General features: G+C 66.1%; 108 protein-coding genes (1 of these 108 cut by a window edge). 38 read left to right on the top strand and 70 right to left on the bottom strand.

From position 1 onward, the window contains the following. The 4 genes in view from FHS98_RS09170 to FHS98_RS09155 are tightly spaced (at most 10 nt apart) and all read right to left on the bottom strand, a layout consistent with a single transcriptional unit that may run on beyond the window. Positions 1-341, bottom strand: the start of a protein-coding gene (locus FHS98_RS09170) for an NAD(P)H-hydrate dehydratase (RefSeq protein WP_167103358.1). It extends 1,042 nt beyond the left edge of the window; the window shows 341 of its 1,383 coding nt (coding positions 1-341); its start codon is at positions 339-341; its stop codon lies beyond the left edge, outside the window. After that, a complete protein-coding gene (locus FHS98_RS09165; protein WP_167103355.1) occupies positions 338-727 on the bottom strand; it encodes a hypothetical protein in 390 nt (129 codons plus the stop codon). Before FHS98_RS09165 ends, FHS98_RS09170 begins: the two co-directional genes overlap by 4 nt. A 10-nt stretch (positions 728-737) precedes the next feature. After that, complete coding sequence (locus tag FHS98_RS09160) at positions 738-1,511, bottom strand: N-formylglutamate amidohydrolase (protein ID WP_167103352.1); 774 nt, start codon at positions 1,509-1,511, stop codon at positions 738-740. Further along, positions 1,508-2,251: an enoyl-CoA hydratase/isomerase family protein gene (locus FHS98_RS09155; protein WP_167103349.1), complete on the bottom strand. Its 744-nt coding sequence runs from the start codon at positions 2,249-2,251 to the stop codon at positions 1,508-1,510. The genes FHS98_RS09160 and FHS98_RS09155 overlap by 4 nt, the downstream gene beginning before the upstream one ends. A 94-nt stretch (positions 2,252-2,345) precedes the next feature. Here FHS98_RS09155 and FHS98_RS09150 point away from each other — a divergent pair, with 94 nt between their 5' ends. Continuing rightward, positions 2,346-4,097: a DUF885 domain-containing protein gene (locus FHS98_RS09150; protein ID WP_167103346.1), complete on the top strand. Its 1,752-nt coding sequence runs from the start codon at positions 2,346-2,348 to the stop codon at positions 4,095-4,097. Here the strand turns inward: FHS98_RS09150 and FHS98_RS09145 are convergent. The 3 genes from FHS98_RS09145 to FHS98_RS09135 all read right to left on the bottom strand — a co-directional run bounded on the left by FHS98_RS09145 (position 4,094) and on the right by FHS98_RS09135 (position 8,337). Then, positions 4,094-4,942: a 4-(cytidine 5'-diphospho)-2-C-methyl-D-erythritol kinase gene (locus tag FHS98_RS09145; RefSeq protein WP_167103343.1), complete on the bottom strand. Its 849-nt coding sequence runs from the start codon at positions 4,940-4,942 to the stop codon at positions 4,094-4,096. The two genes, FHS98_RS09150 and FHS98_RS09145, sit on opposite strands and share 4 nt — an antisense overlap. Further along, positions 4,939-6,600 carry a hypothetical protein gene (locus tag FHS98_RS19070; RefSeq protein WP_167103340.1) on the bottom strand — a complete coding sequence of 554 codons (1,662 nt, stop codon included), beginning with the start codon at positions 6,598-6,600 and terminating at the stop codon, positions 4,939-4,941. Before FHS98_RS19070 ends, FHS98_RS09145 begins: the two co-directional genes overlap by 4 nt. 84 nt (positions 6,601-6,684) lie before the next feature. After that, positions 6,685-8,337 carry an electron transfer flavoprotein-ubiquinone oxidoreductase gene (locus FHS98_RS09135; protein WP_167103337.1) on the bottom strand — a complete coding sequence of 551 codons (1,653 nt, stop codon included), beginning with the start codon at positions 8,335-8,337 and terminating at the stop codon, positions 6,685-6,687. A 126-nt stretch (positions 8,338-8,463) separates the two neighbouring features. On the opposite strand from FHS98_RS09135, the gene FHS98_RS09130 reads away from it, so the two are divergent. From FHS98_RS09130 to moaB, 3 genes are read left to right on the top strand one after another with little or no spacing between them, the layout of a single operon-like run. Next, on the top strand, positions 8,464-9,216 hold the full coding sequence (locus FHS98_RS09130) for a uracil-DNA glycosylase family protein (RefSeq protein WP_167103334.1): 753 nt from the start codon (positions 8,464-8,466) through the stop codon (positions 9,214-9,216). Next, positions 9,213-11,021, top strand: a complete 1,809-nt coding sequence (locus tag FHS98_RS09125) for a lytic transglycosylase domain-containing protein (RefSeq protein WP_341786044.1) — start codon at positions 9,213-9,215, stop codon at positions 11,019-11,021. Before FHS98_RS09130 ends, FHS98_RS09125 begins: the two co-directional genes overlap by 4 nt. Next, positions 11,021-11,548 (top strand): molybdenum cofactor biosynthesis protein B, encoded by a 528-nt coding sequence (gene moaB, locus FHS98_RS09120; RefSeq protein ID WP_167103331.1) that lies wholly within the window; start codon positions 11,021-11,023, stop codon positions 11,546-11,548. Before FHS98_RS09125 ends, moaB begins: the two co-directional genes overlap by 1 nt. Positions 11,549-11,697: 149 nt before the next feature. Here moaB and FHS98_RS09115 read toward each other — a convergent pair whose 3' ends face one another. Then, positions 11,698-12,009, bottom strand: coding sequence for a hypothetical protein (locus FHS98_RS09115; RefSeq protein ID WP_167103328.1), 312 nt, complete (start codon positions 12,007-12,009; stop codon positions 11,698-11,700). Between the two features lie 69 nt (positions 12,010-12,078). Beyond that, positions 12,079-12,417: a VOC family protein gene (locus FHS98_RS09110; protein ID WP_167103325.1), complete on the bottom strand. Its 339-nt coding sequence runs from the start codon at positions 12,415-12,417 to the stop codon at positions 12,079-12,081. Positions 12,418-12,470: 53 nt separating this feature from the next. Between FHS98_RS09110 and FHS98_RS09105 the strand changes: the two genes are divergently transcribed. Continuing rightward, the gene (locus FHS98_RS09105) at positions 12,471-13,559 is read left to right on the top strand and encodes a PA0069 family radical SAM protein (protein ID WP_167103322.1); all 1,089 of its coding nucleotides are present in this window, start codon (positions 12,471-12,473) and stop codon (positions 13,557-13,559) included. Positions 13,560-13,563: 4 nt separating this feature from the next. Here the strand turns inward: FHS98_RS09105 and FHS98_RS09100 are convergent, their stop codons facing one another. The 13 genes from FHS98_RS09100 to FHS98_RS09040 all read right to left on the bottom strand — a co-directional run bounded on the left by FHS98_RS09100 (position 13,564) and on the right by FHS98_RS09040 (position 28,588). Next, the gene (locus FHS98_RS09100; RefSeq protein ID WP_167103319.1) at positions 13,564-13,902 is read right to left on the bottom strand and encodes an Mpo1-like protein; all 339 of its coding nucleotides are present in this window, start codon (positions 13,900-13,902) and stop codon (positions 13,564-13,566) included. Between the two features lie 65 nt (positions 13,903-13,967). Then, the gene (dnaE, locus tag FHS98_RS09095) at positions 13,968-17,516 is read right to left on the bottom strand and encodes a DNA polymerase III subunit alpha (RefSeq protein WP_167103316.1); all 3,549 of its coding nucleotides are present in this window, start codon (positions 17,514-17,516) and stop codon (positions 13,968-13,970) included. A gap of 72 nt (positions 17,517-17,588) precedes the next feature. After that, positions 17,589-18,452, bottom strand: coding sequence for a phenylalanine 4-monooxygenase (gene phhA / locus FHS98_RS09090; protein WP_167103313.1), 864 nt, complete (start codon positions 18,450-18,452; stop codon positions 17,589-17,591). A gap of 66 nt (positions 18,453-18,518) precedes the next feature. Then, positions 18,519-20,633 carry an NAD-dependent DNA ligase LigA gene (gene ligA / locus FHS98_RS09085; protein WP_167103310.1) on the bottom strand — a complete coding sequence of 705 codons (2,115 nt, stop codon included), beginning with the start codon at positions 20,631-20,633 and terminating at the stop codon, positions 18,519-18,521. Positions 20,634-20,665: 32 nt separating this feature from the next. Further along, complete coding sequence (gene queA, locus FHS98_RS09080; protein ID WP_167103307.1) at positions 20,666-21,697, bottom strand: tRNA preQ1(34) S-adenosylmethionine ribosyltransferase-isomerase QueA; 1,032 nt, start codon at positions 21,695-21,697, stop codon at positions 20,666-20,668. A 22-nt stretch (positions 21,698-21,719) separates the two neighbouring features. Then, positions 21,720-22,433: a peptidylprolyl isomerase gene (locus FHS98_RS09075; RefSeq protein WP_167103304.1), complete on the bottom strand. Its 714-nt coding sequence runs from the start codon at positions 22,431-22,433 to the stop codon at positions 21,720-21,722. An 88-nt stretch (positions 22,434-22,521) separates the two neighbouring features. Beyond that, entirely contained in the window at positions 22,522-23,046 is a 525-nt protein-coding gene (coaD, locus tag FHS98_RS09070; protein ID WP_167103301.1) for a pantetheine-phosphate adenylyltransferase, read from the bottom strand. Next, on the bottom strand, positions 23,043-23,909 hold the full coding sequence (locus FHS98_RS09065; RefSeq protein ID WP_425057341.1) for a polyprenyl synthetase family protein: 867 nt from the start codon (positions 23,907-23,909) through the stop codon (positions 23,043-23,045). Before FHS98_RS09065 ends, coaD begins: the two co-directional genes overlap by 4 nt. A 40-nt stretch (positions 23,910-23,949) precedes the next feature. Beyond that, positions 23,950-24,198 carry an exodeoxyribonuclease VII small subunit gene (locus tag FHS98_RS09060; RefSeq protein WP_167103295.1) on the bottom strand — a complete coding sequence of 83 codons (249 nt, stop codon included), beginning with the start codon at positions 24,196-24,198 and terminating at the stop codon, positions 23,950-23,952. Between the two features lie 31 nt (positions 24,199-24,229). Then, positions 24,230-25,849 (bottom strand): AMP-binding protein, encoded by a 1,620-nt coding sequence (locus FHS98_RS09055; RefSeq protein ID WP_208402164.1) that lies wholly within the window; start codon positions 25,847-25,849, stop codon positions 24,230-24,232. A 249-nt stretch (positions 25,850-26,098) separates the two neighbouring features. After that, positions 26,099-26,779: a DUF1013 domain-containing protein gene (locus FHS98_RS09050; protein ID WP_167104192.1), complete on the bottom strand. Its 681-nt coding sequence runs from the start codon at positions 26,777-26,779 to the stop codon at positions 26,099-26,101. Between the two features lie 116 nt (positions 26,780-26,895). Beyond that, on the bottom strand, positions 26,896-27,513 hold the full coding sequence (locus FHS98_RS09045; RefSeq protein WP_167103289.1) for a glutathione S-transferase family protein: 618 nt from the start codon (positions 27,511-27,513) through the stop codon (positions 26,896-26,898). A gap of 94 nt (positions 27,514-27,607) precedes the next feature. Beyond that, on the bottom strand, positions 27,608-28,588 hold the full coding sequence (locus tag FHS98_RS09040) for an NAD(P)H-quinone oxidoreductase (protein WP_167104187.1): 981 nt from the start codon (positions 28,586-28,588) through the stop codon (positions 27,608-27,610). A 92-nt stretch (positions 28,589-28,680) separates the two neighbouring features. On the opposite strand from FHS98_RS09040, the gene FHS98_RS09035 reads away from it, so the two are divergent. Next, positions 28,681-28,878 (top strand): DUF1192 domain-containing protein, encoded by a 198-nt coding sequence (locus tag FHS98_RS09035; protein WP_167104189.1) that lies wholly within the window; start codon positions 28,681-28,683, stop codon positions 28,876-28,878. A 137-nt stretch (positions 28,879-29,015) separates the two neighbouring features. After that, positions 29,016-31,334 (top strand): ATP-dependent Clp protease ATP-binding subunit ClpA, encoded by a 2,319-nt coding sequence (gene clpA, locus FHS98_RS09030; protein ID WP_167103286.1) that lies wholly within the window; start codon positions 29,016-29,018, stop codon positions 31,332-31,334. Positions 31,335-31,388: 54 nt separating this feature from the next. Here clpA and FHS98_RS09025 read toward each other — a convergent pair whose 3' ends face one another. The 12 genes from FHS98_RS09025 to FHS98_RS08970 all read right to left on the bottom strand — a co-directional run bounded on the left by FHS98_RS09025 (position 31,389) and on the right by FHS98_RS08970 (position 48,344). After that, positions 31,389-32,516, bottom strand: coding sequence for an acyl-CoA dehydrogenase family protein (locus FHS98_RS09025; protein WP_167103284.1), 1,128 nt, complete (start codon positions 32,514-32,516; stop codon positions 31,389-31,391). A gap of 104 nt (positions 32,517-32,620) precedes the next feature. Continuing rightward, a complete protein-coding gene (locus FHS98_RS09020) occupies positions 32,621-32,848 on the bottom strand; it encodes a hypothetical protein (RefSeq protein WP_167103281.1) in 228 nt (75 codons plus the stop codon). A gap of 53 nt (positions 32,849-32,901) precedes the next feature. Beyond that, on the bottom strand, positions 32,902-33,225 hold the full coding sequence (locus tag FHS98_RS09015) for a hypothetical protein (protein ID WP_167103096.1): 324 nt from the start codon (positions 33,223-33,225) through the stop codon (positions 32,902-32,904). Between the two features lie 102 nt (positions 33,226-33,327). Further along, the gene (locus tag FHS98_RS09010; RefSeq protein ID WP_243847945.1) at positions 33,328-35,580 is read right to left on the bottom strand and encodes a hypothetical protein; all 2,253 of its coding nucleotides are present in this window, start codon (positions 35,578-35,580) and stop codon (positions 33,328-33,330) included. Further along, positions 35,577-36,311 carry a hypothetical protein gene (locus FHS98_RS09005; protein ID WP_243847944.1) on the bottom strand — a complete coding sequence of 245 codons (735 nt, stop codon included), beginning with the start codon at positions 36,309-36,311 and terminating at the stop codon, positions 35,577-35,579. Before FHS98_RS09005 ends, FHS98_RS09010 begins: the two co-directional genes overlap by 4 nt. Before the next feature lie 50 nt (positions 36,312-36,361). Beyond that, complete coding sequence (locus FHS98_RS09000) at positions 36,362-38,683, bottom strand: TonB-dependent receptor (RefSeq protein WP_167103272.1); 2,322 nt, start codon at positions 38,681-38,683, stop codon at positions 36,362-36,364. A gap of 144 nt (positions 38,684-38,827) precedes the next feature. Continuing rightward, positions 38,828-40,315, bottom strand: coding sequence for a tryptophan halogenase family protein (locus FHS98_RS08995; protein ID WP_167103269.1), 1,488 nt, complete (start codon positions 40,313-40,315; stop codon positions 38,828-38,830). Next, complete coding sequence (locus FHS98_RS08990) at positions 40,312-42,363, bottom strand: hypothetical protein (RefSeq protein WP_167103266.1); 2,052 nt, start codon at positions 42,361-42,363, stop codon at positions 40,312-40,314. Before FHS98_RS08990 ends, FHS98_RS08995 begins: the two co-directional genes overlap by 4 nt. A 55-nt stretch (positions 42,364-42,418) precedes the next feature. Continuing rightward, the gene (locus FHS98_RS08985) at positions 42,419-45,262 is read right to left on the bottom strand and encodes a TonB-dependent receptor (RefSeq protein ID WP_167103263.1); all 2,844 of its coding nucleotides are present in this window, start codon (positions 45,260-45,262) and stop codon (positions 42,419-42,421) included. A 130-nt stretch (positions 45,263-45,392) separates the two neighbouring features. Further along, complete coding sequence (locus FHS98_RS08980; protein WP_167103260.1) at positions 45,393-46,316, bottom strand: FecR family protein; 924 nt, start codon at positions 46,314-46,316, stop codon at positions 45,393-45,395. Beyond that, the gene (locus FHS98_RS08975) at positions 46,313-46,906 is read right to left on the bottom strand and encodes an RNA polymerase sigma factor (RefSeq protein WP_243847943.1); all 594 of its coding nucleotides are present in this window, start codon (positions 46,904-46,906) and stop codon (positions 46,313-46,315) included. The genes FHS98_RS08980 and FHS98_RS08975 overlap by 4 nt, the downstream gene beginning before the upstream one ends. A 70-nt stretch (positions 46,907-46,976) precedes the next feature. Beyond that, a complete protein-coding gene (locus tag FHS98_RS08970; protein ID WP_167103257.1) occupies positions 46,977-48,344 on the bottom strand; it encodes an NAD-dependent succinate-semialdehyde dehydrogenase in 1,368 nt (455 codons plus the stop codon). A 143-nt stretch (positions 48,345-48,487) separates the two neighbouring features. On the opposite strand from FHS98_RS08970, the gene FHS98_RS08965 reads away from it, so the two are divergent. Then, positions 48,488-50,203 (top strand): hypothetical protein, encoded by a 1,716-nt coding sequence (locus FHS98_RS08965; RefSeq protein ID WP_167103254.1) that lies wholly within the window; start codon positions 48,488-48,490, stop codon positions 50,201-50,203. A 36-nt stretch (positions 50,204-50,239) separates the two neighbouring features. Here the strand turns inward: FHS98_RS08965 and FHS98_RS08960 are convergent, their stop codons facing one another. From FHS98_RS08960 to FHS98_RS08920, 9 genes are all read right to left on the bottom strand, one after another. Beyond that, positions 50,240-51,316, bottom strand: a complete 1,077-nt coding sequence (locus FHS98_RS08960; protein WP_167103252.1) for a protein-glutamate methylesterase/protein-glutamine glutaminase — start codon at positions 51,314-51,316, stop codon at positions 50,240-50,242. A 1-nt stretch (position 51,317) separates the two neighbouring features. Continuing rightward, positions 51,318-52,181: a CheR family methyltransferase gene (locus FHS98_RS08955; RefSeq protein WP_167103249.1), complete on the bottom strand. Its 864-nt coding sequence runs from the start codon at positions 52,179-52,181 to the stop codon at positions 51,318-51,320. A gap of 31 nt (positions 52,182-52,212) precedes the next feature. Then, on the bottom strand, positions 52,213-52,695 hold the full coding sequence (locus tag FHS98_RS08950) for a chemotaxis protein CheW (protein WP_167103246.1): 483 nt from the start codon (positions 52,693-52,695) through the stop codon (positions 52,213-52,215). Then, positions 52,692-54,386 carry a methyl-accepting chemotaxis protein gene (locus tag FHS98_RS08945; protein ID WP_167103243.1) on the bottom strand — a complete coding sequence of 565 codons (1,695 nt, stop codon included), beginning with the start codon at positions 54,384-54,386 and terminating at the stop codon, positions 52,692-52,694. The genes FHS98_RS08950 and FHS98_RS08945 overlap by 4 nt, the downstream gene beginning before the upstream one ends. A 17-nt stretch (positions 54,387-54,403) precedes the next feature. Beyond that, positions 54,404-54,922 (bottom strand): chemotaxis protein CheW, encoded by a 519-nt coding sequence (locus tag FHS98_RS08940; RefSeq protein WP_167103240.1) that lies wholly within the window; start codon positions 54,920-54,922, stop codon positions 54,404-54,406. Positions 54,923-54,925: 3 nt separating this feature from the next. Beyond that, entirely contained in the window at positions 54,926-56,884 is a 1,959-nt protein-coding gene (locus FHS98_RS08935; RefSeq protein WP_167103237.1) for a chemotaxis protein CheA, read from the bottom strand. Then, the gene (locus FHS98_RS08930; RefSeq protein WP_167103234.1) at positions 56,881-57,249 is read right to left on the bottom strand and encodes a response regulator; all 369 of its coding nucleotides are present in this window, start codon (positions 57,247-57,249) and stop codon (positions 56,881-56,883) included. Before FHS98_RS08930 ends, FHS98_RS08935 begins: the two co-directional genes overlap by 4 nt. Next, positions 57,246-57,557, bottom strand: a complete 312-nt coding sequence (locus FHS98_RS08925) for an STAS domain-containing protein (protein ID WP_243847942.1) — start codon at positions 57,555-57,557, stop codon at positions 57,246-57,248. Before FHS98_RS08925 ends, FHS98_RS08930 begins: the two co-directional genes overlap by 4 nt. Before the next feature lie 240 nt (positions 57,558-57,797). Further along, the gene (locus FHS98_RS08920) at positions 57,798-58,286 is read right to left on the bottom strand and encodes an Lrp/AsnC family transcriptional regulator (protein WP_167104179.1); all 489 of its coding nucleotides are present in this window, start codon (positions 58,284-58,286) and stop codon (positions 57,798-57,800) included. Between the two features lie 93 nt (positions 58,287-58,379). On the opposite strand from FHS98_RS08920, the gene FHS98_RS08915 reads away from it, so the two are divergent. Further along, positions 58,380-59,324 carry an EamA family transporter gene (locus tag FHS98_RS08915; protein WP_167103231.1) on the top strand — a complete coding sequence of 315 codons (945 nt, stop codon included), beginning with the start codon at positions 58,380-58,382 and terminating at the stop codon, positions 59,322-59,324. Between the two features lie 3 nt (positions 59,325-59,327). Here the strand turns inward: FHS98_RS08915 and FHS98_RS08910 are convergent, their stop codons facing one another. Next, positions 59,328-60,203, bottom strand: a complete 876-nt coding sequence (locus tag FHS98_RS08910) for a DMT family transporter (RefSeq protein WP_243847941.1) — start codon at positions 60,201-60,203, stop codon at positions 59,328-59,330. 81 nt (positions 60,204-60,284) lie between these two features. Next, positions 60,285-61,478 (bottom strand): MFS transporter, encoded by a 1,194-nt coding sequence (locus FHS98_RS08905; protein WP_208402183.1) that lies wholly within the window; start codon positions 61,476-61,478, stop codon positions 60,285-60,287. Between the two features lie 129 nt (positions 61,479-61,607). Here FHS98_RS08905 and FHS98_RS08900 point away from each other — a divergent pair, with 129 nt between their 5' ends. After that, positions 61,608-62,372: an AraC family transcriptional regulator gene (locus FHS98_RS08900; RefSeq protein ID WP_167103225.1), complete on the top strand. Its 765-nt coding sequence runs from the start codon at positions 61,608-61,610 to the stop codon at positions 62,370-62,372. A 16-nt stretch (positions 62,373-62,388) separates the two neighbouring features. On the opposite strand, the gene FHS98_RS08895 is transcribed toward FHS98_RS08900, so the two are convergent. Then, entirely contained in the window at positions 62,389-63,303 is a 915-nt protein-coding gene (locus FHS98_RS08895) for a VOC family protein (RefSeq protein WP_167103221.1), read from the bottom strand. 134 nt (positions 63,304-63,437) lie between these two features. Between FHS98_RS08895 and FHS98_RS08890 the strand changes: the two genes are divergently transcribed. Next, positions 63,438-63,845 carry a group III truncated hemoglobin gene (locus tag FHS98_RS08890; RefSeq protein WP_167103218.1) on the top strand — a complete coding sequence of 136 codons (408 nt, stop codon included), beginning with the start codon at positions 63,438-63,440 and terminating at the stop codon, positions 63,843-63,845. Positions 63,846-63,945: 100 nt separating this feature from the next. Next, positions 63,946-64,089: a hypothetical protein gene (locus FHS98_RS08885; RefSeq protein WP_167103215.1), complete on the top strand. Its 144-nt coding sequence runs from the start codon at positions 63,946-63,948 to the stop codon at positions 64,087-64,089. Positions 64,090-64,161: 72 nt separating this feature from the next. Here FHS98_RS08885 and FHS98_RS08880 read toward each other — a convergent pair whose 3' ends face one another. The 3 genes from FHS98_RS08880 to FHS98_RS08870 all read right to left on the bottom strand — a co-directional run bounded on the left by FHS98_RS08880 (position 64,162) and on the right by FHS98_RS08870 (position 67,526). Next, positions 64,162-64,620 carry an NUDIX hydrolase gene (locus FHS98_RS08880; protein ID WP_167103212.1) on the bottom strand — a complete coding sequence of 153 codons (459 nt, stop codon included), beginning with the start codon at positions 64,618-64,620 and terminating at the stop codon, positions 64,162-64,164. Positions 64,621-64,667: 47 nt separating this feature from the next. Then, positions 64,668-66,401 carry a GGDEF domain-containing protein gene (locus tag FHS98_RS08875; protein ID WP_167103209.1) on the bottom strand — a complete coding sequence of 578 codons (1,734 nt, stop codon included), beginning with the start codon at positions 66,399-66,401 and terminating at the stop codon, positions 64,668-64,670. A gap of 285 nt (positions 66,402-66,686) precedes the next feature. Continuing rightward, a complete protein-coding gene (locus FHS98_RS08870) occupies positions 66,687-67,526 on the bottom strand; it encodes an alpha/beta fold hydrolase (RefSeq protein WP_167103206.1) in 840 nt (279 codons plus the stop codon). Between the two features lie 299 nt (positions 67,527-67,825). Here FHS98_RS08870 and FHS98_RS08865 point away from each other — a divergent pair, with 299 nt between their 5' ends. Further along, entirely contained in the window at positions 67,826-68,458 is a 633-nt protein-coding gene (locus FHS98_RS08865; protein ID WP_167103203.1) for a CGNR zinc finger domain-containing protein, read from the top strand. Between the two features lie 72 nt (positions 68,459-68,530). On the opposite strand, the gene FHS98_RS08860 is transcribed toward FHS98_RS08865, so the two are convergent. The 4 genes from FHS98_RS08860 to FHS98_RS08845 all read right to left on the bottom strand — a co-directional run bounded on the left by FHS98_RS08860 (position 68,531) and on the right by FHS98_RS08845 (position 72,443). Next, the gene (locus tag FHS98_RS08860; RefSeq protein WP_243847940.1) at positions 68,531-68,833 is read right to left on the bottom strand and encodes a hypothetical protein; all 303 of its coding nucleotides are present in this window, start codon (positions 68,831-68,833) and stop codon (positions 68,531-68,533) included. A gap of 208 nt (positions 68,834-69,041) precedes the next feature. Continuing rightward, positions 69,042-70,703: an acid phosphatase gene (acpA, locus tag FHS98_RS08855; protein ID WP_167103200.1), complete on the bottom strand. Its 1,662-nt coding sequence runs from the start codon at positions 70,701-70,703 to the stop codon at positions 69,042-69,044. Positions 70,704-70,822: 119 nt separating this feature from the next. Then, the gene (locus FHS98_RS08850) at positions 70,823-71,230 is read right to left on the bottom strand and encodes a hypothetical protein (RefSeq protein ID WP_243847939.1); all 408 of its coding nucleotides are present in this window, start codon (positions 71,228-71,230) and stop codon (positions 70,823-70,825) included. A 94-nt stretch (positions 71,231-71,324) separates the two neighbouring features. After that, a complete protein-coding gene (locus FHS98_RS08845) occupies positions 71,325-72,443 on the bottom strand; it encodes a fatty acid desaturase (protein ID WP_243847938.1) in 1,119 nt (372 codons plus the stop codon). A 388-nt stretch (positions 72,444-72,831) separates the two neighbouring features. On the opposite strand from FHS98_RS08845, the gene FHS98_RS08840 reads away from it, so the two are divergent. From FHS98_RS08840 to FHS98_RS08815, 6 genes are all read left to right on the top strand, one after another. After that, a protein-coding gene (locus tag FHS98_RS08840) for an IS5 family transposase (protein ID WP_167103197.1) occupies positions 72,832-73,586 on the top strand; the annotation gives its coding sequence in 2 pieces (ribosomal slippage) (positions 72,832-73,162 and positions 73,162-73,586; 756 coding nt in all). 300 nt (positions 73,587-73,886) lie between these two features. After that, the gene (locus tag FHS98_RS08835) at positions 73,887-74,978 is read left to right on the top strand and encodes a DNA topoisomerase IB (protein ID WP_167104165.1); all 1,092 of its coding nucleotides are present in this window, start codon (positions 73,887-73,889) and stop codon (positions 74,976-74,978) included. 144 nt (positions 74,979-75,122) lie between these two features. After that, the gene (locus FHS98_RS08830) at positions 75,123-75,665 is read left to right on the top strand and encodes a type 1 glutamine amidotransferase domain-containing protein (protein WP_167103194.1); all 543 of its coding nucleotides are present in this window, start codon (positions 75,123-75,125) and stop codon (positions 75,663-75,665) included. Then, positions 75,662-75,841: a hypothetical protein gene (locus tag FHS98_RS08825; protein WP_167103191.1), complete on the top strand. Its 180-nt coding sequence runs from the start codon at positions 75,662-75,664 to the stop codon at positions 75,839-75,841. Before FHS98_RS08830 ends, FHS98_RS08825 begins: the two co-directional genes overlap by 4 nt. Positions 75,842-76,244: 403 nt before the next feature. Next, positions 76,245-77,339 (top strand): PAS domain S-box protein, encoded by a 1,095-nt coding sequence (locus tag FHS98_RS08820; protein WP_208402161.1) that lies wholly within the window; start codon positions 76,245-76,247, stop codon positions 77,337-77,339. 497 nt (positions 77,340-77,836) lie between these two features. Next, positions 77,837-78,541: a DUF4396 domain-containing protein gene (locus FHS98_RS08815; protein ID WP_167103185.1), complete on the top strand. Its 705-nt coding sequence runs from the start codon at positions 77,837-77,839 to the stop codon at positions 78,539-78,541. A gap of 436 nt (positions 78,542-78,977) precedes the next feature. Here the strand turns inward: FHS98_RS08815 and FHS98_RS08810 are convergent, their stop codons facing one another. After that, the gene (locus FHS98_RS08810; RefSeq protein WP_167103182.1) at positions 78,978-79,787 is read right to left on the bottom strand and encodes a glycoside hydrolase family protein; all 810 of its coding nucleotides are present in this window, start codon (positions 79,785-79,787) and stop codon (positions 78,978-78,980) included. Positions 79,788-79,864: 77 nt separating this feature from the next. Continuing rightward, entirely contained in the window at positions 79,865-80,671 is an 807-nt protein-coding gene (locus tag FHS98_RS08805) for an SDR family NAD(P)-dependent oxidoreductase (protein ID WP_243847937.1), read from the bottom strand. 193 nt (positions 80,672-80,864) lie between these two features. Between FHS98_RS08805 and FHS98_RS08800 the strand changes: the two genes are divergently transcribed. Next, positions 80,865-81,242: a sensory rhodopsin transducer gene (locus tag FHS98_RS08800; RefSeq protein WP_167103179.1), complete on the top strand. Its 378-nt coding sequence runs from the start codon at positions 80,865-80,867 to the stop codon at positions 81,240-81,242. A gap of 5 nt (positions 81,243-81,247) precedes the next feature. Here FHS98_RS08800 and FHS98_RS08795 read toward each other — a convergent pair whose 3' ends face one another. The 3 genes from FHS98_RS08795 to FHS98_RS08785 are packed head-to-tail and all read right to left on the bottom strand — an operon-like array spanning position 81,248 to position 85,553. After that, a complete protein-coding gene (locus FHS98_RS08795; protein WP_243847936.1) occupies positions 81,248-82,705 on the bottom strand; it encodes an efflux transporter outer membrane subunit in 1,458 nt (485 codons plus the stop codon). A 32-nt stretch (positions 82,706-82,737) separates the two neighbouring features. Further along, complete coding sequence (locus tag FHS98_RS08790) at positions 82,738-84,339, bottom strand: DHA2 family efflux MFS transporter permease subunit (protein WP_167103173.1); 1,602 nt, start codon at positions 84,337-84,339, stop codon at positions 82,738-82,740. 2 nt (positions 84,340-84,341) lie between these two features. Further along, positions 84,342-85,553 carry an HlyD family secretion protein gene (locus FHS98_RS08785; RefSeq protein WP_167103170.1) on the bottom strand — a complete coding sequence of 404 codons (1,212 nt, stop codon included), beginning with the start codon at positions 85,551-85,553 and terminating at the stop codon, positions 84,342-84,344. 115 nt (positions 85,554-85,668) lie between these two features. Here FHS98_RS08785 and FHS98_RS08780 point away from each other — a divergent pair, with 115 nt between their 5' ends. The 7 genes from FHS98_RS08780 (at position 85,669) to FHS98_RS08750 (ending at position 92,011) form a co-directional block, all read left to right on the top strand. Then, entirely contained in the window at positions 85,669-86,898 is a 1,230-nt protein-coding gene (locus FHS98_RS08780) for an NAD(P)/FAD-dependent oxidoreductase (RefSeq protein ID WP_167103167.1), read from the top strand. Between the two features lie 121 nt (positions 86,899-87,019). After that, positions 87,020-87,760, top strand: a complete 741-nt coding sequence (locus tag FHS98_RS08775; RefSeq protein WP_167103164.1) for a cytochrome c oxidase assembly protein — start codon at positions 87,020-87,022, stop codon at positions 87,758-87,760. Continuing rightward, positions 87,757-88,722 (top strand): cytochrome c oxidase subunit II, encoded by a 966-nt coding sequence (gene coxB / locus FHS98_RS08770; RefSeq protein WP_167103161.1) that lies wholly within the window; start codon positions 87,757-87,759, stop codon positions 88,720-88,722. Before FHS98_RS08775 ends, coxB begins: the two co-directional genes overlap by 4 nt. Before the next feature lie 11 nt (positions 88,723-88,733). Next, complete coding sequence (gene ctaD, locus FHS98_RS08765; RefSeq protein WP_208402160.1) at positions 88,734-90,659, top strand: cytochrome c oxidase subunit I; 1,926 nt, start codon at positions 88,734-88,736, stop codon at positions 90,657-90,659. Beyond that, entirely contained in the window at positions 90,652-91,263 is a 612-nt protein-coding gene (locus FHS98_RS08760) for a cytochrome c oxidase subunit 3 (protein ID WP_167103155.1), read from the top strand. Before ctaD ends, FHS98_RS08760 begins: the two co-directional genes overlap by 8 nt. Further along, positions 91,260-91,685, top strand: coding sequence for a hypothetical protein (locus FHS98_RS08755; RefSeq protein ID WP_167103152.1), 426 nt, complete (start codon positions 91,260-91,262; stop codon positions 91,683-91,685). Before FHS98_RS08760 ends, FHS98_RS08755 begins: the two co-directional genes overlap by 4 nt. Beyond that, a complete protein-coding gene (locus tag FHS98_RS08750) occupies positions 91,673-92,011 on the top strand; it encodes a c-type cytochrome (RefSeq protein WP_167103149.1) in 339 nt (112 codons plus the stop codon). Before FHS98_RS08755 ends, FHS98_RS08750 begins: the two co-directional genes overlap by 13 nt. 45 nt (positions 92,012-92,056) lie before the next feature. On the opposite strand, the gene FHS98_RS08745 is transcribed toward FHS98_RS08750, so the two are convergent. Beyond that, the gene (locus FHS98_RS08745; RefSeq protein WP_167103146.1) at positions 92,057-92,215 is read right to left on the bottom strand and encodes a peptide ABC transporter permease; all 159 of its coding nucleotides are present in this window, start codon (positions 92,213-92,215) and stop codon (positions 92,057-92,059) included. A 65-nt stretch (positions 92,216-92,280) separates the two neighbouring features. Then, on the bottom strand, positions 92,281-92,493 hold the full coding sequence (locus FHS98_RS08740; RefSeq protein ID WP_167103143.1) for a hypothetical protein: 213 nt from the start codon (positions 92,491-92,493) through the stop codon (positions 92,281-92,283). A 236-nt stretch (positions 92,494-92,729) separates the two neighbouring features. Between FHS98_RS08740 and FHS98_RS08735 the strand changes: the two genes are divergently transcribed. Beyond that, on the top strand, positions 92,730-93,119 hold the full coding sequence (locus FHS98_RS08735) for a c-type cytochrome (RefSeq protein WP_167103140.1): 390 nt from the start codon (positions 92,730-92,732) through the stop codon (positions 93,117-93,119). A gap of 9 nt (positions 93,120-93,128) precedes the next feature. Continuing rightward, positions 93,129-93,671 (top strand): c-type cytochrome, encoded by a 543-nt coding sequence (locus FHS98_RS08730; RefSeq protein WP_167103137.1) that lies wholly within the window; start codon positions 93,129-93,131, stop codon positions 93,669-93,671. 101 nt (positions 93,672-93,772) lie between these two features. Here FHS98_RS08730 and FHS98_RS18800 read toward each other — a convergent pair whose 3' ends face one another. Beyond that, positions 93,773-93,925, bottom strand: coding sequence for a hypothetical protein (locus tag FHS98_RS18800; RefSeq protein ID WP_243847984.1), 153 nt, complete (start codon positions 93,923-93,925; stop codon positions 93,773-93,775). On the opposite strand from FHS98_RS18800, the gene FHS98_RS08725 reads away from it, so the two are divergent. From FHS98_RS08725 to FHS98_RS08705, 5 genes are all read left to right on the top strand, one after another. Continuing rightward, positions 93,857-94,915 carry an alpha-hydroxy acid oxidase gene (locus FHS98_RS08725; RefSeq protein ID WP_243847963.1) on the top strand — a complete coding sequence of 353 codons (1,059 nt, stop codon included), beginning with the start codon at positions 93,857-93,859 and terminating at the stop codon, positions 94,913-94,915. The two genes, FHS98_RS18800 and FHS98_RS08725, sit on opposite strands and share 69 nt — an antisense overlap. Positions 94,916-95,001: 86 nt before the next feature. Then, entirely contained in the window at positions 95,002-96,789 is a 1,788-nt protein-coding gene (locus FHS98_RS08720) for a thiamine pyrophosphate-requiring protein (protein WP_167103134.1), read from the top strand. Continuing rightward, the gene (locus FHS98_RS08715; RefSeq protein ID WP_167104157.1) at positions 96,789-97,604 is read left to right on the top strand and encodes a hypothetical protein; all 816 of its coding nucleotides are present in this window, start codon (positions 96,789-96,791) and stop codon (positions 97,602-97,604) included. The genes FHS98_RS08720 and FHS98_RS08715 overlap by 1 nt, the downstream gene beginning before the upstream one ends. After that, complete coding sequence (locus FHS98_RS08710; RefSeq protein WP_167103131.1) at positions 97,597-98,205, top strand: gluconate 2-dehydrogenase subunit 3 family protein; 609 nt, start codon at positions 97,597-97,599, stop codon at positions 98,203-98,205. Before FHS98_RS08715 ends, FHS98_RS08710 begins: the two co-directional genes overlap by 8 nt. Before the next feature lie 70 nt (positions 98,206-98,275). After that, positions 98,276-99,835, top strand: a complete 1,560-nt coding sequence (locus tag FHS98_RS08705) for a GMC family oxidoreductase (protein WP_243847935.1) — start codon at positions 98,276-98,278, stop codon at positions 99,833-99,835. A gap of 182 nt (positions 99,836-100,017) precedes the next feature. Here FHS98_RS08705 and ligD read toward each other — a convergent pair whose 3' ends face one another. The 3 genes from ligD to FHS98_RS08690 form a co-directional block, all read right to left on the bottom strand. Next, a complete protein-coding gene (ligD, locus tag FHS98_RS08700; protein ID WP_167103125.1) occupies positions 100,018-102,519 on the bottom strand; it encodes a DNA ligase D in 2,502 nt (833 codons plus the stop codon). Next, positions 102,519-103,400 (bottom strand): non-homologous end joining protein Ku, encoded by an 882-nt coding sequence (gene ku, locus FHS98_RS08695; protein ID WP_167103122.1) that lies wholly within the window; start codon positions 103,398-103,400, stop codon positions 102,519-102,521. The genes ligD and ku overlap by 1 nt, the downstream gene beginning before the upstream one ends. Positions 103,401-103,671: 271 nt before the next feature. After that, entirely contained in the window at positions 103,672-104,649 is a 978-nt protein-coding gene (locus tag FHS98_RS08690; RefSeq protein WP_167103119.1) for a GSU2403 family nucleotidyltransferase fold protein, read from the bottom strand. 292 nt (positions 104,650-104,941) lie between these two features. On the opposite strand from FHS98_RS08690, the gene FHS98_RS08685 reads away from it, so the two are divergent. Further along, a complete protein-coding gene (locus tag FHS98_RS08685) occupies positions 104,942-105,457 on the top strand; it encodes a hemerythrin domain-containing protein (RefSeq protein WP_167103116.1) in 516 nt (171 codons plus the stop codon). A 511-nt stretch (positions 105,458-105,968) separates the two neighbouring features. Beyond that, positions 105,969-106,862: an SDR family oxidoreductase gene (locus FHS98_RS08680; protein ID WP_167103113.1), complete on the top strand. Its 894-nt coding sequence runs from the start codon at positions 105,969-105,971 to the stop codon at positions 106,860-106,862. Positions 106,863-106,906: 44 nt separating this feature from the next. Here the strand turns inward: FHS98_RS08680 and FHS98_RS08675 are convergent, their stop codons facing one another. From FHS98_RS08675 to gntA, 4 genes are all read right to left on the bottom strand, one after another. Next, on the bottom strand, positions 106,907-108,322 hold the full coding sequence (locus FHS98_RS08675; protein ID WP_208402159.1) for a UdgX family uracil-DNA binding protein: 1,416 nt from the start codon (positions 108,320-108,322) through the stop codon (positions 106,907-106,909). A gap of 32 nt (positions 108,323-108,354) precedes the next feature. Further along, positions 108,355-109,605, bottom strand: a complete 1,251-nt coding sequence (locus tag FHS98_RS08670; RefSeq protein WP_167103110.1) for a putative DNA modification/repair radical SAM protein — start codon at positions 109,603-109,605, stop codon at positions 108,355-108,357. Between the two features lie 326 nt (positions 109,606-109,931). Next, positions 109,932-110,519, bottom strand: a complete 588-nt coding sequence (locus FHS98_RS08665) for a DUF1989 domain-containing protein (RefSeq protein ID WP_167103108.1) — start codon at positions 110,517-110,519, stop codon at positions 109,932-109,934. Next, positions 110,516-111,220, bottom strand: coding sequence for a guanitoxin biosynthesis heme-dependent pre-guanitoxin N-hydroxylase GntA (gene gntA, locus FHS98_RS08660; protein WP_167103105.1), 705 nt, complete (start codon positions 111,218-111,220; stop codon positions 110,516-110,518). The genes FHS98_RS08665 and gntA overlap by 4 nt, the downstream gene beginning before the upstream one ends. Before the next feature lie 132 nt (positions 111,221-111,352). Here gntA and FHS98_RS08655 point away from each other — a divergent pair, with 132 nt between their 5' ends. Further along, a complete protein-coding gene (locus FHS98_RS08655; RefSeq protein WP_167103102.1) occupies positions 111,353-111,775 on the top strand; it encodes a low affinity iron permease family protein in 423 nt (140 codons plus the stop codon). Here the strand turns inward: FHS98_RS08655 and FHS98_RS19065 are convergent. Then, a complete protein-coding gene (locus tag FHS98_RS19065; RefSeq protein WP_208402158.1) occupies positions 111,762-111,956 on the bottom strand; it encodes a flavodoxin family protein in 195 nt (64 codons plus the stop codon). The two genes, FHS98_RS08655 and FHS98_RS19065, sit on opposite strands and share 14 nt — an antisense overlap. Before the next feature lie 48 nt (positions 111,957-112,004). On the opposite strand from FHS98_RS19065, the gene FHS98_RS19060 reads away from it, so the two are divergent. Beyond that, positions 112,005-112,541, top strand: a complete 537-nt coding sequence (locus tag FHS98_RS19060; protein ID WP_208402157.1) for an SDR family oxidoreductase — start codon at positions 112,005-112,007, stop codon at positions 112,539-112,541. A 206-nt stretch (positions 112,542-112,747) separates the two neighbouring features. On the opposite strand, the gene FHS98_RS08640 is transcribed toward FHS98_RS19060, so the two are convergent. After that, positions 112,748-112,987, bottom strand: coding sequence for a tyrosine-type recombinase/integrase (locus tag FHS98_RS08640; RefSeq protein WP_243847962.1), 240 nt, complete (start codon positions 112,985-112,987; stop codon positions 112,748-112,750). Between the last annotated feature and the right edge of the window lie 114 nt (positions 112,988-113,101).

Here is a 113,101-nt window from a genome sequence, read left to right as displayed (position 1 = left end):
ATGAAGATCGGCGCCGGGGAGGCTTCGGAGAGCGCCTCCACCGCCCCACCCCACGCCGCGCGGGCCTCGCGCGCCGCGTCCGTCTTCGGAGGCGCGCTCGCAGCCACGCGCACCTTCACGCCGCGCTCGTGCAGCCGGGCCGCGATCACATAGCCGTCGCCGCCATTATTGCCCGGCCCGCACGCGACCAGCGCCTCCAGCGGACCGAAGCGATCCCAGGCGATATCCGCCACGGCACGACCCGCGCGCCGCATCAATTCATATACCGAGACGCCGCGTGCCATCACCGCCTCTTCCGCGGCGCGCGTTTCGGCTGCGGTGAGGATCGGGCGGCCGCTCATCGCGCCGGCAGCGCCTGCCCCTTCACGGTCGCGGGAAGGCGATAGCGGTCCTCGCCGATCGCCACCTCGATCATCCCCGGCCCGACCACCGCGACGCTGGCCTGCTCCGATCCGTCCGCTGCGACCACGCCGCGCCCGTCGGTCGTCACCAGCAGGCGACGGAAGCCGCCGTCGGGATGATGGAGGACCAGCACCAGCCCCTCCTGCGTCGTGCTGCGCTCCACGGAACAGCCGTTCCCGAAAGCCCTGGCGCCATCGAGCGCGCAGGGGATGCCTGCCGGCGCACCCGTGGCGGCCGGCTGTTTGCCCGAGCCGGTGCCGGGCGCCTTGTCGCACGCCGCGAGCGGGGTCAGGAACAGCAAGGCGAGGAGAAAGGGACGGGCCATGACGCCCTCCTTACGCAAGGCGTCGGGCCGCGTCATGCCCGCTCGTCGCCATGGCTTCCCACGTCGCGCGGATCACCGGCGCGAGCCGCTCCGCCCAGAGCGCCACGCCCTCCGCATCCCCGATCAGATCCTGCCGGACCTCGATGCCGAGATAGGGAAGGCCCGCCGCCTCGCCATGACGGTTCATCGTCGCGTTGAGGATGCGGCCCGAATAGGGCTCATTGTCGCCGGTCACGATGTCCGTCGCCCTGAGCAGCGGGATGGCGACGCGCGCCGCCCGCTCGTCCTCGTTGTAGAGGATGCCGATCTGCCATGGCCGCGCCTGATCCGGGTGGGTTTCGAGCCGGGGCGTGAAGCTGTGCAGCGAGATCAGGAGCGCCGGCTCGGCCCGCGCGATCCGCGCCGCCACCGCGTCATGATAGGGCCGGAAAAAGCGGGTCAGCCGCGCTTCGCGCCCCGCCTCGTCCAGCGCATTGCCGGGGATCGCGATGCCGTCGCTGGCGATCGGGAAGAGACCGGGCGCATCCTCCTCGCGGTTGAAGTCGCACACCAGGCGCGACACGCCGCCGAGGATCGCGTCGCAGCCGAGCGCGTCGCACAGCGCCTCGGCCAGCGGCGCCACGCCGATATCGATCGCGACATGGCGGGTGAGCACGTCCGCCGCGATGCCGAGGTCCACATCCTCGGGCACATGAGCCGATGCATGGTCGCCGATGATGACCATGCCGCCCGCCGCCTGCTCCGCGCCGATCGCCTGCCAGGCTTCCCCGGTCGGTGTCGTCATCCGGCGAAATCGGGCTTGCGGCCGGCCTTGAACGCCTTGAAGCCCTCGGCGAAGTCCGGCGAGGCGAAGGCGTCGTCGAAGCGCTTGTCGACGCCCCAGCGGCCCGCCAGCGTCGCCTTGAGCGCGCACAGGCTGTAAGGCGCGTTGCTCGCGATGCGGCCGATCATGTCCTCGCCGATCCGATCCGACGTATCGATCATCTCGACCAGACCGATGCGATGCGCCTCGGTGGCGTCGATCGTCTCGGCGCCGTAGACGAGGCGCGCCGCCTGCCCCGGCCCGACCAGCTCGGCGAGCCGCGCCAGATCCGGCTGCGGATAGGAGATGCCGAACCGCGCCGGCGTGATCGCGAAGCTCGCGCGCGGACCGGCGATCCGCATGTCGCACGCATTGGCCAGCGACACGCCCGCGCCGAAGCATCCGCCCTCGATCACCGCCACCGTCGGCTTGCCGACCGCCCGGATGCGGGACAGCGCGCTCGCCATCGCGCCGCGGAAGACGTGTCGCTTGCGCACATCCTCCATCAGCATCGGAAATTCCGACAGGTCCGCGCCAGCGCAGAAACTCTCCGGGTCGGACGAGGTGATGACCACCAGCCTGGCATCGGATGCCGCGGCTTCGCCGACGACGCGTTCCAGCACACTCCAGCCCGCGATCGGGATCGCGTTCCGCTTTTCGCCCCGTTCGATCACGACTCGTGCGACGGGGCCGTCCGTTTCGAGCCTGAACATGACCACCATATTGTCGCGGGCCGCGCCGAATGTCACGAGGGCAAGCGACGGTAATCGGAGTATCGGTACGGTGGCAGGACAAACGCGGCGCGAAGCAGTGGCCATGCTGGCGGCAGGTTGGGCTTTTGCCGCCCCGGCGCGGGCGTTCGCGGCGGAGGTGACGACCCATTGCCCCGCGCCGGCGGCCGGCCTCGATGCATTGACGGCTCCGATCCTGTCGCTGCTGCCCGAGGCGGCGGTGACGGCGGGTCTGCTGGAGGCGTCGGCCGGCGGCCCCGCCGCGCGGCGCTGCGACGACTGGTCGCCGGATGGGCGCGCCGCGCTCGGGCTGGCCGTCGCGGGTGCGCGGGCGATGATCCCGGCCGAGGGCTGTGACGCGCAAACCGCGACGGTGCGCGGCCTGCTCGATGCCGCCGTGACGAGCGCGGACATCCCCTATGGCCGCAACGATCCCCTTGGCCCGATCCATCAGCCTTATCTCGCCACCGCTTTTTCCGGGCCTCATGTCTCGACGCCAACCTCGATGCGGCTGATGCAGGACGTCGCGACGCCCGCCGCCATCGATGCGTGGCAGGCCCGGCTGGATGCCTATGGGGCGGCGCTGCTGGGCGTCGCGGAGGCGATGCGGGCGGACGAATCGGCCGGGTGCGTGCCCCCCGCCACCGTCAGCCGTGCCGCGCTGCCGCAGATGGATGCCTTCCTGCTGGTGCCGGCCGAACGGCATCCGCTGGTCGTCGCGCTCGGCCAGCGGATCGCGGATGCCGATCAGCGGGCGGCGGCCACCCGGCTAGCGGCGCAGACGATCGGGAAGCATGTCCAGCCCGCCATGGCCATGCTGCGCGACACCACCGCCGCCCTGACCCGGCGTGGGCGGCCCGAGATCGGCCTGTGGGCGCAGAAGAACGGCGAAGCGCTCCACGTCGCCAATGTCGCCCGCGCCGGAGACACGGGGATGAGCCTCGCCGACGCGCAGGCGTTCGGCCGTAGCGAGGTGGCACGGATCGCCGGGCTGCTCGACCGGCGACTGACGCTGCGGGGGCTTCACAAGGGAAGCCTCGCGGACCGGGTCTCCGCCGCCTTCGCCGCGCACCCCGAGTTCATCGAGAGCGACGACGAGGGCGGCCGCGCCTCCCTGCTCCAGACCGCGCAGGCCCGGATCGACGCGGCGCACGCCATTCTGCCGCATCTGGTGCCGGCGGGCGACACGCCGCCGCTGGACATCCGCGCCCTGCCCGAGGCGGGGCTCAGGGCCGTCGGCGGTTCCTTCTACATGCCCGCCGCGATCGACGGCAGCCGCACGGCCGCGCTGTGGCTGGACACGCGCTCCGTCCACGCGCTGCCGACGCCGGGGGTGTCTCCGCTCGCCTATCATCTGGGATTGCCGGGCCTTCACCTTCAGGCGAGCCGCGCGACGAAGGATCGCCCCCTCTTCGCCCGGATGGGCGCGTGGCCCGCGATCAGCGCCGGCTGGGCCTGCTATGCCGAGCGTCTCGCCGCCGAGCAGGGCCTGTTCGCCCGCGATCCGTGGGGCGACATCGCCCGCCTCTCCGACGAACTGCTGCGCGCCGCGCGACTGGTGACGGACATCGGCATCCACGCCCAGCGCTGGACCCGCGAACAGGCCGAGGCGGAGATGACGCAGATGACCGGCGCCCCGCAGCGCGGCGCGATCGATCGTATCATGGCGCTGCCCGGCGAGGCGGTGAGCCCGACCCTGGGCCTCCAGCGGCTGCTCGCGCTGCGCGATCATGCCCGGATGACAGCCGGCCGCCGTTTCGACCTGCACGGCTTCCACGCGACCGTACTGGATGCGGGGCCGCGTCCCTTCGCGATGGTGGAGGCGGCGCTCGCCTAGCGGAGCGTCGTCGCCAGACGCCACCAGCCGGGATGCGCGGCGGCGATGGCCGCGTCCGCCGCATCGCGCGCGGCGACGTCTTCATACAGCGCGAAGCAGGTGGCGCCCGAGCCCGACATCCGCGCCAGAACGACGCCCGGCATCGCGGCCAGCGCCTCGACCACCTCGGCGATCACCGGCTGCATTGCGCGCGCGGGCGGCTCCAGATCGTTGCGCCCCGAGAGCGCCGCCGCGAGCGGATCGCCCGCCGCCAGCTCGCCCCGGTCGATACCGTTCCAGCGCTGGAACACCGGCCCCGTCGGCACCGGCACGCGCGGATTGACCAGCAGCACCGCCATACCCGCCAGCGCGCCCTCGTCGAGGAAATCGAGCGCATCGCCCCGCCCCTCGCCCCTGCAGGCGCGCGAGGCGATGCAGGCCGGCACGTCTGCCCCCAGCGCCGCGCCGATGTCGTGGAGCACCGCATCCGGCACCTCCACGCCCCACAACCGCACCAGCAGCCGCAAAGCCGCCGCCGCGTCCGCAGAGCCGCCGCCGATGCCCGAGGCGACCGGCAGCCGCTTGTCGAGCCGGATCGCGGCGCCCGTCGTCACGCCCGCCGCCGTCCGCAGCGCCTCGGCCGCGCGCAGCACGAGATTGTCCGGCCCCGCCGACAGCCCCTCCCCGAACGGCCCCTCGATCGCGAGGGACAGAGCATCGGCGGGCGCGGCGCTCAGCCGATCCCCATCGGTGCAGAATGCGAACAACGTCTCCAGCTCATGATAGCCGTCCGGCCGACGGCGGCGGACATGGAGCGCGAGATTGATCTTGGCATAGGCCGTCTCGGCCGAAGGAAGCTGGTTCACGGTTTGACGGTCAGTCCGAAATCGATCTTGGTCTTGAGGCGGCTGGCCTGTTCTCCATCGGCCGCAACCAGCGCCGCCCGCCACGCATAGCGCGCGGCCAGCCGCCGGTTGGCCTTCCAATAGGCGTCACCCAGATGCTCGTTGATATCGCTCTCCGCCGGCGCGCCCTGAGCCGCGCGTTCCAGCAGCGGAATCGCCCGATCTAGATCGCCGCGCAGATACCAGGACCAGCCGAGCGAATCCGAGATGGAGGGATCGTCCGGCGCCAGCGCGCTCGCCCGCGCGATCAGCGCGGAGGCGCCATCCAGATTCTCGCCATGCTCGATCTCGGAATAGCCGATGAAGTTCAGCACCGCCGGCTGGCGCGGCGCCAGCGCGAGGGCGCGCGAGGCCAAAACCTTCGATGCCGGCCAGTCGCCCGCTTCAAGCTGCGCGTTCGCCTGCTGGAGCAGCAGCGGCCATGCCACCTCGGGCGGCGCCTTGTCCCCGCCGGCCAGCGCCAGCGCGCGGCCATAAGCGGCGGCGGCATCAGCCGGGCGATGACTGCCCGCATAGAGATCGGCCAGGCGCGACCAGTCGCGGCTGCCCGCTTCCGGCGCGGTGGTGGCCGCCTGAGCCTCCGCCAGTGCCTGATCGGTGCGTCCCGCACGGACGAGCAGGGTCAGCCGCGCGTCGCGGATCGTGCTGATGAAGGGATCGTCGGGGGTGGTATGCCCCAGCGCGTCGAGCGCCGCATCCTGCGCGCCGCCGGCCGAGAGGATGCTCGCCGTCACCAGCCATGCCGCGCTGTCGTCCGGCGCGAGCAGCGTCGCGACCCGCGCGAAATGGAGCGCCAGCGGGGCCGCCTGCTGCTTGTTGATATCCGCCGCCACGCGCACGAACAGCTCGGCGATGGCGGTCGCGGGCGTGTCCACCGCGCCGCGCAGCTTGTGATGTGCGGTGAGCGTCGCCCGCGCCCGCGCGATGGCCGGCCAGTCGCCGGTCAGCATCGCCAGAGCCGCCTCGCGCTCGTGCCGCTGATCGAGCGCCGCCGCCGCCGCGATCCTCAGCCGCGCCGAACGCCCGCCATCGGGAAGCTGGAGCGCACCCAGCGCCGCAACGCCCGCCGTCTCCTTGCCGACCGCGATCAGCAGCAGCCCGCGCTGCTCGGCCGCATAGGTTTCGGCGAGGCCGGTCACGCCGCCGGCATCGAGCAGGGCCACCGGATCGCCCTGCTTCGCGCCGAACGCGATCCACGCCCGCAGCACCGGCGACAGGAAGGAAAAGAGCTTCTCGCGATCGACGCGATCGGTCAGCGCCTTCGCCTGCTTCCAGTCCCTCTTGGCGATCGACTCGGAGAGCAGCAGCAACGTGCCGTCCGGCGGCAGCGATCCACTCGCGTCGAGCTGGTGCGCCATGCGCAGGCCGAGCGCCATGTCGCCCGCCGCCACCGACTGGCGGAAGGCGCGAAGGGCGAGGCTGGTGTTGCCCGGATTGCCGTCCGCCGCCGCCGCGAAACCGGCCGCCGCCACGTCGAGCTGGCCGAGATCGTCGGCCACGCGGGCATGGACATAGTCCGCGATCGCGCTGCGGGCATGGCGCGGCGTGTCGGCCGAAGCCGCGGGCGCAACCGCCAGTGCGGCGATCGCGGCCAGAAGGACGGGGCGGGTAAAGCTCATCGGTGACAGACTCGACACGAGTGGTTCAGGCCCCTCTTTCCCCGTTCTTTTCCCGATCCCGCCCGCCGTGGCAAGCGAAGCCTGTCACATGTTCGGATAGTTCGGGCCTCCGCCGCCCTCCGGCACCACCCAGTTGATGTTCTGGGTCGGATCCTTGATGTCGCAGGTCTTGCAGTGGACGCAGTTCTGCGCGTTGATCTGGAGGCGCGGCGCATTCTCCTCGCGCCCCACGATTTCGTAGACGCCGGCCGGGCAGTAACGCTGCTCGGGCGCCTCGTAGAGCTTGAGGTTCACCTCGATCGGCACCGACGCATCCTTGAGCGTCAGGTGGACCGGCTGATCCTCCTCATGGTTCACGCCAGAGAGGAACACCGACGAGAGGCGGTCGAAGCTGATGACATTGTCCGGCTTCGGATAGTCGATCTTCTTCTGCTGGTTGGCCTGCCAGAGCTGCTCGTTGTCGGCGTGCTTGTGCTTCATCGTGAAGGGCAGGCCGATCCTGAGATGCCGCATCCACATGTCGACGCCGGCGACGAGCGTGCCCATCGTGCCGCCGAACTTCGAGACGGCCGGCTCGGCGTTGCGGACCAGTTTCAGCTCGTCGGCGATCCAGCTCTTGTCGAGCGTCTCGGGGTAGGCGGTCAGCTCGTCCTGCTGCCGATCCGCGACGATCGCGTCATAAGCGGACTCGGCGGCGAGCATCCCGCTCTTCATCGCGGTATGGCTGCCCTTGATGCGGGGCACGTTCACGAAGCCCGCCGAGCAGCCGATCAGCGCGCCACCGGGGAAGATCAGGCGCGGCACCGACTGCCAGCCACCCTCATTGATCGCGCGCGCGCCGTAGGAGACGCGGCGGCCCCCTTCCAGCATCGAGCGGATTTCAGGATGCTGTTTCCAGCGCTGGAACTCCTCGAACGGCGAGAGCCACGGGTTCTTGTAATCGAGCGCGACGACGAAGCCGATCGCGACCTGATTGTTCGCCTGATGATAGATGAAGCCGCCGCCCCATGCATCGTCGAGCGGCCAGCCCTGCGTGTGGATCACGCGGCCCGGCACATGCTTGGCGGGATCGATGTCCCACAATTCCTTGAGGCCGAGCCCGTAGACCTGCGGATCGCAATCGCGCTCCAGCTCGAACAGGCGCTTCAGTTCCTTGGTCAGGTGCCCGCGCGCGCCCTCCGCGAAGAAGGTGTAGCGACCATGCAGCTCCATGCCGGGCTGATAGTCGGGCTTGCGCGTGCCGTCCTTCGCGATGCCGAGGTCGCCGGTCGCGACGCCCTTCACCGCGCCGTCCTCGTCGAACAGGATCTCGGCCGCCGCGAAGCCGGGGAAGATCTCCACGCCCAGCGCCTCGGCCTGTCCCGCCAGCCAGCGGCACAGATTGCCGAGGCTGACCGTGTAGGTGCCCTTGTTGTTCATGAAGCTCGGCATGGCGAAGTGCGGCATCGCCCACTTCCCGCTTTTGCTCAGCACCCAGTGATGGTTCTCCACCACGGGCACGGTGAGCGGGCTGTCCAGCTCCTGCCAGTTGGGGATCAGCTCGTTGAGCGCGATCGGATCGACCACCGCGCCCGACAGGATATGCGCGCCGACTTCGGAGCCCTTCTCCAGCACGCAGACGCTGAGTTCGCGGCCTTCCGCCTCGGCACGCTGCTTCAGCCGGATCGCGGCGGCCAGACCGGCCGGGCCGGCGCCTACGATGACGACATCATAGGCCATCGATTCGCGTTCCGACATCAACACTCCTCCCCGTTCGCCCGCCTTCCCCCGCAGGAACGCGTATTGGCGCAATCCGATACCATTTTGACCAGATTGCGCGTGCCCCGAGATTGACGGCCGCGTCAACCTCGGTCCATGGGCTAAATGATGCTGAACGGGGGGGATCATCGGTTTCGCGACGTCATCGCCAGCGCGCTCGGTTGGTGGGCGGACGCGGGCGTGGACGCCCTCGCCGACGATGCGACGCGCGACTGGCTGGCCCCGCCGCAACCCCGCATGGAGATGCTGGCGACCACTCCCATCGCGCCGGCTGCCGCACCGGTCGCCGCGCCGGAGGCCGCCGGACTGCCGGACACGATCGAAGCGCTTCACGCCCTGCTCTCGACCGGCGATTACATGCCGAACGCCGCTCCGCCCGGTCGCCGCGTCGGCCCCGCCGGCACGCCGGGGGCGGAGTTGATGATCGTCGCCGACATGCCCGATCCGGGCGACGGCGAGGCCGGTCATCTGTTCGGCGCGGAGACGGGCCGCCTGTTCGACGCGATGCTCGCCGCCATGGGGCGCGATCGCGCTCGGATCTATTATGCCCCCCTTTCGCCCGCGCGCATCGCCGGCCGAATCGACGAGAAACAGGGCGAAGCCCTCACCCGCCTGATGCGCCGCCATATCGCCCTCGCGAAGCCCAGGGCGCTGATCCTGTTCGGCGACGAAACCGCCCGCTGGCTGCTCGGCCCGGACGCGCTCAACGAGCGGGGCGGCCTGCGCTCGGTCGAGCATGACGAGGGCCATGTGCCCGCCATCGCCACCTTCCATCCCCGCCATCTGCGCCGGATGCCCGCCTTCAAGGGCGCGGCCTGGGCGGACATGCGGCTGTTGCTCGGAGTGCTCGGCCAGTGACGTTGCGGCCCTTCCTCGGACTGGCCATCGCGCTGGCCTCGTCGACCGCGCTGGTGGCCCAGACATCGACGCCCACCCTGCTCGCCCCGCCGCCGCCCAATGTCGCGAGCGTCGCCACCAATTCGGGCAGCCTGCTTACCCCCCAGCAGCGCCAGGGCTATGCCGCGGTGTTCGATGCGCTCCGCAACGGGCGCTGGTCGGATGCGCAGACGGGCCTCGCAGCGCTTGGCGACGGCGTGCTGACGCCCGTGGCGCGCGCCGAGCTTTTCCTCGCCAAGAACAGCCCGCGCGTCGAGCGGAGCGATCTCGTCGCCCTGCTCGACGCCGCGCCGGACCTGCCGCAGGCACCGCAGCTCGCCCTCCTCGCCCGCAAGCGCGGCCCCGGCGATCTGCCGGCGCTGCCCGCCCCGCGCGATCTCGACTGGGTGAACGGCGCCCCCCGCCGCATCGCCGCCAAGCCGACCGCCGGCGATCTCGCCGCCGCCGTCTTCTCGGTGCAGGCGCGTCCTCTGCTCAAGGCCGACAAGCCGGCCGACGCCGAGGCGCTGCTCAACACCACTCTCCCCCAGCTCACGCCCGAAGCCGCCACCGAATGGCAGCAGCGCGTCGCGTGGAGCTATTATCTCAACGGCGACGACAAGGACGCCACCCGCCTCGCCACACTCGCCGCGCGCGGCGCCGGGGACTGGGCGGTGCAGGCAAGCTGGGTGCAGGGCCTCGCCGCGTGGCGGACCAACGACTGCAAATCCGCCGAGGACGCCTTCACCCGCGTCGGCGCCAACGCCAGCGACGAGGAGATGCGCGCCGCCGGCCTGTTCTGGACCGCGCGCGCCGAAATGGCGTGCCGCCGGTTCGACCGGGTGCAGGCCCGGCTCCGCGCCGCCGCCCGCAGCCCCGAAACCTTTTACGGCCTGATCGCCGCCCGCCTGCTCGGCATGGCGGTGCCGACATCGGCCGCCGCGCCGAAGCTCACGCCGTCCGAATGGACGCAGCTTTCCGTCCATCCCAACGTCCGCCGCGCCGCGGCACTCGCCGAGATCGGCGAATATGGCCTCGCCGACGAGATGCTGCGCTGGCAGGCGCGGATCGGCGAGGATCGCGATCATAAGCCGCTGCTCCATCTGGCCGCGCGTCTCGATCTTCCCGCGACGCAGATCTGGCTCGCGCACAACCTCCCCGCCGGAGAGCGGGTCGAGGCGAGCGCGCGCTATCCCGCGCCCAACTGGGTGCCTCAGGGCGGCTGGCAGGTCGACAAGGCGCTGGTCTTCGCCCACACCCTCCAGGAATCCCGTTTCCGCACCGATGCGGTGAGCCCGGCCGGCGCGCGCGGCCTGATGCAGGTGCTGCCCACCACCGCCGATCTGGTCGACCGCAGGCGCGGCGGCGTGGTCGGCGATCATGGCGCGCTCGCCTCGCCGCAGGTCAACATGGCCTATGGGCAGGCCTATCTCGAGCAGCTCCGCGACGCGGCCGGCACCGGCGGGCTGCTGCCCAAGGTGATCGCCGCCTATAATGCCGGCCCCAACGCCGTCGCCCGCTGGAACATAGCCACCCGCGCCGACAGCGATCCGCTGCTCTATATCGAGAGCATCCCTTATGCCGAGACGCGCGGCTATGTGACGACCGTGCTGCGCAATTACTGGATGTATCAGCGCCAGTCCGGCGAGAAGACATCCAGCCTCAAGGCCCTGGCGCAGGGCGCATGGCCGCGATTCCCCGGCGCCCAGACCGGGCCGCGCGCCGGCTTCGCCACCAGCGCGCCGGCCGCCTTTCCGCGCGCTTCCGCTCCCGCGCGCGCCAACTGATGCCGATCGACGCCTCCATCCCCTTCCGGCCCGTCCGCATCGCCGTCCTCACCGTCTCCGACACGCGGAACGCGGCGGATGATCGCTCCGGCGACACGCTGGTCCAGCGGATCGAGGCGGCCGGCCACCTTCTCGCGGACCGCGCCATCGAGAAGGACGATGCCGAGCGGATCGCCGAACGCCTGCTCGGCTGGATCGCGGCCCCGGACGTGGACTGCGTCATCTCCACCGGCGGCACCGGCGTCACCGGCCGCGACGTGACCCCCGAAGCCTTCGCCCGCGTGTGGGACAAGGAAATCCCCGGCTTCGGCGAACTCTTCCGCTGGCTGAGCTACGCCAAGATCGGCACCTCGACGATCCAGTCCCGCGCCTGTGCGGGCGTGGCGCGCGGCACCTATCTCTTCGCGCTGCCCGGCTCGACCGGCGCGGTGAAGGACGGCTGGGACGGCATCCTCGCCAGCCAGCTCGACATCCGCCACCAGCCCTGCAACTTCGTCGAGCTGATGCCACGCCTTCGCGAGCGTTAGGCCGGATCGGTATTCGGCCCGAGAATGCCCGGCCTCGGCCCGTCCGTCATGACAATCGGGGAAGCGAGAAACGGAAGCGTCCATTCGCCGCCGCCGCAGCGATCGCCGACCTTCGGAGGCCCAGCGCCTCCTCCGCCTAAAGCCTCGCCTCAATGCCGGTGATGGCCCCGTTGCGGCGGAGGCGTGAAATGGCCATGCATCGGGTGGAAATGGCCCGCCCCACCTGACCCGGCATCCCGCCGGAAATGCTGCCCGCGATCGGCCACGAAACGCCCATGCTGGTGCCGGCGATAATAGAAGACGCCGCCATCGCCCCAATAGCCGTCGTAGATCGGCCCGTAATAATCGTCATAATAGCCGTCATAGGCGATCGGACCGGCGCCATAAGGCCCGCCATAATAGTCGCCCGCACATGCGGCCAGCGGCAGGGTCGTCAGAAGGGCGATCACTACCTTCTTCATGGCATTTCCTCTCGTTCTGCTCACGTCACGACAAGCAGAACAGACGGCGGAGGAGATTGTTGCGCGCTCTCAGTGATCCGCCTCCACCACGGCCAGTTCGTTGCCGGACGGATCGGTGAAGTGGAAACGCCGCCCACCCGGAAAGGCGAAGATCGGCCGCACGACCGTGCCGCCCGCCGCCTCGACCCTGGCCGGCCATGCATCGAGCCCCTCGACCGCGATCACCACCAGCGGCGCGCGTGTCGCCTCGGAGGCATCGCCCTGAAGGCCCATGTCCACGTCGCCGGTCGTGGTCGCGGCATAGCTCGGCCCGAAGTCGGTCAACCGCCAGCCGAACGCCGCCTCGTAGAAGCCCTTCGACGCCGGCGCATCGCCTGTCGGCAGTTCCACATATTTGATTCGCGCCATGCCACCCCTCCAATGTTCTTTTTTTGTTCTCGCTTATGCGCTAGATTTTGTCAATGGCGATTCGCTTTCCAGAACGGCGCGCCGGCCGCGGCGCGACGGTCAACGACCGGCCCCAGCGCTTCGGCCTGCCCGCGCGCGAGGCGGATGGGGACTGGCTCGACGCGCGGCAGGCGCTGGACGGCGATCCGCCGCCGTTGCGCACCACCGTCACGGTCGAGAAGCCGCGCACCATCCTCTCGCGCAATCGTTCGCCGGATGTGCCCTTCGATCGCTCGATCAATCCCTATCGGGGCTGCGAGCATGGCTGCATCTACTGCTTCGCGCGGCCGACCCACGCCTTCCACGATCTCTCCCCCGGCCTCGATTTCGAGACGAGGCTGTTCGCCAAACCAGACGCCGCGGAGCTGCTCCGCCGCGAGCTGGCCGCGCCTCGCTATGAGTGCCGGCCCATCGCATTCGGCACCAACACCGATCCTTATCAGCCGATCGAAGGCCGCTATCGCATCACCCGCGCCTGCCTGGAGGTGCTGGCCGAGACCCGCCATCCCCTTACGATCACGACCAAATCGGATCGGGTCCTGTCCGACATCGAGTTGCTGACTGAAATGGCGCGCGACGGACTGGCGGCGGTGGCGATCTCCGTCACATCGCTCGATCCGAAGACCGCACGCACGCTGGAGCCCCGCGCCCCGCACCCGGAGCGGAGGCTGACGGCGGTGCGCAGGCTGGCCGATGCGGGCATTCCCGTCCATGTCTCGATCGCCCCCGTCGTGCCGCAGATCACGGATCACGAAATCGAACATCTGATCGAGCGTGCCGCCGAAGCCGGCGCCGGGAGCATCTCCTTCATCCCCGTCCGCCTGCCGCATGAGGTCGCCCCCTTGTTCCGCGCATGGCTGGAAGCCCATCACCCGGATCGCGCCGCCAAGGTGATGGCCACCATCCGGTCGATCCGCGGCGGACGGGACAATGATCCGAACTTCGGCAGCCGGATGCGGGGGCAAGGACCATGGGCGGAGCTGATCCGCACCCGCGTCGCGATCGCGTGCCGCAAACATGGGCTCGGACGGGATCGCATCCAGCTCCGATCCGATCTGTTCCGGCCGCCCGTGCTGCCGGGAACGCAGATGTCGCTGTTCTGAAGGCTCAGGCGCGGGCGCGGGGCACGCCGGCGCGATCCAGCTCCGGCCCGAGCCGCCCGCTGATCCAGTAGCCGTACATCACGAAATCCGCCGCAAGCGACCAGAAGGGATAGGAGAAGGTCGCCGGCCGGTTATGCTCCACCGCGAAATGGCCGACCCAGGCGAAGAAATAACCCGCCACCGGCATCGCCACGAAGAGCAGCGGATGGCCCGTCCCCAGCGCGATTACCAGCAACAGCAGGACGAGGCTCGTCCCCGCATAATGCAGCGCCCGCGTGGCCGGGCGCGCATGTTCGCGCAGATAATGGGGCCAGAACTCCGCGAAGCTCGTGATCCGTGCCATGACGGAGAGCCTATACCCACCTCTCCGCCCGCGCGAGCCCCTTTGCGCTCGCCTTTGGTCGATCCTCAGCCGGCGAGCGCCAGCCTCGGCGCCTCGATCGGCACGAGCTGCACGGAGGCGATGCCCGGCAGCTTCTCGACCTGCTGGGCCAGTTCCGCGTCGAACATGAAATCCCGCCCGGCGACCAGATGGGCATGGCCGCCACCCGGCAGCGCCGCGAAGATGTGCAGTTCGCCGCGCCCGCCGCGCGCATTGGCCAGCAAGGCCGCCAGCGCCGCCGGCCCGGAAACGTCCGCCAGCGTCACGTCGAGCCGCAGCCGGGCCGCTGTCGTCATCCCTTCGAAGGGGCGGACGTTGCGGATGGTGACACGCGGCGTCTCCTCGCCCGGCTTGCGATCCAGCTCGACCGAGAGCAGGCCGCAGCCATTCTCCTTGCCGATCTCCTCGATCCTGGCGGAGACGTCGTCGTCGAAGCAGCTCGCGATGAACTGACCCGAGGAATCCGAGCAGGTCGCCATCATGTAGCGGCGGCCGCGCGCGGAGGTGCGCCAGCGGGCGTCCTCGATCAGCGCGGCCATGGAATAAGTCGGCCCGGCGGGGCGGCGGCCGCGTTCGTCGGGGGCCTGCTCGGGCGGGGGCGGCATCTCGCACCATTGGGCGAAAGTCCGCGCGCCATGCGCCTGCGCGAGATGGCGGTAGCGATCCGTCGGGTGCGCCGAGAAATAGAAACCGAAGCAGTCCTTCTCGGCGGCCATCGTCTCGGCCATCGACCAGACCTGGCCTTCGGGCAGGCGGATCGGAGGCACGTCGGCGGGGCCTCCGAACAGGCCGCCCTGCCCGCTGGTGCGCGCATCGGCTGCGAGATTGGCGTGCGCGAGGATCGTCTCCGCCGCCGCGACCAGCGTGGCACGCTCATGGCCCAGCGGCTCGAAGGCACCACCGGCGGCGAGGCTCTCGATCTGGCGGCGGTTGAGCAGCTTGGGATCGATGCGGTCGGCGAAATCCTCCAGCGTCTTGAAGGGGCCGTTGCGCAGTCGCTCGGCGCACAGCTCCTCCATCGCGCGCTCGCCCACACCCTTGAGAGCGCCCAGCGCGAAGCGGACGGAGAGCGTGTCGTCCTCGCCCTGCTCGACGGTGAACTCGGCCTCCGAATGGTTGATCGACGGCGGCAGGCAGGGCACCTCCATGCGCCGCATGTCGTCCACGAAGATCGAGAGCTTGTCGGTCTGCGCCATGTCGAAGCACATCGAGGCGGCGAAGAATTCGGGCTTGTGATGCGCCTTCATCCACGCCGTCTGATAGGCGACGAGCGCATAGGCCGCAGCGTGGCTCTTGTTGAAGCCATAGCCCGCGAACTTGTCGATCAAGTCGAACAACTCATTGGCCTTGTCGGCGGGAATCTGGTTGTGCTCGGCGCAGCCCTTCACGAAGATCGCGCGCTGCTGGTCCATCTCCGCCTTGATCTTCTTGCCCATCGCGCGGCGCAGAAGATCGGCGCCGCCGAGCGAATAGCCGGCGAGGATCTGCGCGGCCTGCATCACCTGTTCCTGATAGACGAAGATCCCGTAGGTCTCCTTCAGGATGGGTTCGAGCAGCGCGTGCGGATATTCCACCTCCTCGCGCCCGTTCTTGCGCGCGCCGAAGGTGGGGATGTTGTCCATCGGGCCGGGCCGGTAGAGCGAGACGAGCGCGATGATGTCCTCAAAGGTCGTCGGGCGGACGGCGGACAGCGTGCGCCGCATCCCCTCGGATTCGAGCTGGAACACGCCCACCGTGTTGCCGCTCATCAGCAGCTCGAACACCGCCGGATCGTCCCACGCGATCTTGGAGAGATCGACCTCGATGCCGCGCTTCGCCAGCATCTGCACGGCCTTCTGGAGTACCGACAGCGTCTTGAGGCCGAGGAAGTCGAACTTCACGAGGCCCGCATCCTCGACATGCTTCATGTCGAACTGGGTGACGGGCATGTCCGATCGCGGATCGCGATAGAGCGGCACGAGCTGGTCGAGCGGCCGGTCGCCGATCACCACGCCGGCGGCGTGCGTCGACGAGTGGCGCGGGAAGCCTTCGAGCTGGCGGGCCAGATCGAGCAACCGCTTCACCTCGGGCTCGCGCTCATATTCCGCCACCAGCTCCGTGACGCCGTTCAGCGCGCGGTCGAGCGTCCACGGATCGGTCGGGTGGTTGGGGACGAGCTTGGCGAGGCGATCGACCTGCCCGTAGCTCATCTGAAGCACGCGGCCGGTGTCCTTGAGCACGGCGCGCGCCTTCAGCTTTCCGAAGGTGATGATCTGGGCGACCTGATCGCGGCCATATTTCTGCTGGACGTAGCGGATCACCTCGCCACGCCGGGTTTCGCAGAAATCGATGTCGAAGTCGGGCATCGACACGCGTTCCGGGTTCAGGAAGCGCTCGAACAGCAGGCCGAGGCGCAGCGGATCGAGATCCGTGATGGTGAGCGCCCACGCCACCACCGAGCCCGCACCCGAGCCGCGGCCCGGCCCGACGGGGATGTCATGATCCTTCGCCCACTTGATGAAGTCGGCCACGATCAGGAAGTAGCCGGGGAAACCCATCCCGATGATGATATCGACCTCGAACGCAAGCCGTTCGAAATACTCGGGATATTTCGCCTCGACTTCCTCGTCGGAGGCGTTTGCGATGGCCTCGTCCATGAAGCGCAGCCGGGCGCGCAGACCCTTGTAGCTGTCCTCGCGCAGCGCCTTCGCCTCGCCTTCGCGATCACCGGCAAGGCTGGGCAGGATCGGCTTGCGCTTGGGTGCCGCGAAGGCGGTCCGCTGGGCGACGACCAGCGTGTTGGCGATCGCCTCGGGCAGATCCCCGAACAGGCGGACCATCTCGTCGGCGGGCTTCAGCCATGCGTCGGGGGAGGAACGGCGGCGATCCTCGCTGTCCACATAGGCGGAGTCCGCGATGCAGAGCATCGCGTCATGCGCCTGATGGAACGAAGCGTCCGCGAAGCAGGCCGGGTTGGTCGCCACCAGCGGGAGGTCGCGGGCATCAGCGAGATCGATCAGCGCGTTCTCGGCGGCTTCCTCCACCGCGTCCCCGCGGCGGGCCAATTCGATATAGAGACGATCGCCGAACAGCGCCTGAAGGCGGTCCGCGTAGAGCCCCGCGTGCTTCGCCTGCCCGCCGCCGAGCAGCTTCGTCAGCGCTCCTTCGCCCGCGCCGGTGAGCGCGATCAGCCCGTCCGTCCGCCCTTTGAGCGCGGAGAAGGGCACATGCGCGTCCTCCTCCACCGGCCGGCCGAGATGCGCCGCCGAAACCAGCGCGCAGAGATTGTCGTAGCCGGTCGCATCCTGCGCATAGAGCGGCAGCCAGTCGATCACCGGCGGCTTGCCGGCCTCCGCGCCGCCGCAATCCGCCGGCCGCGCCACGGCGAGCAACGTTCCGACGATCGGCTGCACGCCCTCGCCCTTGGCCGCCACCGAATAGGCCATCGCCGCATAAAGCCCGTTGCGGTCCGCTATACCGGCCGCTGGAAAGCCCAGCTTGCGGGCTTGCTTGGCGAGCGCCTTGGGATCGATCGCGCCTTCGAGCATGGTGAAGGCGGTGAAGATGCGGAGAGGTACGAACGGCGTGGAGGACATCACGCCACTATGCGGCGGCCGAGCGATTCTGGGAATGCTCTCGTTAGCGAGAATGTCCGGCTGACGAGAAGGTCAGCCGGCGCGCTCCGTCGCATAGGCCTGCGTGCCGCGGGTGATGATCTCGTCCTCATCCAGCAGATCGGCCGGGCCGAGATCGGGCAGCCCCGCCAGCCTTTCGTAGAGCGGGGCGAAATCCGTCTCCAGCGTCCGGCGCAGCAGATCCTCGAAGCTGTCGATGACGAAATAGACCTGCTGGTAATCGTCGATGCGATAGTTGGTCCGCATCACGCGCTCCAGATCGAAGCGGATGCGGTTGGGGCTCGGATCGTCGAGCGCGAACTCGCTCTCGCCATGGCTGGAGACGATGCCCGAGCCGAACAGCTTGAGATCGCCCCCCTCGCGCACCAGCCCGAATTCCACCGTATACCAGTAGAGCCGCGCCAGTTTGTTCAGCGAGCCGAAGCCCAGCGAGCGCAGGCCGCCCTGCCCGTAAGCCTGCATATAATCGGCGAACACCGGGTCCGCGAGCATCGGCACATGGCCGAAGACGTCGTGGAAGACGTCCGGCTCCTGAAGATAGTCGAGTTGATCGCGGCGGCGGATGAAGTTGCCGGCCACGAAGCGGCGATTGGCAAGGTGATCGAAGAACACCTCGTCCGGCACCAGCCCCGGCACCGCCACGACCTGCCACCCCGTCGCCTTCATCAGCCGTTCGGACAGCTCCTCGAAGTCCGGGATGCCGGGCTTGGAGAGCTTCAGCACGTCCAGCCCGCGCAGGAAGGCTTCCGCCGCGCGGCCGGGCAACTGCCTGGACTGGCGCGCGAACAGGATGTCCCACGTCTCATGATCCTCGGCGGTATAGGCCGCCCAGTCCTGAGGAATGGTCCAGTCCGCTCCCGCACCCTCTGGCGGGTGCTCCAGTACATGTTCAGCCATATCCAGAAGGTAACATTGGATACGGATTTTGCGAGTCTTCTGATTGCTCGCCGTCGAGGCGGAGGGTCAGCCCGCCGCCGCGACGATCGCCGCCCATTCCTCCTCGGTCGCGACCTCGATGCCAAGTTCCTGCGCTTTCCTGAGCTTGGAGCCCGCATCCGCGCCGACCACCACCAGATCGGTCGCCTTCGAAACCGAACCGGCGGCCTTGGCGCCCAGCCGCTCGGCCTGCGCCTTGGCCTCGTCCCGCGACATGGTGAGGAGCTTGCCGGTGAACACCACCGTCTTGCCCGACACCTTCGATGTCAGCGTCTCGTGGACGAGATTCTCGATGGTGAGTTCGCTGGCGAGATCGGCCACGACGTCGCGGTTATGCGGTTCGGCGAAGAAGTCGAGCAGCGCCTCGGCCACCTCCGGCCCGATGTCGCGCGTGCCGATGGCGTTGACCAGTTCCTTCAGGCGGCGGATTTCGAACTTGCGGTCCGTCTCGCCGATCGCCTGAACGAAATTTCTGCGTGTATCCAGCGCCTTGTCGATCATCTTCATGAAGGCGCCGTAGCTTACATAGCGCCTCGCCAGTTCGCGCGCCGTCACCTCGCCGATGTGGCGGATGCCGAGCGCGAAGAGGAAGCGGTCGAGCGGGATGCGGCGCTTGTCCTCGATCGCCTCCAGCAGATTGTCGACCGAGACGTCCGCCAGCCGCTCGCGCGCGACCAGTTCCTCGCGGCGGTTGCGGAGGCGGAAGATATCGGCGGGCGATGCGATCAGCCCGTCCTTGAAGAAATCCTCCACGCGCACGAGGCCGAGGCCGCGAATATCGAAGGCATGGCGCGAGGCGAAGTGAATCAGGCGCTCCACGCGCTGCGCCGGGCAGATCAGGCCGCCGGTGCAGCGCCAGATGACCTCCCCCTCCTCGCGCTCCGCCGCCGAGCCGCATTCCGGGCAGACATGCGGGAAGATGAAGGCGGGCCGCTCCTCGTCACGGGTCAGCACCTCGACGATCTGCGGGATCACGTCGCCGGCGCGCTGGAGGACGACACGGTCGCCCGGCCGCGCGCCGAGGCGCTCGATCTCGTCGGCATTGTGGAGCGTCGCGTTGGTGACGACCACGCCGCCCACCGTCACCGGCTCCAGACGCGCCACGGGCGTCAGCGCGCCGGTGCGGCCGACCTGGATGTCTATGGCGCGCAGCAGCGTCTGGGCGCGCTCGGCCGGGAATTTGTGCGCGATCGCCCAGCGCGGCGCGCGGGCCACCTGCCCCAGCCGCTGCTGCCAGTCGAAACGATCGACCTTGTAGACCACGCCGTCGATATCGAAAGGCAGATCAGCACGTTGCGCCTCGATGCTGCGATAATGATCGAGCATCTGCCTTGCGCTCGTGCAGCGGACCAGCGCGTCGGACACAGGCAGGCCGAAAGCGCGGATCGCCTCCATCACCTCAAGCTGCGTCGAGCCGGGCAGCGCGGAGGCCTCCCCCCAGCCATGGGCGAGAAAGCGCAGCGGACGGCCACGCGTCACCTCCGGGTCTTTCTGGCGGAGCGAGCCGGCCGCCGCGTTCCGTGGATTGGCGAAAATCCGCTCGCCCGCCAGCTTCTCGTTGAGCGCCGCGAACTCGGCCTTGGACATATAGACCTCGCCGCGCACCTCGAACACGTCGGGCGCGTCGCCGTGCAGCATCTGCGGGATTTCGGCGATGGTGCGGACGTTGGCGGTCACATCCTCGCCGATGCTGCCGTCACCGCGCGTCGCCGCCTGCACCAGCCGCCCCTTCTCGTAGCGCAGCGAGCAGGACAGGCCGTCGATCTTCGGCTCGGCCGTCATCGCCACCTCGGCATCGTCCGGCAGCGCGAGGAAACGGCGGACGCGCGCGACGAACTCCTCGACATCCTCGTCCGCGAAGGCGTTGTCGAGGCTCAGCATCGGCTTCGCATGGGCGACCTTGGCGAGATGCCCGGTCGGCGCCGCGCCCACCTGCTTCGACGGCGAGTCGGCGCGCACCAGATGGGGATGCTTCGCCTCCAGCGCGTTGTTCTCGCGCATCAGGGCGTCATACTCCGCATCCGAAATCTCGGGCGCGTCATGATCGTGGTAGAGCCGGTTATGCCGCGCGATCTCGGCGGCAAGGAAGGCAAGGCGCTCGGCGGCGGCGGTTTCGGCGGAGAAGAGATCGGGCGCGGTCATGCCCTGAGCGCTACGTCAGCGCCGCCAAGCCTTCAAGCACCCGGAAGCAGCAGGCTCCCATCACCATAGCTGTAGAAGCGATAGCCCGCCCCGATGGCATGGGCATAGGCTGCCTGCATCGTCTCCAGCCCCATCAGCGAGGAGACCAGCATGAACAGCGTCGATTTGGGCAGATGGAAGTTCGTCACCAGCCCGTCGATCGCGCGGAAGCGATAGCCCGGCGTGATGAAGATCGAGGTGTCGCCCTCGAACGGGCGGATGATGTTGTCCTCGCCGGCAGCGCTTTCGAGCAGGCGCAGGCTGGTGGTGCCGACCGCGATCAGGCGCCCGCCCCCAGCGCGCACCGCGTTGAGACGATCCGCCGTGGCGGCATCGATGCGGCCCCATTCGGCGTGCATCTTGTGATCGATCGTATCGTCGGCCTTCACCGGCAGGAAGGTGCCCGCGCCGACATGGAGCGTCAGCGTCTCATGCGCGATGCCGGCAGCCCTCAGCCGCTCGATCAGAGCGGGCGTGAAGTGCAGCGCGGCCGTCGGCGCGGCGACGGCGCCGGGCTCGTTGGCGAACATGGTCTGGTAATCGTCGGCGTCGCGCGCGTCGGTGGGGCGCTTGGCGGCGATGTAGGGCGGGAGCGGCATCCGCCCCGCCCGCTCCAGGAGCAGTTCGACCGGCTCTTCGCCCTCGAAGCTCAGGAGCCAGCTCCCGTCCTCGCCACGATCGCTGGCGATCGCGAAAACATCCGCCCCGAAAGCGATCCGATCGCCGTCCCGCAGCCGCTTGGCGTTGCGGACGAAGGCGCGCCATGCCCGCACGCCCTCGCGCTTGTGAAGCGTCGCCCCGATCCGCGCTTCGCCGCGCACCCCTTCGAGCTGCGCCGGGATCACCCGCGTGTCGTTGAAGACGAGGCAGTCGCCGGGCCGCAGTTCGTCGGCGAGGTCCGCCATCACGCGGTCTGCCATCTCCGCCCCGCGCACGACGAGCATCCGCGCGGAATCACGCGGCGACGCCGGCCGGAGCGCGATGGACTCCGGCGGCAGATCGAAATCGAACAGGTCTACGCGCATGGTCTTCCGCCGATGCGGACGCTCAGTTCTTCGGCGTCGAGCCGGCTGGCGGCGTGATCGGGCCGGACGGCAGCGTGGCGGGCGCCTGCACCGCGGGCGCGGCCGGGAGCGCCGGCGGCGGCGTGCCGGCGGCCGGATCGTCGCCCATCACTGCGCGCAGGATCACAGTCGGATGCGCGGGCGGCTCGCCGCGCTGAATGGCGTCCACATACTGCATCCCGGACACGACGCGGCCGAACACCGTGTAATGCTTGTCGAGCCGCAGGTTCGGCATGAACATGATGTAGAACTGGCTGTTCGCGCTGTTCTCGTCGGACGAGCGCGCCGCCGCGACCGCACCGCGAACGTGCGGCAGATCGTTGAACTCGGCCGGCACGTCCGGCAGCGAGGAGCCGCCCTCGCCCGTGCCCTTGGGATCGCCGCCCTGCGCCATGAAGCCATCGATCACGCGATGGAAGTCCAGGCCGTTGTAGAAGCCCTGCTTGGTCAGCGTCTTGATCCGCTCCACCATCTTGGGCGCGCGGTCCGGGCGAAGCTGGATCACCACGCGGCCGCCGTCCGACAGATCGAGATCCCAGGTGTTGTCCGGGGTCAGCGCCGGCGGCAGGAAAGGCTTCAGATTGCTGGCCGCCAGCAGGTCGGACGTCTTGATGACCGGCCTCTTCGGCTTCTTCGCGTCGACGGGCGCATGAAGCGCGAGCGCGGCGGTCAGGACGAGGGCGAACGCAAGTCTCATAGGTCGGCCGGGCTCCGAAATGCGGCGGGCAATGGTCATGATCTTCGATGCACTAGCTGATGCTGCGGCGCTTTCCTATCGCTGAACGTCAGGAAGCGAGCGGAACGCTCCCCTTGACGCCGATCCGCGCCACCCGCTCGATCACCTGTTCGGCGACCGGGCCGGGCACGAAGGCGCGGATATCGCCGCCATAGAGCGCGATTTCCTTCACCAGACGCGAGGCGATCGGCTGGAGCGCGACGTCCGCCATCAGGAACACCGTCTCGATCCCGCGATCGAGCTGCTGGTTCATGCCGGCCATCTGATACTCATATTCGAAGTCCGCGACGGCGCGCAGGCCGCGCACGATCACCGATGCGCCCTGCTGGCGCGCGAAGTGGATGAGCAGGCTGTCGAACGCCACCACGTCGATCGCGGCATGGCCGAGGCCGGCGGTTTCCCGCCGGACCATCTCCAGCCGCTCGTCGAGCGTGAACATCGGCGATTTGGACGGGTTGGTCGTCACCCCGATCACGAGCCGGTCGACCAGCGAGGTGGCCCGCCGGATGATATCCATATGGCCAAGAGTGACCGGATCGAACGTGCCCGGATAGATGCCGACCCGCTGGCTCAATGATCGCGCTCCACGACATAGCGCGCGATGGCGCGCAGCAGATCCGCCTCGGCGCCGAAGGCCGCGAGGTGGGCGATCGCCTGATCGACCAGCATGGACGCCTGCTTCCTCGCGCGCTCGACGCCGAGGAGCGATACGAAGGTGGCCTTGCCGGCGTCCGCGTCCTTGCCGGTCGCCTTGCCGACCACCGCCGCGTCGCCCTCGACGTCGAGCAGGTCGTCGGCGATCTGGAAGGCAAGCCCGATATCGCGGGCATAGGCGCGCAGGCCGCGACGGCCCTCCGGCGGCACATGGCCGAGGATCGCGCCCGCTTCGAGGCAGAAGGCGATCAGCGCGCCCGTCTTGAGCTGCTGGAGCCGCGTGGTGGTCGGCAGGTCGAAGCGGTTCTCCTCCGCCTCCAGGTCCATCATCTGGCCGCCGGCCATGCCCGACGGGCCGCTGGCGCGCGCCAGTTCCAGCGCCAGCTCGGCGCGGACGAAAGGATCGGGATGCGTCTCCGGGTCGGCCACAACCTCGAAGGCCAACGCCTGGAGCGCGTCGCCCGCAAGCACGGCCACGGCCTCGTTGAACGCCTTGTGGACCGTCGGCTTGCCACGGCGCATGTCGTCATCGTCCATGCACGGCATATCGTCGTGGATCAGGCTGTAGACGTGGATGCACTCGATCGCGAGGCCGGCGCGCAGCGCGCTCCCGCGCGAGACGTTGAACAGGTTAGACGCCGCATAGACGAGCAGCGGACGCAGCCGCTTGCCACCACCGATCGCGGCGTGACGCATCGCCTCGTACAGCACGTCGCGCGGATCGCCCGGCAGCGCCAGCACCTGGTCGAACAGCGTATCGATGTCCGCCGCGACGGACTGCATGGCGTCAACGAGCGGGGAAGAGGCAAGTTTGGTCACGGGATCACTCGGCATCGAAGGGGCGGGAAGCGGCCGGCGCGCCATCGGCGCCGATCTGGATCTGCTCGATACGGGCCTGGGCGGCCTTCAGCCGCGCCTCGCATTGGGCACGCAACCTGTCGCCTTCCCCATAAAGCTCGATCGACTTTTCGAGCGGCACGTCGCCGCTTTCGAGCTGCTGTACAATCGTCTCCAGTCGCTTGAGCGCGTCCTCGAAGCTCAATTCCGCGATGCGGTCGCCATCTTCTGCCATGGGCCGCTTGTGGCGGCGGGTATCGGGCGGGTCAAGCCGATCCCGTCGGCAAAGCGTTCTCCCGCCGGATCACCGCCTGCCGGTCCAGCCTCCCCCGGCGATCGCGGGGCAATATGTCGCGGATTTCGAGGTCGACCAGTTGCTCGTGCTTGCCCACGCGCGCGTTGAGCCAATCCCTGATATCCCTCGCCGTCACCGACGCGCCTTCGGCCAGCGTGACGAACGCCTTTGGCAGTTCGCCCGCATAATGATCGGGCACGCCCGCCACGAGCGCCTGCTCCACCGCCGGATGACGGCACAGGATCGCCTCGATCTGGCTGGGATAGACCCGGAAACCCGTCACCGAAATCGTATCCACGACACGATCGACGACGTAGATGTGCCCCGCCACATCGATCGAACCGATATCGCCGGTCCGCAGCCAGCGCCGCCCTTCCCGCTCGACGAACGGCGCCCCGCCGCGCCGATAGTCCAGCATGAGCTGCGGCCCCCGGACGATGATCTCTCCGGGTTCGCCGGGCGACGGAGCCCGCGCCGGGTCGTCGCGATGGGCAAGCGCCACCTGAGTCGCCGGCAGCGCCCGGCTGATCGAGCCGGGCCGGTCGCGCCCATCGACCGGGCTGCAACTGACGATCCCGGCTTCGGTCAATCCATATGTCTCGATCACCTGCGCGTCGGAGAAGCGCTCGAACCGCTCGCGCAGCACCTGCGGCAGCGGCGCGCCGACCACGATGCAGAGATCGAGCGACGCCAGGTCCATCCGGGTCAGCCCCGGATGATTGAGCAGCGCGCGCAGCATCGCCGGGGTGGCGGGCAGGCAATTCGCCCGCGTGCGCCGGATGGCGGCGATCGCCTCCGTCGGGCGGAAGAAGGACAGCATCACCATCTGGCCGCCCTTGACCACGATCCGGTTGAGGACACAGCCTTGCCCGAAGATCGTCGACAGCGGCAGCGCGCAGATCACCCTCTCGTCCGATTCCGGCCGCTGCGTGCCGCGCCAGGGGCAAAGCAAACCCATCTGCCGCGCGTTCGCCGACAATGCCTGATGCGTGAACACCGCCCCACGCGCCGCGCCACCGTCCCCGGATGAATATTGGATCAGGGCGAGATCGCGCATGGGATCGACGCCGATCCTCGGCACCGAGCCATTATTGGCGACCAGCTCTTCAAAGGAGCAGACCCGATCGTCCGAAGGTGGCATCGGCAGCAGCCCCCGCCCGAAAAAGCGCTGGAAGAAGGCCTTGCCGCCCGTCAGGCAGCCGGACAACGGCCCCACCACCAGCCTTTCCAACGCGCTATCCGCCAGCAGCCCCATCGCCTTGGGCAGGAAACCGGTCGCCGCCAGCGTGAAGACGACCCGCACGCCGGAATCCTCGACCTGGCGGCGCAGCTCTTCCATGGAACTGCTCGACGAGAGGTTCACCACCACGGCGCCGAGCCGCAGCACGCCATGATAGGCCGCCACATAATAAGGCACGTTGGGGAGATAGAGGCCGACGCGATCGCCCGGCCTGATGCCCAGCTCGGCGAGCCCCGTCGCCACTCGGCCGGCAAGCGCCGTCATCTCGGCATAGGTGAAGACGCGCCCGAAGAAATCGATCAGCGGAGCATCGGGCGCCACGGCGGCCGCCCGCTCCAGCAGGTCGGGCAAGGACAAGGCTCGAAGGTCAACGAACCCGTCCGCCGAATGACAGACCGAACCGCCCAGACGATCCCCCGCAGTCATCATGCGGCGAGCATAACCGAGCGATCGGAACGGCGGAAGCAATTCCGGGCAAAAAAGGTTCGGACCCGAAAAGAAAAGCTATTCGGAAATCAATATATTAAATCGGCCCCGGCCACCCCGAGCCACCGGGCGGAGGCAGGCGACATCTCCCGATATCGCCCGTCCCGGATTTCGTCAGCGCTTGAACGGATCGACCACGCCTTCGGGCAGGCTGTAGGTCGGCCGCGCAGGCGCGCCCTCGCCATCCTCGCCTTCGCCCGACCCGCGATGGGCGGCGTCACGCTGGGCGCGCAGTTCCTCGATGAGCGCGGCACGGTCACCCGAGAGGCGATCGTCGACCGGCGCCTCGATCCCGGCGGCCTTGGCGGCCTTGGCGATCGCGGCGTCCAGTTCACGCTGCGAGCAGAGGCCCAGCGTCACCGGATCCTTCGGCGTGATGTTGGCGATGTTCCAGTGGGTCCGGTCGCGGATCGCCGCGATGGTGGTGCGGGTGGTGCCGATCAGCTTGCCGATCGCGCCGTCCGACACTTCCGGGTGGTTGCGGATGATCCAGGCGATGCCGTCCGGCTTGTCCTGACGCTTGGACACCGGCGTGTAGCGCGGCCCCTTGGTGCGGCGCGCCTGCTCCGGCCCCTTGGCCATCTGGAGACGGTAGTTGGGGTTGGCCTGGCCCTTCTCGATCTCTTCCATGCTCAGCTCGTGAGCGCGGACGGGATCGCGGCCGGCCAGCTTGATGCCGGCGGTATCGTCCGCGATCGCCTGCACTTCGAGGATGTGGAGGCCGCAAAATTCGGCGATCTGCTGGAAGCTGAGCGCGGTATTGTCGACCAGCCAGGACGCGGTCGCATGGGGCATGAGCGGCTGGGACACGGTTGCTCTCCGATGGATAAAGAAAGGGCCGCCCCACACGGGAGCGGCCTCTGCGTTGCGGGAATGTACCGTGGAGCGCGGCCTAGGGCAAGGCGCTGATGTCATTCATCGATAGGAACATGCCCCGGCAGCGCCGCCACCCGGCCGAGCCAGCGCTCGACGGCGGGATAGGCTCCCCGATCGAAACCGCCGCCCTCCATCACATGCGTGTAGGCGTAGAGCGCGATGTCGGCGAGCGTGAAGCGCCCGCCTACGAAGAAGTCATGCCCGCGCAGATGCTCGTCCATCAGCGCGAGCGCGGCGTTGCCCGCGATGCGCTTGGCCGGGATCAGCGCGTTCTGCGCCTCGGTGAGCCGATCCTCGCCCACGAAGGACAACCAGAAGCGCAGCGTCGCGACGTTGGGCTCATGATTATACTGCTCGAAGAACATCCAGCGCAGCATGTCGGCGCGATCGAAGCGATCCTCGGGAATCAGCGGCGATCCATCCGCGAGATAGAAACAGGCGGCGCTGCTCTCCGGCAGGAAGCGGTCGCCGATCTGGAGCACGGGGATGCGACCGTTGGCGTTCACGTTGGCGAGGAACTCCGGCGTCCGCGTCTCGCCCTTCAGCGTGTCATAGTCACGGCGTTCGAGCGACAGGCCCAGATGCGCCGCCACCAGACGGACCTTGTAGCAATTGCCCGAGTCCGAATCCTCGTGAAGAACCAGCTTTTCCATGTGCGCCCCTCCTGATGGTCGCCGCTCCCTAAGGCAGCCAAGCGCCCGGAGAAACGCGGTTTTGTGCCCCGGATCGATCAGCCTTCCTTATGGATCAGGCGATCTCCAGCACGATCTTGCCAACATGATCGCCGCCATCCATCCGGGCGTGGGCCTTGGCCGCCTCGGCCAGCGGGAAGACCGAATCGATCACGGGCCTGAGCCGCCCCTCCGCGACATGCGGCCAGACGTTGCGGCGAAGCTCGTCCGCCACCAGCGCCTTGAAGGTCACGTCCCGCGCGCGCAGCGTCGAGCCGGTGAGCGTCAGCCGGCGGCGCATCACCTCGACGAGGTTGATCTCCGCCTTCACGCCGCCCTGCACGGCGATCGTCACATGGCGCCCGTCGTCCGCGAGGCAGGCGAGATTGCGCGCCACATAATCCCCGCCGACCATGTCGAGCACCGCCTGCACGCCCTTGCCGCCGGCGATGCGCTTCACCTCCTCGACGAAATCCTGCGTCTTGTAGTTGATCGCATGATCCACCCCGAGTTCCGTCGCGCGGGCGCATTTCTCATCCGAGCCGCAGGTGACGATGACGGTCAGGTCGAACAGCTTGCCGAGCAGGATCGCGGTCGTGCCGATGCCGCTGGTGCCGCCATGGACGAGCACCGCATCGCCCTCCATCGCATAGGCCCGCTCGAACAGGTTGGACCAGACGGTGAAGACCGTCTCCGGCAGCGCCGCCGCCTCGATCATGCTGATCGCGGGCGGCACCGGCAGGCACTGGCCGGCGGGCGCCACGCAATATTCGGCATAGCCCCCGCCCGCGACCAGCGCGCAGACCGGCTGGGCGAGCATCGAGGCATCCGCCCCTTCGCCCACCGCGACCACCGTACCAGCGATCTCCAGCCCGAGAATCGAGGGCGCGCCCGGCGGCGGCGGGTAATGGCCCTTGCGCTGGAGCACGTCCGGGCGGTTCACCCCGGCCGCCTTCACGCGGATCAGAACCTCCCCCTGCCCCGGCCGCGGCACCGGTCGCTCGACGGGGACGAGGACGTCCGGCCCGCCCGCTGCCTCCGGGTCGATCGCGATCATCCGTTCCGGCAGCTCCGCCACACCCATCCCCTTTTGGTCAAACTCGCGTGGGGTTTATTGACAGCGGCCCGTTTCGGGTCAACGTTCGCACAATGGATACGGAAGATTTCCTGCCCAAGCGCGCGGACGACCCGATCGCCGCGCTCGGCCGTCAGGATCTCGATCCACTCTCGATCGGGGAGCTTGAGGCGCGCATGGCCGCGCTGGAAGCCGAGATCGTGCGCATCAAGGAAAAAATCCGAACTGCGGTTAACCATCGCGCAAGCGCGGATGCCCTATTTAAACGATGAGGATCCTCCGCCCCTCTCCCGGCCCAACGACAAGGCCCTGCGGCGGGACGGACATCCTTGATGAAACGGGTGACCGACCCGACATTGTCGAGACGGCCCCCGCTCATTGGCCGGGTGTGCCCAGGAGTTGATCGACAATGCCCTCTTTCGCTCGCGAACTTGAAACCACCCTCCACAACGCGCTCGCCGCGGCGAGCACGCGACGTCACGAATATGCGACGCTGGAGCATCTCCTCCTCGCGCTGGTCGGCGACGAACATGCGGCGCAGGTGATGACCGGCTGCGGCGTGGAGCTTTCCGAACTGCGCGATGCGGTCACCCATTATCTCGACAGCGAGCTGGATGCCCTGAAGACCGATCAGGAGACCGACCCCTCGCCCACCTCCGGCTTCCAGCGCGTGATCCAGCGCGCCATCCTCCATGTGCAGTCCTCGGGCCGCGAAGAGGTGACGGGCGCGAACGTCCTCGTCGCCCTGTTCAGCGAGCGCGAGAGCTATGCGGTCTATTTCCTGCAACAGCAGGACATGACGAGGCTCGATGCGGTCAGCTTCATCAGCCACGGCATCGGCAAGGGCGGTCAGGCGACGGAGGCACGCGAGGTGAAGGGCTCCGAGGAAGACAAAACCCAGAAGGCCGAGCCCAAACAGAAGGGCGACAGCGCTCTGAAGCAGTTCACCGTCAACCTCAACGAGAAGGCCAGGGAAGGTAAGGTCGATCCGCTGATCGGCCGTGGCCCCGAAGTGGATCGCACCATCCAGATCCTCTGCCGCCGTTCGAAGAACAATCCGCTCTATGTGGGCGATCCGGGCGTGGGCAAGACGGCCATCGCCGAGGGCCTCGCGCGCAAGATCATCGAGGGCCAGGTGCCCGACGTGCTCAAGGAAGCGGTGATCTACTCGCTCGACATGGGCGCGCTGCTCGCCGGCACCCGCTATCGCGGCGACTTCGAGGAGCGTCTGAAGCAGGTCGTCTCCGAGCTGGAGAAGCTGCCCCACGCGGTGCTGTTCATCGACGAGATCCACACCGTGATCGGCGCCGGCGCTACCTCCGGCGGCGCGATGGATGCGTCCAACCTTCTGAAACCCGCGCTCTCGGGCGGCGCGATCCGGTGCATCGGATCGACCACCTACAAGGAGTTCCGCAATCATTTCGAGAAGGACCGGGCGCTGCTCCGGCGCTTCCAGAAGATCGACGTGAACGAACCGACGGTCGAGGACACGATCAAGATCGTCACCGGCCTGCGTCCGAGCTTCGAGGCGCATCACCACCTGCGCTACACGGCCGAGGCCATCAAGTCGGCGGTGGAGCTGTCGGCACGCTACATCAACGACCGCAAGCTGCCCGACAAGGCGATCGACGTGATCGACGAGGCGGGCGCGATGCAGATGCTGCTGCCGGAAAGCCGCCGCAAGAAGGTGATCGGCACGCGCGAGGTGGAGGCGGTGATCGCGACGATGGCGCGCATCCCCCCGAAATCGGTCAGCGCCGACGACAAGAAGGTGCTGGAAACGCTGGAAACCGATCTCAAGCGCGTCGTCTTCGGGCAGGACAAGGCGATCGAGACGCTGGCGTCCGCGATCAAACTGTCCCGCGCGGGGCTTCGCGAGCCCAACAAGCCGATCGGCAACTATCTCTTCTCCGGCCCCACGGGCGTCGGCAAGACGGAGGTGGCGCGCCAGCTCGCCGAGATCATGGGCATCCCGCTCCAGCGGTTCGACATGTCCGAATATATGGAGCGCCACTCGGTCAGCCGGCTGATCGGCGCGCCTCCGGGTTATGTCGGCTACGATCAGGGCGGCCTGCTCACCGATGCGGTGGACCAGCAGCCCCATTCGGTGCTCCTGCTCGACGAGATCGAGAAGGCGCATCCCGATCTGTTCAACATCCTGCTTCAGGTGATGGACAACGGAAAGCTGACCGACCACCACGGCAAGACGGTCGACTTCCGCAACACCATCCTCATCATGACCACCAACGCCGGCGCGTCCGACATGGCGCGCGAGTCGCTGGGCTTCGGCAATCTCACCCGCGAGGGCGAGGACGAGGAGGCCGTGAAGAAGATGTTCACGCCGGAATTCCGCAACCGCCTCGATGCGATCGTGCCGTTCAGCTATCTGCCGACCGAGGTGGTCGCCCGTGTCGTCGAGAAGTTCGTGCTCCAGCTCGAACTCCAGCTCGCCGACCGTGACGTCCACATCGTGCTGGAAGACGATGCGCGCGACTGGCTGACCGCCAAGGGCTATGACAAGCTCTATGGCGCCCGCCCGATGGGCCGCCTGATCCAGGAGAAGATCAAGCAGCCGCTGGCCGAGGAGCTGCTGTTCGGCAAGCTCGTCCATGGCGGCGAGGTCCGCGTGAAGCTGAAGGACGACGCGCTCGCCTTCGAGATCACCGCGGCCGCGCCCAAGGCCGGCAAGGGTGGCGGCAAGGCCAAGAAGCCGAAGGTGAAGGCCTGACGCTGAAAGCCTGAACGATCGGAGCGGCCGGGCAGCGATGCCCGGCCGTTTCCGTCAAAGCGCCCGCGCGATCACCATGCGCTGGATATCGGACGTGCCCTCGTAGATCTGGCAGACGCGGACGTCGCGATAGATCTTGGCGAGCCCGAACTCCTCCAGATAGCCATAGCCGCCGAGCGTCTGGATCGCGCCCGACACCACCGCCTCGGCCGTCTCGGAGGCGACCAGCTTGGCCATCGACGCCTCCTTGAGGCAGGGTAGCCCGCCATCCTTGAGGCTGGCCGCGTGAAGCACGAGCTGCCGCGCCGCCTCCAGCTTCGCCGCCAGATCGGCGAGGCGGAAGCCGACCGCCTGATGCGCGATGATCGCCTGCCCCATCGACCTGCGTTCCTTGGCATAGGCGATGGCGATCTCCAGCGCCGCCTGCGCCATGCCGACCGACTGCGCCGCGATGCCGATGCGCCCGGCCTCCAGATTGGAGAGCGCGATCGAATAGCCGCGCCCCTCCGCGCCCAGCAGCATCCCGTCGGGCACGACGCAATTGTCGAAGCGCAGCGCGCAGGTGTCGGACGCGCCCTGCCCCAGCTTGTGTTCCACCTTGTCCACCGCATAGCCCGGCGTGTCGGTGGGCACGAGGAAGGCGGAGATGCCCTTCTTCCCCGCCGCCGGATCGGTAACGGCGATCACCATCGTCACCCCCGCGATGCGGCCCGAGGTGATGAACTGCTTGGCCCCGTCGAGCCGCCAGCCGCCCTCCATCTTCGTGGCGCGGGTGCGGATCGCGGAAGCGTCGGAGCCGGCGTCCGTCTCGGTCAGCGCGAAGGCGCCGATCATGCGGCCGGCGATCAGATCGGGGAGGAAGCGCGCCTTCTGCGCCGCGCTGCCGTCCTTGAGCAGACCAGAGACCATGATCGAGTTCTGGATCGAGACGATCGTGGAGAGCGCCCCGTCGGCGGCCGCGATCTCCATCAGCGCCAGCGCGTAGGAGACATAATCCGCCTCCGCGCCGCCGAACTCGGCGGGCGCCGTCATGCCGAACAGTCCCATGCCGCCCAGTTCCTCGAACAGCCCGGCGGGGTAACCGCCCGCCGCCTCATAGGCCTGACTGTTGGGGCGAATCCGCTCCTGCGCGAAATCGCGCACGGTTGTGCGGATCGCCGCCTGCATCTCTCCCAGGATCATCGTCTCTCCAATGGATTGTTGGAGGTTGCCTGCCACGCGTCATGCGCGCGATCAATGACGACATCGTTGGTCATCCCGGCGCAAAAGGGCGCCGGCTACACGCGTCAGTTCGAGACGTTGTCGATCAGCCCGTCCAGTTCGTGGCGCGCCTTGCGGCCATAGCCGGCGGCCTTGGCAGCGGGCGCGGACTCCCCGCACAGCGCCTTCGCCCGATCGTCGAACGGATGATCCCAGCCGCAGCGCTTCTCCGGGCTCAGCCCGACATAATAGAGATGGAAAAAGGCCGCGCCGAGCAGCGCACCCACCACCAGCAGGACGAAACTACGAAGCAAGGCTTTCCCCTTTCCCCGGCACCGCCGCCTTCATAGCAACGGCTGACCGGCGCTCAATGGCCCTGATTGTTCACCGCGGTCGCAAGGTCGGTCTGGGTGGGGACGCAGCGGAGCTGGGCGCTGCTGCCGTTGGCGACGATGTCCATCGCGGCGGCGTTGATGTTCAGCGCTTCCCGGCATTGCTTCAGATCGGGGAAAACCTGCGGGTCGGACAGAAGCCCGCGCAACGTATAGGTCCGGGCCGGAGGCGGCGCGGCCGGTGCCCCCGGCCTCGCACCGGGCGACGACGCGGGCGCGCGCGCCGCGATCGCATGGCTGCGCTCCGCCTTATGGCAGCCGGCAAGGCACGCCAGCGCCAGAATGGCCGCGACTCTCATAGACCCTGTCTCTCCCGAGAAGCGTGCTGGAACCGCCCGCCTCAGGGGTCAATGCCTCCAACGAGGTATGCGCCGCCCCGCTCGCCGTCCGCGCGCGCCGCCTCAACTGTCATAATAATAAGGGGATTTCGTCGCCCAGACCGACCTTGGATAGCGCGCATGGAGCAACAGGAAAGCCCGCTTCCCGAGATGATCGTGATTGCCGCCCCAGCGCGCGACGCGGATCAGGCGATAGAGCGTCTCGGGCGAGCGGGGGTCTTTCGGGTGGAGGCGCGCATAGTCCATCATCTCGCCCCAGAGCGAGGTCGCATCCGGGGGGATACGATCCGGCTTGCCGTCACCGGCCAGGAAGAAGCCCCGCTCCGCGCGCGCCTTGGCGAAGAGGTCGCCCGCGAAAACCGGCATGTGGAAGGCGAAGATTCCCCGCCCGCATTTGCCGAAACAGGCCATGTCGGCGCCGTCCGGCGCTTCGTCATCATTGCCGCTCCAATATTCGTCCGGCGTGTAAGCCCTGGTCAGAGGGAAGGCCCTGAGAACGGTCGCATGGCCGCGCGGCAGCAGCATCCAGTCCACCCAATAACCGCTGAACTCGGGCTCCTTCCCTTCGGGCCGCGAATAGCCGGCGAGATCGCTGCGCAGGCTCGGAATCTTCGCCATCACGAAAAATTCCGCGAAGCGCCGGTCCGGCCCCGGCCTGAGGCGCACAATGGCCCGCCAATCGTCGCGCACCTGCGGCAAGAGATCAGCGAGCTGCGTCGCCGTCGCGTCGATCGCGGCATCATCCTGAAGCTGCACGGCACGCGCATAGTTGGTGAGCGCGATGTCCAGCCTCAATTCGCGCGGCAAGGCCATGGCCTGCGCAAGCGCCATGCGCTCCTTGAGCGGCAGGCGATCGATCACCGCGCGCGCGTCGCCACCAAGCCCCACATAGGACGCGCCCTGCTTGCCGATCAGCCCGTCCCCCGCCGGGAAATTCCCCGGCACACAACCGCCGTCGGTGGCCGTGCAATAAGGCTGGCGGAGCGCATGACGCACGAAATCGTCGAGACCGGTCGAAAGCTGGGTACGGATCGCGGAGAAGATGTTGCGGTCCGACGGGGTGAGATCGTTCCGCGCGAGGATGGCGTCGGTACGGCTCCGCGTCTCGGCCAGCGGAGTCTTCAGCAGCGTCAGGCGCGTGAGATGATATTGGGCCGTCAGCCATGCCGGGCTGTCCGGCGCGACGGCGGCCGCATCGCGCGCCAGCGTGGGCGCGGCCGCGTCGTCGGGCATGGCGAGGCTCAGTACCGCCGCCAGCCATGCGACATGATGCGTCGCGGACCATTGCTGCTGGGCGTGGGCGAGCCCCGCCTTCCGGTCCTTGGCTTGCAGCGTGCGAATCCAGTCGCCCGCTTCGGGCCTGGCGGTCGAGACGTCGCTGAGGCTCAGATAGTCCTTGAACTTCACCGCGATATCCGGCGCGGGATCGTGCTGGTTGAGATCATGGTCGAGACGGGCGAGCAGTTCGCGCGGATGCTCGCGATAGAGCAGAAGCTGCTGCATCGTCGGGATCTGATCCTGCCCGTAGCTTCCACTGGGCGCGGCGCCAAGCTGCCGGATCGCGGCGTGGGCATGTGCGAAGCCGGGCGCGTCGAGATGGACCGTCGCGCTCCGCAGCGCCACGCGCGCTTGCAGGTAGAGCGCCTTGGGCTGCCACGGCGAATGGCGGTCCTTCCCGATCGCGGCGAAGCCCCGCTCGGCATCGGCATAGCGTCCGTCATAAAGCGCGAGCGCGGCCTCCTGATAGGCGCGGTCGGCGCGGAGCCAGGCCGGAGCATCGGCGGCGAGCGCGGGCAGCACGACGCCCGGTTTGCTGCACGACTGGAACACCGCATCCTGCCCTGCCAGCCATGCCCGCACGCCGGGCGAGGAGGCGCCGTAGCGGCCGATGCGATCCTTCAGCGTCGCCGTCGCGGTGACGAAGGCGTCGCTGAAGCAGGTGGGGATCGTGGTGTAGTTCGGCCCCTCCCGCTCGGTGGAGATGTAATAGATGTCCGTGGAGGCGCCGGGAATCTGCCTGCGGGCGTCGATCCACCGATAGGTCGGATCGACGCTGGAATCCCCGCAGCACGGCCTGGCGAGCGCCGAGCCCGCGTCCTTGCCGACGGCCAGACCATTCAGCAATCGCCAGTCCAGATAGAGAATCGGCGAGGGAGCGGCCGCCTTGAGGATGCCCAGATGCCCACCCGACAGCGCCGACAGATCGACCGCGTTCAACGCATAGGATGTCACATAGTCCGGCACCGGCGGCGGCCCGCCCGAACCGACCGCCAGCATGGCCAGCGTCGCCGCCACAGCCCTGCGCATCCCCTTCATCGCCATCCCCCTATCTGGCGCCGCACGGAATCGAAGTCGGCTTTCGTCCAACTCCTTGGATCGAAGACATATACACGTCGCCCGGCCGGTGCGCGCGCGATGGGCGTATCGGTGGAGAGCGCCAGCGCGGTGCGGCAGCGCGGGTTGCGGAAATCCCCGCCCTTCTCCAGCCGCGCCCGGATCAGCGGATCGGTGCGGCCCATGCGGAAGAGCATCGGCACGATCTCGTCGACCGGCGCCGCGTCGATCCAGCGCTCGTCATCGCACCAGGATGCAAGCGCGGTCATCGACAGCAGCGTTCCTCCGGGCAGCCCCTTGCGGACATCGGTCAGCACATCGAGGAGGATTTGCCGCTCGGACGCCCGCACCTCGAAATCGATCTGGACCCGCTTCGCCGGGATGCGCGTCGCATAATGGAGCACGGCGCCGGCCACGCGACGGCGCAGGGTCGGTGTCCATTGGACAGGCCGTTCGGGTGCGATCTGGATATGGACGAGCGCGATCTCGGGCGGCTTCGAGACCCGAAGCGGATAGCGCCGCCCGCGCGCGGTGAAGCTGTCTCCCGCGATCTCGATGAAGCCGCTCTGGACGGCGACGTCCACGTTACCGGGCAGGAAACGCAGATCCTCGGGCCGCTCCCAGGCCCAGAGGATGATCGGCGAGGCCGGCGGATGCGTCTTGGGGCCGCAGCCCGCCAGCAATGCAAACAACAGGACCGGCCAGCGACGCATGAGGCCGATCTGATCGGGCCTCATGCGCGCTGTCAACGCCGGTGGGCAGATCAGTGGAACCTGGCGCTCACCGAGACGCCGATGATGCGCGGATCGTTATAGACGCCGGCCATATAGTTATCGATCACGCCCTTGAGGTTCTTCTCATTGGTGATGTTGCGGGCGAACACCGCCACCTCATAGGACTTCAGATCGTAGCCGATCTTCAGGCCGCCCTCGAAGCTGCCCTTCGAGGTGAACTCCTTGGTCTTATACGGCACGAAGCTCGTATCGCCCTGGATGTTCCAGTCGGTGGAGATGAAGGCCTTGCCCTCGCCGATCGGCAGATCGTAGCGCGCCGTCAGGTCGAGGTTGTATTTCGGCGCGTTCGGCAGCGGGTTGCCGTCGATCTGCGCGAAGACGGTCGGCGTGCCGAAGACGGGCTTCGTGATCGTCGGGTTCTGGACCGTGCAGACCACGTTATACACGCCCGCGATGGCAAGGCCGCAGACCTGCGCATAGACATTCTTGTCGTCGATCTCGGTGTGCAGCAGGCTGAGGCCCGCCGACAGCGTCAGGTTCGGGATCGGCTTCACCTCGGCTTCGGCTTCCATGCCATAGGCCTTCGCCTTGTTGGCGTTGAACAGCACGCCGTTGCCGTTGGAATCGTTGCCGTTGAGCTGGATGTTGTCGACGACATAGGTGAAGCCGGTGAGGTTCAGGCGCACCCGGTTGTCGAGGAAGCTGCTCTTGATGCCGCCTTCGTAGGAGGTGTTGGTTTCCGAATTCGCCGTGGTGAAGTCGGAATTGAACACCGCCGATCGGCCCTGGATGGTCGGGCCGCGGAAGCCGCGCGCGATGCGGCCGTAGAGGCTGACATTCGGGGTCAGCTCATAGAGCGCGCTCGCGTCCCAGCTCGGCCTGGTGTCCGACAGGCGGACATAGCGGCGGCCGGTATAGGTGACGGCGCCCGCCGCCGTGTTCGCGGTCTTGAGCAGGCGGGTGGACTTGGTGTCCTTCGTCTCGCGCACGCCGCCGGTGATCGTCAGGCGATCGGTGAGCTTGTAGCTCGCCTGCCCGAAGATGCCCCAAGAGGTGTTGATGTCGTGCAGCAGCACCCAGTTGTTCGGGTTGCGCGCCGCGACGCCCGGATTGAGGAAGAAGGCACGCTGATCGAACTCGGTATCGTCGCGGGAATCGAAGTAGATGCCGCCGACCTGCCACTTGAAGCGATCGGTGCCGTCGCTGGCGAGGCGGACCTCCTCGGTGAACTGGCCGAGCGAGCGCAGGCGGCCCTGCGATTCACCGAAGAAGGCCGGCCCCGGGAAATTGATCGCCGCGCCGCCGTCGGTATCGCCGCGGCTATAGCCATGGCTGGTCTCATAGGCGCTGATCGAGGTCAGCTTCACGCCGCCGAAGTCATAGCCCACGTTGAGCGAGCCGCCATAGGTCCAGTAATGCTGCGGGTTGTTGTCGCCCTCGTCGAGCGCGACCTGGCTGCGGTCGAAGTTCGAGGGGACAGCGTTGGTGCCCTTGATGATCGAGCCGCGATAGAAGATCGTCGAGGTGCCCTCATAGTCGCGGGCGTGACCGGAGGCGAGGATCGACAGGCGCTCGGTCGGCGTCAGCAGGAACTGGAGACGGACGTCCTTCTCGTCGAAGCCGCCCAGCGCATCCTTGCGCGGCGCGCGCGTGCCATCGTCGGAGACGCCGGTGAAGCCGTTGTCCACCCAGTTGTCGCGATGCTGGTAGAGCGCCGAAACGCGGAAGGCGAGCTTGTCCGCGATGATCGGTCCGCCGACGCCGGCATCGATGTTGACGGTGTTGTAGCTGCCGTAGGAGGCCGTGCCGCGCGCCTCGAAATCCTGCGTCGGCTTGACGGTGTCGAACTTGATGATGCCGGCCGTCGTGTTGCGGCCGAACAGCGAGCCCTGCGGGCCGCGCAGCACCTCGACCTGCTGGATGTCGAAGGCGGGGTTCGATTTCAGGACGACATGTTCGAGGACAACATCGTCCTGGATGATCGACACCGGCTGCGAGGCGCCGAGGTAGAAATCGATATTGCCGAGGCCGCGGATGTAGAAGCGCGGGAAGATGCGGCCGGTGGTCGACTCGACATAGAGGCTCGGCACCTTGCCCGAGAGCGAGAGCAGCGTGTCGTCGCCGCCCGCCTGGAAATCGCGCAGGCCCGCTCCGTTGATGACGCCGACCGAAATCGGAACCTTCTGGAGGTTTTCGGCGCGGCGCTCGGCGGTGACGACGATGTCGCCCAATTCGTTCCCGGCCGCCGGAGCGGCGGCGGCTGCGTCCTGCGCGAAGGCGGACGTGGCGGCGATCATGGCGCACGATGCGACGGCGGCCAGCGCGGCCGGGCGGATGAAGATCTTGGACAAGATATTTCCCCTAGAAGGTGCCGCCCCGCGATTATTGCGCGGTTGCGGCAGGGGAGCCTCTTGCCGTGATTTCGTGACAGAAGCGTTTCAAAACACGACGTTAGAAGCGACCATCACCCTCAGCCGCACTCAGACTGCGGCCAGTTACGACGCAGGGCGCTGCAATGCGGGAATGGCTGCGGCGCTCGTCTGGATCGCCGTCCGCACCGACTGGAGGTGCGCCATTATGTCCTCGATCGAATGGCTTTCGATGGCGGGGTTATAGTCGGTCGGCCGGATGCCCTGCCCGTCCATCACCGCGAACCAGCTCGCATCGCGGAACAGCTCGTCGGTCGACAGCACGAGGCGCGCGGAGGCGCGGAAATGCCCGATCTTGCGGGCCAGCGTCTCCGGGATGTCCATCGCCTGACAGGCCTGCCACAGCGGCTCGGTGCGGCCCTGCGTCATCGCGTAATGCAGGATCAGGAAGTCGCGGACATCGTCCATCTCCTGCGCGTAGATGCGGTTGAACTGGTCGGCGGCGAGCGGCGATCCGTCGCGGCGCGGGAAGAGCGCGAGCAGTTTGGCGATGCCGCTCTGGATCAGGTGGATGCTGGTCGACTCCAGCGGTTCGAGGAAGCCGCTCGACAGGCCGATGGCGACGACGTTGCGGTCCCAGCTCTTGCGGCGGCGACCGGGCAGGAAGCGGATCAGGCGCGGGTCGGCGATGGGCGGGCTGTCCATGCCGGCGATCAGCGAGGCGCGCGCGGCATCATCGTCCTGATAGCGGCTGGAGTAGACATAGCCGTTGCCGGTGCGATGCTGGAGCGGGATACGCCAGCGCCATCCGGCCTCCGCCGCCGTGGCGCGCGTATAGGGGGTGATGTGCTGCTCAGGCGCGCTGGGGGCCGCCCAGGCGCGATCGCAGGGCAGCCAGTGCGACCAGTCCTCATAGCCAGCGCCCAGCGTCTGCTCGATCAGCAGGCCGCGCATCCCCGAGCAATCGATGAAGAGATCGCCCTCCAGCACATCGCCGCGATCGGTGGTGAGCGAGCGGACGAAGCCCGTCTCGGGATGCTGGTCGATCCGGCTGACCTTGCCCTCGAAACGCTGCACGCCCCCCGCCTCGGCCAGCTTGCGCAGGTAGCGCGCATAGAGCGAGGCGTCGAAATGGAAGGCGTAGCCGAGCGTGGAAAGCAGCGAGCGGCGGTCCGCCGAGGGCTGAGCGAAGCGCCCCTGCCGCGCGAGCTGGGCCGTCAGCGAATACTCCTCGGTCGGCGCCTCGAAGCCCGCCAGCCGCGCGCGGATCAGCCGATGGAGGAACATCACGCCGTCGCCCGGCGGCCCGAAGGTGCCGAAGGGATGGAGATAGCGGCTCCCCTCCCCGTTCCAGCCGACGAACTCGACGCCGAGCTTATAGGTCGCGCCCGTTTCCGCCATGAACTGCGCTTCGTCGAGCCCGACGATCTGGTTGAACCAGTGGATCGTCGGGATGGTCGCCTCGCCGACGCCGATCGTGCCGATCTCCTCGGACTCGACCAGCCGGATCGCCGTGCCGGTGCCGTGGAGGCCTCTGGCAAGCGCGGCGGCGGTCATCCAGCCAGCCGTGCCCCCGCCGAGGATGACGATCTGCCGGATGCGGTTGTCGGTCATGGATATGTCCTAGCCGTGGCGGACGCCGAGGGGCAATGCCCCGCCCCCGCCGGCCGCTTGAGCGCGAGGAAGACGGTGCTCCAGAGCTGTGCCGCGTTGGACTCGTCGACATCCTTGGCGCCCGCGCCGAAGGCCACGATGCGATAGGCACCGTCCTTATAGGCCCAGGACCAGAGTTCGGAGCGCTGCACGCTCCGCGTCGCGTCGATGCCGTCCCAGAGACAGGCCTGCGCATTGGCGAGCTTCGTGCGGAGATCCACCGGCAGATCCTTGCGTCCGAGCTGGCGCGCCAGCCCCGCCGCCGCCAGCGCCTGCTGCCATGACCAGATCACCGTGCCATGATAGGCGTTCGGCCCGAAACGCGCCTGAAGCGCCGCGGAGGCGAAGACCGGGTTGGCGACCAGCATCCCCACGCCCGTCCGCAGGCCCGCCGGGAAGGGCCGGCTGATGAGCTGCGCGGTCTGGTCGAGATCAGCCTTGGTCGGATGGCCGAAGAGCAGGTCGAAACCCATGTCGCTGTTCTCGATCGGCACCGGCTTGCCGTCGCGATCGAGCGCGATGGCGTGGAAGCGGACCGGCCCGCCCTTCAGCGCCGCCAGCGCCGGCGCGGCCGGCACGCCCGCCTGCCTTGCATAGGCGCGGACATCCTCGGCCGCCCTGTCGGCCGGGACTTCCATCGCGAACAGCCCCGGCGCCTTCTCGCGCCAAATGGCGATCATCGCGGGAAGACGATCGAACGCCGCCCGGTCCTCGGCCGAGAGATAGGGCGTCAGCAGCCCCGCCCGATAGAGCGCGTCGGCAGCCTCCAGCGCAGCCGGGACGAATACGGCGTTGACGTCATAGGGATAATGCCCGCCGCCGAGCCCGTCATTGCTGTCGCGCCATTCGCCGACCTGCATTCCGGGCTCGAGACCGATCAGCTTGCCCACCACCGGGTCGCGCGCGAAGGGCTCCGCCTCGGCCATCACGAAGCGGAGGTTGCGCATCAATTCCGCGCCCGCTCCCTTCTCGGCGAGGAAAGTCCCGGCCCGCGCCCGGCCACGCGCATCGTCGAGCAGCCATGCCCGCGCCACGGGCGCCAGCATGAAATGGCTGTCGATCATCTTGTAGTTGAAGGTCGGCGCGGCGGAGGACGTGCCGTCCTCCCTGCGGTGATCGAGGATGGCGAACTCGCCGATATCCTCCTCATGCGCGACCTTGCCCTCGGGCGAGAGGCGCTCCAGCACCGAGCGCAGACCGGACTCCACCGCCAACGGCTGGAGCACCGGCATCAGCAGCCGCACCGACATCAGCGTGTCGCGGCCGAAATAGGTGTCGAAGCGCCAGGAGCCCGCGAGGTATTTCTCGCGATAGCTCAGATATTCGAGCGCGGCGCGCGCCTTGGGATCGGCATTGGCCGCGGGCGTCAGCAAGTCCTTGCCGGAGAGCGGCGTCAGCGGCGTCTCCCCCGTCACGGCGGTGATCGAGAGCGTGATCCGCCCGGACTTGTCCGCGACGAAGGCGTCGCCCCGCATCGCGCCATGGACCTCCAGCCGGTAGCCCGGCGCGCCGTCCAGCCGGTCGCGCGACCAGACGAGGCCGGTCCGATCCGCCACCGGCGGCGTCAGCACCTCGGCGGGCGCGGTGCCGAGCGCCTGATAGTCGCGCAGCACGCGGATGCTCGACAGCACCGCCTGCTTCGCCTCCAGGCGTGGCGTGGCGATGATGGCGGTGAAGCGCACGCCATGCAGCGCGCGGCCCTTGGCGTCCCTGATCGTGATCGGTTGCGCGGGCGCGGGCATCGTCCACTCGGCCGGATGGTCGATCCCCGCGAACCACAGCCCGACGCCGCTGTTCCCCGCCGGAAAGGCCACGATCAGGCGCGGATCGCTCCCCGAGCGCAGCACGACATGCGCGGAGACCGGCCCGCTCCGCTCGAAGCTGTTGAGGTTGAGCCCCTCTTTCTGCGCGAAATCGGCATGAGGAGCGGGTGCGGCGCCGATGGTGGCAAGCGCGAGGAGCCCCGCCGCCAGTCCGCTGCGGCGATGGACGAGATGGCGCATCGTCATGTCCCGAAAAAGCAGGGCGGCCGGGGCAAGCCGGCCGCCCCGGAGGGGGGAACTGTTAGAGCTTCACGGTCGCGCTGACGAGCGCGTTCCGGCCGACGATGCTGCGGCCGTAGAAGAAGCCGTTGACGATCGTCTGGGTCTGCCCCTGTCGCGGATTGCCTTCGGTGAAGCCCTTGACGTTGGTCAAGTTGTCCACGCTCGCCGAGACCGTGATCTTCTGCGTCACGTTGAAGCTCGCGCCCACCGTGAACACGCCATAGCTCGGCAGCGCGACGCCATTGCCCGAGTCCGCGAAGATCTTGCCGATATATTTGTACCGGCCATAAATCTCGCCGAGCCCGCCCGGCAGGATGAAGGTGGGCGTGACAGTCAGCAGCTTCTTCGGCGTGCGCTCGGGCGTGTTGCCGTTATATTGCGGCTGGGCGACGCCGTCGAAGCGCAGATTGTGCAGCTTCGGATCCTGATAGACGCCGCTCACGTCGAGGCTGAAGAAGCGGACCGGCTTCCACGTCGCATCCACCTGCACGCCCACCGTCTTGTTGTTGGCGAGCGCGTTGGCCTGCACGGCCGGGTTGTCGGGGTTGATGAACTGATAGGACTGGTCGTTGAAGATCGTGCGGAAGCCGATCACCGACGCCGCCAGACCATGGCCGCGATAACGCACGCCGCCTTCGTAGAGCGTCAGGTCGGACGGCTTGTGCGTGCCGCCGGTATCCCCGCCGAAGGTCTGGAAGCCGCGCGCATAGCGGGCATAGAGCGCGATATTGTCGGTCAGCTCATAGTTGGCGCCCACCGTCGCCGCCCAGTCGTGATAGGACTTGGCGACATGGGTGTAGGTGCCGTCGAACGTGCTGCCGACATCTTGCGCGAGGCCCGGCGTGCCGGCCGGCACCGGCTGGTTCACCGCCGCCGTGTTGCCGATGTCGACGCCGACATGCTCATGCTCGTAGCGCGCGCCGAAGTCGATGTGCAGCTTCGAGCCGATCTTCAGTTCGTCGTTGAAGTAGGCCGAGATCGAGTTGATCTCGTCCTTCACCACGCCCTGCCCCCAGTTGCCGTAGCTTATCATGCCATTGTTGGTGAGCTGGCCCACGACATTGCCCGTGCCGTCCAGCGCCACGATGTCGTAGATGTGGGAGTTGTCCTTGACGTCGTTGATGAGCGTCGAGACGCCCGACTGATCGTTATAATGGCGGACGTTGTAGAACATGCCGCCGACGGTCAGCGAGTTGTCGATCACGCCCGAGGCATAGTTCCAGCGCGTACCGAAATCGGTGCCGAAATCCTTGGTCGTGACGAGCTGGTGGTTGAGCACGGTCTGCTGGAGCAGGCCGTTGCCGTTCAGTGCGTTCAACGTCGCCGTGTCGGACGCCGGGATCACCACGCCGCCGCCCATCACGTCACGCAGGCCGAACTGTGTGGCCGTCGGGAAGGCGGCCTGCCCCTGCGCCAGGAAGCTGGCGATGGGCGAGGTGGTCGGATCGAGATAGGTCGAGGCCGAGGCGAGCCCCGCCGTGCCCGCACCGCTGCCGGGGAAGATGCCGTTGAAGTCGAACTTGGCGTCCAGATAGCGGGCGCGCAGGAAGACGCTCAGATCCTTGGTGACGGGCTTGTCCACGTCGATCCGATATTGGGTCGAGGTGGTGTGGATGCCCTGGGTCAGGCTGAAGTTGCGGATGCAGTTGCCGGTCGCGCAGCTATCCGGCACCTTGATGTCGTTGAAGGCGTTGCCGACGATGTTGCCATATTGGGTGCCGAGCCCCGGAATGCCGCTGATCTTGCCGTTCGCGGAAACGGCGAAGGGCTGGTCGGCATAATAGGGATCATGCTCGTCGCCGCGCTTGATCGTCAGGCGGACATAGCCGCCGTCGTCGAAGCGTTTCTCCAACATGCTCTTGATATGATAGGTGTTATAGCTGAACGGCGAGTGCCGCACGCCCTTCGTGCTGTCGACATAGCCGCCGACGTTGAAGGCGAGGCTGTCCGTGATCGGCGTCGAGAAATAGCCGTCCGCGCGATAGTCGCCATAGGTCGTGCCGGTGAAGCGCACCTGCGCCTCGGTCTTGTCGAAGTTCGGACGCTGCGAGATGAAGTTGATCGTCGCGCCCGCGCCGTTCGGCGCGAGGATGCCCGAGGTGCCGCCCTCGACCGCCTCGACGCGATCGATGGTGATGTCCTGCTGGAAATATTCGTCGGCGCCGCCGCCGCCATAGAGGATCGGCATCCCGTCCTCTTCCAGCGTGATGAAGGTCTGCGCGCCGCCGCGCAGGCCGCGGACGGAATAGTTGTTCGAGACGGGGCCGGCCGTGCCCTCGACGAAGATGCCGGGGACGAGTTCGAGGATATCCGCCGTCGAGCGCGGTGCCTTGCGCTGGATGTCCGCCGTGCTGGCGAGCGTGACGTTGGACGAGGAGTTGAAGAGCGTGCGCTTGCCGGACGTGTTGCCGGTAACGACGATCTCCTGCATCTGCTCGGCCGCCGCCTGCTGGTCGGCGGGGGCAGCGGCAACCTGCGGCGCAGCGGCCGGGGCGCTCGCGGCGGCGGCCGACTGCGGCTCATAGCTGATGTTGCTGAACGCGGCGCGCGGCGCGGCATTGCCGCCGCCGGCCCTGGGATCGGCGATCACCGCGGTGCGGCCGTCGAACGAGACGAGGCGCAGGCGCGCGGGCGCGATCAGGCGGCGGAGGCCGTCCTCCACCGTGTAATTGCCCTTCAGGCTGGCGACATGCCGGCCGGCCGTCGCTTCGCTGGGCGCGAGGATCTGGATGCCCGCCTGCTGTGCGAAGCTGACGATGCCCTGCGCGGCGGACTGGGCCGGCACATCGAAGGGGCGGACGCTGCCCTGCGCGGCAGCGGGCGCGGCAACCACGGCCGCGCTGGCGATGGCAAGCGCCGTCATGGAAATGTCGGCAGCGGAAACATGCGCAAGGAGGCGCATCAAACATTCTCCCCGTAGTATCGCGGCGATCTTGCGTCGCTCTTGGTCAGATGCGCGGGGCGAGGCTTTCCGTCGCCACGCTCAAAATTTTTCAGGGGACGATGCGCACCTTGTCACCGTCCCGCACCACCCGGCCGCCGACCATCACGGCCGCGGCCTGCGTGAACCCGTCGAGGTCGTCGGTGTGGAACCATCCGACGACCTGGCGGTTCCCGAGCGCCGGATCGATTTCGAGCGTCCGCACATGATAGCGGTTAAACTCCTCCGCCGCCTGCGCGAGCGTCATGTTGTCGAGGACGATCCGCCCTTCCCGCCACGCCAGCCGCTGGTCGGATAGATTGGGGGCGAGGCCACTCACCATCACGTCCCCCGCCTCGCGCACGATGGCGCGCTGGCCGACGGTGACGAGCGTCGGCCCGGCGTCGGAAGCGGTGGACCAGACCTTCACCGTGCCCTCGGTCACCATCACTTCGGAGGCACCGTCGCGGCGGCGCACGTCGAAGGCGGTGCCCACCGCCTGCACCCGCACAGGCCCTGCCGAGACGGTGAAGGGCCGCGCCTTGTTATGGGCCACCTCGAACCACGCCTCGCCGCGCGACAGCTCGATGTCGCGGCGTTCGGGCGTGAAGGCGACACGGATATGGCTGGTGCTGTTCACCACCGCGAAGGAGCCGTCGTCGAGCGGCAGACGGCGGATTTCCCCCACGGCGGTGCTGATCGGCGCGCCCCGCAACCAGTGCCGGAGGCCGAAGCCACCCGCCACGGCCGCCGCGATCCCCGCCACGCCGACGCGCAGCAGGCGGCGGCGATCATGGTTCTCGACCGACCCCGGCTCGTTCTCGACCGTGCCGAGCGCGCGGCCGCGATCGAGCAGGCTGAGCGCCGCCTGCGCACGCAGCAGCGCGCCCCGATGGCGGCCATCCTCGGCAAGCCAGGCGGACAGCGCCACGCGCTCCACATCGTCGAGGCCCCGGTCGATCCGGGCCGCCCATTGGCAAGCGCGATCGTCGATCATCCGCGCCTCCCCTTGGAATCCTTGCCCTTCGATCCCCGCCGTCCCGCGCGGCCCCGCATCTCGGCCCGCTCCTCCTCGCCCATCGCATCGAGGATGCGGCGCAGTCCGCGCGTCACCTCATTCTCCACGATCGTCTCGGTGACGCCGAGCCGCGTCGCGATCTCGCGCTGGGAGACGCCTTCGATCTTGCGGAGCTGGAAGATCTGGCGGCAGCGATCGGGCAGCGCCGCGATCAGCGCCTCCACCCGCGCCAGCGCGCGCCGCCCCGCCACGATCCGCTCGGGCGAGACGTCGTCCTCGGCCAGCGCATGATCGAACTCCGAGAGGCCGCTCGCCGCCTCGATGCTCACCACCCGCGTGCGACGGATCTGCTGGAGGACGACATTGCGCGCCGTCTGGAAGAAATAGCTGCGCGGATCGGCGATATGCGCGACGGAATCGAGCGCGCTGATCCGGCAATAGGTTTCCTGGATCACGTCATCCGCGTCGATCGTCGGGAAAGCGGAGCGCAGCCACGAGCGCAACCGTGCCTCCAGGGGCAGGATGTGACGGCCGACCCATCCGATAAGCTGTGGCGATGCGGGTTCCATTCCGACGCCTAGATGCCCGAGCGGCGACTTTCCGTCAGCCCCGCACGACGAAACGAGAGCGCTCCCATCCTCACGCCCGGCGCAGCACGGTCTTGAGGTTCATGAACTCGTGCAGCCCATACGGCCCAAGCTCGCGGCCATGGCCCGACGCCTTGATGCCGCCGAAGGGCGCCTCGGGGGTGGAGGCCAGCATCTGGTTGATCGCCGTCATGCCCGCTTCGATCTCGCGGACGAAGCGCTCCTGCTCGGCGGCGTCGCGCGTCCAGACCGACGAGCCGAGGCCGTAGGGGATGGCGTTGGCGAGGCGGATCGCCTCGTCGATGTCCGCTGCCTTGAACAGCATGGCGACGGGGCCGAAAATCTCCTCGGCCATCAGCGGCCCGTCGGGCGCGACGTCGACGAGGATGCCCGCCGACATATAGGCCCCCTTGCCCGGCAACGCTTCGCCGCCGAACAGCAGCCGCGCGCCTAAGGCCTTCGCCTCCTCGATCTGGGCAAGTACCGTGTCGCGCTGCTCGAAGCTGGAGAGCGGCCCCATGTCGGTGGCCGCGTCCATCGGATCGCCGGCCTTCACGGCGCGCATCGCGGCCGAGAATTCGTCGAGGAAAGCGTCGTAGACGTCCGCATGGACGATCATCCGCTTGGCGCAGATGCAGGACTGGCCCGTATTCTGGACACGCGCCTTCACCGCCTGACGAACCGCCTCGTCGAGATCGGCCGACGGCATGACGATGAACGGATCGGAGCCGCCCAGTTCGAGCACCACCTTCTTGAGCGCCGCGCCCGCCTGTTCGGCGACGGCCCGCCCCGCGCCCTCGCTGCCCGTCAGCGTGACGGCGACCACGCGCTCGTCCGCGATGATCCCGGCGACGGCGGAAGACCTGATCGCGAGGTTCTGGAACACGCCTTCCGGCGCGCCGGCGGCGATCACCATCTGCTCCATCAGCGCGGCGACGCCCTGCACGATGCTGGCGTGCTTCAGCAGACCCACATTCCCGGCGAGGATGGTCGGCGCAAGGAAGCGGACGGCCTGCCACAGCGGGAAGTTCCACGGCATGATCGCCAGCACCGGCCCCAGCGGCAGATAGCGCACCTCGGCCGATCCGCCGCCCGCCATCGGGATGGCCCTGGGCTCCAGCATCGCCGGCCCGTGCTGCGCATAATAGCGGAAGGCAGACGCGCACTTGTCCACCTCAGCGAGCGCGGAGGCGTAGGTCTTGCCCATCTCGGCGGTGATCGTGCGGGCCAGCCGGTCGCGGTTCGCGTCATAGGCCTCGGCGATGCGTTCGAGCAGCGCGGCCCGCTCCGTCACATCCGTCGCCCGCCAGTGGCGGAAGGCGGCGGCCGCCTTGTCCAGCCGCGCGTCCAGCTCTGCGCCGGTCAGTTCGGCATGGGTGGCGATTTCCTCGCCGGTCGCGGGGTTTACGCTGCGAAACATGACGGCTCCTCTTTCGGGCAACGGGGCACCGCGACTCCGGTTCAGGCGCGCCGGACCGTTGCCCACGCCGTCCCCTCTATAAGAGACTATGGCCCGGTCGCCACGCCTGGCCTCAGTTCCCGGGGGAGGCAGGATTGCATTCGATGAATCCCAACGCCGAGACGAGCGAAACGGTGCTCGGCGATGTACGAACGGCGCTCGCCACGGTGGCGAGCGGCCTCGACGAACGCTTCGTTCAGGCCGGCGCCGCGCTGGCCAGCGCCTATGACATCGTCGAGCGGCTGCTCTCCTCGCTGGAGGGCGTCACCAACGCCCTGGACCGCGAAGCGGCGGAGGCGGCGATCGGCAACATGCGCGCCGCGGCGGACAGCCTCGCCCGCCTGCCCCACATCCAGTCCGAACGGCGGGGGGCGCTGGAGAGCATCGGCGGTGCGACCAAGGCGCTGCGCGATCATGTCGCGCAGATCCAGCGGACGCTGAGCTTCCTGCGCATCTGCGGGCTCAACATCATGGTCGCGGCCGCCGGGGCCGAGGAGTTCTCGGGCTTCGCGGAGACGATGTTCGCCCAGCTCGATCTGGGCTCGGGCCAACTCGCCGGTTTCGAGCGGGAGGCCGCGCGCCTGCTCGCCGAGGTGACCAACATGGCCGAAGCCGAGAAGCGCCTCGCAACGGAATGCAACCACATCATTCCCGAGGTGCCGCTCAAGCTCGCCAACGACGCCGTGGCGCTGCAACGCTATCAGGGCGACGCCGCCGCACTGGCGGGCCGTATCGCGGATGTCGCCCGCGTGATCCGCGCCAAGCTCGCGACCGCGCTCGGCGCGATCCAGATCGGCGACATCACCCGCCAGCGGCTTGAGCATATCGCGGATGGGGTCGGCACCCTGATGGCTTTCCTCGACGGGCATCGCCCGAAGTCCCCCGCTGCGGCAGGGGCCATCGAGAACCGCATCGTCGCGCTGCTGACGGCGCAGATCGAGGATGCCACGGCCGACTTCCTGCGCGAGGCCCACAGCCTCAACCGGAATCTGCGCGCCATCGCGCCGGACGCAGACCGCCTGCTCGCGCTCAAGAGCGATACGGCGCCGGAGACGGACGGTAAGTCCTTCCTGCGCCGGCTGGAGCAGGACATCGCCAACATCCAGACCGTCACCTCGCAGCTCCGCCATGCCGAGGAGCAGACCGACCACCTCGGCAGCGCCACCTCGGCGATCGCGGAGAGCCTCGCCGAACGGCTCAACGTCGTCCGCCACGTCCAGTCCGACGTCGAGCAGATGGCATGGAACACCGGCCTGCGCTGCCGCCGCATGGGCGAGGATGGGCTCGCACTCGCCGCCATCGCCACCGAGATCCGGCAATTCTCCACCAATCTCGGCATCGTCTCCGGCCAGATCTCGCAGACGTTCGAGCGGCTGAGCACGGCGGCGGGCGCGATCCGCGGCCGGGAGGAACAAGGCGACGAGATCGACGCGGGCCGCACGCTGGCGGAATCGCTCTCCAGCATCCGGGCGGGCAGCGAGCGGATGCAGCATAGCCTCGACAGCCTGGACGGCGAGGCTTCGGCGATGGTCGCGATGCTGCGGGAAACGGCCGACAATGTGAATTGCGAGGCGGAGGTTGGCCGCACGCTCGGCATGGCCGCCGCACAGCTCGCGACACTCGCGGAGCAAGACGCCGATCTCCCCGAGGAGGCTGCCACCCTGCTCGACGCGCTGTTCGACGCCATCGCCGGCACCTACACCATGGCGCGCGAGCGCGAGGTGCATCGGCTCGTCACCGGCGGCATCGAAGAGAACGGCGCCTCCGTCGCGGAGGACATCTCGAGCGACGAGGATTTGTTCGAGGACGCCCTGTTCTGAAGTCGGCGGCGGGAGGAGGCAATCTCCTCCCGCCCCTCAGCGCGTCGCGGCGCGGAGCAGTTCGCGCGCGATATCGCCCAGCGGCACGATCCGCTCCGCCGCACCCCGCGCAATCGCTTCCTTGGGCATTCCGAAGACGATCGACGTCTCCTCGTCCTGCGCGAAGGTGCGGGCGCCCGCCTGCTTCATCTCCAGCAGCCCGCGCGCGCCGTCGTCGCCCATGCCGGTCATGATGATGCCGACCGCGTTGGCCCCCGCCGCCCGCGCGGCGGAACGGAACAGCACGTCGATCGACGGCCGGTGACGCGCCACCAGCGGCCCGTCCCGCACCGCGACATGATAGCGCGCGCCGCGCCGCTCCAGCATCATGTGCCGGCCGCCCGGCGCGATCAGGACATGGCCGCGCAGCACGGGATCGCCGTCCGCCGCCTCCTTGATGCTGAGATCGCAGAGCCCGTCCAGCCTGCGGGCGAAGGCCGCGGTGAAGCTTTCGGGCATGTGCTGCACGATCACGATGCCGGGCGCGTTGGCGGGCAGCGCCTCCAGCACCTCGCGCAGCGCCTCCGTGCCCCCGGTGGAGGCGCCGAGGCAGACGACCATCTCGGTCGTGCGGCTCATCGGCCGGTTGTCGGGCGGCGGCAGCACGGCGTCGGCGGTGAGCTTGCGCGGGACACGCTCGACGGCCGGCATCCGGGGTTTCCCGCGAACGCGGGCGCTGGCGGCCGCCTTCACCGTGTCGCGGATCTGGAGATGCTGTTCGGCCAGATGATCGGCGACGCCGAGACGCGGTTTCAGGATGACATCGACCGCTCCCGCCTCCATCGCCTGCAACAGCGTCTCCGAGCCATCCTCGACCAGCGAGGAACACATCACCACCGGCACCGGGCACTGGTGCATCAGCTTGCGCAGGAAGGTGATGCCGTCCATCCGCGGCATCTCGACGTCGAGCGTGATGACGTCGGGCAACTCCTGCTGGATGTAGCGCGCCGCCGCGAAGGGATCGGCGGCGGCCGCGATCACCTCCAGCGCGGGGTCTTCCTCCAGGATCGCCTTCAGCGTCTGCCGGACGCTGGCGGAATCGTCGATGATGAGGACGCGGGTCTTGGGGCGCATGTCAGCGCCGCCGCCGGAACACGGTGTTGGCAACCTGCTCCAGCGGCAGGTCAAAACCCGTGATCGTCTCGGAATGACCGAGGAACAGATGGCCCTGCGGCGCCAGACAATCGAGGAGGCGCGAGACGACCTGCCGCTGCGTCGGCTTGTCGAAATAGATCAGCACGTTGCGGCAGAAGATCAGGTCCATCGGCGCGCCGACCGGATAATGGCCGTCCATCAGGTTCAGCGGCGCGAAGCCGATGGTGCTGCGCAGCTCGGGCACGATGCGCACCTCCCTGCGGGCGGTGTCGCGCGGCGAGAGGAGATATTTGCGGCGCAATCGTTCGGGCACGGGCTCGATCATATCGGCCGGGTAGACGCCCCGGTGCGCCGCGTGCAGCACCTCGGTATCGAGGTCGGTGGCGAGGATCGTGAAATCCCCCGCACCGGCCGCGCGGACGCGATCGTCGAGCACCATCGCCAGCGTATAGGCCTCCGGCCCGGTCGAGCAGGCGGCGCTCCATGCGCGGATCGTGCGGACGCCCCGCTCCGCCAGTTCCGGCAGGACGGTGTCGCTCAGATACTGGAAATGCGCGGGCTCGCGGAAGAAATCCGTCTTGTTGGTGGTGACGGCATTGATGAGGTGCAGCCCCTCGGCTGCCAGATTGTCGGCCTCGAACAGCCGCTCGCAATAGGCGTCGATGCTGGGCTGGCCGGTCGCGTGGACACGCCTGCGCAGGCGGCCCTCGAGCATGGTGATCTTGCTGTCGGGCATCTTGATGCCGGACGTGTCGCGAATGTAGCGCGCGAGCCGATCGAAATTGCGGCGGCTGAGATGATCGGCGCCGGTCGGCGCGCTGTGGACGGCTGCGTGCAAGGCCATGCTCCGAAGGACGGCGAAGGGAAACGGGCGATCAGGCGGCAGCCGGCAGTTTCAGGAAGGCCGCGTCGGCGGACGAGAAGATGCGCGCCACGTCGATCAGGACGACGAAGCCCTCACTCCGCCGCGCCACGCCGCCGATATAGTCGGACGGCCAGGAGACGCCGATATCGGGCGCCCCCTCGATCGCATCCGCACGGAAGGCGCTGACATCCAGCACCCGATCGACCACCAGCCCCAGCACCAGCGTCCGGTCCGTCAGCGGCACGTCCACCACGAGGATGCGCGTGGCCGGCGTCGGCTCGGCGCGCGGCAGGCCGAGCCGGAGGCGGAAGTCGATCGTCGGCACGCCCTCGCCGCGCACATCCGTCAGGCCGAGCAGATAGTCCGGCCCGTTGGGGATGCGGAACGCCTCGCGATGATCGAGAATCTCGCGGACGAACGCGACCGGCACCGCGAAGGTCTCCGCCCCCAGCCCGAAGGTGACGACCTGGATATCCTCCGCCTCGCCGCTCACGCCGCGCGGCTCCCGAAATCGGCATCCTCGGCATCGGGGCCGCCTTGCGAGAGGTCGAGCGCGAAGCCCTGCACGCGGGCCTTCTGGTCCGCGATCGAGCTGGTGCGGGCCATGGTGGGCGCGGCCGGCTTGCGGACGGGAGCCGCCGCCGGACGGCGTGTCGCCACGGGGGCAGGCCGCGGAGCGGTGCGCTCGCCGCCACGCGCCTCGACGCGGAAATAGGCGATGCTCGCTTCGAGTTCCTCGGCCTGCGCCGCCAGTTCCTCCGATGTCGTGGAGATCTGCTCGGATGCGCCGGCATTCTGCTGCGTCACCTTGTCGAGCTGCTGGATGGCCAGGTTGATCTGCTCGACGCCGATATCCTGCTCGCGGCAGGCCGCGCTGATCTCGGAGACCAGCTCGGCGGTGCGGCGGATGTCCGGTACGAGGCGGGACAGCATCTCGCCGGCTTCCGCCGCAGCCTTCACGGTCTCGGTCGAGACGGAACCGATCTCCGCCGCCGCCGTCTGGCTGCGCTCGGCGAGCTTGCGCACTTCCGACGCCACCACCGCGAAGCCCTTGCCGTGCTCGCCCGCACGCGCCGCCTCGACCGCCGCGTTCAGCGCGAGAAGGTCGGTCTGGCGGGCGATCTCCTGCACGATGCCGATACGGTCGGCGATGGTGCGCATCGCGCCCACCGCGCGGTCCACGGCGACACCGCTTGCCTCGGCGTCCTTGGAGGACTGGCGGGCGATCTTCTCGGTCTGGGCCGCATTGTCGGCGTTCTGCTTGATGTTGGCCGCCATCTCTTCCATCGAGGCCGAGGCCTGTTCCGCCGACGCCGCCTGCTCGGTCGCGCCCTGCGAGAGCTGTTCGGAGCTGGATGACAGCTCCTGGCTGCCCGACGACACATTCTGCGCCGCCACCGTCGCATCGCCCACGACGCCGCGCAGGCGCTCGATCATGTCGTTGACGAGACCCAGCAGGTCGCCGATCTCGTCGCGGTGGCGGATTTCGACGGTACGGGTCAGGTCACCATCCGCAACCTGACGCATCGCATGGCCGGCCGTCGCGAGCCCACGGGAAATGAACGTCGCGATATAAGCCCCCGACGCCAGCATCGCGATGAAGGCGACGATGCCGAGCGCGATGATGCTGGTATGTGCGGACTGGAAGAGCAGCTCGGTCGAGTCATCCGCCTCGGCCATCTTGCGCGACTGCACGGTGGCGACTTCCTCGGCCGCCTTGCCGACCTCTTCTGCCTTGGCGCGCCCATCTCCGATGGTGAGCGCGGTGGCGGCCGCCTTGTCGGCCGCGGCGGACAGGCGGACACGATCATTGATCGGCTTGAACTCGCCCCACTGCTGGTCGAGCTTCTCCCATGTCGCCTTGTCCTCGGCGGCGGCCGTGTCCTTGCCCTGGCGGATCATATCGTCGACCCGGCCACGCCAGTTCGCGATCGTGCCCTCCATCGCGCGCGACAGCTCTGGATCGCTCGACATGACGAGATTCTTCTCGGCGCGGACGACGCGGCCCACGCCGTCCTCGATGCTGCGCGCGAGGTCGAGCTGCTTGGCGGGGCCGTTGACGATATGGCCGATCGCATCGTTGAGCAGCGTCAGGCGCGACACACCCAGCAGGATCGCCGCCGCCATGAGAATGAGAAGCAGGGCGAAGGTCAGCCCCAGCTTGAGCTTGATCGTGGCTCGCATGATTACCTCTCGGAAGTTCAGGGCACCAGGGACGCGGCGCCGACGGCAGGATCGCCGTCGCCGCCGCAAAGCGATCGGAAGATGGAAGGCAGGTCCGGCAACACGATCACGCCGTCACTCCGGCGGACCAACGCCCGGACGAAATCACGGCGCCAGCGCATACCCACGGCGGGCGGCTCCTCGCTGGCTGCCCGATCGAGGGACGTAACCTCATGCACCTTGTCGGTGCGCACGCCGATCTGGATCGCCTCGTCACCATGCTCGATCTCGATCACGATGATGCGGCTGTCGACGGTCGCCTCCGCGCGCGGCATCCCGAAGGCGAGGCGCAGGTCCGCGATCGGGATGATCCGGCCCCGGAAATTGACCACACTGCCGACCAGCGGCGACGCGCCCGGCACCGCCGTTTCCGGCAGGAGATCGAGAATCTCGCGGACGAGCACCGCCTCGATCGCGAACGTCTCCCGATCGAGATCGAAGGTCAGCACCGCGAGCTGGCCGCTCGCATCCCAGAGGATGGGGGTCGGTTCATGCATGGCTTATCCGGCGGCGCGAAGCCGCTCCTCCTGCTGCTGGCCGATGGCGACGAGCTGGGCCACGTCGAGGATCAGCGCGACGCCGCCATCGCCGAGGATCGTGCCGCCCGCGAAGGTGCCGACATCCCGGTGCAGCGGCGACATCGACTTGATGACCGTCTGATGGTTGCCGATGATCTGGTCGACGACGAGGCCGACGCGCTCGGCCCCGGTCGCGATCACGACGATCTTCTGATAGGGGTCCGGCCGGGTGCCGGTCGCGAACATCTCGCGCAGGCGCAGGAAGGGCACCAGCCGGTCGCGCAGCGTGATGAAGCTGCGGCCGCGCGAGCGCAGATCCTCCTCCAGCGACAGTTCGAGGCATTCCTCGACGGCCGCCAGCGGGATCACATAGCGCTCGGCCCCGACGCGCACGAGCAGCCCCTCAATGATCGCCAGCGTCAGCGGGATGCGCAGCACCACGCTCGATCCCTCGCCGGACGCGCTGCTGACGTCGATCGATCCGCGCAGGCTCTCGATGGTGCGCTTGACCACATCCATGCCGACGCCCCGGCCGGACAGGTTGGTCACCTGCGCCGCCGTCGAGAAGCCGGGATGGAAGATCATCTGAAGCAGATCCTGATCCGCGATCGGCTGGCCGGGCTGGATGAGCCCCTGCGCCTCGGCCTTGGCGCGCACCCGCTCGCGATCGATGCCGCGCCCGTCGTCGCGCACGGTGATGACCACCTCGCCGCCCGCCTGGTGCGCGGAGAGGCGGATGACGCCGGCCGCCGGCTTTCCCGCCGCGAAGCGCTGCTCGGGCGGCTCCAGCCCATGATCGCAGGCATTGCGGATCAGGTGGACGAGCGGGTCGGCGAGCCGCTCGACCACTGTCTTGTCGACTTCGGTGTTCTCGCCCTCGGTGACGAGATCGATCGCCTTGCCCGTCTCGCGCGCGAGATCGTGGACGAGGCGACGGAACCGGCCGAACAGCGTCGCGACCGGCACCATGCGCAGCACCATCATCGTGTCGCGCAGTTCGCCGGAGAGCCGCTCGATCTCCTCCGACACCGAGCGCAGCGCGACGACATCGACACCGCCATTGGCAAGCTGGGAAAGCCGGCTCTGCGCGATCACCAGTTCGCCCACCCGGTCCATCAGTTCATCGAGCCGCTCGGCGGGCACCCGGACATGCTCGCCCGAACGCGCCGTCGGGCGACCCTGCTGGGCAGCAACATCCGTGGGGGTTTCGACCTCGGGCAACTCCGGCTGCGGGGCCGGCGACGGCTCGACGGACGACGCGAGCGGCTCGATCGTCAGCTCCATATCGTCCATCACGAAGATGAAGACGTCCTCGATCTCGCTCTTCGGCGCCTGGGTGCGGAGTTCCACCTCCCAGCCGACATGGCACCGGGTCGGCACCAGATCGGCGAGCGGCGGGATCGCGTCGGTCCGCGCGACGACACGCGCCTCGCCCAGTTCGCGCAACTCGTCGAGCAGCATCAGCGGATTGGTGCCGTTCGCCATCGCGTCCGGCGGCAGGCGGAAGATGATGCGCCAGCCGCCGCGCGCGTCCTCGGCCGCCTGAGCGGGCACATCCGCCCCCGCCGCGCCCTCGATCGCCGCCCGAAGCCGCGCGAGGATCGTATCTCCTGCCGCTTCCAGCCCCGCGCCGTCGCCTTCGATCAGCGCACGCATATGATCCTTGGCGAAAAGGATGACCGCGACCAGCTCCCCGGTCGCCGGCACCAGCCCCTTGCGGACACGATCGAACGCGCTCTCGCAATGATGGGTGAAGGTGGCGAGCGCGTCGAAGCCGAACATCGCGCCCGAGCCCTTGAGCGTGTGCAGCCCCCGGAACACTTCGTCGACCAGCTCGCGATCGTCGAGCCGATGGCCGAGATCGAGCAGCCCCTGCTCGATCTGGTCGAGCAACTCGGCCGCCTCGACGCGGAAGGCCGCGACCGGATCCTGCCCGTTCATCGCCCGAGGACTTTACGGGCGATCTTGACGAGCTGGTCTGCGACGAAGGGCTTCACCAGCCAGCCGGTGGCACCGGCGGCCTTGGCCTGCTGCTTCATGGCATCATCGGATTCGGTGGTGAGGAAGATGATCGGCACACCGCTCATGCTGGGCGCCTTGCGCAGCTCGCGGATCATGGTGAGGCCGTCCATCACCGGCATGTTGAGATCGGTGACGATCATGTCGAACGGCGTGGCGAGCGCCTTTTCGAGACCCTCGCTGCCATCGCCCGCCTCGGTCACGGAATAGCCCGCGCCGGTCAGCGCGATGCGGATCGCCATCCGCAGGCTGGGGGAATCGTCAACGGTGAGGATCGAGGCCGTCATGCCGACAAGTCTCCATGAAACCAGAAATCGATAGCGTCAGGGTCCGTGTCGAAACCCGCACGCATAAGAAGCGCCGCGACCGGGCCTGCGGCCGGACGCAGCAACCGGATGTCGCGGCCCGCCCCGACAATCTGCTTGCGAGCGGCCTCGACGATCTGGACGAAGCTCAAGTCAAGCTCCCCAAGATCCGACAGATCGAGCACGATATCGCTCCGCCCCTGATCGAACGCCGACAAGAGGCTGGCATGAAATTCGGCCACGGATCGCATCGTGACCGAATGACCCACATGCATGACATGATCGTCCATCACGCCCATCCACTGTCCTCACTGCGGCCTCCACTCCATCTGGAGGGGCGCCTGCAACCGTTATAGGATGGAAGTGGTGGTCGACGTATCCTGGTCGCTATTTTATTCGATGATATCTGAACACCATAGCGCCCGATGAGCGGCGTGATGGCGGACAGGCGCAATTGGGGAGCGGGGCGCTGATCCGGCAATGGCGCACGGCGGCGTCTTCGCCGCGCGCTTCGGCTTCCGGGGAGCCGGTCAGGCTATGACGATCTCCGCGCCCGTCTTGATGCGATCGAGCGCGATCAGGCTGCGGAAGCTCGCAACCGCGTCATTATGGGTGAACAGGCGGCGGATCGTCGCTTCATAGGCCACCATGTCCGGCGACACGATCACAAGGACGAAGCTGATGCCGCCGGTCACATAATAGCATTGCTGCACCTCCGGCGCACCGAGGAACACCGCTCTGGCCTTGTCCACGGTCGGAAGGCGCTCGTCGGTCAGTTGCACCTCGACGATCGCGGTGATTGTCATCCGAAGCGCCGCCGCGTCGACGATGGCCACGTTGCGCTCGATGATCCCGGCTTCCTCCATCGCCGCGATGCGCCGCTGCACGGCCGCGGCCGACAGGTTCACGCGCTCCCCGATGGCGCGTTGCGGCGTCTTGTTGTCTCGCTGGAGGATTCGGAGGATCGCACGATCGAAATCGTCGAGGGCGCGCGTCTTGCGAAGATTCGTCCGGGGCATGGGCCGAGTTTTTGTTGCATTCGGCCATCCGATCAAGAGCGCAAGCCTCGCAACGGGCGTGATATCCCCCGCGACGAACAGCAAGGATCGATCGTGGACATAGCCGTCGCCAACCCGTCCGCCACGCACCGGACTTATCAGGGCATCGCCTGCGGCGTGGGAGCCGGCGCGCTCTGGGGGCTCGTCTTCCTCGCGCCGGAACTGGTGCGCGACTTCACCCCGCTCCAACTCGCGATCGGCCGCTATCTGGCCTATGGGATACTGTCCGCCGCGCTCGTCGCGCCCCGCTGGCGCACGCTGCTCGCCCGGCTCACGCGGCGCGAATGGCTGTCGCTGGCGTGGCTCGCACTGGCCGGCAACACGCTCTACTATATCCTGCTCTCGACGGCCGTGCAGACCGGCGGCATCGCGATGACCTCGCTCGTCATCGGCTTCCTTCCGGTTGCCGTCACGATCATCGGCAGCCGCGATCGGGGCGCCGTGGCCTTGCCGGCGCTGACCCCGTCGCTGCTGCTGTGCGCGGCGGGAGCGGCCTGCATCGGCTGGCAGGCCATCGCCATGCCGGCGGGCGGATCGGTCATCGGCCTCGCCTGCGCGATCGGGGCGCTCGCCTCCTGGACGGCCTTTGCGGTCGGCAACAGCCGCTGCCTCGCCCGGCTCGGCCATGTGTCCGCGCATGACTGGAACCTGCTGATCGGCCTCGTCACCGGCGCGCAGGCGGTGATGCTGGTGCCGGCCACCCTCCTCCTCGAACCCATCCGCCACGGAACCGCCGCGTGGCTGACCTTCGCCGGCGTGTCGATCGGGGTGGCGGTCTTCGCCTCGATCGTCGGCAACGCCTTGTGGAACCGGATGAGCCGGCTCCTGCCGCTGACGATGGTGGGGCAGATGATCCTGTTCGAGACGCTGTTCGCGTTGATCTACGGCTTCCTGTGGGAGCATCGGCTGCCGCGACCGCTGGAGATCGGCGCGTTCGGGCTGGTGGTGGCGAGTGTCCTGTCCTGCGTCGCGGCGCATCGCCGGCACGCGCGAACATAGCGTCTACCAGAGCGACGTCATCACGATCCCGCCGATGACCGCGAGGCCCGCCAGCATCTGCTTGAGGTGCAACGTCTCGCGGAACAATCGATGCCCCGCGAACGCCGCGATCGGCGCCTCGATCACGCCCAGCGCCCTGACCGGCGCCGCCGGAGACAGGGCCAGCGCGACGAACCAGCCCGACGACGCGCACGCCCCGCACAGTCCGGCGCCGAGCGAGCTGCGCCAGTCGCGCAGCACGGCCCGCAAGGCCGCCGGATCGCGCACCAGAAGAATGAGGGTCAGGGTGGCCGCCTGCATGGCCTGAACGATGCACACGCTGACGATGGCCGCGAACACCGGATGCCCCGCCTCCATCGCAAGGGCGGAATGCCGGAAGGCGTTGAGCGAGAAACCGAAGAACAGGCCGGACAACAACCCGAAAACTGCCCCGGAAAAAGCGTGCGGCGTCCGCGTCAGCTTCGGCGGCCATGTCAGGATGGCGAGGCCGATGCTGGTGATGCCAACGCCCAGCCAGGCCACGCCGCTCAGCCGATCATGATAGACGACCAGCCCGACCATCGCCGCGAGCGGCAGGGAGCTTTGTTGCAGCGCCGTCCCCACCGCGAACCCCGAACGGTGCATGGCGACGAGCAGCGCAGCCGTCGCCAGCACCTGCGACGCGGCGCCCGCCGTGGCGGACAGCCAGAAGGCGCCTCCGAACACCGGCCGGGCATCCGGCACGAGCATGAACGCCACGGCAGCGAACAGCAGAGAGAAGGGCAGCCCGAACAGGAAGCGCACCAGCGTCGCGCCCCATGGGCCAGCCGACGTCATCACGCTGCGCTGGAGCGCGTTGCGTCCCACCTGGAAGATCGAAGCCGCGATCGTGGCGGGCATCCATAGCAATGAAAACAAGGGACATTCTCGCAATCAAATCCGCCGGCCCTGCTCAGGCCGGCACGCCATCAGGAACGGACGTCACGCCACGGACGACCGACGCCTCTCGGCTTCGACATCGGGAAGGAAGGCCGTGAGGAGGCCGATCGCCGGCAGGAAAGCACAGAGCTGATAGACCGTCTCGATGCTGGTCCGATCCGCGATCCAGCCAAGCGCCGCCGCGCCGAGGCCGCCCATGCCAAAGGAGAAGCCGAAGAAGAGCCCGGAGATCATCCCCACCTTCCCCGGCACCAGTTCCTGCGCGAACACCACGATGGCGGGGAAGGCGGACGCCAGGATCAGTCCGATCGCCACCGTGAGCGGCCCCGTCCAGAACAAGCCGACATGCGGGAGCAGCAGCGTGAAGGGAAGCGCACCGAGGATCGAGCACCAGATGACATATTTGCGCCCGAAGCGATCGCCGAGCGGGCCGCCCAACACCGTCCCGACCGCAACCGCCGCCAGGAAGGCGAACAGGTGCAACTGAGCATTCTCCACCGACAGGCCGAAGCGGTGGATGAGGTAGAAGGTGAAATAGCTCGTCAGGCTGGCGAGATAGACATATTTCGAGAAGATCAGCGCCAGCAGGATGAGGATGCCGCGCAAGGCCCGCCCTTTGGGCAAGGCCCCCGCCGTCATTGCCGGACCGCCGACCTTGAGCCGTGTCAGCCCATGATGGCGATACCAGTTCGCGACGTTCCAGAGCACCGTGCCGGACAACAGCGCCAGCAGCGCGAAGAAGGCGAGGCTCGACTGCCCCCAGCGCATGACGACCAGCGCCGCCGCCAGCGGCCCCAGCGCCTGCCCGACATTGCCGCCGACCTGGAAGAGCGCCTGCGCGAGGCCGTGTCGCCCGCCGGCCGCCATCCGCGCGACGCGCGAGGATTCCGGGTGGAACACCGAGGAGCCGACCCCGAGCAACGAGGCGCCGATCAGCACCAGCCCGTAACTGTGCGCGCTAGACAGCACCGTCAGCCCCGCGAGCGAAAAGAGCGTGCCTCCCGGCAAAGCCATCGGCGTCGGGCGCTTGTCTGCATAGAGCCCGACGATGGGCTGAAGGATCGACGCCGTGATCTGATAAGCCAGCGTCACCAACCCGACCTGCCCGAAGCTCAGCCCCAGTTCGGCCTTGAGGTCGGGGTAGATGGCCGGAAGCAGCGACTGCATCATGTCGTTGAGCAGATGACAGAAGCTGATCGCCACGATCACGCCGAAGACGGTGCCGTTCGTCATCATGCCGGCTCTCGCCGTTGCCGTCGTCATGCGGCGCCTTTCCATTGCTGCCTCGTGCCGCCGCGCGATAGCCCCTTTCGGTTCGGCCTGCTTCGCCATATGGGTCAATCAATTTTGCGAATGGGACAATCCATGGAACCGCGTCGTTCTCAGGATCATGAGGATGTGCCGAGGCCGGTCGTCGGCATCGGCAACGCGTTCCCCGCCTCCTTCGAACTTGCCGAGCACCGCCATCGGCGGGGCCAGTTCCTCTACGCGGCCTCCGGTGTGATCGCCGTCAGCACGCCGGAGGGAAGTTGGGTGACGCCGCCCGAACGGGCAGTGTGGATACCGCCGGGAACGCCGCACTCCGTCCGCATGGTTGGCGCGGTGCAGACCCGCAGCGTGCTGATCGAGCCTGCGGCCTATGAGGTCTTTCCGGGCTCCTGCCGGGTCGTCGGCGTCACCGCCCTGTTGCGCCAGTTGCTCGTCGCCGCGGCGGAAATCCCGACCGAATATGACGAACAGGGCCGTGACGGGCTGGTGATGCGGCTCCTCGTCGCCGAGATCCGCTCCGCGCCACGAATACCGATCGCCGTCCCCTTCCCGCGACAGCCCGCGCTCGCCGCGCTCTGCCATGCCTTTCTGGAGCGCCCCAGCGCCACCGCCGCCATCGACCAATGGGCTTCCGCACTCGCCCTCAACCGGCGCAGCTTCACGCGATTGTTCCGGCGGGAGACGGGCATGAGCTTCGCCGAATGGCGGCAACAGGCCTGCGTATCCGTCGCGCTGCCCAGGCTGGCTGCAGGCGAGGCGATCACCTCGATCGCGCTCGATCTCGGCTATGACGGCCCGGCGAATTTCTCGACGATGTTCAAGCGCATGCTGGGCGTTCCGCCGAGCCGTTACCGGCCCTAGCGGAACGACCGCGCCGTCAGTGTGTGGGGCTGTCGGCGGTGAAGGCCGAGCAGCAGGGCTTGGTCACGGGCTGGAACTCCATCAGTTCCACGCGCGTGCCGTCGGGATCGTAGAGATTGGCCTGCCATTTGCCGTCGCGGCCCATTTGCGGCCCGTCATGGCGAGGACTCAGCCGATCCCCGGCGATCAGCGTCGTCACCGCCGCCTCCATATTGGGGACGCCCAGCGAGAAATGATTGAGCACGCCCAGTTCACGACCATCAACCTTGGAAAGCGGCGTGGTGCTGCCGTCGCCGACCATCATATATTCCAGCCAGTCATGCCCGTCCGGCACCTGCTGGGACACCCAGTCCGTGGTGCCTTCCTTCATCGACCCGTACCAATAGGGCCGGAAGCCGAGCAGATCGCGATAGAAGCCATCTTCCACGGCGCGGTTATGCACCAGGAGGCCCATATGGATCATCCGTCCGCTGATCGCCCCCGCGGACGGACGGTCGTCAGTATTGGAGGACTGGACGAACTGGACCTCATTGCCTTCCGGGTCTCGTGCCGAGAACCACAGGCTGCCATCGGCGCCCTTCTGCACCGTGGAAACGTCCTTCACGCGATGCGCCGTCAGATAGGTGCGCAACTTCGCCGCGTCGCTGGTCGAGAAGGCGATATGGGCCAGCCGGCTGATGCCCTGCCCGGCGGGAAGCGGCAGCACCTCGACGAATTGCTGCGCGCTGAAGCGATAGCGGACGCCGCGCGCATCTTCCGGGTCGGGCAGTTTCTCCGCGCCCAGTCTGTCCTTGTAGAACTGCTCCGTCGCCGCGGCATCGGCGGAATAGACCGCGATGTGCGAGATGCCGGTGATCGCCGGCCGCTCCGCCGCCTGCACCGCGCCGGCCATCATCGTGGCGCCCAGCATCGCCCACATCGCTCGATTCATTCCTGCCCTCTCCCGCGTCCTGTTGCGACAGACCTCTCCCCCGACAGGCTTTCCCACGTCAAGGACGGGATGGTCGTAGATGGCAGCGCTCCCTTGCATGGAGGGGCGCTTTCCATGCATCCCTCATAGCCGTCATGTCGAAGCAAGATTTCCTCGAAACCGCCCTGCCGCCGTTGCTGGACACCTTCTACGCCCGTGTGCGCGAGGACGATCTGATCGGACCGGTCTTCAACGAGGCGGTCCATGACTGGCCCGAGCATCTTTCCCGGATCGCGGATTTCTGGTCGTCGGTGATGCTCTCCACCGGGCGCTACAAGGGCAATCCGGTCGCGAGGCACATGCTCCATGCGAAGCGCCTCACGCCCGCGATGTTCGAACGCTGGCTCCGCATCTGGACATCGACCACCGGCGAGATGCTGCCGGAAGCGCACGCCCAGGCGCTGCAAGCCAAGGCCGCGCGGATCGCGGAGAGCCTGCAACTGGCGATCCTGCACGCCTCCCCTCTCCAGAAGGCGATGATGGAGCGCGGATCAGAAGGCTGAGACCATCCACGCATTTCCGGGCCGGTTCCCTCCAAACTGGTCATAATGGAAACCTCCTCGATTTTCATGGGTTGGTCGACCCAGGGAGGAGAGGAGACGGATGGAAACGCGCAATCTGTTCGACGATCTTCCGCCCCGCCGGCGCCCTTCGATGCTCGAAGATGCCGGCATCTGCCTGATCGGACTGGTGGGGCTGGGCGTGATCTTCACCCTCGCGATGATGGCGGCGCTGCTGGGCTCCTGATCCGTGCGGTCCGAGGACTGGCACCCACCCGCCGGCCTATCTCCGCAGGTTTGCCAGCGGCCGACGCCCCTCTCAGGATCTGGTCGCCAGCCTGCGGACCGCCCCGGCAAGGTCCGGCGGATAGACGGGAACCGGGCTCGCCTCGATCTCGTCGGCCGTCCACCAGCGCAGTTCGCGCAGCACGGCGCGCTCCGCCTCGTCGACACCACCGAGACTGACCGGCCCGCCATGGAAATGGGCGAGGTAGAAGGCGTCGACATTGTCGACCACCTCATGCTTGAACTCGAACACGCCCGAGGCATGATGCACCGGCCCCGAAAGCGGCAGCGACAGGCCGACTTCCTCAAGCAGTTCGCGCCGGGCCGCCTCCAGCAATTCCTCGCCGGGCTCGACCTCGCCTCCGGGTGTAGCCCAGAAGATATAGGAGCCACTCATCCGCTCGATCACGAAGCGCAGCAGCAGCACTTGCCCGGCATCGTCGAGCAAGATGATGCGCGCGGATCGGCGCAGCCGGTTGGGTGTATCCGTCATGGAGCCAGCGGATCGCAGAAGAGCGCCATTTCGTCGAGCCGCAGCTTCTATGCACCGCCCCGGAGCGGATGCCTTTCCCCGAGCCCAGTATCCGCAGAATGCCCGTCGTTCTCGTCATTATGGGCGGAACTGAAGCTGACACGATTGCGGCCGGATCGCTTCGCGGCATAGAGCGCCTTGTCCGCGAGCCGATAAAGCGCCCGGAAATCGGGGTGCCCGGTCGTCTGCGCCACGCCGATGCTGACGGTCACCCCTCCGCCCGGCTCAAGCCCGTACCGACAGGCGGCGATGTCCTCCCGGACGCTTTCGGCGAAGTGCTGCAAGGCCGTCATCTCAAGACCTTCGATGATGATGACGAACTCCTCCCCGCCCAATCGGGCCACGTTGCAGCGCGCCTCTTCCCAGCGCACGATCTGCGATGCGATCCTCATCAGCACCAGATCGCCGGCATCATGGCCATATTGATCGTTGATCCGCTTGAAGCGATCGACATCGATCAGCAGCAGCGCGACCGATGCATCGGGATCGTCGCCCTGGCGCGATTTCGCCTCCAGCACTTCGATGACGCCGCGGCGGTTCAGCAGCCCGGTGAGCGGATCGCGGCGCGCCAACTCCTGCGCCTGCGCCTCGGCGATGCGGGCGGTGTCGCGGTCGATGCGCAGCTTCGCATATTTGTGCGAGGCGGTGATCGAGAGCCAGAGCGTCTGCCATGCCGCGGCGAACAGGATCAGGATTTGCGCCCCGCCCCCCCAGAAGATCGCGTTCGGGTCCGTCATCTGGAGCGCGGCCAGCATCAGCATCGGGAGTGACCAGGCGCCGATGAGGTTACGCGCATCCGTGCTTTTCCGCCGAGAAGCGAGCGCGAGGCAGGCCGCGACAAGCCCCAGATCGAGCAGGATCAGCGCCCCCAGACCATTTCCCAGTTCGACGATCGGGCCGGACCGCATGGCCGCCAGAGGCAGGCCGAGGATGCCCACCGCTATACCGGACAGGAGCGCCGCCCTGCGCAGACCGACGGGGAGCGTCGCGCGGTCGATCGCGGTCACGGCGCTCGCCGTGGCGAGCGTGATCGCGAGGCAGGACAGCGCGGTGCAGCTTTGTGCGGAAAGCGCGCCCGCCATTCCGGGGAACAGGAAGAGGTGGAACTGCGACCAGATCGCGCCCCACAGGACCATGCATCCGGCCCACGCCGCCTGCCACGCCGGAAACGCCCGCCGGACGGCAACGGCCAGCCCCGCATTGTAGAGCGCACAGACCAGCAAGAGGGTCAACGCCGTCGCGATCGTCCCGGCGAGCGCGATCGCCTCATAGCTCGCCTCGCCATGATCCATCAGCCGCATACGCAGCAGTTTGGCGCTGGCGAGCCGATCGAAGCGCAGGGTCATGGCGGTGACGGGCACGTCGCGCATCGGCGCATCGAAAGCGATCTGGCCGCCCGCCCGCCAATGCGATCCGAAATCGCCGCCATGGACCTCGGATTGCGCCACGAAGCCATCGGCGTAGCGGAATGCCACGGACAGGCGATCGAACCGTGAATTGTGGACGACGAGCATCAGGTCATTGCCGTCGACCGGCAATCCGCGAAGATCCGTGCGCAACCAGAGCGAACCATGCTGATAGCCGCGCGGCTCGCCACCGCAGGCCAGCGGCGCCGGAGCCTCCCGAGCGGCTACCACCCGTTCGCTCACCGCATGACAGAGGGTCGGCCCCAGCACGATTTCGCTCGCCGAGGCTTTCGACGGCAGAAGCCCGGCCAGCAACGCCCAAGCCAGGAGCAGCATCGCCGCACCATCAAGGCCACGGAATCTTCCCATCTCCCTCCCGCAGATGCCCCACCAAGCTTTCGATTGGATTACCGACCGGCCGGGATCGCCTTCATGCCGACGATGGGCCATATCCTCCATGAACGCTTTGTTTCGGAAGCACAATCCGGCAGAGGATGAGCAAATCCGATCGATCGCGGCGGGCGGCCGGCTCCACCGGTCGGGTCCGCGATGGCATCCGCGCCTGTGGCCGGGATCGCAAGCCAACCGGCGGCGGGGTCACCCCCGCCGCCGTTCCGATACTCAGTCGAAGAAGCCCCGGATTTCCTTGGCGATGTCAGCGGCGTGGGTTTCCAGCGCGAAATGTCCGGTGTCGAGGAAAGTCACGCGGGCCTCGGGGATGTCGCGGCGGAAGGCTTCGGCGCCCGGCGGCAGGAAGAAGGGGTCGTTCTTGCCCCACACCGCCAGGAAACGCGGCTTGTGGGTGCGGAAATAATCCTGAAACGCCGGATAGAGCGCGACATTGCTCTTATAGTCGCCGAACAGATCGAGCTGGACATCGTCCGCGCCCGGCCGCGCCAGATAATGGTCGTCGAGCGTATAGCCGTCGGGCGAGATCGCGGACGGGTCCGCCACGCCGTGGCTATATTGCCAATAGGTCGTCTCGGGCTTCAGCATCATGCGCAGCGCGTCGCGATTGGCGGGCGAGGCATCCTCCCAATAAGCCCGGATCGGGTTCCAGCCGTCGCTCAGCCCCTCGACATAGGCGTTGCCGTTCTGGGAGACGATGCCGGCGATCCGCTCGGGGTGGCGGATGGCGAGGCGGAAGCCGGTCGGCGCGCCATAGTCGAACACATAGACGATGAAGCGATCGAAGCCGACGATCTCGGTGAAGCGCTCGATCGTGTCGGCGATGGAATCGAAGCTGTTGGCCTTGGGATCGCCCGATTGGCCGAAGCCCGGCAGATCCGGCGCCACGATGTGGAAACGGTCCGACAGCAGCGGGATGAGATCGCGGAACATGTGGCCGGAGCTCGGGAAGCCGTGCAGCAGCAGCAGCTTCGGCGCCCCCGTCTTCCCCGCCTCGCGATAGAAGACATCGATCCCGTCTACGTCCACGGTCCGGTAGGCAATCGCGTTCATGGTACTTCTCCTCGATTTGTAACCACATGAAAAGCAATGAAGGGGTTATTTCATCCGAATCGTAACCTGTCAAATGTATTTTTGACGGTCACGATGCGCAGCGAGACCATAACTGCCGATGCACTCCCTCAGGCAATCAGCGAGGCCGACCCCGCAGACACCACCGCAAAACCACGGTTTCGTCGGCAGAAGGCAAGCCTCCCCACAGAGGCCACACTGACGATATGGCCATATGATATAACTTGCATTACGCCATTTTGGCAGTTACATAAGAAGCAATCATCAATGGATTGCGAACCATGCCCGTGAACATGCCCGCCTTCTTCATCGCCGACGCGCGGGGGATCGATTTCCTCAACTCGATCGCCACGCCAAGCAACGAGCCGATCGACTGGCTTCAGGATGGTGCGGGGCTGGTCGACTGGCTGCGACAGGCCGGGCTCGTGCCTGCACAGCAGCTCGACGAAATCGTCAGGAACGCGATGCCCGGCGAGTTGGACCGTGTCGCCGATCAAGCGCGCGATCTGCGCGAATGGTTCCGGGGCTTCGTGACAGGCCGCATGGGCCGGCCGCTGGATAGCGGCACGCTAGAGGATATCGCCCCCCTCAACCGGCTTCTGGAACGCGACGAGGCCTATGGCCGCATCGTGCCGCACGAAGGGGGGCATCTGGCATTGGAGGTGGCGCGACGCTGGCGTTCGCCGGAATCGCTGCTGATCCCTATCGGCGAGGCTCTGGCGCACGTTGTGGTGGAAGAGGATTTCACGCATGTGAAGGCCTGCCAGGGGCCTAGCTGCACATTATTGTTCGCGGATCATACGCGCGGCCGGGCGCGGCGCTGGTGCAGCATGAGCGTCTGCGGCAACCGGGCCAAGGTATCCGCGCACCGCACGCGCAAGAAGAATATCGCCGAGGAGCACCACCGCCACTAGCCGCCGGGCTTTATTGGGGCGGTGGAAGCAAGCAGGGGCGCACGATACCACGCGCCCCTGCCCGTCTGTCTTTTACCGATCGACCAGCGCCGTTACCCGATGGCCGAAACCATGGCGGGGCGCCTGCGAGCGCTGGACACCGTGGAACATGCCGGCACCAAGGCCCGGCAGAAGCAACTCCACAGCCAGAACTTCCTCGATCGTCCGAACATCGACGAAAAGATGCAACTGTCCGTCAAAGGCAAAGCTCACCTTGGCGTCCGGCGGACAGGCATCGGTGACCATCTCCATGAGGCGTGCCAGCTCGTCGGACACCAGACGGGCACGAGGTGTACTCGGAAGCCGGTCCACGCCAACGGGTTCTGCCTGTGTCATTCTCACTCCTTCGCTTGACGACGCGCGACGCCGTTAGTCGAGAATTCATGCCCTGCCAAACGGGTCCGCACCCGAGTCCTCCGTCGGCCAATTCCGTAGTCATCTGTACCACGGAATGGATCGGGAGAAGGGCCGATCGTGATCGATCGGAGGCCCTCTCCTGACCGTTCATTTTCGGCGCTTCGGCCGCGATGCGGATCGGCCGATATCAGGTGAAACGCAGCGCGCCGGTCAGGTCGCCGGGGGGCGGGCCGCCGGCAGCGATCATCGCGTGCTCGCGCTCGATGAGGCCGGGCAGCTTCTCGAGGCCCCAGCGCCGCGTGATGAAGCGCGCGATCGATCCGGTGTCGTAGATGGTGTGATCGATTTCGCCATGACGCGCGTGCGGCGAGATGACGAGCGCCGGAATGCGCGTGCCCGGTCCCCAGCGATCCCCCTTGGGCGGCGCGACATGATCCCACCAGCCGCCATTCTCGTCGAAGGTGACGACGACGAGCATCTTGCCCCATTGCGGGCTCTTGCGCAGCGCATCGATCACGCGGGCGATATGGCGATCGCCGGCGTCCACGTCCGAATAGCCGGCGTGCATGTTGAGATTGCCCTGAGGCTTGTAATAGCTGACCGACGGCAGCGTCCCCGCCGCGACATCCGCAAGGAAGTGATTGGTGCGCGGCGTCTCGCCCATGCCGCCATCGCGCAGCCTTTTGGAGCGCTCGGCCGTGCCGGGGCCGAACTGCTCGAAATAGTTGAACGGCTGGTGATGCGGTTGGAAGTTCGGCCGCGAGGGGAACTCGCCGTCCTCGCCATGGCCCGCCATCGCCGCCCCCCAGCCGCCCGCATACCAGGCCCATTCGACGCCCTTCGCGTTGAGCATGTCGCCGATGGTCCTGTGCTTCTGCGGCACCAGCGTGTGAGCGCTCTGCCAATTGGCATAGCCCGGCCGATCGGGATCGAGATCGAAGGTCGGCGCATAAGGCGGCAGCATCGTGTTCACCGCCCAGAAGTCCGGTGAAATGGTGTTGGGCACGAAGCGGACCGGGCCATCCATCGCGCTCGGCGCCGATCTGGCCGTCTGCTTCGGCCGGATGCCCTTGGGGTCATCGCCTTCGAGTTGGACGATCCGCCCCTTGGCGGGGCTCTTGTCCGCGTCCGGGTAGAATGGCGGCCGCGCCGCGATCAGATATTGATGATTGAGGTAGGAGCAGCCGAAAGCGCCCATGAAGAAATTGTCGCAGAGCGTGAACTCGCGCGCGATCTGCCACAGCCGGAGATTGGCGGATGCATCGCCATAATGGCCCATGACCAGCGCGCCGCTGTCTCCCCAGGCGACGAAGCCGTCATTCCTGCCGCCGTTGATCTGGAGCTGGTTGTTGTAGAAGGCATGGACCAGATCGCGGGTGACGAGCCCGTGCGGCAGCGGGTCGCCTTCGGGTGTGGAGAGCGCGAACGGGCCGTTGGGGATTGTCCCGAGCGCGTCCGGGCCGATCTGATATTCGCGATGTTCGACGGTCTGCTTGTCGGGAACCAGCCCCTCCCAGATCTTGGGGAGATGATCGAGCAGCTTGCCATCGCGATCGCGCTGGAGCGTGCGCTCGCGCGACACGGCGGACAAAGGTTGCTCCAGACCCGGAAAGTCGGCGAACAGATTGTTGAAGCTGCGGTTCTCCGCATAGATCACGACCACCGTCTCGATGTTCGCCCGCAGGGCCGCATCGCTGACAGCGTGGACATGCGACGAGCCCCCGTGCGCCGGCCTGGCTTCCGCCTGTGATCCCAGGGTCGCCGCGCCAACGGCCGCTGCCATGCCGCCGAGCAGCAGCCGCCGATCGGGATTGTCGGGTCGATCATCGGAATCGCGCGTCTTCGTCATGGCCTGCTGGTAGCGGCCACGGGGAGCCCATGGCAATTATCTTGCATCGGCTCGGGGCATGGCGAATGGGTTGGGCTGGCGCTTTTCGCCAGCTCTCGCCGCTCGTTTGCGCGGGCGGATTAAACGACCTGAACGTCGAATGTGAACCATGCGCCCTGACTGTAATCATACAGTTGCACGAGACTTTCGGTCACATTGGCGGAATAGGAACTCGACGTGCTTCGATCATGACCCCGGGCCGTTGCACCATCGATCTCGAGCGAGACGAAAACCCGATCGCCGGCATCGTAAAGTTCGGGAAGCGTGCCGCCGAACCTCGCCGGGCGATCCCCGTCGAAGCCCTGGAGCTGCTCACCACGAGCCTCCGCGGCGATCCGCAAATGCCGTCCGGCCGAGTGATCGTAGATTCCCGCGACTTTTCTGCCGATGATGAAAGCGTGAGCCGCTGCGGCGACCATGGCGCGAGTGTGAGGATGCATCGCTCCACCTGGCATCCCGAGTGGCAGAAAATCAAGCGGGCCGGCCATGGACAGGATCGACGTCGCTCGCCCCCATCGTCAAAGGGCCGAGAGGAGGACTGTCGCCTGCGCTTCACCCTGATAGCGATGATGCGTCCCGTTGTCAGGCGGTTCGCAAGTCCAGATCCCGGAATGCCACCATCGTGCGGCGTTGCTCGTCCCACAGCGCGAACCGCCAGCATCTCAAGCTCTCGCGCAGCGATATCCGCCTGGCGAAGAGGTGCAATTCCGGCGCATCGTCGAAGCAGGCTTGCAGATGATAGTTGGGAACGCGGCTGCACAGGTGATGGATATGGTGCAGGCCGATGTTGCCGCTGAACCACTGCAAGATCGGCGACAGCTTGAAGTAAGAGCTGCCGCGGAGCGCAGACGCGTGGAAATTCCAGGTGCCGTCCCTCTCCCAATATGCATCGTCGAACTGATGCTGGACGTAGAACAGCCAGTTCCCGATCCATGACGCGAGGACCATCACCGGCAGATAGACCGCCAGCACCGTTCCAACGCCGGCAAGCATCATCGCCGCGCCGAACACCACGGCCAGCGCCGCATCCAGCGCCAACATGCTGCGGCGGGCGCCCCGATCCCGAAATGACGCGCCCCTCGGTATCCGCTGAAGCACGATGAAGTTGAGAGGGGCGCCGATGATGACCTGAACGTACGGGCTGCGATACAGCCGATAGCCAAGTCTCCCGATGGGTGACAGGTCTCGATATTCGTCGACCGTCAAAATCTCGACGTCGCCACGGCCGCGCCGATCCAGGTTGCCGCTGGATGCGTGGTGGATGGCGTGGCCCTTCCTCCAATGCCCATAAGGCGTGAGGGTCAGCACGGAGATCGCACGCCCGACGGCATCGTTCGCAGCCCGCGAGCGGAAGAACGAGCCATGACCGCAATCATGCTGGAATATGAAGAGACGGACGAGCAATCCGGCTGCGGGAACGGCCATCAAAAGCGCCAGCCAATAATGGCGGGAAGATACGATCCCCATGGCGACGAGCAGCGCCACGAACGGCAAAGCGGTCGTCACCAACTGAAAAGCGCTTCGCCTCCAGTCCGTCCCATAGGCTTTGAAGCGCCGCGCCAGGATCGGTCCCAGTTCCCTTATATCTGGAGGCGTCCCAGGATCATCGTGGATTGCCGCGCCTTTGGCATCGACTTCTCGCGACGGCGAGCCCGGTTCGGGAATCGTTTCCCGACACGTTTCGGCAATGAGCAAATTCAAAGGCCACCCCACTCCCAGCGCCCTCGGCGAGCGCGACGCTTCCCGTCGCGCAAGCCGGCCGGCCCACAAGAGCGAGTGCCCGCCCTGACTAGCGGAAGCGGCCGGAGATAGCCAATTCGAAGTGGGAATATGGGAATATCGTTCTGCTGCGGGCGCAGAAAACCCCAGCAAGCCATTGGTATGCCGGAGTTTAGTGTAGTCGAATACTGGTCGAGTGCGATCAGGAATAGAGTTGTTCGGCGCGGCTTCATTGATCTTTTTCGAGGCCGGATTTATGTCGTTGGCAGCAATGGAACCTGCTGGGCCGCTTCGGCCTAACCGCTCCTAGGGTCAGGACCCATTGATCTGAGAGGCGCGATCTGATTCAGGCTCCGCAAGGAGATTGAATGTGAGCGACCTGTACTGGCTGACGGACGAGCAGATGGCGCGGCTCGAGCCGTATTTTCCGAAGAGCCATGGCAGGCCAAGGGTTGACGATCGGCGCGTGCTGAGCGGGATCATCTTCGTCAATCGCAACGGGCTGCGCTGGCGGGATGCGCCGAAGGATTACGGCCCGCACAAGACGCTCTACAATCGTTGGAAGCGCTGGGGTCAGATGGGCGTCTTCACGCGCATGATGGAGGGGCTCTCGGCCGGTGCTGAGCGCAAAACGGTGATGATCGACGCGACCTATTTGAAGGCGCACCGCACGGCATCGAGCCTGGCGGTAAAAAGGGGGATCTCGGCCGCCTGATCGGCCGCACGAAGGGCGGGATGAACACCAAGCTCCACGCCGTTACCGATGCCAAAGGCCGCCCCTTGAGCTTCTTCATGACCGCCGGCCAGATCAGCGATTACATCGGTGCGGCGGCCTTGATCGACGAGCTTCCCAGGGCGCAATGGCTGCTCGCCGACCGAGGCTATGATGCCGACTGGTTCAGGGACGCTCTGGAGGAAAAAGGCATCACGCCCTGCATCCCGGGCCGGAAATCGCGCAACGAGCCCATCAAATACGACAAACGCCGCTACAGGCGCCGCAACCGGATCGAGATCATGTTCGGCCGTCTGAAGGATTGGCGCCGCATCGCCACCCGCTACGACCGCTGCCCAACCGCCTTCTTCTCGGCGATTGCACTCGCTGCCACCGTCATCTTCTGGCTCTGATCAGTGAGTCCTGACCCTAGATGGGCTGATGACTCCTGCCGTGCGCGCTACAGCGCGATGGAAGAGTCAGAGTCTATGCACTAGTTCCGGCAGAGGAGCCCACAAACGCCTTACCCGCTAGACGGCGGGCAAAGGCGATAGCCAGCGTTCGAGATCATCTGTCCAGCCCGCGTCCAAGGCTGCCCCTTCCGAAAAGCCAAGGCCCTATGAATCACCGGATCCGGCGAAATGCCTCCCTTTCTCGGCAATCTGCCAAAGTAGTGGCGGGGAACCACCCGCTTGTCCGGGCGCTTGGCAGCGATGGCGTTTTGCAACGAAGAGGATATGGATTCGCCGCCGATTGCGGATGGCTATGATACTCCACGGGATGCGGCCGAGACCGTCGGCCTCGTCTATGTCAGCGATGACGAACCGGGCATATCACGCCGCAAGGCCGGCAGAGGCTTCTGCTACCGCGACGCGGTGGGACGGCGCATCACGGATCCCGGAACGCTCGCACGCATCCGCAAACTCGCCATTCCGCCGGCCTATACGGATGTGTGGATCTGCGCACGGCCGAACGGTCATATCCAGGCGACCGGCCGCGACGCGCGGGGGCGCAAACAATATCGATATCATGTCCGTTTCCGCGAGATCAGGGACGACGCCAAATATGGCCATATGCTGGAATTCGCTGAAGCCCTTCCCGATATCCGGCAGCGCGTAGCCGAGGACATGGCCCGGCGCGGCCTGCCTCGCGAAAAGGTGTTGGCCACCATCATCCATCTTCTTGAAACGACGATGATCCGTATCGGCAATGAGGACTATGTGCGGCAAAATGGAAGTTACGGCCTGACCACACTTCAAAGTCGCCATGTCAACACGGAGGGAACGGAATTGCGCTTTTCCTTCAAGGGCAAGGGCGGAAAACGTTGGCGCCTGCGCCTCAGGGATCGCCGCGTAGCCCGGATCGTCCGAAACATTCAGGATCTGCCCGGACAGCGCCTGTTCCAATATCTCGATGAAGAGGGCGAACCACGCGATATCGGCTCGGCGGACGTGAATGGCTATCTCCGGGAGATTTCAGGAAAGCCAATCACTGCCAAGGATTTCCGCACCTGGGCCGGCACGATAACCGCCGCCACCATGCTCGCCGGGCTTCCGGCGCCGGACATCGCCACCGCCCGCCGCAACCTCCGCCAGGTTGTCGAGCATGTTTCCACTCGCCTCGGCAATACGCCGGCCATATGCCGAAAATGTTATATCCATCCCGAGGTGCTGGACGGATATCTGGCGTCCGAACTGGTTCTCAACGGAATGGAAGATATCGGCAAGCCCGCGATCGCAGCCTCCCACGGCCTGGCTAAGGAGGAGATGCTGGTGCTGTCCTATTTGCGCCAGAGGGCGAAATGAAGCGCGCGATATAGATGCGCACCAATCAAGCTCGACCGATCGACGAAACGGCAGATTGAGGCGATCAACCTTGCCGCCTCCCGGAACGGGGACCGTAGCCGGTTCGTTCTCTCGTCGAGATCGACGCCCAGTTGGAGTTCCCCCATGCCCGCGATCGACCAGTCGAAAATCCTCATTATCGCCACCGACGGCTTTGAGCAGGACGAATTGTTCAAACCCCGCACCAGCCTGTTGGACAAGGGCGCGGAGGTGAAGCTCGCTTCCATCGGCATTGAGCCCATCCAAGGCGCGATCCATGATAAAGAACAGGGCCAGACCATCACACCAGATCTGACGCTGGGGGAGGTGCAAGCGGGCGATTACGACGCGCTCGTCATCCCTGGCGGCGTCGCCAATCCTGACAAGCTGCGCACAGAGAACGAGGCATTGCGCATCGTCCGGGACTTCGTCGAGGCGGACAAGCCCGTCGCCGCCATCTGTCATGGCCCGTGGCTGCTCGCCGAAGCCGATGTGATCGAGGACCGCACGCTGACAAGTTGGCCATCGATCCGCACCGATCTGATGAACGCCGGCGCGATCGTGGTGGACGAACAGGTGCATGTCGATGGCAATCTCATTACCAGCCGCAAGCCCGACGACATCCCTGCCTTCACTGAAGCGCTGATCCGCTTGGTGGAAGGCCGATGAGCAAGCCTCCTCCTTCAGGGCCGCATTCGGACATTAAGGGCGTCAACATGGATGCCCGCGTCGGCATGCCACATCGCGATTCCTCCAAGGGCACGGCCAAGGAAAAGCAGGAAGCCGAAGAACAATCGAAGGGCCGCCCCAAGCAGACCGAGGAAAAGCCCGGTGGCGCAGATTGATCTTATGAGGAGTGAACGTCCATGCTCGTCTGCTCCTTCGCCACGCCTGCACCCATCGCCGACGAGCCTCTCGCCTTGGTGATGTGTTCGAACTTCCCCTGCCGCTTTCCATGAGGGAAAGCACACCCCGACACCGGACATCGCGATATTCCGTGCGGCCTCGCCGGGAATCCTGATGCAGGTTAAAGACGCCGGCTGATCGGCATCGCAAGAAAGGACAAGGAGGTCCGTCGTTGCCCCCTCATCAGGGTTCATGGTAGCCTGACTAGCTGGCCCGGGTCGAGGGCGATTTCTCTTCTGCGGCTTCGGCGCGGAATATCTTCATCCAGGGCGAGGCGTCGATGGTATGCAGAAGTCGGGAGAGGATTACACCGCCGTCCGCAACAATAGTGCAAGGCTGCACATGAGCGACATCCGCAAAGCCGGATGGCAGCCATGGAGCCAGCACATCGGCGAGAGCATCTCCTTTCCAAGCGCCTCTTCCCAAGCAATTGACGCAGCAACGCAGCACCTCGCCGCCATCGTCGAATCCTCCGACGACGCGATCCTGACTAAGGATCTGAACAGCATCATCATGAGCTGGAACATGGCCGCGGAACGCCTCTTCGGCTATTCGGCTGAAGAGATGATCGGCAAACCCGTGACGCTCCTCATTCCCGAAGACCGCCATGACGAAGAGCCTGTCATCCTCGAACGACTGCGGCGTGGCGAGCGCATCCAGCACTATGAAACCGTCCGCCGCCGGAAGGACGGGAGCCTGATCGATATCTCGCTCAGTGTTTCACCGCTCCGTGACGCAAACGGCATCGTCATCGGCGCCTCTAAGATCGCGCGGGACATCACCGAGAGCAAGCAGGCCAAGGAACGTATGAGCCTGCTGTTGCGCGAGATGAACCACCGGCTGAAAAACCTGTTCACGATCGCCAGCAGCATCGTCAGCCTGAGCGCGCGTGAAGTGAACTCGGCGCAGGATCTCGCCCTGCTCGTGCAGGACAGGCTCACCGCGTTGGCTCGCGCCCACGCGCTGACCCTTCCCGCCATCGATAGCGATCTCCCACCCGGCACCGTCAGCTTCCATGAGCTGATCCGCATCATTCTGGCTCCTTATGATCGTGCGGGTAAGCGGCTCACCATCAGTGGGCCGGATACCGAAGTGGCCGGCAACGCGGTGACGAGCCTCGCTCTGATCCTGCACGAATTGGCAACCAACGCCGCCAAATATGGCGCGCTTTCCACATCATCGGGGATGATCGATATCCGCTGCTCGGAGGACGGGGAGCAAGTCATCCTCATCTGGAACGAACGCGGCGGCCCGCCGGTCGATCAGCCGGCGGACGAGGGATTTGGCAGCCTGCTCGGCCGTATCGCCGCCAAGGGGCATCTGGCGGGATCGATTGAGCGCGAATGGCAACAGGACGGCCTGACTGTCCGATTGACGGCCGCTCGCAGCCGCCTTTCTCCTGTGAATGGCAGCATTCTGCCCAATCGGACAGAGTGAAGCGCGCGCCGATATCATCCTGCAAATAGTCGCTTCATGGCTCGGGTTTGCAGCGGCCATGCAGTTCGCGCTCCTCCTGCCGCAAGGAGGAGCGGGCTGCGCGGGTGTACAGGCCAACATGCTCGGCACCCGCGCGGCAAGCGGCTCTGGCTCTAAAAATGGCGGCGCGATACCTGGTTGCCTGCCGGGATTGCAAGCGTAGCACTGGCCCTCCTGTAGGTGACCGCGACGTCCCATACAGAGGAGCGCTGACGCGCAGCGACCATTCAGCCTCCCGCCTGGCATCGGCTGTTCCCCTTTCAGGATTCCGACGGGGAACTCCTGTGCGAGCGTCCATGTTGACCCCCTTGATATCCGAGTACGCGGGCCGGATGGCGGCGGCTTGGTCATGCCGTCTCTCTGACGACCGATTTGGAAGAAGCGCGCCGAGCACGCTCATGAGCCCTCCATGATCGCGCGATGGGCACCGCTTCTCGCAATCATGGGAGAGTTGCATCATGCCCCAACGCGCCGTTTTTCCCGCGTGGTTTCACGCGATTGCCATCGGTTCGCTTGCCATCGCGGCCTTCTGCACGCTGTTTCTCGCGCTCGATGTCCTTCGGCGGCCCCAAAAAATGGGCGTGATGAACATCGTATGGCCCCTCACCGCGCTTTTCGGCAGCCTGCTTTGGGTGGCAGCTTATCTGCGCTGGGGGCGCCGGGGCACGGAAAGCGGAACGCATTCAGAACTCGTATCGGCGGCGATCGGATCGAGCCACTGCGGCGCTGGCTGCACGCTTGGCGACATCATCGCCGAATGGAGTGCCTTCGCCTTTCCCGCCATCGCCATATGGTTCGGCTGGCACAGCCTGTTTGCCGACAAGATTTTCGCTGTCTGGGTAGCGGATTTCATCCTCGCCTTCATCATCGGAATCCTCTTCCAATATTTCTCGATCAAGCCGATGCGCGATCTGAGCGTCGGCCGAGGTATCATCGCCGCGCTGAAGGCCGACATTCTGTCGATCAGCGCATGGCAAATCGGGATGTATGGGGGGATGGCCGTAATCCAGTTCGGCTGGTTCGCCCCACGCTATGGCGGCCTCGCCCAAGTCGCCTCGCCCGAATTCTGGCTGGCGATGCAGATCGCGATGCTGGCCGGTTTTGCGACCAGCTATCCGGTGAATCTGTGGTTGCTGAAAATCGGCTGGAAGGAAGCGATGTGATTTTGCTGGAAATTACGGGCTAGCATGAAACCAGGCAGCTTTTCCGTATGTTCATTTCCACGGCGGGTGGGTCGATGGAGAGCCCCATGCCTTCGGCTGAACGATGTCCACTAGTCGAGCTTGACCATTGCATTTCGAGAGAGAGGATCGAGCGCGAAGCCGCTTCACGGGCCAGCGATCCGGCTGTGCGCGCCGTTCACCTGATAATGGCCGAACGCTATGCCGCTCGTGCCGGATCCCTGAGCGAGCGATGCAATCTGGAATTTCGTCAGCAACGCATCAGTGTATAGCAGGCGCACGCGATATTCACATCCCGGCGATCGCCTCATGAGAATCGCTTGCGCGAGACCGAAGGCATGACGGATCCGTCATGAAAATCGAACGCCATTGCGTACACCGCGTCCGCTCATCCCGAACCGGCTCTTGCTCCACTTACCTATGGTTTCGAGAATGGGCAGACCAAGGTCGCCCGCATGAGATTGCGATCGTCATGCGTGTAATAGAGAAAAATCCGATCCTCCACGCGCACCGCGGATGCCGCAAACGAAATCCGCCGCCCGGCCGCTCCCGACGCAGCGGGCGCCGCAATCAAGGGGTCTATGCTGCGCTCGACGACATGCCGACATGTGGCGTCAAACCTGACCCAGCCGATCGACCATACGGCATCGGGCGTCGCCCCGTTGTAGAACATGACCGGCCCTTCCGGTTCGTCGATCAGGAGTGGTCCCGTCGAGAGATGCCAGCTATCCCACTGTCCCTTTCGCCGCCGGATCGGGTTTTCCTGTTCAGTCCATGGGCCGGCAGGGCTCTCGGCTTCCGCCCTTCCAATCTGCGAGCGACCGTCGCGACTATATTCAAACAGCAGGATCCAGCCATCATTCAGCCGTTCGATCGCTGCTTCCTTTGTGTTGTGATCAGCAGCCGTCGACGCATGAGCGACGCCGCGCTTGCCTAGCGAATGCGCATCTGGTCCGACTGCGTAGAGAAGCTGTGCCGTCCCATCCGCCATGACCCCCGTATAATAGACGAGAATCCCGTCATCCCTTGCCACGACGGTCGGATCTTCGCACCCGCCAACATCTTCCGGCTCTGGACCGGGCTTTACCGCCGGGCCATGATGCGGGACGAATTCGAGCCCGTCCCCGCGCGCGAACCAGAGCGAACCCGTCGAATCACCGCGATCATCGACCACTCTGAGCAGCATCGAAAATGTGCCGTCCGCTTCCCGCCACACATAAGGGCTCATCAACCGGCATCGCGCGAGCGTTCCCTTTTTCGCCAACTGGACTGGCTCAACGGCCATTACGTCATATCCACGTCCCCTCATGCGCCCAGCGCCAGCATCTTGGAGAGACCTCCATCAATGGTCAGGGTGGAACCCGTGAAATAATCACCGGCCGGAGATGCGAGAAACAGGACGACATTGGCGACCTCATCCGGCGTGCCAGGACGACCGAGCGGGATGAATTCGCTCTTTACCTTCCTCACGATCCAATGATCCTTTGCCGACTGGTTCATCGGCGTCAGGATCATGCCAGGAGCGATTGCGTTCACCGTGATTCCGTCACCCGCCACCTCCAGTGCGAGGGTCTCCGTGAACTTCTTAACGCCAGCCTTGGCGGATGCGTAGGCGGCACTGCCGGAGCGCACGACATCGGCATGGATGGAAGAAATATTGATGATCGCTCCTTTCTTTCCAGATTCCTGGAGAGCACGAATGCAGCGACGAGCGGCAAGGAAAGTGCCCGTCAGATCCGTGTGCAGCATATCACTCCATTGAGCGAAACTCAGGTCAACAACCTTTATACCGTAAGTATTGATGCCCGCGGAATTTACCAGAATATCGACTTTCCCAATTATGTGCTCGATCCGAGTGAAAGCATCATTCACCTCCGCCTCTTCGCGCACATCGCTTCGCAATGCGAGAGCCCGGCGACCAGACGCCTCGATCGCCGCGCAAGTTTCGTGTGCTCCCACCTCGTCCTCGAGATAGATGATCGCAACGTCCGCACCTGCATCGGCCAATGCCTTCGCAGATGCCGCGCCGATCCCGGAGTCCCCGCCCGTCACCAGCGCAACACGCCCATCCAAGGCATGTGCGAACATTGACGATGCAGGCTTCGATTCCATCGGCAAGCTCCTTCATTGGTCAGCGCCACGAGCCTCGGCAAGCAAGGGCCGGCCACATTGTTTGGGAGCCAGCCATGAATCCCGAACCGCTCCGATCATTCTTCGCCACGTTCATTGATCCCCTTCCTCAACGGACGGACCAAAGGCCGCGTTCCTCCGTTTTTCTATGAGGTCACGAGCATGGGAGATGGAGATGAAAGCGATCGGCCGGACGAGATGGATCATTCCTGAAGGCTTCATTCCAAGCCGCTCGATGCCTAACGCAGACCGACCTTTGCTGAGCCACGAGGCCTTTTGCATCCTCAACGCCGGCGACGTTGAAGCCCATATCGAAGTGACGCTGTTCTTCACCGATAGAGAGCCGATAGGCCCGTATCGAATGACGCTCGCAGGCCGGCGCACGCGCCATTATCGTTTCAACGAACTTCAGGAACCTGAAAAGGTGCCGCTCGACACCGACTATGCGAGCGTCATCGAAAGCGACGTCCCGATCGTCGTCCAGCACACCCGCCTCGACAGTCGGGCCAGCGAGATCGCGCTGCTGAGCACAATCGCGTGGCCGGCTGATTAATGGCCTCATCCTGTCGAGGCGGCGGCGTCGCCAAGATCGGTCCAGCCGCCTCCCAGCGCCTTGTAGAGCGACGCCAGGTCTCGACGCAGGCGCACGTCGCTGTCTGACAGGTTGCTCCGCGCCTCAAGCACCTGTTGCTGCGCATCGAGCACCGGAGTGTAATTCTCGAGCCCCGCGCGATATTGCGCGTCCACGGTAGCCAGCGCGCGTGTCGCGTCCTCAACGCCGAATCTAAGCTCGGCATTGCCCCGCCGTTCCGCATCGGTTCGTGCAAGAGCGTCTTCGACATCGCGGAGCGCGCCCAGCACGGTCTGCCGCCAGTGCCAATAGGCCTGTTCACGCTGCTCGCGCCGCTTGCCCACCACGGCGCGGCGACGGCCGAAATCGAAGATGGGGAAGCTCGCCTGCCCTTGCGCCGTGATTTGCAGGCTCTTGCCGAGGAAGAAGGAACCCAGCCACGCCGTCGCAAGCTGCGGCGCGGCGCTCAGCGATATCTTCGGATAAAGATCCGCCACCGCCACGCCGATGTCGGCGGTCGCGACGGCAAGCTGGCGCTCAGCGGCACGCACGTCGGGACGGCGGCGGATAAGGTCGACAGGCAGGCCTGGCGGGACGGACGGCGGCCCATCCGGCAGTGGGCGCGCGTCGCTCAGTTCGGGCAACAGCGCCTCGGGCGTCATGCCGAGCAGCACCGCCAGCGCGTGAATCTGGACATGCGCCTCAGCCCGCAACGGCTCCACCTTCGCCTGCGCCGCCGCGAGTTGCGTCCGCTGACGCAGCACATTGCCCTGCGGCACCAGCCCCACCTTGGCGGTGTGCGCCAGGATATCGAGCGAGCGCTGCTGGCGATCCGCCTCCGATTGGGCGATCGCGGCCTGCTGCTGATCGCCGCGCATCTGGAGATAATCGGAGGCAATCTCCGCCACGAGGCGCACACGGGCATCCCGCGCGTCCCATTGGGCGGCTTCGGCCTGTGCGGTGGCCGCCTCGGTCTGCCGGCGCACGCCGCCGAACAGGTCGATCTCCCAACTCGCGTCGAACCCGGCGGAGAAGCTGTGAAAGCTGGTCGGGATCGATGGCATATCGCCGCTCCCGCCGCCCTGCTGCGCGCCCGTCACCTGGTCAATGAGGTCGGGAATGTCGGAGTCATTCCCGATGCGGTGGAACTTCAGATATTGCGCCTTGCCCGAACCATTGATCTGGGGGAGCCCCTGCGAGCGCGCCTGCACGATGGCGTAGCGTGCCTCCCGCACACGGGATTCGGCGGTCTTGAGGTCCGGCGCTTGCGCCAGCCCGATCTCGATCAGATGGCTAAGCTCTGGATCGCCGAACGCCGTCCACCAGCGTGCGAGATCGACAGTGCCATCGGGCGATGGGGGCTGCGGTTCCGCGAAGGCAGCCGGCACCTGCGGATTGGGCTCGTGATAGTCCGGCCCCACCGTGCAGGCGCTGACACCCATCATCAGGGCCAGCGAAAGAAGGCGCGACCGGCGCATCAATGCCCCCCCTGCCCGCGCGTGGGCTTCAGGAGAATGGCGAAGGGGATGACGATGAATACGATAATCATCAGCGTGTGGAACACATCGATGTAGGAGAGCATCGCCGCCTGCTTCTCCACGAGCGCATAGAGGTTCGCAAGGCGGGAGGTATCAGCGTCGCTTATCAGCGGCCCACCCGAGAGTGTCCGCCCGATCTGACCCAGCCCATCGACATAGACCGGGTTGAGCGGGTTCAACCCCTCGACCAGCCGGGACTGGTGGAACTGTTCGCGCTGCTCCAGCAAAGCCTGCGCCGAGGAAATGCCGATCGAACCGCCCAGATTGCGCGCAACATTCAGGATGGCGGAGGCTTGCCCATATTGCTGCGGCTCCAGCCCGGCATAGCTCTGCGCGGTGATCGGCACGAACAGGAAAGGCAACGCCACTGCCTGATAGAAACGCGCCATCGCGGCATGGCCGAACGGAACGCCTGTCTCAAAACCGCTCAGGTTCCACAACGCATAGGCCTGCACGATGAAGGCGACGCCCAGCAGGATGCGGGTCTGCACCCGCCCGGTGAGAAGCCCCGTCAGCGGCATCGCCACCAGCGCGCCGATTCCGCCGATCGTGATGACCAGCCCCGCCTCGGTCGCGGTATAGCCGAACACCTGCTGCATCATCTGCGGGATGAGCTGGGTCGAGCCGAACAGGATAGCGCCGAAGGTCAGCATCATCGCGAAGCAGATGGTGAAGTTGCGATGGGCGAACAGGCGCAGGTTCACGATCGGATCGCGATGACACAGTTCCCAGATGACCAAGGTGACGAGCGAGATGGCGGCGACAATCGCGGTGGTGGTGATGAAGCTGGAGCCGAACCAGTCGTCGCGCTGGCCGCGATCCATGGTCATCTCAAAGCATCCGAGGCCGAGCGCCACCAGCGCGAAGCCGATGCCATCCACCTTGAGGCCGCCCTTCAGTTTGCGACGGCGATCGCGCTCCAGCGCTTCGGGCTCGTCGACGAGGAAATGGACGAGGATCAGTGAGATGATGCCGACGGGCACGTTGATCAGGAAGATCCAGTGCCAACTGATATTGTCCGTGATCGTGCCGCCCAGCGATGGACCGAGGACCGGCGCCACCACCACCACCACGCCATAGGCCGCGAACGCCATGCCGCGTTTGGACGGCGGGAATGTGTCGGCGAGGAAACTCTGCTCGGAAGGCGCGAGGCCGCCGCCGCCAATGCCCTGAAAGATGCGTGCGAAGATCAGGATCGCGAGGCTCGGCGCCAGCCCGCACATCAGCGACGACACCGTGAACAGGAACACCGAGATCATGTAGAAGCGCTTGCGCCCCACCACGTCGCTCAGCCAGCCGGAGATGGGCACGATCACCGCGTTGGAAACAAGATAGCTGGTCAGCACCCACGTCGCCTCGTCGGGCGATACGGCGAGCGAGCCGGCGATATGGGTCAGCGACACATTGGCGATGGCGGTGTCCAGCACCTCCATAAAGGTCGCGAGGCTGATGACGATCACGATCAGCCAAGGGTTATGCCGGCCCGCCGCCGAGCGGGCGCTAGACCAGCCGGCATCGGGATCGCCCTTGTCGCCGGCCATGCTCAGCGTACCTTGACCGTGGGGACCACCGACATGCCCGGCCCGATGGCATAGCGATGCGGATCGGGCCGGTCGAACAGGATGCGGACAGGCACGCGCTGCACCACCTTCACATAATTGCCCGTGGCGTTCTGCGGCGGCAGCAACGCGAATGCCTGCCCCGCGCCGCGCTGGATCGAATCCACATGACCGTCGAAATGCATGCCAGGGAATGCATCCACCTTGATATCGACATGCTGGCCGATGCTCATATGGGTGATCTGCGTTTCCTTGAAATTGGCGGTGATCCACATCTGATCGGGCACGATCGCCATCAGTTGCGTGCCGGGCGAAACATAGGAACCGACATTCACATTGCGGTTCACCACCTGCCCCGAAACCGGCGCGCGGATGTCGAGATGGCCGAAGGTGACGCGGGTGGCCGCGATCTGCGCCTCTGCCCCCTGCTTCTGGGCGACGGCCGCCTTCACCTGCTTGCGCGCGACGAGGATCTGGGCGGTGGCGTCGTCCACCTGACGGCGGGCGGCGGCGGCTTGCCCGGCCGTGCTCGCTGCCTGCGCGCGCGCCTGGTCGATCTGGGTGGCCGCGACCGCCGCCGGGTCCAGCGCCCGCAAGGCCAGATAACGCTTGAGGTCCGCGGCTGCCTTGCGAGCCTCCGCTTCGGGCTGGATTGCGGAAGCGATCGCCTGCCGGCGCTTGGCCTCGGCCGCGACCACCTGCGCGGAGGCTTGCTGGATTTGGGCATCCGCCTGCAACGCCTGCGAACGGGCCTGCGCCAGTTGCGCCTGGGTCGCGTCCGCCTCGATCGTGGCGAGCAGCATCCCGGCTTTCACATGGCGGTTGTCCGCCTGCGCCACCGCCGTCAACTGACCCGACACCTGCGCCGACAACCGCACGATATGCGCATCGACAAAGGCATCATCGGTGGATTCATATTGCCGCTCGTGCAGCCAGAAGAGGACCACCAGCGCGATCAGGACGAAAGCCGCAATCCCCGCCAGAACCCAGAACATCGGGCGGCGATAGAGCGGCGGCCGGTCGTCTTGGTCCTTGCCGGTTTCCTCGCCCCCTTCCTCCTCGTCTTTATCTTCGTCTTCATCCTCGCCCGACGCAGCTTCACGCCCATCGTGGAAGCCCTCCCGATAGGCCTGGCGATAGGCTTCATTGCCTTCATCCTCGGAACCGGGTCGCGCGTCGTCCTGTCCGCTGGCCATGTTCGCGGCTGCCCTCCACCGGCTCGCCGCAGCGCGCCACCTCGCCGCAAGGGACGCGGGACGGCTCAAATCGTTCCGCCCCGGAGCTTTTTCGCCGCCCGACATTTGATACGCGATGGATCTGACCGAGCATCACGACCTGCGCAGCAACGCGCTTCCGTGGGACGCCCATGCGGACGATCTCCCGCCCGCCGATACACTGCCGGTACGCATGGTCGATGTCGCGATCTGCGGGGCCGGCATCACTGGCGCGATGCTGGCCGACCGTCTGAGCGAACAGGGGCTGAGCGTGGCGATGCTGGATCGCCGCTACCCGGCCTGCGGCAGCACGTCCGCCTCGACCGCGCTTGTGCTGTGGGAGGCGGACGTCCCCCTTTCCCATCTGGCAGGACGTGTTGGCATCGATCGCGCTGTCCGCTGCTGGCGGCGCGTCCATCGCGCGGTGAGGACGCTCGCCGATCATGCACTTCATCTGCCGAGGGCGCATATGAAGGCGCGACAGAGCCTCTATCTCGACGGCACGCTCCTCGATGCCGACGGCCTTGCGCGGGAGGCCGCGCTTCGGGCCGCCCATGGCTTTCCGTCGACCTTCCTGTCCGCCGAACAGGTGCAGCAGCGCTTCGATATCGCGCCCCGCCCGGCAATCTTCTCCGGCGATAGCTATGAAGTCGATCCTGTCGGCCTCACCCATGATCTGCTCGATCAGGCGCGCGATCGGGGCGCGTCATTGTGCTGGCCCGTGGACGTGCAAACCGTCTCCAGCGCAGACACGCATATCCAGCTCACCACCGATCGCGGGGTGGTTGAAGCGCGCCATGCGGTGCTCGCGACCGGCTATGAGCGCGCACGGCTTTTCCTGCCTGAGGCCTTTCGCCTCCGTTCCAGCTACGCCATCGCCACCGCACCGGGCACCGCTCCGCTCTGGCGGGGTCCGGCGATGATGTGGGAGGCATCCTCCTCCTATCTGTATGCGCGGACGGACGCCGAAGGGCGCGTGATCGCCGGTGGTGGCGACGAAGATTTCCACGATCCCGATCATCGCGATCGCCTTATCCCGACCAAAGCGGCCGAGATCGCTGCGAACCTCTCCCGGCTTGTTGGCCGGCCGGTCGAGCCCCGAGAAACATGGGCGGCCATGTTCGGCAGTTCGCCGGATGGGCTGCCCGCGATCGGGCCTTCGGCGGCGTTCGACCGACTCTGGCTGGCGAGCGGCTTCGGCGGCAACGGCGTCACCTTCGCCGCATTGGCCGCCGAGTTGCTTACCGCCAGCCTGACCGATCTTTGGGACAAGGATATGGATTGCTTCGATCCCTATCGCTTCGGGGCGTCCCGCGACGCGGGGTGAAGCGGGCGCGGCCCCTGCCGGAGAACGGGGCCTAACCTCTTGAAAATGTCAGCCTCCCGGAACCATCTGGGCGGGCTGCGGTTTGCCTGTCAGTAAAAAAAGTGGATGGCAGGGGAAGCTGATGGCCTATGGGGTTCCCTATTGCGGGGCGCCACCCATGCCGGGTGATCTGGCGGGCCGCTTCAACGGCGATCCTGTTCTCATGGCCGCGCTGCTCCTGCTCACTCTGCTGCATGCACGGATGCTGCGGGGCGACAACCAGCGTGTCTCGCTCGCACTTGTCGGATGGATCATGGCGGCTGGTGCTTTCCTATCGCCGCTCTGCGCCCTGTCCGTCTCGCTTTTCTCGGCGCGAGTCGGCCAGCACATGATCCTGATCCTGATCGCGGCACCGCTGATCGGCCTTGCCACACCGCCCCGCTGGGAACGGCCGGGGCATCTCTGGCCCGCCACGCTCGCCTTCATGGCCGCGCTGTGGTTCTGGCATATGCCGACGCCCTATACGGCGACCTTCTGGTCCACGACCCTCTACTGGACGATGCACGCCACCCTGTTCGGATCGGCGATCTGGCTGTGGAGCGTGCTGCTTTCCCATCCGCCCCGGCTGGCCGCGAGCGCGCTGGCAGCCGGCACGATCAGTTCGATGCAGATGGGACTGCTCGGCGCGATCCTGACGCTGTCGGGCCACGCGATGTTCGTACCGCATTATTTCACCGCCTCGGCCTGGGGCTTCACGCCGCTCAGCGACCAGCAACTGGGCGGCGCTCTGATGTGGGTGCCGGGCTGCCTGCTGTTCCTGATCGTGGGGCTGCGCTCGATGGCGATGCTGTGGCGCGCCCTGGAACCCGCGCGGCTGGCATGAGTGCAACGCCGCTCGACTATCTCTTCTCCAGCGCCGGACGGCGCGCCGACGTCACGCTTCCGCTCACATGGTTCATGCTGATCGTCTCGGTGGTGGTGTGCCTTGTCGTCGCGGGCTTGTTGCTCGGCAGCCTGCGCGGCGCGAAAGGCGGCGGCGCGGCGGAAACGGCGGCCGAACCCGTCCGGCGCGATCATGCCGGCGGTCTGCGCTGGATCACCATCGGTCTTGCGATTTCGTCCGTCCCGCTGCTTATCTCCCTGATCTGGACGATGGCGGCGCTCGCGCAGGTCGCGGGGCCACCACGGCGGCCGGAGATGACCATCGACGTGACCGCGCACCAATGGTGGTGGGAGGCGGATTATCACGGCACCGAACCCGCCGACAGCTTCGTGACCGCCAACGAAATCCATATTCCCGTCGGCGTACCGGTGGAGATCCGGCTGCGCGGTGGGGACGTCATCCACAGCTTCTGGGTGCCGCAACTCGCAGGGAAGACCGACACCATTCCCGGCCAACAGAACATTGCCTGGCTGGAGGCCCGCCGCCCCGGCATCTTCCGCGGTCAATGCGCCGAATATTGCGGCGCCGAACATGCCAAGATGGGCTTCGAGGTGGTCGCCCAGCCGATGGCCGAGTTCCAGCGCTGGCGGCAAGACCAGCTTCAGCCTGCGCCGCCACCGGCAACGCAGGCCCAACGACAGGGATACGCACTCACCATGGCCAGATGCGGGCTCTGCCATGCCATCCGGGGAACCAGCGCCACCGCCCGCGGCGGCCCCGATCTCACCCACCTCATGAGCCGGCGCCTGATCGCTGCCGCGATGCTCCCCAACAATCCCGGCGCGCTGGGTGGCTGGATTCAGGATCCGCAAGGCGTGAAGCCCGGAGCGCTGATGCCCGCCCAGCATCTTTCGGGCGAACAGCTCACCGATGTCATCGCTTATCTGGAGACGCTGCAATGAGGCCTGCGGCGATGCGAACCCCGGACATCGGCGCCGTCACCGACGCGCTGCGGACCCGCCTCCACGCCATCTGGGAGACGGAGCCCGGCTGGCGCGGCTGGCTCTCGACGGTCGACCACAAGGAAATCGGCCTGCGCTATATCGTCACGGCCTTCCTGATGCTGATAATCGGAGGGATCGAAGCGCTGGTGATCCGCCTCCAACTGGCCGGCCCGGACCTGCGGCTACTGACGCCGGAGCAATATGACCAGTTCTTCACGATGCACGGGATGACGATGATCTTCCTCTATGCATCGCCCATCCTCTCCGGCTTCTCCAACTATCTCTGGCCGCTGCTGCTCGGCAGCCGGGACATGGCCTTTCCTCGCCTCAATGCCTTCAGCTACTGGGTCTATCTGGCGGCCGCGATCTTTCTCTACAGCGGCTTCGTCGTCGGCGCCGGGCCGGACGACGGCTGGTTCAACTATGTCCCCTATGCGGAGCGCAATTACAGCCCCGGCCCCAATCAGGACATTTATGCGCTGGGCATGATGCTGCTCGGCATCTCCACCACCGTCGGCGCGGCCAATTTCATCGTCACCGCCTTCAAGATGCGGGCGCCGGGCATGGCCATCAACCGGCTGCCCATCCTCATCTGGGGGACGCTCACTGCCTCGGTTGCGAACCTGATCGTCGTGCCGGCGGTGAGCCTCGCCTTCTTCCTGCTGTGGATGGACCGGCAGTTCGGCACCGGCTTCTTCCAGCCCGCGCTCGGCGGACAGCCGCTGCTCTGGCAGCATCTGTTCTGGCTGTTCGGCCACCCGTGGGTCTATGCGATCGTTCTGCCGGCGATGGGGATGGTCTCGGACGGCCTGCCCGTCTTCTGCCGCCGGCCGCTCGCCGGCTATTCGCTGGTGGCACTCTCCACCGTGGCCACGATGATCCTGGGCTTCGGCGTGTGGGTCCACCACATGTTCGCGACCGGCCTGCCCGCCCTGTCGCTGAGCTTCTTCTCGGGGGCGTCGATCATAATCACGGTGCCGAGCGCGGTGGCCGTCTTTGCGTGGCTGGCGACGATCTGGACGGGACGGCCGGTCATCACCACCGCTTTCCTGTTCTACGCCAGCATGATCCTGCTGTTCGTGATTGGCGGCGTTTCGGGTTTCATGACGGCCAGCGTTCCGGCTGACTGGCAGCTCACCGACACTTATTTCGTCGTCGCGCACATCCATTATGTGCTGATCGGGATCAACGTCTTCCCGGTCGTCGGGGCGACCTATTTCTGGTTTCCGAAGATGAGCGGGCGCTTCCTCGACGAGCGGCTGGGCCGTTGGAATTTCTGGACGATGTTCCTCGGCTTCAACCTCGGCTTCCTGCCGATGCACCTGACCGGCCTGCTGGGGATGCCGCGCCGGATTTGGACCTATTCCGACGGCATGGGCTGGGACGGGCTCAACCTCATCACCACCATCGGCAGCTTCCTCTTCGCGGCGGGCGTGCTGATCTTCTTCGTCAATGTGGCAAAAAGCCTGCGATCGGGCGCGCCGGCCAATGACAATCCGTGGGACGCGCCGACACTGGAATGGTCCATCCCCTCTCCGCCACCGCCCTATAATTTCGCGGTGATCCCGACGATCGCCTCCCGCCATCCGCTCTGGGAGAACCGCCTTCAGGAAAGCCGCGCACGCTCGACGCTCGACCGCGGCATGACGCTCGATCATGGCAAGGAAACGCTCACCACCACCCCGATGGATGCCGAGCCCGAACGCATCGTGGAAATGCCCGAGGACAGTTACGCCCCGCTGCTCCTTACCGCCGGGCTGGCAACGTTGTTCGCTGGGCTCGCGCTAAAGGCATGGCCGATCGCCGGCACGAGCGGGCTGCTGGTGTTCGCAGCCCTGCTCTTCTGGCTCTGGCCTCGCCGCCAGCTTCTCGAACGGGCGCCGGCCCATGGCTGAGGCCGCGCTCGCCCGCCCCGGCCCGCTGCCGGTCGGCCCGATCGGGCGCGCGGGGCTGGGCTTCTGGGGCGTGGCCATGCTGGTCGCCTCCGAGGCGGCGCTGTTCAGCTATCTGCTGTTTTCCTATTATTATCTCTGCGCGACGGCACCCGCCGGCTGGGTGCTGGAGCCGGCGCCCAAGATGATCCCCGGCCTGCCCAACACGCTGCTGCTCCTCTCGTCCAGCTTCGTCGCCTGGTGGGGCGAAAAGGGCGTGGAGAAAGGCGACCGGCGGCGCGCGCTGATCGGCTTCGGCACGACCTTCGTGATGGGCACGATCTTCGCGGGCGTGCAGGTCCATGAATGGGCCGGCAAGGCGTTCGGCCCCACCACAAACGGCTATGCCTCGCTCTATTTCACCACCACGGGCCTCCACATGGCGCATGTGGTGGTGGGCCTCATCATCCTGCTCTGCCTGTTCGGCTGGACGGCGCTCGACTTCTTCTCGCCGCGCCGCCGGATCGCCGTGTCCGCCGGCATTCTCTACTGGCATTTCGTGGACATCGTGTGGCTGTTCGTGTTCACGACCTATTATCTGACGCCCTATCTGGGGTTCGGCACGTGAGCACCCTCAGCCACCATCCCGCGCCGAAGGGCAACCGGCTCTCGACGGCACGGACGGGCTTTCTCCTCGTCACGGGGCCGCTCGCCTGGCTCGCCCAGATCTGCATCGGAGACAGCCTGCTCAGTTGGCCCTGCTTCCCGCTCGACACGCGACTGGAAGCGCCAGTGCCCGGCTATGATGGCACGAGGGTCATCGCGCTGGTTCTGCTGCTGCTCTGCGCGGCCTTGGCAGCCGCCTCGGGGATGGCCGCGTGGCGGACGCTGCGCGCGGTGATGGACGAGACCGAGGACGATCATGTCCATATCGGTCGCGGGCGGACGCGCTTCATCGCGATGTGGGGAATGATCCTTGGCTTTGGCTTCACGATCGCGACGCTCGTGACGCTCGCCGGTCTCGCGCTGGTGCCGCGATGCGTCGGCTGATCCCGCTCTGCGCGGCGCTGGCGTTCACCGCCTGCCATGATGGACATCGCCACGACGAGGCGAAGGCCTTGATCGCGGCGAAGTGCGGTGCGTGCCATGTCGTGCCGGGCGTGCGAACGGCAATCGGCCGTGTCGGCCCCTCGCTTACCGGCTTCGCGCGACGGCAGGTGATCGCGGGCCGCTTTACCAATAACCGGCAGATGCTGATCCGATGGCTGCTCCATCCGCAAATGCTTCAACCGGGTGGTGCCATGCCCGACACTGGTCTCACCCCGCCGCAGGCCGCCCGGATCGCCGACTATCTTCAAACACTCGACAAACGCTGATCCCCACTCGCATCGCGGTGGCGATGGGCCTCGGCATCGTATCGATCAGAATTTGATGCCTGCAAAACCTGCCAGAAATAAAACAATGACCATCCCCGCAAGGCCGGCGATAAACACCCAACGCCTGATGCGGCTCCGCAGGATGATCTCGCCTCCGCGCGCTTCGTTGCCGGTGAAATGCACCGGCACTTTCTCATCCGTCATCGCGCTTTCTCCCGAATCCGCCGCTGGAACAACGCGTCGGACTGCCGAATGTGTCGGGTAGTTCATCATTCGCCGGGCATATCCACATCTTCGTTGGGTGTCTCGCGCTCATAGAGGCGAATAACCAGCGTGTAGGCGGCAACCGACAGGGCGCCCACGAAGAACATGCCCAATCCGCCGAACGCGGCCCCGAGTGCGAGGATCATGAACAGATAGAGCCCCCGCGGCACGGACGCCATCTGCTGCAAGATCAGCGGCGTGATGATCTGCACCTGCACGATCCGCACTGGGTGTCGAGCAATCTGCCAGCGCCCCCCCAATTCTTTCCGCAACAGGCGGACAACGAAAGCAATTTGGGCGATGTTCCGATCCGGGAGACGGGCAGACGGGAGGAACCGCCGCTTTCTCCTTTCGTTTCACTGATACATCATTCCACGCGCGCCCCGTTTCGGCAGCCGATCTGCGTCGGTGGCATGAGTGGGTTTCGCGCCGCTTTGCGGAGGCTGCTCCATCCATGCATGGCGCACAAAATCGACTTTCTGGGCCAACAGGCGCTACCCGTGCGGTAGGACTGATCGGCCTGCTGATGCTCGTGGGATGCGGCAATGCCAGGCCGGGGCCAACAAGCAATCCGGCACGAGGCAAGCTTGTGATTAATCGTCATGCCTGCGGCTCCTGCCATTGGATCGCCGGCGTCGCTGAAGCGAACGGCACTGTTGGGCCACCCCTCTCCCACTTCGGGTCGCAACAGATGATCGCCGGCGCGCTGCCCAATTCGCCGGACAATCTCACCCGCTACCTGCTGTCCCCAGAATCGGTGGTGAAAGGCAATGTCATGCCCAACCAGCATCTGACCGGCGGCGACGCGCGCGATGCTGCCGCCTATCTCCTGACACTTCGGTGAAGCGGACCGATGCGTTGGCATAAACTCGACCGCTTTCTCCCCGGCTGGATCGCCGGTCTGCTGACCGTCGGCGTCGTCGGCGCGATCATCGGGCTCTGCGTCATTTTCGGAGGACTGTACGATACGCGCGCGAGCACGCCCCACGCGCCGATTGTGGCATGGGCCGTTCACACCACGATGATCCACTCGACCGCGCGGCTGGCAGATGCATCGCGGACGCCCAAGCCCGTGACGCCGGAAGCCCTGCTGGCCGGCGCACGCGAATATCATCGGCATTGTCTCGCCTGTCATGGCGGCCCCGGCATGGCCCGCGCTCCCTGGGCCAGCGCGATGCTGCCGACGCCCCCTTTCCTGATCGATGCCCCCGCGCGGTGGAGCCACGCGGAGCTTTACACGATCATTCACGACGGCGTGAAGATGACCGCCATGCCCGCCTGGGGCGAGATCGACAGCGACGATCAAGTGGCCAATGTGGTCGCTTTCGTCGAGGCGCTGCCTCGTCTGACGCCCGAGCAGTTCGGCAAACTCCAGACGCAGGCAGCGAGGCCATGAACACTTCCCCGGCTATCCCCGCCGTATCCGTGGCGCAGATGCACGGCTCGCCGCGCCGCCGATATTATACTGGCCGCCATCTCGATCGGGTTCACGCCATTTCAGATCTGCGCGCGCGGACGCACAAACTGATGCCACGCTTCGTTCTGGAATATCTCGAAGGCGGCGCCGGCGAGGAAGCGACGTTGCGACGCGAGCGTGAGGCGTTCGCGGAATGGCGCTATAGGCCGCACACGCTGGTCGATGAGAGCCATCGCAGCCTCAAGCGCCCGCTGCTCGGGCGCGAAGCCGCGATGCCGCTCGCCATCGCACCGACGGGGCTGAACGGCCTCTTCATGCGTCACGCCGACATGGCCTTGGCCCGCGCGGCGGCCCAGTTTGGCGTGCCCTTCACGCAAAGTACCATGTCCAACGACCGCATGGAGGATGTCGCCTCCATCGCAGGTCTGCGCCACTGGTGGCAGCTCTATGTCTTCGGCGGCGAGGAGATTTGGCAGGAACTGCTTCGCCGGGCCGAAAGCTGCGGCTGCGAGGCGCTCGTACTTACCACCAACTCGCAGATCTTCGGCGATCGCGAATGGGACAGCCGGACGCGCGCCACCCGATCCCGCCCTTCTCTCGCGACCTTGATCGACGCCGCCTGCCATCCCCGTTGGTGCGCGAGCGCTCTATCCCACGGGATGCCAAGGTTCGCCAATGTGATCGACTTCGTTCCGAAAGACCGGCGCGGATTCTTCGAGAGCGCATTCTGGATTCGGGAGCAGATGCCACGCAGCCTGTCATGGAATGACATCGCGAAAATCCGCGATCGCTGGAAGCGCCCCTTCTTCATCAAGGGAATTCTCCACCCGGACGATGTTCGTCAGGCCCTCGATCATGGCGTGGACGGGATCATCCTCGGCAGCCATGGTGGTCGGCAAATGGACTGGGCGATCTCCGCGCTCGATATGCTTCGCGAGGCCCGCGAGATCATTGGCGATCGCGTGACGCTGCTGATGTCGGGCGGTATCCGCCATGGCACGGACATGCTCAAGGCACTTGCGCTCGGCGCAGACGGCGTGCTGACGGGACGAGCCACACTCTACGGCCTTTGCGCGGATGGTGAAGATGGCGTCTATCGCGCGCTCGATATCCTCAAAGAGCAGGCGATGAACGAACTTGGGCAACTTGGCGTGCCTTCGATCGATGCGCTTGGCCCGGACATCCTGCGCCACATGCATGCTCCCCCTTTTCCGCAAGTCTAACCCCGCAAGGGAACGGGCAGGCTCGCGATCCGTTACCCCATCACTCGGACATTGCTGGACATTTTAACGCAAGGGAGGCGCGCGTCATGGCGCAGACCGTTGGCGATTTCTTCTGGGAGCGGCTTCACCAATGGGGTGTCAGGCGCATCTTCGGCTATCCCGGCGACGGCATCAACGGACTGCTCGGCGCGCTCGATCGGGCGGGCGACAAGTTCGAGTTCGTACAGGTGCGTCATGAGGAGATGGCCGCCTTCATGGCCTCCGCCCACGCCAAGTTCACGGGCGAGCTTGGCGTCTGCCTAGCGACCTCCGGCCCCGGCGCGGCTCACCTTCTCACTGGGCTTTACGACGCCCGGCTGGACCATATGCCGGTGCTCGCAATTGCCGGACAGCAGGCGCGCACCGCCATTGGCGCGCATTATCAGCAGGAACTGGACCTCGGCGCCATGTTCAAGGACGTGGCCGGCGCCTTCACCGGCTATGCGACCGTCCCCGCGCAGGTCCGCCATCTGACCGACCGCGCCGTGCGGATCGCGCTGGGCGAGCGACGGGTGACGGCGTTGATCTTTCCCAACGATCTTCAGGAACTGGAGATGGAGCAACCGCCGCGCAAACATGGCGCGGTCTTCTCGGGCGTCGGCTGGTCCGCGCCGCGCGTCATGCCGATGGACGCCGATCTCCGCAGGGCGGCCGATGTGCTCAACAGCGGCAAGAAGGTCGCCATGCTGGTCGGCGCGGGCGCGAAGGGCGCGGCCGATCAGGTGATCGCCGTCGCCGATCGGCTGGGCGCGGGCTGCGCGAAGGCTCTGCTCGGCAAGCAGGTGGTGCCCGATACGCTGCCCTGGGTGACGGGTTCGATCGGGATGCTCGGCACCAAACCCAGCTATCGCATGATGATGGAGTGCGACACGCTGCTCATGCTCGGCTCGGGCTTCCCCTATTCCGAATTCCTTCCCCATGAAGGGCAGGCGCGCGGCGTTCAGGTCGATCTCGATCCGGGGATGCTCTCGATACGCTATCCCATGGAGGTCAATCTTTGCGGCGACGTTACCGCCACGCTCGAAGCGTTGCTTCCGCTACTGGCCGCAAAACCCGACAATGGATGGCGCGACACGATTGCCGGCTGGAAGCAGGAATGGGAGCAGACGCTCGAAGATCGCGCGATGGCGCCGGCCCACCCGGTCAATCCGCAACGCATATTCCGTGAACTGAGTCCCCGGCTTCCCGACAATTGCATCCTCACCAGCGACAGTGGAAGTTGCGCGAACTGGTATGCGCGCGATATCGTCATGCGCCGCGGCATGATGGGCTCGCTGTCCGGCGGACTAGCCTCAATGGGCGCGGGCGTACCCTATGCCATCGCCGCGAAATTCGCTTATCCCGAGCGGCCCGTCATCGCCAGCGTCGGCGATGGCGCGATGCAAATGAACAATATGGCGGAGCTCATCACCGTCTCCAAATATTGGCAGAAATGGGAGGATCCGCGCTTCATCGTGGTGGTGCTGAACAACCAGGATCTCAATCAGGTCACCTGGGAACAGCGAGTCATGGAGGGCAACCCCAAGTTTGAGGCGACGCAGACGCTGCCCGATGTCCCCTATCATCGCTTCGCGGAGTTGATTGGTCTCAAAGGCTTGTTCGTGGACGATCCCGACCGGCTGGCTTCCGCATGGGACGAAGCGCTCGCCGCCGACCGGCCGGTGGTGCTGGAAGTGAAGACTGACCCCGAAGTGCCGCCGCTCCCGCCGCACATCACGCTCGATCAGGCCCGCAAATTCACCTCGATGCTGGCCAAAGGCGATCCGGACGAGACAAGCGTCATCAAGGGCAGCGCGCGCCAGCTCTTCTCCCATCTTCTGGGAGCGGGGGATTGATGGAGGACGTGCCAAGCCGGAACCTGGTCGCCAGCCTTGTCGCAGCCGGCGCGGCAACGCTCGCCTCCTCGGTGCTCGCGGACAGCGCGCTGGAACATTATCGCGGCTCCTTCCGCAATCCGGCGATGGTGCTGCCGCTGGCGGCGGCCGGCCTTGGCATCGTGGTGAATGCCGGCCGGGCACTTGGCCGCGATGAGGGGCGATCGATCGGCATTTCCTCTCACGTCGGCTCAATGGGGGTGGGCGCGACGGGCCTTGGCTTTCACGCCTACAATATCCTCAAGCGCCCGACGGCGGGCGGCATGAACGGGTTGTTCTACGCGGCGCCGGCAGGCGCACCCGCGGCGCTGATACTGTCCGGGCTATTGGGGCGGACCGCCGACACACTACGCGCCCGTCCGGCGGAGCAACGCGACGCGATCGGACGCCCGCTCGCGGTGATCTGTGCGGTCGGTTTGCTAGGCACGGTCGCGGAAGCGGGGCTACTCCATTTCCGGGGAGCGTACCATAACCCCTTCATGTGGCTACCGATCGTGCTTCCTCCGATGGCTGCCACCGCACTCGCGCGCGATGCTGCAAGCGGAAGCGCGCATCCCATGACGCAGATGTTGCTCGGCGCGACCGTCGCGCTCGGACTCGTGGGCGTCGGCTTCCACATATACGGCGTCGCCCGCAACATGGGCGGGTGGCGGAACTGGCGACAGAATATCCTCGCCGGCCCTCCCGTGCCCGCGCCACCCGCCTTTACCGGGCTCGCGCTGGCGGGGCTGGGCGCTCTGCTGCTCCTGCGCCAACGAAAGGAGCACCATGGCTGATCGCTATCCCGATTATGATGTGCTCGCCAAGAGCGACACGCTGAGCTGGAATCCCGTCACCAGAAAGGTGATCGCCGAGCGCATGGCAACGGCCGAGCCGGACATCCTCTCGCCGGAGCAACATGCAACACTGCGCCGGCTGATCGAACGGATCGTGCCGCAGCCGGATAATCGCCCACCCGTCAACACCGTGGCGTTGCTGCTCCACAGGATCATGGCGAACCGGCCGGACGGCTATCGCCATCACCGCCTCCCCCCGCTGCGCGAGGCGTGGACCATCGGTCTCGCCGCCATCGACGCGGAGGCGCAGGCCCGACACGGCCAGCCCTTCGCCCTGCTCTCCAATCGCGAGGCAGACGATCTGCTGCGCGCCATCGAGGCCAGCGAGACACAGGCCGAGGCCTGGCAGGATTTTCCCCCGGCCCTCTTCTGGTCGTGGCGGCTGATCCCGGACATCGTGAGCGCCTATTATGCCCATCCCTCGGCGTGGAGCGCGATGGGCTTCGGCGGCCCCGCCTCGCCGCGTGGCTATGTCCGGCTTCTCGCCAATCGGCGCGACCCGTGGGAAGCGCGCGAAGAAGGCAACCATCATGGGGCCTGATCCCGAGCGGGTGCCCCGCGCGATCCATGGTCGCGCGCCAGATGTTTTTACGCCCGGAGGCTGGGTTCCGATGCGCAGCTACTCCGAGACGGAGGCGGTCGATTTCGTCATCGTAGGGACCGGTGCCGGAGGCGGCACACTCGCCGCCCGTCTGGCGGAGGCGGGCTTCTCCGTCATCGCGATGGATGCCGGCCCCTATTGGCGGCCACTGGAGGATTTCGCCTCCGACGAAACCCATCAAGAAAAGCTCTACTGGACCGATGAACGCATCGTCGATGGCGAGCATCCGATCAAGCTCGGCTCCAACAATTCGGGCAAGTCGGTGGGCGGATCGACGGTCCATTTCGCGATGGTCTCGCTCCGCTTTCGGCCGGAGCATTTCAAGGCGCGCACCAAGCTCGGCTATGGCGCGGACTGGCCCGTCGATTGGCGGGAGATGTGGCGCTATTACGCCGAAGTCGAGGATGCGCTGAAGATCGCCGGGCCGGTGCGCTATCCATGGGGGCCGCATCGGGGGCGCTACCCCTATCGCGCCCATCCCCTGAACGCCGCCGCCGAATATCTCGCGCGTGGCGCCGAAGCGCTCGGTATCGACTGGACGGAGACGCCGCTGGCCACTTTGTCGGCACCGCGTGGAAAGGCACATCCCTGCGTCTATCGCGGGTTTTGTGTCACCGGCTGCTCCACCAACGCCAAGCAGTCCGTGCTGGTGACATGGCTGCCCCGCGCGCTGGCGGCCGGCGCAGAAATCCGCGATCTGGCGATGGTCGGGCAGATCGAGACGAAGAATGGCCGCGTCACAGGTGTGCAGTATCACCGCGAGGGCGAATGGCGCTTTCAGCCCGCGCGCAACGTGATCGTCGCAGGCTATGCGATTGAGACGCCAAGGTTGCTCCTGAACTCCGCCAACGGCGAATTTCCGAATGGTCTCGCTAATTCCTCAGGCCTTGTCGGCAAGAACCTGATGGTTCAGCTCAATCAGGCCGTATGGGGCATAGTGGAGGACGAGGTGCGCTCCTACAAGGGGCCACCCAGCCTCGCGATCTCCGAGCATTGGAATTACGAGGATCGCGGCAAGGATTATTTCGGCGGCTGGAGCTATATGAGCCAGGGGCCGCTCCCGATCACATGGGCCAGGACGCTGTCCGGCGGACGTGGTCTTTGGGGTCAGGCGCTCATCGACGAGATGGCGCGCGTCAATCATTCGGTGGGTCTCAAGATGGTCGGCGAAGTGTTGCCTGACGAACGCAATCGCGTCACGCTCGCCGACGAGTGCGATCAATACGGCCTTCGCATTCCTCGCGTGACTTTCGCGTTCAGGGACAATGAGAAGGCCATGATCCGCCACGCGCTGGACTTCATGGACCAAAGCCTCGCAGCTACCGGGGCAACCGAGCGCTGGCAGGAATCTGACGACACTTGCCACCTGAACGGCACAGCCCGAATGGGCAACGATCCGGCGACCAGCGTTGTTAACTCTGACTGCCGAAGCTGGGATATTCCCAATCTCTGGATCTGCGATGGATCAATTTTCCCCACTGTCGGCGGGGTCAATCCGTCGCTTACCATACAAGCCATGGCGTGCAGAACGGCCGATCGCATCCTGCTGGCAAACCACGAGGCCAGCTAGCCCACCCCTTTTCCGGTCGCCGCCTGTCGATGGGCGCGGACGATGGTTCCGTCGATTACCGGATACCGGTTGTCGCGGTCGGCGGTTAGCGTGTCGAACACCTGCTCCCTTATGGGGCAGGGCGCGCTCCCGCCATTGCAGGATGTGGGCCATCTGGTAGGGCGGTCGCTTGAGTTAGAAGCTCACAGATTGGGCAGCGATTGATCCGCTTCGCCCCAACCGGTGAGCGCCTTCCCGCTCGCGCGCCGGGCGAGTTGCTCCCAGTCCTTCGTGGTAAAAGGCCGCGCATCTTCCAGCCTTTCCAGTTCCGCCCATGTGATCGGTGCGGCCACACTCGCCACCTCGCGGGCGCGAGCCGAGTAAGGCAGCACGGCCGTCGCACCCCGCTCGTTGCGCAACCAGTCGATGAAGATGCGGTTCTTCCGCTCGGCCTTGCGCATATTGGCCGTGAAGCGGCTGGGATGCGCCTCCGCAACCGCGCGCGCGAAACGCGATGCGAAGTCCTTGACCGCCGGCCAGTCCGCCTTGCCGTCCAGGGGCACGATGACATGCACGCCCTTGCCGCCTGAAGCCATCGGGAAGCTCGCCAGCCCCATCTCACCCAGCAGATCGCGCAGTTGCATGGCGGCGCGGCGGACTTCAGCGAAGTCGAGCCCCTCCTCGGGATCGAGGTCGAAGACCATCCGATCAGGATGCTCGACATCGGCGGCGGGGGCGCCCCACCCGTGAAACTCGATCGTCCCCATCTGAACGCAGGTGAGCAGGCCCTCGCCATCATTGACGACGAGATAGTCCTCGGTCTTGCCGCTCTTCTCGCGGATCGGGACAGTATCGACACGCCCGCCAAAGCTGCCGGCGTCATGCTTCTGAAAGAAACAGTGACGCGCGCGGCCCTGCGGGCAGCGGACGAGGCTCACGGGTCGCCCGGCGAGCCAGAGCAGCAGCGGATCGGCAAGCTTCGCATAATAAGCCGCGAGGTCGCCCTTGGTCGTGCCGTCGCCGGGAAAGACGACGCGGTCGGGATGGGTGATCGCAATGCCGAAGAGATTGACGTCCTCGGGCGCAACGGCAGTTTCGGGGACGACCTCCGCCGCCTCCTTGTCCTCGCGCAGGCCGATGAAACTCGCGTGGCGGACAGCCCCGTCTGCCGTGAGTTCAGCGAAAGCCACCTCTGCGACCAGCTTCGGCGACACCCATGTTACGCCCCGCGCGGCGGCCTTCGGCAGTTCGGCGGCCGGCGTCTTGCGGGCAAGCGGGCGGAGCTTCGCCATCAGCCGCTCGCGCGCTTCGGCAGCGAAGCCTGTGCCGACACGGCCCGCATAGTGGAGCCGGCCGCCCTCATTCAGCCCGAGCACCAGGCTGCGCAGACCACGCCCCTTCTTGTCGCTCTCCAGATAGCCGAGGATCACGAACTCTTGCCGGCGCGTGCATTTGACCTTGAGCCAGTTGCGCGTCCGCGTGCCGCGGTACGGCGCGTCGGCACGCTTGGAGACGATGCCCTCATAGCCGCCCTTGCACAGCTTCCCGAACAGGGCCTCGCCCGAACCGGTGATATGCTCGGCGACGTGGATCGGTTCGCGCGCATCGGCAAGGAGGGCCGCGAGGCGCGCCTTGCGCTCCGCATTGCCGAACTTCGTCATATCCCTGCCATCCTCTTCCAGCAGGTCGAAGGCGAAGTAGTGCAGATCGCCCCTGCCCTCCTGCAAGGCGTTCTGAAGGGCGGAAAAGCTGGGCTGGCCCTCCTTGTCGAGTGCCACCACCTCGCCGTCGATCAACGCTGAGCCGAGGCCAAGCGCGGCCACAGCCTCGGCGATCGGCCGGAAGCGATCCGACCAGTCGAGCCCGTTGCGCGTGTAGGCCCGCACCTCGCCGCCCGAGACGGCGATCAGCGCGCGATAACCGTCATATTTAACCTCATGCAGCCAGTCCGATCCGGATGGCACATGATCGACCAGGGTCGCGAGCTGCACATCGCGGAACGCCGGGAGCTTGCCTTTCTTCTTCTCCGCCTTGGGCTTGGGGGGCATCCTGCCGGGTGCGTTGGCGGCCGCCCGATCGGACTTGGCTCTCTTCGAATCCGAGTGCCACACTGGGCCATCGCCTTGAGCAATCTCGGCCATGTTCCGCCCGGTCTCGACGCTGGTGAGGCCGGCGTCGACCAGCCCACCCGATGCGCCGGCATGGGCATCCTCGATCTTGCGGAGCAGCCAGTTTTCCCGCTTCTCGCCCGGACGGGGTTTCATCCGGACGAGAAGCCATTCGCCCTTCATCCGTTCACCGTGGAGGATGACATGGATATGGCCTTCATCGATCGTTCTGGTCGGATCCTTCCCGCCAACCGCCTCCCACGTTCCCTTGTCCCAAAGCATCACTGTGCCGCCGCCATATTCTCCTTTGGGGATCGTCCCTTCGAAACCCGCATAGGACATGGGGTGATCCTCGGTGCGCACCGCGAGACGCTTGTCATTCGGATCGAGGCTCGGGCCGCGCGTCACCGCCCAGCTCTTGAGAACGCCATCCATCTCCAGCCGGAAATCCCAGTGGAGCCGCGTGGCATCGTGCTTCTGGACGATGAAGAGACGGCCGGTGTCGCGGTGCCGCACGCCTTTTGGCTCCGCGGTCTTGGTAAAATCGCGCTTGGCGTTGTAGGCTTCGAGCGGATCGGGCTTGCGGGCTCTGGCCATCACGCGCGCTTCCGGGTTGTGCCCGGCTTCCTCGCGGGCGCCTTGCGGGTAGCGGCCTTTCTCGTGGCGGGCTTCGGCTTGGCATCGCGGGCCGGCTTGTCGAGGGACTTTTTCAACGCCGCCATCAGGTCGATCACATTGGAACCGCGCGAGGGCGCCCGCTCCTCAACGTCGAGGCTGACCTTGCCTGTCCTGGACTTGCGCTTGCGGGCGATCAGGTCGCGTAGCGCATCGACATAGCGGTCGTGGAAGCTCGCCGCGTCGAAGCTGCCGGATTTCTTTTCGATCAGCGAGGTGGCGAGATCGAGCAGATCCTCGTCCGGCCTAGTATCGCCGATGTCACGGAAATAGCTCGCCGCCTTGTTGACTTCGTCGGCGTAGCGCAGTGTTTCCAGTACCATGCCGCGCCCGCATGGCTTCAGGCTCACCACATATTCGCGGCCGCGCAGCGCCAATTGCCCGAGCCCCACCTTCTTCGCCCGCCTGAGCGCCTCGCGCAGAACGATGAAGGCTTCCTCCGCCAGATCGTCGGCGGGGACGACATAATAGGGTTTCTCGTAATAGATGGCGTCGATATCGCCAATGTCGACGAACTGGGTGAGTTCCAGTGTCTTCTTGCTCTCCAGCTTGACGCCCTCGATCTCCTTCTCGTCGAGCAGCACATATTCGCCGCGCTCGATCTCGAAGCCCTTCATGATCTCTTCCGGGTCGACCGGGCCGATGCCGTCGACCACCTTCTCATAATGGATGCGCTTGCCCGAAGGCTCGTGAATCTGGCGGAAGGAGACGCTCGCACCGCTTTTGGTGGCCGCATAGATCTCGACCGGGATCGATACGAGGGCGAGGCGAATCTGGCCTTGCCAATAGGCGCGCGCGGGCATCTGCGGACCTCCGAGCATATCGCGTATCAATCCGGCTGGCCGGCGTCGGTTCCGCGTCGACCAAGAGGGCGATTGCTTGTGTGCGGAAGGGTGCTTGCTATCGCCAGATTTGAGCGAAGGGCTTCTTCGGGGCCACCGAAGATCGCTTTGGACAGCAGCCATGGCTGACCTGCAACCGGTTCCGTGGGTACTTGGATTAGCGGGTTTCAAAACCAGCGGCAGCACACTCAATCCTAAGCGGGACACCGGCCGATTAGCAGTTGTTCAGAACTCATATCTGAATGCCGATCTCATCCAGGGATCTTGCGATCGGTTCGGCCCAGCCGGCACGCCCCTTCCCCCGAGCATCGACCAGCGTGTCCTCGATAGCAAAGCGGTCATAGGCAAGAAGGGCGTCAATCAACGCCCGAGCCTGATCGAGATCCTTCGACCGTTTATGGCGATTGGCGGGATCGCGACGCTGAGCCAAAATGAGCTTGTGAACAGCGAACTTCGCCGGTTGGGGCACCTGCAACGCGATGCCCGAACCCCATAGTGCGACTGTGGGTATTGGCTCCCTGATCAGCCAGTCGAGATATTGAAGCGGTGCCGCACCCGCCCCTAAAGCTTTCAGCGGTATCGGGTTTTGATCCAACCGGCTTCGCGTAGGTGTCAGAAGATCGACCAGATAGCCCTCGGCGTTACGGAAGCGGGATGACGGTTGGCGCGGATCAAGCTGTGGAATGCCTTCATAGGTCGCATCGGCACGACGCAGGACGTCTTCCATTCGCTCCGGCGGGTCTGCGGTCAGCGCCATCTGTGCCGTGGCCAGATCAAGATCGCCCGTCATCAGCGTCGGCGCGGGAAGCCGGCTGCCAACCAAGGGTTCGAACATCATGTAGGCGCCGGTCCCCACCAGAACGGCCCCCTGCTTGAACAGGCCTGCAAATGCGATGGCGTCGAGAGCCGCACCGAGCGCCCGGTCAGGACCGGCGAGCTTGTGCCCTTTGAGCATCGATACGATTTCACGACGGCGTCTTGCCAACTCACCGCCCCTTCGGAGCGACGCAGCCTGCGCTTCCGCCTCCGGATCGCCGGACTTGCCGATGAACCGATCCAGCCGATCCCGACCGACCGGGAGCTTAGCGTAGATATATTCGATGCCGTCGCGTTGCCGCGTATAGACCGAGCCGGCCAACGGCGCCGTATCGACCTGCTGCACGAGGTCGGCGAACATCGTTCGGATGGACGGTTGAAGGGCCATGCTCATTGTACAGACGGGTTTACCACATCTGTCTGTACATTCAATGTACAGACAGATCCTAATTTTTCGTCTGTACAGACGTGCAGCGCCTCCTCCGATAACTCAGGGAAACCTGGAAACTGTCACGGGGCCTCCACACTGGCCACGAAACGCAACCAGCGAAGCTACAGCCAGCCATCGACGGGTCTGCCTATTGCTCTGGATTAAGTTTTTATATCAGTCACTTGAGAGTCTTGCGCAGTAGGAACGGATTGCGCCCGCGCGCTTTGGTGTCGGAAGCGCTAGGGAGGACCAGATCATGGCGGACCAGTCGTTCACCGATGCCATCGCGCTGCTCAAGGCCGATCATCGAACCGTTGAAGACCTGTTCGAGCAATTTCAGGCAGCGAAAGCGGGAAACCGGAAAAAGACGATAACGCGCCAGATTTGCGTCGAGCTCAAGATTCACACGTTGCTCGAGGAGGAGATCTTCTACCCGGCCTTTCGCGGCAAGATCGAGGACGACACGCTCGATGAGGCCTATGTCGAGCATGACGGGGCAAAGGTGCTGATCAACGACATTGAGGCATCGGCTCCAGAGACAGACTTCTTCGACGCGAAGGTCAAGGTGCTGTCGGAGGAGATCAAGCATCATGTCCACGAGGAGGAGATGCCGGCCAAGGGGATGTTCTCACAGTGCCGCCAGACCGACGTGGACTTGGTTTCGCTCCGGGACCAGATGCTGGCTCGCAAGCAGCAGTTGTTGGCCCAAGACAAGGCCGATGGCCTGCCGCCTGCAGAGCCGAAGGCCGTCAATCTCGCACCTGCGAATTGAAGCGATCCGGTGCAGCCCAGCCGAAACGGGCGCGCGGGGTAATCGGCACGATTTGCGTCCGATGGGGCACGCATCTCGCTGCCGCTGCTGCGCAGCGTTCGGCAAGAGCCAAAAATCCGCCCGGAAGTGGCCGAAGTATTGAGAGGGGCCTGAAGGGCACCACGATTGCGTATGTGCGAGGGTCTCCATCGATCGCATCACGTTGATTAACTTCGGTTAGATCCCAACGAAATTCGAAACACGCCGGAACGGCGGCCTCTCGGATCGGTTCAGTCAGTCTGACCCGATGGAGAGATGTCATGCCGCGCCCCTCCACCGATAGATGAGGCGGAGTCCGATCCGCGCAGCCTGTTGGTGCCGAAGGACGCGGTCGTAAGTGATCGCCCCTAACATCGCGACTGGCTGCCGGGCAGCAGGAGCAGGGGACGCCGCAACCCAACCAACCACCGAATTGTCGCTCCAGCCAAGGCTGAACAGAGGCTGACACTCAGAATCGCCGGAGGAAAGCATCATGACGGACCGTCTGACCAAGCAGGACCCGCGCACCCAATATCCACGCCCGCCCTTCCTCGAGCAACCGCAAGCCGCCCCCGGCCTCGCCCGCGAGATGAACCCTAGGCCCGATCATGGCGAAACGAGCTACAAGGGCTCGGGCAAGCTCGTCGGGCGCAAGGCGCTCGTCACCGGTGGCGACAGCGGCATCGGGCGCGCCGCCGCCATCGCCTTCGCGCGCGAAGGTGCCGACGTCGCCATCTCCTATTTGCCCGACGAGGAGCCGGACGCGCAGGAGGTGATGAAGCTGATTGAGGACGATGGCCGCCAGGCCGTGGCACTCCCCGGCGACATCACCGACGAGACGTGGTGCCGCCGCTTGGTCGAGCAGGCCATAGCCGGGCTGGGAGGCCTCGACATCCTCGTCGTCAACGCCGGTCGTCAGCAATTCCGCAAAAGCGTCGAGGAGGTCTCATCCAAGGATTTCGACCGGACGCTCAAGACCAATCTCTATGCCTTGCACTGGATCGTTCAGGCAGCCGTCCCCCATCTCGAGGCCGGCGCGTCGATCATCACGACCGCCTCAATCCAGGCCTATGAACCGTCCGCCATCCTGTTGGACTATGCGACCACCAAGGCCGGTATCGTCGCCTACACGCAGGCGCTCGCCAAACAGCTTATCCAGCGCGGCGTCCGCGCCAATATCGTCGCGCCCGGACCCGTCTGGACCGTACTCCAGCCGAGCGGAGGTCAGCCGCAGGAGAAGGTGCAAAAGTTCGGCCAGGCAAGCGCCTTCGGCCGACCGGGGCAACCTGTTGAACTGGCGAGTGTCTATGTGCTGCTGGCAAGCCAGGAGGCGAGCTACATCAATGGCGAAGTCTATGGCGTGACCGGCGGCGCCGGTGTCGCCTGACCGCGAGGAGAGCGACACGGAAAACCCGTCCATGGATCTCGATCCTAGAGCGCCGTTATTCTATCCTTGAGTGCGGTGAGATCAGCGACGAATCTCGAATATTCCTCAGCCCGCCGCGTTTCATCGGGTATCCGTAGCAGGAAGCTCGGATGCACCGTCACCCACGCTTCGCTCTCATCATCAAGAAGGATGGGCTGGCCCCGGCTCCGGGTGATGGTGACGGGACGGTCCAGCAGAGCCTGCGCGGCACTGGCGCCCAATGCCATGATGAAACGTGGGCGGACGATCGACCGCTCCTGATCCAACCACCAGCGGCAGGCGCTGATCTCACCGTTGTTGGGCTTGGCATGCAGACGCCGCTTACCGCGCGGCTCGAATTTGAAATGCTTCACGGCGTTGGTGACATAGGCGTTGGCGCGATCGATGCCGGCTTCGGCCAGCGCACGATCAAGTATTTTGCCTGCCGGGCCGACAAAGGGATGGCCGGCCAGATCCTCCTGATCACCGGGCTGTTCGCCCACCAGCATGAGGTGCGCATCCGCCGGGCCTTCTCCGAACACAGTCTGTGTCGCCGGTTTCCAGAGCGGACAGCGGTGGCAGCACAGCGCCTCCTCGCGCAAGGCCTCAAGCGCCGCGCGCCCATCGCCTAAGGGACGGATCCGGGCCGCCTCGACCATATTTTTCTCCCGCGCTTCAGCACCCGCGATCAGGCTGGGGATCAACGCGGTTTCGGGCATGTTTTTCCAATATTTCCGAGGCATCTCTTTCAGCATCGTCCCGATCTTGAGCCGGGCGGGATTGAAGATGGAGGCGTAATAGCTCTTCCAGACGGCCTCTACCGGATCGTCGCCGGCAGCTTCACTGCGGTGGGCGCCCGGCCCCTCGTGCAGCGTCGCGCCATCCCAATGCAGCGACCCACGCGGTGTAAGGATCGACCACCGCATCGTGGCGAAGCGACGAACGAAAAAGCCGGCATTGGCGCGCAGGATATGATGCTCGGGTTCAAACCACGCGATATAGCGAGGCGTACGGTCCGCCTCGATCACTTCACGGAAGCGGAGAAAGGCGCGCATCTTGTGAATGTCGCGACGCACGGCCGCCGCCATGCCCGAGATCCGTCGCAGGGACGGATCGGCTTCATCCCCCATCAGTGCGGGGTGATCGCGCAGGCGCAACAACAGCGCGTAGAGTTGCGCGAAACGCGAGGGATCGACATGCAAAATCGCATCGCTCGCGACATCAATGAAACGACGCGGCACCGCAAAATCGTCGGCTGGAGCGACGGGAGGAAGAGGTGCGGAATTGATACTGGCTGCAAACAGGTCGGTCGTGGCTTCGCCCGGCTGCCAGTGCAGATGTTCAGCAGGAATGCCGGCAAGGGCCGCGCTGCGCGCCGCGCTGCGCCAGCCCTCGAAATCATCCTCTGCGGCGAGGCGGACCACCCGCACGATCTTCTCCATCCCGGTGAGGCAGCCTGCACGCTCCGCGCGGATCAGGCGCCAAAAAGCTCCATCTGTTCCGCACGCGGCTTTGAACGCAGCGCCACCTCCTCCTGATCCGCCAGCTTCACCGGGCGCCAGTCCTCTGCGATGAGGAAAGGGCGGAGCTTCGCGATCGAGCGCGACAGCCGGGCAATGTCCGCCAGTCGCAGCCGACGCCATTGACGCGACGCAAGGATACGATCGACCGCTTTTACGCCGAGCCCCGGCACGCGCAGCAACGCCTCACGCGGGGCGCGATTGACGTCGACCGGAAAACGATCGCGAAACCGCAGCGCCCAGGCCAGTTTAGGGTCCATGTCGAGCGGCAACATGCCGGTGACCGGATCGGCCGCCGCCGCAACCTCGCGCGGTTCATACCCGTAGAAGCGCATCATCCAATCAGACTGATAAAGCCGGTGCTCGCGCATCAGCGGAGGACGCTGGAGCGGCAGCACTGCACTGGCATCCGGGATCGGACTGAACGCCGAATAATAGACACGGCGAAGGCGGTAGCGATCGTAGAGCGTGCTGGCGCGACCGACGATATCGCGATCGGTGGAGGCATCCGCCCCGACGATCATCTGGGTGGATTGTCCTGCCGGCGCAAAATCTGGGGCAGATCGGTAGCGCCGGCGCGCATCCTGCCCGCTCTCGATCGACGAGCGTAGCGCACTCATCGCATGCTCGATCCGCGGCGCGGACTTTTCGGGGGCGAGGCGAGCGAGCCCGGCCTCCGTCGGCAATTCGATGTTGATCGAGAGCCTGTCGGCATGGCGGCCGGCCTGCTCGATCAGCGCAGGATCCGCATCGGGAATGGTTTTGAGGTGAATATAGCCCCGGAAGCCATGATCTTCGCGCAGCGATCGAGCGACTTCAACCAACTGCTCCATCGTATAATCCGAAGAGCCTATAATGCCCGAGGACAGGAACAGGCCTTCGATATAATTGCGCCTGTAAAAGGACAGCGTCAGGTCTACGACTTCTTTTGCCGTGAAGCGTGCCCGCCGCACGTTCGAGCTCTTGCGGTTGATGCAATAGTGGCAGTCGAAGATACAGCTGTTGGTCAGCAGGATCTTGAGCAGCGAGATGCAGCGGCCATCGGGCGCATAGGCGTGGCAGATGCCCATGCCCTCCGTCGATCCGATGCCCGACGTGCGTCCGGCGGATGATCGAACGGCGGTACCCGACGACGCGCAGGACGCATCATATTTGGCCGCGTCCGCGAGGATCGACAATTTCGCACGGAGATCGAGATGACTCATATGTTCACTATACGTTCCAGGTCCGGGACTTACAATCCCCATGGGACAACAGCGGCGAGCACACACCCTTCCAAAGATCGGCAACGCTCGACAGCCATCACGACCGAGCTCCTTTTCCCGCATTTTTTGGGGGGAGCCATGGGATTGCTCTTCGGCCCTTTGCTTTTCATTGGCTCGACAGGAGGCCGACCGGCAAAGAGCGGAAAGTGGTCAGCTCGGGTGACAGCAGCTCCGGCCTCCCCGCGAGCACCGCCAGCGCGCTAATCTCCATTGAAGATGGCTTGATCCTCGCCTGCGCGACGAGCCGTGTGCGCTGCTACGCCAGCTCATTCAATTCGGTAATCGATCGGCTTGAACGTTCCTCCATTTGAGTCGTAGGCCGAGCAAGCGGTAAGGCCGATGATCAGATCCATGCCCGCTTCAAAACGGACATGGTCGCCTGCCCTGCTAAGCGGTGGAAGCACGCGCAACTTTCCTGTGTCTGCGTCGACCGGCACATTCATGAAGCAGTTGAACGCTCCCGGTATCTGGTCGGCCTGAATGCCATATGGCTCGAGCGCCGCCGTGAGATTTCCAAAACAGCCCCGATGGGGCGGCTTGTCAGGATAAAAGTGGCGAAAGGTATCGATGGAACAGGGTGTCAGCAGGAAATCATGCCGACCGACGCTATCCTCGACGATGTCGAGCATTGCCTGCGATCGATTGGAATACAGCGTGTCGCCAGTCGACAGATAAATCCTCTCTGCATAATCCAGCGTCCGACCGGACGAAATCGCCTCGCGCGTATCTGCGGCATTGAAAGCGACAAGATCTGCGACCTGCTGGCCCAGCGGATCAATCACGACCAGAAATTGCCCTTTTCTAAGCGTGAAGGCCGTGCCACTTCGTTCGGGGATGCGAGAGAGGGGGTTCATTGGCCACCATTGTAGCGAAAGGGACATCGCCAGTTCGCCGACACCGTCCGCCCGGAATATTGGCACGCCTCGCTCGATTCACCGTGACGAGCCAGCATGGGATTACGCGATCCGGCCAGCGCCTCGTCACGGATCATGATCTTTTCGCGTATCCCTTCATATTTCCCCTGAGCCCGTAGCGTCTCGAACTGCGCATGAAGGTTGAAGATCATCGCCGGGCGGGCGAAGCGGCGAGCCGGACGGCTGGCGCGAGGATGGAGGCCAACCACGAAAAATGCCTCTCCTCCAAAGGAGAGAGAGAAATGCGGATCCTCCGGATCATGGCTCACCGTGTCGTCATAATTCTGTCCCCGCCACACGTCCTTGTCGGACATGGATTGAATTCGGCTCCAGATTGCCTGTTCGAATTCCGCTTCCGACATAGTGACCGGCCCTTCGAAAACGACGGCAAGGCTGCGATACAAGCCTGGGTCGGCGCGATATTCGCCCGCGAAGCTCAGCAGCCGGTCATGGATGCGCAAATCGTCCCATCCGCTCGCAAGGTCGCGGGCCACGAGGACTTTCAGCATGCCGCGCGCCAGCGCCGCCTTGGCCCCTACGCAAGGGAAGCTCGTGTCGGCAATATGGTCATGCAATCGCCGGGTCAAAGCAGCTTCGAACCTTGACCTACACGGAAAGAGCGACGGGATGATCTTAGACATAAACGTTTGAACCCCTTGGAGTTCGTACCGTTCCGCGACCAAGCAGTGCAGGGCCGCCCCCCCATTTTACCTGCGGAGCCAAATGCCGCCGCCACCGTTACGGCGGCACAGTTTGCGCATGCCGGAGGATCTATGGACCGCCTCTTCACCCAAATCGCAGGCCGCATCGCGGCCTTTGCAGGCCGACCCATTGCGTTCATTCTCGCTTTGAGCCTGATCATCGTCTGGGGTGTATCAGGCCCGGTGTTCGATTATTCCGACACATGGCAACTGGTCGTGAACACGGCGACGACCATCGTAACCTTCTTGATGGTGTTCCTGATCCAGAATAGTCAGAACCGCGATGGTGCTGCGATGCAGGCCAAGCTTGACGAACTGCTTCGATCGGTCGATCGCGCACGCGAAGAATTCATCGCGATTGAACATCTTACCGACAAACAGATCGAGGATATTCGTGCTGCGCTCGAGAAAGACTGCGAGCTCCATCCTGATCGGTTTAGCGATAAAGGCCGAACGGTTCACGGAAGCGTCGACCTTCTGCTCAAACGATATTGAGCGTCGAAGACTGTGCCTGCCGAATATGCAGCCCATAGCTCGGCTTCCGCCCCTGACCATCGGTCTCTTCCAGGAAGGCATCCATCCGCTCCATCACCCGCTTGACGATGCTGCCTGCCGAGCCCATCCAGATCAGAGTACCGAGGATCAGTACGTCGGCCGCGAGGATTTTGCGGCGCACCTGGGCCAGTCGTCGCCCTCGCCTTCGTCCGACGTCACACCTGCCTTGATGTTCAGCGCCGCGGTGCGGATCGTCTCCTCGACCGTCGCGCCCTTCGCCTCGAACGCGGCCTTGAGAACAGCGATCATGGCGTCGGTGGAGCTTTCGCCACGGACCTTGCCGGGCACCACCGAAACCGAGTTCTTCGACCGAGCGGAGTTGGGTGACACCAGCGTCGGCACCACCAAGAAAGACGACCCCGCCAGGGTCGCAAAGGACGGCTGGACGCACATGATGAAGGACGGCGGCGACATCGTCTCGGGCTGGAAGAACAAGATGCAGGCCGCCGCCGCTCATGTGCTGCCGCACGGGCTCACGGCTCCGATGCATGAGGATATAGCCGAGCCGGGGTCGGGAGAGCGTTCCAGTCATGCCCCTCATTCTCCAACTCGACACGCAGCGCTTCACCATTCCCTCGAAGGGGACACCCGCTTTAGTCAGCCGCCGGGCGAGATCCGCGGTTTGGTCGAACCGTACATTGCGATCGTCGTCGCCCTGGATCATCCCGACGTGAGGAGCCTCGGCACCCCGCCCGCGCCCGGCTGAAGACGATGTGCGTCCCGTCCAGCGACCACACGGGATCATCGTCCCGCCCTATCGAGGGCGCGAGATAGACGAAAGGACGCGCAGCATCTGCAGAGACGGCGATGACATGTCCCCGGTCTTTTAATGAGCGGCGTTGGAGGAGGAGCGCATCAGGGGCGTGGTGGCTGCCAGCCCCTGCAAGACTGGCAGCAAGGATGTTTGATGGCTCAGGAAAGCTTCAACACGGCCGCCTTCATATGCGTGGTGTCGAGGGCTGCGTAGCGCTGGACCATGCGGAGCGATTTCCATCCACCAAGGCGCATGATGGTCAGAAGATCGATGCCTGCCATGACACAATGGCTCGCCCAGTGGTGACGCCAGTCGTGGACCGTGAAGTTGGCAACCCCTGCCCGGTCACACGCGTTGACATGGGCATTCTTGAGCGGATTCCCGCCCTGAACAGGCAGGTCTCGCGTATCCGTGTAGGTGTGGATCAGCGTGGAAAAAGGACCCCGTTAGCGGGGTGATAGGCGTCGAAAGGGGACCCCTCATCCCGTTGGTCTAGGCACGCGCGCTTGGCG

It is taken from the genome of Sphingomonas oligoaromativorans, assembly GCF_011762195.1.
In the GTDB taxonomy this organism is placed as follows: domain Bacteria; phylum Pseudomonadota; class Alphaproteobacteria; order Sphingomonadales; family Sphingomonadaceae; genus Solisphingomonas; species Solisphingomonas oligoaromativorans.
This window is presented reverse-complemented; position numbering and strand designations above follow the sequence as displayed.

Coding starts and splice junctions, on each gene's coding strand:
- FHS98_RS08815 (WP_167103185.1), top strand. CDS start 77,837: ATGCCCCAACGCGCCGTTTTTCCCGCGTGGTTTCACGCGATTGCCATC.
- FHS98_RS08715 (WP_167104157.1), top strand. CDS start 96,789: ATGGAGGACGTGCCAAGCCGGAACCTGGTCGCCAGCCTTGTCGCAGCC.
- FHS98_RS08960 (WP_167103252.1), bottom strand. CDS start 51,316: ATGCGCCCCAAGACCCGCGTCCTCATCATCGACGATTCCGCCAGCGTC.
- coxB (WP_167103161.1), top strand. CDS start 87,757: ATGAGTGCAACGCCGCTCGACTATCTCTTCTCCAGCGCCGGACGGCGC.
- FHS98_RS08685 (WP_167103116.1), top strand. CDS start 104,942: ATGGCGGACCAGTCGTTCACCGATGCCATCGCGCTGCTCAAGGCCGAT.
- FHS98_RS08730 (WP_167103137.1), top strand. CDS start 93,129: ATGCGTTGGCATAAACTCGACCGCTTTCTCCCCGGCTGGATCGCCGGT.
- clpA (WP_167103286.1), top strand. CDS start 29,016: ATGCCCTCTTTCGCTCGCGAACTTGAAACCACCCTCCACAACGCGCTC.
- FHS98_RS08680 (WP_167103113.1), top strand. CDS start 105,969: ATGACGGACCGTCTGACCAAGCAGGACCCGCGCACCCAATATCCACGC.
- FHS98_RS08785 (WP_167103170.1), bottom strand. CDS start 85,553: ATGGCCAGCGGACAGGACGACGCGCGACCCGGTTCCGAGGATGAAGGC.
- FHS98_RS08850 (WP_243847939.1), bottom strand. CDS start 71,230: ATGGCCGGCCCGCTTGATTTTCTGCCACTCGGGATGCCAGGTGGAGCG.
- FHS98_RS08710 (WP_167103131.1), top strand. CDS start 97,597: ATGGCTGATCGCTATCCCGATTATGATGTGCTCGCCAAGAGCGACACG.
- FHS98_RS08670 (WP_167103110.1), bottom strand. CDS start 109,605: ATGAGTCATCTCGATCTCCGTGCGAAATTGTCGATCCTCGCGGACGCG.
- FHS98_RS09165 (WP_167103355.1), bottom strand. CDS start 727: ATGGCCCGTCCCTTTCTCCTCGCCTTGCTGTTCCTGACCCCGCTCGCG.
- FHS98_RS08900 (WP_167103225.1), top strand. CDS start 61,608: ATGGAACCGCGTCGTTCTCAGGATCATGAGGATGTGCCGAGGCCGGTC.
- FHS98_RS08995 (WP_167103269.1), bottom strand. CDS start 40,315: ATGACCGACAACCGCATCCGGCAGATCGTCATCCTCGGCGGGGGCACG.
- FHS98_RS08970 (WP_167103257.1), bottom strand. CDS start 48,344: ATGTTTCGCAGCGTAAACCCCGCGACCGGCGAGGAAATCGCCACCCAT.
- FHS98_RS19060 (WP_208402157.1), top strand. CDS start 112,005: ATGTTCAGCGCCGCGGTGCGGATCGTCTCCTCGACCGTCGCGCCCTTC.
- FHS98_RS08750 (WP_167103149.1), top strand. CDS start 91,673: ATGCGTCGGCTGATCCCGCTCTGCGCGGCGCTGGCGTTCACCGCCTGC.
- FHS98_RS08865 (WP_167103203.1), top strand. CDS start 67,826: ATGCCCGTGAACATGCCCGCCTTCTTCATCGCCGACGCGCGGGGGATC.
- ku (WP_167103122.1), bottom strand. CDS start 103,400: ATGCCCGCGCGCGCCTATTGGCAAGGCCAGATTCGCCTCGCCCTCGTA.
- FHS98_RS09110 (WP_167103325.1), bottom strand. CDS start 12,417: ATGGCGCGAATCAAATATGTGGAACTGCCGACAGGCGATGCGCCGGCG.
- FHS98_RS08655 (WP_167103102.1), top strand. CDS start 111,353: ATGGACCGCCTCTTCACCCAAATCGCAGGCCGCATCGCGGCCTTTGCA.
- FHS98_RS08775 (WP_167103164.1), top strand. CDS start 87,020: ATGGCCTATGGGGTTCCCTATTGCGGGGCGCCACCCATGCCGGGTGAT.
- FHS98_RS09065 (WP_425057341.1), bottom strand. CDS start 23,909: ATGCAGTCCGTCGCGGCGGACATCGATACGCTGTTCGACCAGGTGCTG.
- FHS98_RS09130 (WP_167103334.1), top strand. CDS start 8,464: ATGATGCTGAACGGGGGGGATCATCGGTTTCGCGACGTCATCGCCAGC.
- FHS98_RS08780 (WP_167103167.1), top strand. CDS start 85,669: ATGGATCTGACCGAGCATCACGACCTGCGCAGCAACGCGCTTCCGTGG.
- FHS98_RS09050 (WP_167104192.1), bottom strand. CDS start 26,779: ATGCCCCATGCGACCGCGTCCTGGCTGGTCGACAATACCGCGCTCAGC.
- FHS98_RS08885 (WP_167103215.1), top strand. CDS start 63,946: ATGGAAACGCGCAATCTGTTCGACGATCTTCCGCCCCGCCGGCGCCCT.
- FHS98_RS08940 (WP_167103240.1), bottom strand. CDS start 54,922: ATGCATGAACCGACCCCCATCCTCTGGGATGCGAGCGGCCAGCTCGCG.
- FHS98_RS08965 (WP_167103254.1), top strand. CDS start 48,488: ATGAATCCCAACGCCGAGACGAGCGAAACGGTGCTCGGCGATGTACGA.
- FHS98_RS09025 (WP_167103284.1), bottom strand. CDS start 32,516: ATGATCCTGGGAGAGATGCAGGCGGCGATCCGCACAACCGTGCGCGAT.
- FHS98_RS08810 (WP_167103182.1), bottom strand. CDS start 79,787: ATGAGCCCTTATGTGTGGCGGGAAGCGGACGGCACATTTTCGATGCTG.
- FHS98_RS09010 (WP_243847945.1), bottom strand. CDS start 35,580: ATGAAGGGGATGCGCAGGGCTGTGGCGGCGACGCTGGCCATGCTGGCG.
- FHS98_RS08720 (WP_167103134.1), top strand. CDS start 95,002: ATGGCGCAGACCGTTGGCGATTTCTTCTGGGAGCGGCTTCACCAATGG.
- ligA (WP_167103310.1), bottom strand. CDS start 20,633: ATGACCGCGCCCGATCTCTTCTCCGCCGAAACCGCCGCCGCCGAGCGC.
- FHS98_RS08705 (WP_243847935.1), top strand. CDS start 98,276: ATGCGCAGCTACTCCGAGACGGAGGCGGTCGATTTCGTCATCGTAGGG.
- FHS98_RS08895 (WP_167103221.1), bottom strand. CDS start 63,303: ATGAATCGAGCGATGTGGGCGATGCTGGGCGCCACGATGATGGCCGGC.
- FHS98_RS09015 (WP_167103096.1), bottom strand. CDS start 33,225: ATGAGAGTCGCGGCCATTCTGGCGCTGGCGTGCCTTGCCGGCTGCCAT.
- FHS98_RS08795 (WP_243847936.1), bottom strand. CDS start 82,705: ATGATGGGTGTCAGCGCCTGCACGGTGGGGCCGGACTATCACGAGCCC.
- FHS98_RS09045 (WP_167103289.1), bottom strand. CDS start 27,513: ATGGAAAAGCTGGTTCTTCACGAGGATTCGGACTCGGGCAATTGCTAC.
- FHS98_RS09135 (WP_167103337.1), bottom strand. CDS start 8,337: ATGTCGGAACGCGAATCGATGGCCTATGATGTCGTCATCGTAGGCGCC.
- FHS98_RS08665 (WP_167103108.1), bottom strand. CDS start 110,519: ATGAACCCCCTCTCTCGCATCCCCGAACGAAGTGGCACGGCCTTCACG.
- dnaE (WP_167103316.1), bottom strand. CDS start 17,516: ATGTCCTCCACGCCGTTCGTACCTCTCCGCATCTTCACCGCCTTCACC.
- FHS98_RS08980 (WP_167103260.1), bottom strand. CDS start 46,316: ATGATCGACGATCGCGCTTGCCAATGGGCGGCCCGGATCGACCGGGGC.
- FHS98_RS08875 (WP_167103209.1), bottom strand. CDS start 66,401: ATGCTGCTCCTGGCTTGGGCGTTGCTGGCCGGGCTTCTGCCGTCGAAA.
- FHS98_RS08790 (WP_167103173.1), bottom strand. CDS start 84,339: ATGGCCGGCGACAAGGGCGATCCCGATGCCGGCTGGTCTAGCGCCCGC.
- ligD (WP_167103125.1), bottom strand. CDS start 102,519: ATGGCCAGAGCCCGCAAGCCCGATCCGCTCGAAGCCTACAACGCCAAG.
- FHS98_RS09060 (WP_167103295.1), bottom strand. CDS start 24,198: ATGGCAGAAGATGGCGACCGCATCGCGGAATTGAGCTTCGAGGACGCG.
- FHS98_RS08760 (WP_167103155.1), top strand. CDS start 90,652: ATGGCTGAGGCCGCGCTCGCCCGCCCCGGCCCGCTGCCGGTCGGCCCG.
- FHS98_RS09040 (WP_167104187.1), bottom strand. CDS start 28,588: ATGATCGCGATCGACCCGGAGGCAGCGGGCGGGCCGGACGTCCTCGTC.
- FHS98_RS18800 (WP_243847984.1), bottom strand. CDS start 93,925: ATGGCTCTCATCGACCAGCGTGTGCGGCCTATAGCGCCATTCCGCGAA.
- FHS98_RS08890 (WP_167103218.1), top strand. CDS start 63,438: ATGTCGAAGCAAGATTTCCTCGAAACCGCCCTGCCGCCGTTGCTGGAC.
- FHS98_RS08880 (WP_167103212.1), bottom strand. CDS start 64,620: ATGACGGATACACCCAACCGGCTGCGCCGATCCGCGCGCATCATCTTG.
- FHS98_RS08905 (WP_208402183.1), bottom strand. CDS start 61,478: ATGATGACGAACGGCACCGTCTTCGGCGTGATCGTGGCGATCAGCTTC.
- FHS98_RS08920 (WP_167104179.1), bottom strand. CDS start 58,286: ATGCCCCGGACGAATCTTCGCAAGACGCGCGCCCTCGACGATTTCGAT.
- FHS98_RS08745 (WP_167103146.1), bottom strand. CDS start 92,215: ATGACGGATGAGAAAGTGCCGGTGCATTTCACCGGCAACGAAGCGCGC.
- FHS98_RS08835 (WP_167104165.1), top strand. CDS start 73,887: ATGGCGTTTTGCAACGAAGAGGATATGGATTCGCCGCCGATTGCGGAT.
- gntA (WP_167103105.1), bottom strand. CDS start 111,220: ATGTCTAAGATCATCCCGTCGCTCTTTCCGTGTAGGTCAAGGTTCGAA.
- FHS98_RS08930 (WP_167103234.1), bottom strand. CDS start 57,249: ATGACGGCCTCGATCCTCACCGTTGACGATTCCCCCAGCCTGCGGATG.
- FHS98_RS09150 (WP_167103346.1), top strand. CDS start 2,346: ATGCTGGCGGCAGGTTGGGCTTTTGCCGCCCCGGCGCGGGCGTTCGCG.
- FHS98_RS08805 (WP_243847937.1), bottom strand. CDS start 80,671: ATGGAATCGAAGCCTGCATCGTCAATGTTCGCACATGCCTTGGATGGG.
- FHS98_RS08820 (WP_208402161.1), top strand. CDS start 76,245: ATGAGCGACATCCGCAAAGCCGGATGGCAGCCATGGAGCCAGCACATC.
- FHS98_RS08690 (WP_167103119.1), bottom strand. CDS start 104,649: ATGAGCATGGCCCTTCAACCGTCCATCCGAACGATGTTCGCCGACCTC.
- ctaD (WP_208402160.1), top strand. CDS start 88,734: ATGCGAACCCCGGACATCGGCGCCGTCACCGACGCGCTGCGGACCCGC.
- queA (WP_167103307.1), bottom strand. CDS start 21,697: ATGCGCGTAGACCTGTTCGATTTCGATCTGCCGCCGGAGTCCATCGCG.
- moaB (WP_167103331.1), top strand. CDS start 11,021: ATGCCGATCGACGCCTCCATCCCCTTCCGGCCCGTCCGCATCGCCGTC.
- FHS98_RS08735 (WP_167103140.1), top strand. CDS start 92,730: ATGCATGGCGCACAAAATCGACTTTCTGGGCCAACAGGCGCTACCCGT.
- FHS98_RS08955 (WP_167103249.1), bottom strand. CDS start 52,181: ATGGCCTTGCACGCAGCCGTCCACAGCGCGCCGACCGGCGCCGATCAT.
- FHS98_RS09105 (WP_167103322.1), top strand. CDS start 12,471: ATGGCGATTCGCTTTCCAGAACGGCGCGCCGGCCGCGGCGCGACGGTC.
- FHS98_RS08935 (WP_167103237.1), bottom strand. CDS start 56,884: ATGAACGGGCAGGATCCGGTCGCGGCCTTCCGCGTCGAGGCGGCCGAG.
- FHS98_RS08910 (WP_243847941.1), bottom strand. CDS start 60,203: ATGCCCGCCACGATCGCGGCTTCGATCTTCCAGGTGGGACGCAACGCG.
- FHS98_RS08975 (WP_243847943.1), bottom strand. CDS start 46,906: ATGGAACCCGCATCGCCACAGCTTATCGGATGGGTCGGCCGTCACATC.
- FHS98_RS08825 (WP_167103191.1), top strand. CDS start 75,662: ATGAGCAAGCCTCCTCCTTCAGGGCCGCATTCGGACATTAAGGGCGTC.
- FHS98_RS08990 (WP_167103266.1), bottom strand. CDS start 42,363: ATGACGATGCGCCATCTCGTCCATCGCCGCAGCGGACTGGCGGCGGGG.
- acpA (WP_167103200.1), bottom strand. CDS start 70,703: ATGACGAAGACGCGCGATTCCGATGATCGACCCGACAATCCCGATCGG.
- FHS98_RS09100 (WP_167103319.1), bottom strand. CDS start 13,902: ATGGCACGGATCACGAGCTTCGCGGAGTTCTGGCCCCATTATCTGCGC.
- phhA (WP_167103313.1), bottom strand. CDS start 18,452: ATGGCTGAACATGTACTGGAGCACCCGCCAGAGGGTGCGGGAGCGGAC.
- FHS98_RS19070 (WP_167103340.1), bottom strand. CDS start 6,600: ATGAGCTTTACCCGCCCCGTCCTTCTGGCCGCGATCGCCGCACTGGCG.
- FHS98_RS09005 (WP_243847944.1), bottom strand. CDS start 36,311: ATGCGTCGCTGGCCGGTCCTGTTGTTTGCATTGCTGGCGGGCTGCGGC.
- FHS98_RS08860 (WP_243847940.1), bottom strand. CDS start 68,833: ATGACACAGGCAGAACCCGTTGGCGTGGACCGGCTTCCGAGTACACCT.
- FHS98_RS08870 (WP_167103206.1), bottom strand. CDS start 67,526: ATGAACGCGATTGCCTACCGGACCGTGGACGTAGACGGGATCGATGTC.
- FHS98_RS08985 (WP_167103263.1), bottom strand. CDS start 45,262: ATGACGGCGCTTGCCATCGCCAGCGCGGCCGTGGTTGCCGCGCCCGCT.
- FHS98_RS09155 (WP_167103349.1), bottom strand. CDS start 2,251: ATGGTGGTCATGTTCAGGCTCGAAACGGACGGCCCCGTCGCACGAGTC.
- FHS98_RS08945 (WP_167103243.1), bottom strand. CDS start 54,386: ATGCGAGCCACGATCAAGCTCAAGCTGGGGCTGACCTTCGCCCTGCTT.
- FHS98_RS09075 (WP_167103304.1), bottom strand. CDS start 22,433: ATGAGACTTGCGTTCGCCCTCGTCCTGACCGCCGCGCTCGCGCTTCAT.
- FHS98_RS08675 (WP_208402159.1), bottom strand. CDS start 108,322: ATGGAGAAGATCGTGCGGGTGGTCCGCCTCGCCGCAGAGGATGATTTC.
- FHS98_RS08925 (WP_243847942.1), bottom strand. CDS start 57,557: ATGGACGATCATGTCATGCATGTGGGTCATTCGGTCACGATGCGATCC.
- FHS98_RS08830 (WP_167103194.1), top strand. CDS start 75,123: ATGCCCGCGATCGACCAGTCGAAAATCCTCATTATCGCCACCGACGGC.
- FHS98_RS08800 (WP_167103179.1), top strand. CDS start 80,865: ATGAAAGCGATCGGCCGGACGAGATGGATCATTCCTGAAGGCTTCATT.
- FHS98_RS09035 (WP_167104189.1), top strand. CDS start 28,681: ATGGATACGGAAGATTTCCTGCCCAAGCGCGCGGACGACCCGATCGCC.
- FHS98_RS09160 (WP_167103352.1), bottom strand. CDS start 1,511: ATGACGACACCGACCGGGGAAGCCTGGCAGGCGATCGGCGCGGAGCAG.
- FHS98_RS09115 (WP_167103328.1), bottom strand. CDS start 12,009: ATGAAGAAGGTAGTGATCGCCCTTCTGACGACCCTGCCGCTGGCCGCA.